The organism is Mesorhizobium sp. M1273 (genome assembly GCF_040318195.1).
GTDB lineage: Bacteria > Pseudomonadota > Alphaproteobacteria > Rhizobiales > Rhizobiaceae > Mesorhizobium.
The window spans coordinates 1-110,334 of sequence record NZ_JAMYLV010000005.1 but is presented as its reverse complement, the minus strand read 5'-3'; the positions used below and the strand labels follow the sequence as shown (position 1 = coordinate 110,334).

Below are 110,334 nucleotides of genomic sequence, written 5' to 3'. Positions count from 1 at the left end.
AAGGCGCCAGCGCCCGGGCAATCGCCACGCGCTGCTGCTGGCCGCCCGACAGGGTCGCCGGCCAGGCATCGGCCTTGTGCGCCATGCCGACTTTTTCGAGCAGGGCCAGCGCCCGTTCGCGCGCCCTCTCCTTGGGCCATTTCAGCACCGTCACCAGCCCCTCCATGATGTTCTCGATCGCAGTGCGATGCGGAAACAGCTGGAAATTCTGGAACACCATGCCGGTCTGCAGCCGCAGCCGCTGGATATCCCTGGTCGAGACCCTGCCGCCGGGATGGAATTCGAGTGCATCGTCGCCGATCCGTACCGTGCCTGAAGTCGGCAGCTCGAGCAGGTTGATGCAGCGCAAAAGCGTGCTCTTCCCTCCGCCCGACGGCCCGACAAGCGCCGTAACGCTGCCTTCCTCGATCGTGACGGTGACGCCCTTCAGCACCAAATTGTCGCCGAAACGCTTTTCGATGTTGGTGAGGCCGATCATGCGCGCGCCTCCAGGAAGCCGCCATAACGGTTGAGCCGCGTTTCCAGCCGCGCCTGCAAGGCCGACAGCACGGAGCTCATGACCAGATAGAGGGCCGCTGCCTCGACATAGAGGATCAGCGGCTCATAGGTGGTGGCGACGATGCGCTGCGCTGCCTGGAACATCTCCGGCACAGTGATGGCGGCGGCGAGCGAAGTGTCCTTGACCAGCGAGATGAAGGTGTTGGACAGCGGCGGCACGGCGACGCGGCCCGCCTGTGGAAGAATGGTGCGCCGCATTGCCTGGGCCCAGGTCATGCCGATCGAATAGGCCGCTTCCCACTGGCCCTTGGGCACCGAACCGATGACGGCGCGGATGATTTCCGACGAATAAGCACCGATGTTCAAGGTGAAGCCGATCAGTGCCGCTGGAAAGGCGTCGAGCAGGATGCCGACCGATGGCAGGCCGTAGAAGATAAGGAACAGTTGCACGAGAAGCGGCGTGCCGCGGAATATCCAGACGTAGAAGCGGACCACGGCGACCAGCGGTTTGGGACCGAACAGCCGGACAAGCGCTACAACCAGGCCTAGGACAAGACCGAATGCAAACGACAGCAGCGTCAACGGCACGGTGAAGATCAGTGCAGCCCACAGCAGCGTAGGCAGGGATTCCAGCATCAATTGCAGCCAGTGCGGCACGAAGGCTCCTCCTTGCCAGATTGCCGTCGCTCATATCACGCGAAAGCGGCGGGCCGTCGAAAGACAGCTCGCCGCGATACGAACGACGCGGGCCGGCATTCGGCCCACACGAGAAAGCCGTTTTACTTCGAAACGTCCTGGCCGAAATAGGTGTCGGCGATTTTCTTGTAGGTGCCGTCGGCCTTGATGTCGGCCAGCGCCTTATTGATGGCGGCCACCAGTTCCGGATCGCCCTTGCGCACGATGACGCCGGAATAGTCGGCGTTTTCTTCCTGGGCGGCAATCTTCACATTGGCGTCGGGCTTGTGCTTCTTGAAGTCGAGGAAGGACAGGCTGTCGTTGATGGTGGCGTCGGCGCGGCCGGTAAGAAGCAGCTGGATCGACTGGTCGAAGCCGTCGGTGCCGACGAGTTCGGCGCCGTTGGTTTCAGCCAGCTTGCCGAAGTTCGAAGTCAACGACTGCGCCGCCTTCTTGCCCTTGAGATCGGCGAAACCCTTGATGTCGGTGTTGTCGCCGCGCACGATCAGCACTGCCTTGGAGGCGATGTAAGGATCGGAGAAATCATATTTAGCCTTGCGCGCCTCGGTGATGCCGACCTCGTTGATGACGGCATCGTAGCGGTTGGCGTCGAGACCGGCGATCAGCCCGTCCCATTTGCCTTCGAGGAACTGGGCCTTGACGCCGAGGCGCTCGGCGATGGCCCGCGCGATCTCGACGTCGAAGCCGACCAGCGCGCCGGAAGCATCATGATAGGTGAAGGGCGCATAGGTTCCTTCCGTGCCGACTTTGAAGACGCCGGCCTGCTTGATCTGGTCGAGATTGGCGCCGGCATGACTGGCGGCGACGGCCAGAACCTGCAGCGTTCCGGCGATAATGAGCGATTTGAGCCATTTCATTTTTCTGTGATCCCGTCCTTGGCCGATGTCCGGCGTCATTGCGAGTGCCGGAAAATGACAGATGCGCGATGCCAGAATAAGAAACTAAATTTCAAAAATCTCGCGCCCTTGAAATCCAATTCTCAACCAGCATCTCCCGGCGCCATCCGGCTGAGTCAAGGCCGGTGGCGAATCGCCTGGAACAGCACAATCGACATGACAGTCCGGGGGAACATTCCCCCGCATGGCACGTTCTTCGCTGTTGTAGGGCGCGGCGCCGCCATTTCAACCATCGGCGCCAACTCACGATTCGATTGCACCGCAACGCCTGGAGCAGGAGCGCGGCATGATGGAAGACAGTGCAGGACGGACCATGGTTCGCGCGGCGATGAAAGCCCCTTATCTGGAACGTGACGAAGAGCATCTCCTGGCGCTGCGCTGGAAGGAAAACAATGACCAGCACGCGCTGCACCGCATCACCGTCGCGCATATGCGGTTGGTCATTTCCATGGCGTCGCGGTTTCGCCACTACGGCCTTCCGCTGGGCGACCTGATCCAGGAAGGCCATGTCGGGCTGCTGGAGGCAGCGGCCCGTTTCGAGCCCGAGCGCGAGGTGCGGTTCTCGACCTACGCGACTTGGTGGATTCGCGCCTCGATGCAGGACTATATCCTGCGCAACTGGTCGATCGTGCGCGGCGGCACTAGCTCGGCGCAAAAGGCGCTATTCTTCAACCTGCGGCGCCTGCGCGCCCGCCTGGCAAACGGCGCCGAGCAGATGTCGAATGCCACGCTCTACCGCGAAGTGTCGGCGGCTCTCGGGGTATCGGAGGCCGATGTGGCGATGATGGATTCCCGCCTTTCGGCGCCGGACAGCTCGCTCAACACGCCGCTAGCCGACGATGCGGGCGCAACCGAGCGGATGGAGTTCCTGGTTTCGGATGACCCGCTGCCCGATGAGGTCGTCGGCGATACGATCGACGTCGAACGCCGCTCGGTGTGGCTGAAGACGGCACTCGGCGCTCTCAATGCGCGCGAGCTCAGGATTATCGAGGAACGCCGGCTGAGCGACGAGGGCGCGACGCTCGAAGCGCTCGGCGAGACCCTCGGCATCTCCAAGGAACGTGTCCGGCAGATCGAGGCGCGCGCCATGGAAAAGCTCAAGGCGGCGCTGGTAAAGCAGAATCCGGAATTTCTCGCAGCCTGAATCGCGTCGGCTGCTATTTGTCGGTGACGATCTTGACCTTGTCGCCGGCCGAAACCGCGGCACCCGGCGACAGCGCGTTGAGCACCCTGAACAAATCCAGCTTGCGGTCGACGCCGACCATCTGTGCGGCCAGGGAGCCCATTGTCTGGCCCGGCTGCACCGTGACGATGCGGATACGCAGCGGCTTCAACGCCGCCTTCTCGGCAGCACTCAGGATGCGGAACGAGCCGCTGACCGAGCGCGCCACCGTGCTCAGCGAGGTGCTGGCCGACGGTGCAGCAGTCAGCAAGCGGTAGACCTGGCCGCCGGCGCGGATCACCGCAATGTCGAATTGCCAGCCATCGGCGCCGGCATGCGCGGTTGCCGCTTCGTTGCCGTTGATCGTCTCCTGGCGCACGCTGCTGTCGTCGAGGCCGGCAACCCAACCGCTGCGGATGTAGTCGGTCAGCGAGCGGTTCTTGTCGATCGAAACGCCGTCGAAGCGGATCGCCATGTCGCCCGGGCCGGTCGCCGTCACCGCCGCCGCCGAATTGTCGATGACGAAACCGTTGGGCACCGAGAACGACACACCGAGGCCAGGGTGCAGGAAGGTTTCGCCGCGCACGTAGCCTTCCTCCGGCGTGTCGCCGTAAAGCAGCCCGTCTACGCCGGCAAGAAATGAATCGCGGTCGCGCGACCCGACACCAGGCGCGCCGAACTGGCGGGCGTGGCGCTGCGCGAGATCGATACGCTGCGGCGTGTTGGGGTGCGTCGCCAGGAAGTCGAGGCTGGCGTCGGTGGCGCCGCTGATCGAGCGAAAATCGGTATAGGCCGACATCGACTGCAGGAAGCGGCCGGCGGCGTAGGGGTCGAAACCGGCTTCGCCGATTGACTTGATGCCGATGGCATCGGCCTCCAGCTCCTGATTGCGCGAGAACTGGGCCAGCCTCAGCTTGCCGCGGATCAGCGCCGCCTTGGCCGTCGGGTTGTCGCCGAGCACGTCCGAAACGACCTTGGTCGCCAACCCCTCTTCGGCTTCCAGCTGCTGGCGCTGCAGGCCGTGGTTGGCCGTAACGTGGCCCATCTCATGCGCGATGACGGCGGCCAGCTCGGCGGAATCGTTGGCCAGCGCCAGCAGCCCGCGGGTGATGTAGAGATAGCCGCCCGGCAGCGCGAAGGCATTGACGTTGGGCGAGTTGAGGATGGTGATGCGGTAGGTCTGGGTTGGGTTGGCCGACACCACGGTCAGTCTGCCGACGATCTTGGCCACCATGCGCTCGAGCTTGGGGTCGGAATACTCGCCGCCATAGGTGGCGAGGATGCGCGGGTGCTGCGCCTTCGCCAGTTGAGCGAGCTTGCCGTTGGCGGCGACATTGTCGACCGTGATCGGCTTGTCTGAGGGCTGAAAGCCTGATTCCTGCACGTCGGGAGGCGTGAACATCTGGCAGCTTGCCAGCGCCACGGCAAGACCGGCCAGCGCCAGAAAGCGCGCCAGCGGTTTCACCCTCCGATTGTCGATGCCGGTCGGCAGATCGGCTTCCTTTCAAGTCCTGGCACGTGACCGCGAAAATCGGGCGCGATTTCCGGAAAGCATCACGCGCAAATCAAGTGCTACGGCGTCCTTCGTGCGTCCGACAGATACGAGGCAGCAAGGGCAAATCACGGCCTAGGCCGGACCAGCTCCTGGCGGACCTAGCCACACTACCTCGACCATGGCAAGCAAGCGCCGCTTCGCCTTCCGCCGGTTTGACCATAAATTATGTCCGCTTCCGGGCAACATCTCGTGATCCAGCCGCAAACGGACCCGAGCCGATATAGCGTCGGAATGCCTCCGGTCCAGCCCCGACGAAAAAATCGGCCGCGGTGCCCGTCGCGGCAACCGTGCCACCATCCAGGAAAACCATGTTTTGGCCGATACGGCGCGCATCGTCCGGCTGGTGCGTGACGAATAAGACCGTCATGCGCTGCTCCGAATGGACGTCGGCCACCAGGTCGAGCATGTCGTCGCGCAGTGCCGGTCCGAGCGAAGCGAACGGCTCGTCGAGCAACAGCACCGGCCGGTCGCGCACCAGGACCCGGGCGAGCGCGACGCGCTGCCGCTCGCCGCCGGAGAGTTCGCGCGGCAGCCGGCTTTCCTTGCCGGCAAGGCCGACGCGCTTCAGCGCTGCGGCGATTGCGGCGCGGTCAGCCTCGCTCAGCCTGAGCGAAGGCGAGCGGCCGAGCCCGACATTCTGCTCGAGGGACAGATGGGCAAACAGGTTGTTTTCCTGGAACACCATCGATACCGGCCGCGCTGATGGCGGCGCAGTGCTGACGTCGGCGCCGCCGATCAGCACGCGGCCCGACCGCGGCGTCTCGAAGCCGGCCACCAGATTGAGCAGCGTCGACTTTCCCGAACCGCTCGGCCCCATGATGGCGGTGATTTCCGACGCCGGGAAATCGACATCGAATATAAGCGGCGTTTCACCATAGCTGAACGAGACATTATCGAGCCGCACGGCCGCGCCTTTTTCCACCGAAATGGACCGTTCCGGGCTGATCGGCATCATGATTTCTCCCTCCTTCCCAGCCAGTCCGCGGCCAACACCAGCGCCAGGCAGACAAGGCCGAGCAGCAGCGCCAGGCCGGCGGCATCCTCGGTGCGGTAACTGCCCATGCGCGCCAGCAGCAGATAGGGCAAGGTCTGCACGGAATCGCTGCCGAACAGCGCAATGACGCCGAGATCGCCGAGCGACAGCGCCATGGCGAACGCGAAGCCGGTGGCGAGCGGCCGCCGCAGCGACGGCCAGTCGACCAGCCGCAACCGGTTCCAGCCCGAGATGCCAAGCTGTGCGCAGAGCCGTTCGTGGCGTTCGCTCGCCGCGTCATAGGCAGGGCGGATGGCGCGGATGGCGAACGGCATCGCCATCACTGCATTGACCGCAACGACCATGACAGGGGCGATCGCAAAGACATCGCCGACGGTGCGCAGGAGCAAGAACCAGCCGGCACCGATGACGATGGGCGGCACCACCAGGACGAACCCCGCACCGGTGTCGGCCAGGTGTTCGAGCAGCGTCCTCCTGCCGCTCCGCCGGGTGAGCGCCAGCGCCCGGCGCGCCATCACCAGCGACAGCGACAACGCCACAGAGAGCAGCGCCGACAGGAGGGAGAGCACGGCACTGGTCGCCGTCGCTTGCCGCACCGCGCTCTCGCCGGCCAGGCGGCCGAGATCGGCGCCAAGCCCGGCTGCCAGCGTGGCCGCCATCGGCCCGGCGACAAACAGCAGTGCGAGCCCGATCGCCAGCGCGTTCAGCACGGTCTCGGCCGCACCGGCTGAAAAATACCGGCGCGGCGCCACCGGCAGATTGGCGTCGCCGGTCATATTGGCGCCAAGCCGCGTCAAGGCCAGCACGACGACGAAGGTCAGGGCAATCTGCAGCAAGGTCAGCGTCACCGCCCGCGCCGGGTCGAAGTCGAAACGCAGCGCCTGGTAGATGGCAACCTCCAGCGTCGTCGCGCGCGGCCCGCCGCCGAGCGTAAGCACGATGGTGAAGGAGGTGATGCACAGCATGAAAACGAGCCCGGCAACGCCCGGCAGGGCCGCACGCAACGGCGGCCATTCGATCAGCCGGAAGGCCGGCGCAGCCCCCATGCCAAGCTGGCTCGCCAGCCGCCATTGGTTAGCCGGCACGGTCTGCAACGCCTCCAGGAACAGCCGCGTCGCCAGCGGCAGGTTGAAGAAGACATGCGCAACGAGTATGCCCGACAGGCCATAGATGCCGGGCCAGCTCTGGCCGCCTAGCGCGCCGAGCGTGCCGGCAAAATAGCCGGCGCGGCCATAGAGCGCCAAGACACCGAGTGCGGCAACAATGGCCGGCAGCGCCAGTGGCACGGCGAAAAGCTGGAGGATGAAGCCTCGCCCGAAAAAACGTGGATGCCGCGACAGGGCGCGCGCGATGAACAGCGCCGGTGCAACGGAGAGCAGGGTCGACAGCAGAGCCTGCCAGAGCGTGAAACGGACGACGCGCAAGAGATAGGAATCGAAAGCGGCGGCGGCGCCGGACAGGTCGCGTGTGGCTTCGACGACGAGCCCGGCGAATGCCCCGCCGATCAGCAGCGCGACGGCGGCGAGCGCGACGATGCCGGCAGTGACGCGGGGATCGGCCGGATGACGCGTACGCATGTCGTGCTACCCGACACTACGACAGGTGTTGATCGAAGGAAATACCTGACAATGGCCGAGCCCACCCCTCTCTGGCCTGCCGGCCATCTCCCCCTCAAGGGGGGAGATTGCGCACTCAGCCGCCTTCGCCAATCTCACAAGTGGCAGGACGAGGAGAGGCGACAAAGCTGCCGATCTCCCCCTTGAGGGCAGGGCTATCGCATTTGGATTCTTACGAAGTTGGACCCCCACCCTAACCCTCCCCACAAGGGGGAGGGAACGCTGCCGCATGCCCTTACTTCCCCTTTTGGCGCCGAAAGGCAGACAATTTGCCGAGGTCAGTGCCAACGGAAGTCTCCCTCCCCCTTGTGGGGAGGGGTTAGGGGTGGGGGTACGTCGTAGAGCGAAAGCCTCGGCGTTCCATCTGCGATAGCCGTGCCCTTGAGGGGGAGATGGCCGGCAGGCCAGAGGGGGGTGGCTTGGCGCAAACATCCGACGAGGCTTGAGCCCTACCTGCTCATCGCCGCAAGCCACTCATCGACCCAGGCCTTGCGGTTGGCCGCGACGTCTTCCGGGCTGAACAGCAGGGTCTTGGTCGGCTTGACCAGCTTGTCGAACGCCGGGTTGAGCGGCTTGTCGGTTTTGCCGGCCGGGAACATCCAATTGGTTTCGGGAATGACATCCTGGAATTTCGGTCCGGTCATGAAGGCAATGAACTTTTCCGCCAGCGGGTTCTTCGCGCCCTTGGTGGTGATCCCCGCAACCTCGATCTGCAGATATTCGCCCTCCTCGAAGGACGCCGCCTGGTAGCGCTCGGTGTTTTCGGCGACCATGTGGTAGGCCGGCGAGGTGGTGTAGGACAGCACCATCGGCGCCTCGCCCTTGGTGAACAGGCCGTAGGCCTCGCTCCAGCCCGGCGTTACCGTCAGCACCTTCGCCTTGAGTTTGGCCCAGGCTTCCGGCGCCTTGTCGCCATAGACCGATTTGACCCACAGCAGCAGGCCAAGGCCCGGCGTCGAGGTGCGCGGATCCTGGATGACGATCTTCTCTCCGGCATCGCCCTCGACCAATTCCCTGAGGCTCTTCGGCGGGCTCTTCAGTTTTTCGGTATCGTAGACGACGGCGAAATAGCCATAGTCGAACGGCACGAAAATATCGTCGCTCCAGCCGCCCGGCACATTGACGCCCGAGACGGCGCCGTGCGGCGAAAACAGGCCGGTTGCCTTGGCGTCGGCGGTTAAGTTGGTATCGAGGCCAAGTACGATATCGGCCTTGGTCGCGGCGCCTTCCAGCTTCACACGGTTGAGCAGCGCCACGCCGTCGGCGACCGAGACGAATTCGACGACGCAACTGCATTCGGCCTCGAAGGCCTTCTTCACTGCCGGTCCCGGACCCCAATCGGCGGTGAAGCTTTCATAGGTATAGACCGTCAGTCTATCCTGTGCCGATGCCTGCCCCGGCAGGGCGAGCGCGGATGCCGCAAGCAGGACAATTGAGACAAGAGAGTGGAAAAAACTGCGCATCGGCGCCTCCTTCGTTCGCGTTGAAAGGAATTGAGGCGTCGGGCTGTCCGAAACGTCTAATCCCTCCGCCGGTACAAACCGGATCAGGTTCAGCGGGTTGGCAGTCTTGCCTCTCAGCCGGTCCGCGAAGATCGCGTCCGGCACCCCGTTAGAGCGTTGCGACACATAGGCCCGGCCGAAGTGCTGCGCAAGCGGAAGTTTGCCGGACATCCAAAGCCCAGCCTTCCGTTTCGTCTGCCGTTTCATCTTCCGTTTCCGGGGCAGGGCTGGTAAGGGCCACGAGATATGAGCACATTCACCATCCTGCTTGGCGGCGATCTCATCCGCACGCCGCTGCTCGACCGCCAGGTCGAAGGCTCGCGCGTCATCGCCGCCGACGCCGGCATCGGTCATGCCCGCATGCTGGGCCTGAGGCCGGAACTCTGGGTCGGCGATTTCGATTCCGTGCCTGCCGAGTTGCCGGAGGATCTGGCCGCCGTGCCACGGCAGGTATTTCCTGCCGAAAAAGACAAGACCGACGGTGAACTCGCTATCGCCGCCGCGCTCGAACGCGGTGCGACAAGCCTTGTGCTCGCAGGCGCCTTCGGCGGCAAACGTACCGACCACATCTTCCTGCATCTGGCGCTGAGCGTCCGGCTGGCGGAAGGCGGAACGGAAGTGCTTTTGACCAGCGGCGCACAGGAAGGCATTCCTTTGCTGCCTGGAAAGACTGGCTTCGACTATGCCGACGGCACGCTGTTTTCGGTGCTCGGCTTTTCGGATCTCGCCGGCCTGACAGTCACCGGCGCCAAATGGCCGCTCGACCATGTCGAGGTTGCGTTCGGCTCGTCGCTGACCATTTCCAACGAGGTCAGGGGCCGGCTGGAAATCGCGCTGGCCGGCGGCCGGGCGCTGCTGCTCGCGCATCCCTACCCTCTTCCGGAAAGCTGAGCCCAGAAAGCTGATATGGCGCCGCCGCTTCTCAATCTCGACGGGATAAAGCTGACCTTTGGCGGCACGCCGTTGCTCGACGGTGCCGCCCTGACGGCCTCGGCTGGCGACAAGATCGCCCTGGTCGGCCGCAACGGCTCTGGTAAATCGACGCTCCTCAAGATCGCCGCCGGGCTGATCGAACCGCAGGATGGCGAAGTCTTCCGCCAGCCGTCGGCGACCGTGCGCTACTTGCCGCAAATGCCCGACATGGACGGTTTTGCGACCGTCCGCGCCTATGTCGAGGCGGGGCTCGGGCCCGCCGACGATCCCTACCGCGCCACCTATCTGATGGAGCATCTCGGCCTGACCGGCGAGGAACGGCCGAACGACCTTTCCGGCGGCGAGGCGCGGCGCGCCGCCCTCGCCCGCGTCATGGCGCCGGAGCCCGACATTCTCCTCCTCGATGAGCCGACCAATCATCTTGACCTTTCGGTCATCGAATGGCTGGAGGAGGAGCTTGCCCGCACCTCCTCGGCACTGGTCGTCATCTCGCATGACCGCCGTTTTCTCGAGCGCGTGTCACGCGCCACAATCTGGCTCGACCGCGGCCAGACCCGCCGTCTCGACAAGGGCTTTGGCTATTTCGAGGAATGGCGCGACACGGTGCTGGAGGAGGAAGAGCGCGAGCAGCACAAGCTCGGTCGCCAGATCGTGCGCGAGGAGCACTGGCTGCGCTATGGCGTGACAGCGCGGCGCAAGCGCAACATGCGCCGGCTCGGTGAGTTGCAGACCATGCGCCAGCGCTTTCGTGGTCATCGCGGCGCCGAGGGTGCGGCGACGATGACAGCCAGCGACGCCGCCGAATCCGGCAAGCTGGTGATCGAAGCCAAGAACATCGAGAAGACCTTTGGCGATCTGACCGTGGTCAAGGGATTCTCGACCCGAATCCAGCGCGGCGATCGCGTCGGTCTGGTCGGGCCGAACGGCGCCGGCAAGACGACGCTGTTGAAGATGCTGACCGGCGAATTGAAGCCGGACGCGGGCACGGTGCGGCTCGGCACAAATCTGGAGATCGCCACGCTCGACCAGAAGCGCGAAGCCGTCGACCCGCAGGAGACATTGGCGCAGTATCTCACCGACGGGCGCGGCGAGAACCTCGTCATCAATGGCGAGCAGCGCCACGTCGTCTCTTACATGAAAGACTTCCTGTTCAAGCCGGAACAGGCGCGCACGCCGGTGCGCGAGCTTTCGGGCGGCGAGCGGGCGCGGCTGATCCTCGCCCGCGTTTTGGCGCGGCCGGCAAACCTGCTTGTGCTCGACGAGCCGACCAACGACCTCGACATGGAGACGCTGGAGCTGCTGCAGGAATTGGTCGCCGGCTTTGCCGGCACGGTGATCCTGGTCAGCCACGATCGCGATTTCCTCGACCGCACCGTGACCAGCATCATCGCGCCGGATGGTGACGGCCGCTGGATCGAATATGCCGGCGGCTATTCCGACATGCTGGCGCAGCGCGGCGGCACCAGGCTGGACGACCGCAAGGCGCGACCAAAGGCCGAGACGGGCGACGCGACGGCGGCAAGCAGGAACGAAGCGGCCGCAATGAAGGGCCCGGCCAAGAAACTGTCGTTCAAGCAGAAATTCGCGCTGGAAACCTTACCCAAGAAGATCGAGGCGGTGTCGGCCTCGATCTCGCGGCTGGAGAACAACATCGCCGATCCGGCCTATTACGAGCGCGATCCGGCCTCGTTCCAGAAGACGATTGCCGCGCTCGACAAGGAGCGCGTCACACTGGCAGCGCTCGAGGAGGAATGGCTGGAACTGGAAATGCTGCGCGAGGAGATGGAGGGGTAATTCGCGAGTTCAAGCACCTTGTCATTGCGACTAGAGAGGAATGCGCATATGTTATGCGCATACTGTGGAGGTGATCATGCGCAAGATAGCTGTGAATGCGGTTCGCCAGCCGGCAAATCTGTCGATCGACTCAAAGCTCATGAAGGAAGCCAAGGGGCTCGATGTGAATGTCTCGCGCGCCGCTGAAGCCGGCATCGCCGAGGCCGTGGCCGCCGAAAAGACGCGGCTGTGGAAGCTTGAGAACCGCGCGACGATAGATGCGTGGAACGAATATGTCGAAAAACACGGTATTCCGCTGGCAGAACATCGGCAATTCTGATGGCCCGCTACGACGTCTTCGCGGGTAGCATCGAAGGCGGCTATCTCCTCGACGTCCAGGCCGATCTGCTAGACCATTTCAAGACCCGGGTGGTCGTCCCGCTTCTGCCGGCTGCGATGGCGCCATCACCAATGCGAAAGCTCCATCCGATTTTCGAGATCAATGGTCGGAAATTGGTCATGGCCACCCATTTGATCGCCACGGTTGCGGCGACGGAACTGGGCGAGAGCCGACTGAATCTGACGAGGCATCACGACGAGATCGTGGCCGCGCTCGATATGCTGTTCCAGGGCTTCTGAACTGCTGGGGAGCTTCGGGGTGGCGGACCGTCTTCACCCCGCCGTCTTAGTCTGCCAGGCCTTAAGCGCCTCGTCGAACACCTTCTCGCCTGGAATGCCCTTTTCCATGGTGAGCAGCGCCCGCCGCCCGGTCTTGTAGACGACCGGCACGTCGATCCAGTCCTGACCTCTGAGCAAGGTCAGATTGGCGTCTTCATCCGCCTTGGTATCGTTGAGCGCAACCAGGAAGAAACCGTCGGCGATCTTGGCCGGGATGCCGATCAGCGGGCTTCCGGCATCCTGCTCGGAGCCCTTCATGGCGACACGCAGGATGTTGTCGACGCCGCCGCCCTCGAAGCCGTCAGGCGTCAGGAAGATCATCTCGATAATATGGCTGGCCGGCAGCGTCTGGTCGGTGTTGCGACGGATCGTCATGCGCAACTGGATATCCTTGCCTGGAATGGTCGCCTCGGCGCGGATCGCCGGCTCGGGCGGCAGGTCGCCGCCGGGCGATTCCTGCACCAGCGACCAGACGATATTGCCGGGCTCGGCCGAGCCTTGAGCGGTGCTGGTGCGCTCCTCGTAGAAGATCGCCTTCTGGCCGACGGCCAACGTGGCTTGCGGCGGAACTGCCGTTGGTGCCGCTGCCGGTGCTGGCGGCGGGGCGGCCGCTGCAGGCGCTGCTGCCCCGTTGGCGGGCGGCGTTGCGGGAGTTGGTGCAGCGGACCCATCGACTGCTGGAGCATTGGCCGTGGCTTGCGTGTCGGCGGGTGCGGCCGGAGCCGGCGCGGCCGGTGCCGGGGTGGTCGGCGCTTGTGCGGCCGATGGCGGCGTGGTCAGTGCGGCGACGGATTCGCCTTCGCCGATGCCCGCCTGCCCGGCCGCGGGGCCGGGATCGACTTCGTGGCCCTCGGGCGTCAGGCGCTGCGTGAACTTCGCGCCCTCGCCGGAATCCGTCGGAGGCGCGGCGGCCGGTACGGCCGCATCGGCCACCGGCTTGGCCGGGGCTGGTTTTACCAGCGGTTCGGTGGCGACGGCTGTGGTCGAGTCGAGGCCGAGCATGCTGCCGAACGCATCCTTGTTCAGCCAGATGCCATAGCCACCACCGGCAATGACGAGCAAAGCAATGGCGGCGGCGATCACACCGCCATAGCTGCGCCTGCGCTCCGCAGGATAGAGCCGCTGGAACCTGTCCTCCGCGGGGCCGCCGTCGTTGGAAAAGTCGTCGCCCGGAAAAACGCCGTCTTGGCCGTCAGCCGTCGGAAGTTCCATATCGGACGGCGGCGGACCAGCGCGCTCCTGAGAAAGAGCGACGGGCTGCGGCTTTTGCCAGTTCGGCGCCGCCTTGGCGGGCGTGGGCTGCCAGGCCGGCCCAGTCTTTGCTGGCTCCGTCTTTGCCGGCTCGGTCTTGGCCGGCTGCCATGCCGGCTCCGTCTTTGCCGGCTGTCGGATATGGCTGGACTGGTTCTTGTTGCGGTCGATGGAGGAGAAGATGTCCTCCAGTTCCGCCAGCGGGTCGGGTGGCGGCGCAGGCTTGGCATAGTCCCGCTCGACTTTGGCGATGGCGTCTTCCAGTGCACGCATCTGCCGGTCGACATCGGAAGGCGTCATCGTGGCCTTCTCTGCGAGTTGTTTCGCGATTGACGAACGGGCCCTGTCATAGACCCTGGCGCGCACTTCCGCCGACGGCTCACCGAGTTTATCGAGCGCCTTTTTCAGAATAGGAACAAAATCTACCATACGTCAGTCGACCTGCATTTGTTTCTGGGCCGGCCCCCGCAAATCAGCCGCAATGCCCGGAAAGGCTGAGAAACTAGTCTTGAAACGGATCGGTCACAAGTATCGTGTCGTCCCGCTCAGGGCTGGTGGAAAGGAGTGCGACCGGCGCGCCGATCAGCTCCTCGATGTAGCGGACGTACTTCACCGCCTGGGCCGGCAGGTCGTTCCAGCTGCGCGCGCCGGCAGTGGTGCCTTTCCACCCCTCCAGCGTCTCGTAGACCGGTTCGACGCGGGCCTGCGCACCCTGGCTGGCCGGCAGGTAATCGATCGCCTCGCCGTCGAGTCGGTAGCCGGTACAGACCTTGATCTCGTCCAGCCCATCGAGCACATCGAGCTTGGTCAGCGCAATGCCCTTGATGCCGTTGACGGCGACGGCCTGGCGGACCAGCACGGCATCGAACCAGCCGCAGCGGCGCTTACGGCCGGTGACGACGCCGAATTCATGGCCGCGCGTGCCCAGGAACTCGCCGATCTCGTTCTTCTGTTCGGTTGGAAACGGGCCTTCGCCGACGCGCGTCGTATAGGCCTTGGTGATGCCGAGCACATAGCCGATGGCGCCCGGGCCGACACCGGAGCCTGCGGCGGCCTGACCGGCAACCGTATTGGACGAGGTGACGAACGGATAGGTGCCGTGATCGATGTCGAGCAACGTGCCTTGCGCGCCCTCGAACAGGATGCGCTCGCCGGCGCGGCGCTTGTCGTCGAGGATTTTCCAGACGCGGTCCATATAGGGCAGGATCTCGTCGGCCACCGAGATCAGCTCGCTCATGATCGCCTCGTGCGTGACCTCGGCATGGCCGAGCCCGCGCCGCAGCGCATTGTGGTGCGTCAGCAGCCTGTCGACCTTCAAGGGCAGCGTTTCCAAATCCGCCAAATCCATCACCCTGACCGCGCGCCGGCCCACCTTGTCTTCATAGGCGGGACCGATGCCGCGACGGGTCGTGCCGATCTTCGTTCCGGAATTGGAAGCGGCGTCCTCGCGAAATCCGTCCAGCTCCCGGTGCAAGGACAGGATAAGCGCGGTGTTTTCGGCTATTTTCAGGCGGTCTGGCGTCACCTCGACGCCCTGCGCCTTCAATTTCGCAACCTCCGCGACGAAAGCGTGCGGATCGAAGACGACGCCATTGCCGATGATGGACAGCTTGCCTTGCCGCACCACGCCGGACGGCAGCAGCGACAGCTTGTAGACCTTGCCGTCGACGACCAGCGTATGGCCGGCATTGTGGCCGCCCTGGAAGCGCACGACAACATCGGCGCGCTCCGACAGCCAGTCTACGATCTTGCCTTTGCCCTCATCGCCCCATTGCGAGCCGACGACCACCACATTGGCCATATTTCTTTTCCCTTGAGACGCCGCACGAGCAGCTTGAAACAGTTCGAAACGACAGGCCTCTATCGCATCGGCCCCCAAAATCGGAATCGATTTTCGGAAAGCACGACGCGAGGATTAAAGCCTTCCGACGCGTACTTTGTAGCGTCCAATTGCACGCACGTCGTTCTATAGCGTCAAGACCCGGCGAGCGCGACCACTCTTTGCCGCCCAAAACGCTCCGAGGCACAACAATTTTCGCCTTTGACATCATTTACTTGGGCTGGCGGTCGCAATAGGCCCACACCGACCGTCAAATTCCCTCTGCCTGGCCGGGAGTTCACGATGCATCGAGCCGCCTATCTGTTCCTGCTGTTCACCACCTTGCTGTGGGGCGGCAACTCCGTGGCGGGAAAGCTGGCGGTCGGTCATATCTCGCCGATGACGCTGGTCTTCCTGCGTTGGCTGCTGGCGGTTCTGATTCTGCTGCCGATCGGCTGGGGAACGCTACGCCAAGACTGGCCGGTGGTGCGCAGGCATTGGTTGCTGCTTGGCGGGCTCGGCGCTTGCGGCTTCGCCTTCTTCAACACGATCTTCTACACGGCGCTCAACTACACGACGGCGATCAACGTCTCGATCGAGCAGGCGGCGATACCGATCGTGATCATCATCGCCAATTTCCTGCTGTTTCGCCTGCGGGTGAACCGGGTGCAGATCGCTGGCGTCGTGCTGACCATCATTGGCGTCGCGGTGACGGCGAGCCATGGCGACCTGCGCCAGCTTCTCAAGCTGGATCTCAACTTTGGCGACGCGATCATGCTGGTCGCCGTGCTTTGCTACTCCTTCTATTCGGTGGGGTTGCGGCTGAAGCCGATAATCCGCTGGCAGAGCCTGATGCTGGCGCTGTCGGTTGCCGCACTCGTCACATCGCTGCCTTTCTTCCTGTGGGAGATTGCCGCCGGCAAAGTCATCGTCCCCGATGCCCGCGGCTGGGCGGTCGCGTTCTATACCGCCATCGGTGCTTCGGTCATCTCGCAAATCTTCTACATCAGGGGCAACGAGCTGATCGGCGCCAACCGCGCCGGCCTGTTCATCAATCTGGTGCCGATCTTCGGTACGCTGCTATCGGTGCTGATTGTCGGCGAGACATTCCAGCTCTATCAGGCGCTGGCTCTCGCGCTGGTGCTCGGTGGCATCAGCCTCGCGGAATACAGCGGACGGAAGATGGCGGCATCCGCTGCTGAATGAAGTCGCTTGCCGCGACGTTCCACCGCCCCGCGTGCTGCTGCACACGGGGCGACCGAATTTCAGGCTATCCCAACATCGAAATGCAGCCGCTTGGCGGAGTCGATCGACTTGTGCGAGCGTACCTGCGCCAACACGTTTTCCGGGAATGGCGCATCGAGATAGAGCAATGCGATGGCATCGCCGCCCGGCCGGTTGCGGCCGAGCTGGAAGTTGGCGATGTTGACGCCGTTCTCGCCGCACACCGTGCCGAGCAGACCGATGATGCCGGGCGCGTCGGCATTGGTCGTGTAGAGCATGTGCTGGCCGACCTCGGCGTCGAGATTGATGCCCTTGATCTGGATGAAGCGCGGCTTGCCGTCCGAAAAACAGGTGCCGGCGATCGAGCGCGTCCTGTGCTCGGTCTTGACCGTCAGCTTGATATAGCCGTCGAACACGCCCGACTTGTCGCGCTTGACCTCGGCGACGATGATGCCGCGCTCCTTCACCATGATCGGCGCCGACACCATGTTGACGTCGGAGACCTGCGGCCGGATCAGCCCGGCAAGGGTGGCACTGATCAGCGCGCGCGTGTTCATCGTCGCGGTCGAGCCGTCGAACAGTATCTCGACCTCCTTGATCGGATCCTCGGTGACCTGTCCGACAAAGGCGCCGAGCACTTCGGCAAGCTTGACGAAAGGTTTCAGCCGCGGCGCCTCTTCGGCGGTGATCGACGGCATGTTGATGGCGTTGGAAACGGCGCCCTTGATCAAATAGTCGGACATCTGCTCGGCGACATGCAGGGCGACATTCTCCTGCGCTTCGGTGGTCGACGCGCCGAGATGCGGCGTCGCCACGACATTCTCCATGCCGAACAGTGCGTTGTTGTCCGCCGGTTCGACCTCGAACACGTCGATGCCGGCGCCGGCCACCTTGCCGCTCTTCAGCGCCGCGATCAGGTCGGCCTCGACGATCAGCCCGCCACGGGCGCAGTTGATGATACGCACGCCGGTCTTCATCTTGGCGATCGCCGCGGCGTCGATGATGTTGCGCGTCTTGTCGGTAAGCGGCGTGTGCAGCGTGATGAAATCGGCGCGGGCGAACAGCTCGTCGAGCTCGACCTTTTCGACGCCGAGCTCCTCGGCGCGGCTGTCCGACAGGAATGGATCGAAGGCGATGACGTGCATCTTCAGGCCGACGCCGCGCGTAGCGACGATCGAACCGATATTGCCGCAGCCGATGATGCCCAGCGTCTTGCCGGTGATCTCGACACCCATGAAGCGGTTCTTTTCCCATTTGCCGGCATGCGTCGAGGCGTTGGCCTCCGGTATCTGGCGGGCCAGCGCGAAGATCATGGCGACGGCATGCTCGGCGGTGGTGATCGAATTGCCGAAGGGCGTGTTCATCACGATGATGCCCTTGCGGCTCGCCGCCGGTATGTCGACATTGTCGACGCCGATGCCGGCGCGGCCCACGACCTTCAGCCTGGTCGCGGCATTGATCAGCTTCTCCGTGACCTTTGTCGCCGAGCGGATGGCCAGCCCATCATACTGGCCGATCACTTCGAGCAGTTTTTCCTTGTCCTTGCCGAGATCCGGCAAATAGTCGACCTCGATGCCGCGATCCCTGAAGATCTGCACGGCGGTGGTGGAAAGTTTGTCTGAGACGAGAACGCGGGGCATTGGCTTGGTCCTTTGCGATTGGCGTCCCTCCCCCTTGAGGGGAGGGTCGGCGCGAAGCGCCGGGCTGGGGTCGTTGCGGCCGGATGCGGCCAAATCTTTTTCTTTCTGGATGGCGGATCGTTGAACGGGTGGAGGCGACCACCCGGCCCTTCGGGCCACCCTCCCCTCGAGGGGGAGGGAGTCAGGCCGCCGCTTTGAGCGACGCCTTTTGCGCGGCAAAGGCCCAGTCGAGCCAGGGCAGCAGCGCTTCGAGATCGGAGGTCTCGACTGTCGCCCCGCACCAGATGCGCAGGCCGGGCGGTGCATCGCGGTAGGCACCAATGTCGTAGGCGACGCCTTCCTTGTCGAGCGCCGAGACAATTGCCTTGGCGAATGCAGCCTGTCCGTCGGCGTCGAGTGCAGCGACCTCCGGATCGGTGAAGGAAAGGCAGACCGACGTGTTCGAACGCGTCGCCGGGTCTACGGCAAGATGGCCGAGCCAGGAAGATTTCCGGACAAAGCGATCGAGAACGGCGGCATTGGCATCCGCTCTGGTGACCAGCGCGTCGAGGCCGCCGATCGACTTCGCCCAACGCAGCGCGTCGAGATAGTCCTCGACGCACAGCATCGACGGCGTGTTGATAGTCTCGCCCTTGAAGATGCCTTCGATCAGCTTGCCGCCCGAGATGAGGCGGAAGATTTTCGGCAACGGCCAGGCTGGCTTGTAGCTTTCCAGGCGTTCGACGGCGCGCGGGCTGAGGATCAGCATGCCGTGCGCGCCCTCACCGCCCAGCACCTTCTGCCAGGAGAAGGTGACGACGTCGAGTTTCTGAAAATCGAGCTGTTGCGCAAAGGCCGCCGAAGTCGCGTCGCAGATGGTCAGGCCCTTGCGGGTGGCCGGGATGAAATCGCCGTTCGGCACGCGCACACCCGACGTCGTGCCGTTCCAGGTGAAGACCACGTCGCGGTCGAAGTCGATTTTGGTCAGGTCCGGCAGTGCGCCGTAGTCCGCCTCTAACCTGCGAACATCGGCGAGCCTCAGCTGCTTGACCACATCGGTGACCCAGCCGGAGCCGAAGCTCTCCCAGGCGACCATGTCGACGCCGCGTTCGCCGAGCAGCGACCATAGCGCCATTTCGACCGCGCCGGTATCCGAGGCCGGCACGATGCCGATGCGGTAGTCCGCCGGAACCTGGAGGATTTCCCGGGTCAGCTCGATCGCTTGTTCGAGCTTGGTCTTGCCGATCTTGGCGCGGTGCGAGCGCCCGAGCGCGGCATTTTTGAGCGCCTCGACCGACCAGCCGGGGCGTTTTGCACAGGGACCTGAGGAAAAATTGGGATTTGCCGGACGGAATCCGGGCTTGGTATGCGTGGTCATCGTGGTCTATCCTTCCAGATAGTGGCCCCTCGTTGGGGAGGGGTGGCCCACGGATGGCGATATGCGTTCAGGCTTTCGGCGTCAAGGGGAAAGTTTTTGTCGCTGTCGGGATATTGCCGGGGGCGAAACGCAAACAGCGGGCCTGCGACCCACCATTGTCAACGCCTCGGCTTCGATCGAGCCTACCACAGATCGTAGCGTAGTCCGACTTTGACTTGATGATTGTTGATCCCTTTGCGGATCGGAAAAGAAGTCAGACTCTCGGCAGTCACATATTCGGCGTCTGGCGCGGAAAAATACTGATAGCCCAGATCGACCGAGACGTTCTTGGACACTTGGTACGCAAGCCCGGCATTCAGCGTGTAGGCGAAGGAGTACTGGGTCTTGTTGTCATGCCGGACGAAATCGTCGGTGGGGTCGGCGTTGTCGGTGAAGTAGCTCGCCGACAGGCGACGCTTGCTCTGCAGGATACCGACACCGGCGCCGAGATAAGGTGTGATTCCGACATAGGTGCCAAGGTCGACATAGCCGTTGAGTATGCCTGAGAAGGCATAGTTCTTCAGGGTCGCCGATGCCACGGTCGTTCCGTCGTTATAGCCGACGTCGATCTTGTTGCCGGGAAGATAGCCGACATTGAGATCGGCGCGCAGATAGTCGTTGAAATGGTAGCCGAAGCCGATGCTGGCGAAGATGGGATCTTCCTTTTCGTCGAAGCTCGCGGGTGTAAAGGCGAAATGCTCATCCTTGAAGCTCTTCTGCACCAGATAGGAGACATCGCCGCGCAGATACCATCCCGAGCCAACCTCGACCGGTACATAGTCGGGCGCCTGGTCGACATAGACCGGCGGTTCGTAATCGGCGCCAAGCGCCGGCGTCAGCGGCACCAGGACGACTGCTGCAAGCGCCAGTGCTATAGGCGATTTGAATGTCATGGTCCTCGGCTCCCGAACTTGGCGCATTCGCGATCGCGCGCGCCGTTTCAGACAGCATTGTTAACCATAGTGGTTAAGTGCGGGTTAAGGATAACAAGGCGTTAGCAATTGATTTGATCCGTTTTCGCTCCTCGAGCCGGACGGTGTTACAGGGCAACGCAGCATCTTTAGGCAGCCAAACGAAACTGCCCGGCATCAGCCGGGCGGTCGACGAATTCCTCGATTTCGAAGCGACTACTTCGTGTAGACGGGCTCGGGTTCCGGGACGTAAGGCTCCGGCGGCGCACAGTCCGACCTGCCGAACTGGTAGCGCAGGCCGCCGCGCACTTCGTGAACGTTGATACCTTTGTCATAGCCGGGGCCGACATTGGGGAGGGAGGCATAGTCGAACATCTTACCGCCGTTGATGTGGCTGAAGCGGTAGCCGACATCTAGTTTGACGCGGTCAGTCAAGCAGTAGGATGCGCCCGCCATGGCAGCATAGGCAAACCGCCAGCCCTTGCCACCGGCATGATCAAATGAACCGTCGCTGTCCACGTTGTGCAGTTCATCCCACTTGACCCAGGCACCGCCGATGCCGGCGCCGACGTAAGGCGTGATCCCATGCCAGGTGCCGATATCGACATAGGCGTTGGCCAAGAGCAGCAGCGCCGAATAGGACGAGGTATCGACGGACGTGCAAGGCGTTTGCTGTGGGCCGCAGAAGCCGTTGGTCGAGCCGCGGAATTTGGACTTGCTCATCCAGTCCAGGGTGAGATCGGTGCGGAAATGCTCGTCGATCTGGTAACCAACACCGCCGCCGGCCGAGAAGGCGCCATCCAGCTTGCCTGTATCGAACTTGCCGGGATTCTGGGGCGCCACACCGTAGGTGATGTAGTCGCCACCACGAAACCTCGACCAGTGATAGTCGATGTCGCCGCGGATATACCAGCCGCCGAATTCGGCCGGCTGCTCATAGGCAACCGGTGGCGGTGCCTCCTCGACGACGGGCGGCTCGACGAAATCGGCGGCGAATGCCGGTCCGACGCCGGCAAACAGCGCGGCCAGAAGAGCCATTCTAGCTGTGTTGAACATGCTTATCACCCCTGAGAACCCTCGAACGGCGAACGCGCCCGAAATGTGATTGACCTCAGTTGTGGATAATGAATCGGAAAGGTTAAAAGGCGTTTAACCGTATTGATTAACCACGAATCTCTAAAAGTCGAGCAATCTGGCGGCCGTTGCTGCAGGCGGAGCTGGCCGCGACCCAATAAAAAAGCCCGCCGGCAAGGCGGGCTTTTGAACCGATGTTGGAGGGAGATCAGGCGGCGCTGCGCGTTTCCGAAATGACCTCGACGATGTCGTTGACCACGGACTCGACAAGCTGCGGGTCGTCGCCCTCCGCCATGACGCGGATGAGCGGCTCCGTGCCGGATGGCCGGATGACCAGGCGCCCGGCCTTGCCGAGGCGATTGCGCGCATCTTCGATCGCCGCCTTGACCGGCGCCTCCTCCAGCGGCTTGCCGCCGGAAATATGCACATTCTTCAAAAGCTGCGGCACCGGCTCGAATTTCTTCGACAGTTCGCTGACCGGTCGGTTATGCCGCTTGATGCAGGCGAGCACTTGGAGCGCCGAGACGAGGCCGTCGCCGGTGGTCGAGAAATCGGACAGCACGATGTGGCCCGACTGTTCGCCGCCGACATTGAGTCCATGGGCACGCATGTGCTCGACGACATAGCGGTCACCGACCTTGGTGCGATGCAACTGCAGGTTCATGTCGCCGAGGAAGCGTTCGAGGCCGAGATTGGACATCACCGTCGAGACGACGCCGCCGCCGGCCAGCCGTCCGCTCTGCTGCCAGGATTCGGCGATCAGCGCCATGATCTGGTCGCCATCGACGATCGCTCCGTTCTCGTCGACAATGACGACACGGTCGGCATCGCCGTCGAGCGCAATGCCGATATCGGCGCGCACCTCGTGCACCTTCTTTTGCAGACCGGCCGGATGAGTCGAGCCGCATTCCTTGTTGATGTTGAAGCCGTTCGGCTCGACATTGATGGCAACGACCTCGGCGCCGAGTTCCCACAGCGCGTCGGGCGCCACCTTGTAGGCGGCGCCATTGGCGCAATCGACGACGATGCGCAGGCCCGACAGCGACATCGAGCGCGGCAGCGTGCGCTTGGCGAATTCGATATAGCGGTCATGCACGCCGTCGACGCGTTTGGCGCGGCCGAGCCCATCGGAATCGGCGAGCGCCAGTTCGATATCCTTGTCGAGCATCCCCTCGATACGCTCCTCGATCTCATCGGACAGCTTGTAGCCATCGGGGCCGAACAGCTTGATGCCGTTGTCGTAATAGGGGTTGTGCGAGGCAGAGATCATCACGCCGATATCGGCGCGCAGCGAGCGCACCAGCATGGCAACAGCCGGCGTCGGGATCGGGCCGAGCAGGAAGACATCCATGCCGGCGGCGCACAGGCCGGACACCATGGCGTTCTCGATCATGTAGCCGGAAAGCCTGGTATCCTTGCCGAGCACGACGCGGTGGCGGTGGCTGCCGCGCTGGAACGAGAGGCCGGCGGCCATGCCGACCCGCATGGCGACCTCCGCCGTCATTGGAAACTTGTTGGCGCGCCCACGAATGCCGTCCGTACCGAAATAATGTCCTGCCATGTTCGCCAGCTTCCCGATGGTTCTTTCCGAGCATCTCATGCCATAAAATGGCCCAAGCCCCGTCATCACATTGTATGATTATGGACGACCAATCCTTAGAAAATTGTTGTTTTGTGTGTTTTACGTCACGCTAGTGTGTTGATTTTCAAGTTCCGAGCCCTTGTTGCGGCAGCAGCATCAGAAACGTCAACTCAAACCTCATCTGGATCCTTTTGGCTGTGGCAGTGTGGCCTTGAACCCGAATCCGCATCGTGCTGCTCCAGACAGCGGTGGCTCAGGTCCGCCGCAGCCGCCGATTTGACTGGCTGTCATTCGACGCAGTGTCCTCGCTGGGAACCAGCCATAGGCGCGCGCTCCGTGCAATGCACCCGGACGAACTTGGCGGGGAGACGGTCCCGGCAACGAATTCATCACCTTAAAGAAAAGAATGCACTTCTAAATTTGTCTCTACGCTACTTAGCATCTGGCGCAACCAGCCGTTGAGCGCTATTGCTGCACTGGGACATATCATGAACCGCCGCAGGGAGAAAACGCATGCTCATCCACCGACTTGCCACTTTGACGGGTCTTGCCGTCGCGACCTTATTCCTGGCGGCGCCTGCCAGCGCGCTGACCATGGCCGAGTGCAGCACCAAGTATAATGCGGCCAAGGACGCGGGAACGCTTGGCGGGCAGAACTGGAACCAGTTCCGCAAGGCCCAATGCGGCACCGATGCTTCCGCCGCTGCAACCGAACCCGCGCCAGCCAAAGCCACGGCCAAGGCCGCCGACACGACCAAGGCAGCCGCCGCCGACGATGCGGCGCCGGGCCTGACGGCGAAGGAGTGCAGCACCAAATACCAGGCCGCCAAGGCTGCCGGCACGCTCAACGGCATGAAGTGGAACGACTTCCGCAAGACCCAGTGCGCCGCCGGCGCGACGGCAGCCGCACAACCCGCCGCCACGACCAAAGCAGCGGCGGCCAGCAGCGATGACGCAGCGCCTGGGCTGACGGCCAAGGAGTGCAGCACCAAATACCAGGCCGCCAAGGCTGCCGGCACGCTCAACGGCATGAAATGGAACGACTTCCGCAAGAGTGAATGCGCCGCCGGCGCAAGTGCAGCTGCACAACCCGCCGCGGCACCTGCCAAGGCGACGACAGCCGCCGCGACCGATACCGGCAAAGGCCTCAGCATGGCGGATTGCAGCGCCAAATATCAGGCTGCCAAGGCCGGCAACACGCTGAATGGCATGAAGTGGAACGACTTCCGCAAGAGCCAATGCGGCGCCGGCGCAGCCGACGACGACACCCTGCCGGCTCCCGATGCCAAATACACCGGTGATCCGCAACCGCCGACCATCACCGCCCCCCAGGGCGTGAAATTCCCGACGGCGATCTCCAAGAAGTATGCAACCGAGACCCCGGCCAAGGGCCGCATGCACACCTGTCTCGACCTCTACTACGCCAACAAGGACGCCAACACGCTGGGCGGCCTCAGGTGGATCCAGAAGGGCGGCGGCTTCTACAGCCTCTGCAACGCCAAGCTGAAGAGCTGACCGGCGCCACCATCCGACGACATGAGCCCGCGAGCCGCAAGGTTCGCGGGCTTTTTGTTGCTGCCGAACAAGTGAGAGGGCCTTCCGAGGTCGAACCAACTGTCAGATCGTGTTTCTTGGCTCTGTCCGGCCGACATCGATCTCGGCACCACCGGAACTCTCATAGCCAGAAGCAGAAAACCCGCCTCGGCGGGCGGGTCATTCAGCGCCAATTGGCACCACACCCAAATTGATAGCATAGCTGCCGGCACAAAGCAAGAACAAAATGTGGCGCCGCCGGCAAAAAATGCGAGCTTCATTCTCCGGCGCGCTTTGTCGATCTTCCCGAAGTAGTCAACGAGGCCGATAGAAGGCTCCATTCCTTCGCGCCTCTCTCTGTCCTGCCGGACATCCCCCCGCGAGGCGGGAGATTGGCCGTCATCGTCACTTTCGCCAATTTCCTGCGATGCAGGAAGGGTCGCATTCCCCAAGAGAAAACGCCGCGGTTAGAGCCGCGGCGTTTCGAAGTCGATCTGTGCCGGGCCGGAGCCTAGCTTGACGGCTGAGGTTCCATGCCGCCTTCGGGCTCGGGGCCTTTCTTGCGGCGGCCGGACTTCGGCACGGCCGAGCCGCGGCTCGGCGGCGTGTCGTCGCCAAGGTCGCGCGCGGGCTTATTGCCGGCGATCAGCTGCTTGATCTCCTCGCCGGACAGCGTCTCGTATTCGAGCAGGCCCTGCGCCAGCGCGATCCATTCCTTCTTTTTCTTGGTCAGGATAGACCTTGCCGTCGAATAGGCCTCGTCGATCAGCCGGCGCACTTCGGCGTCGATGATTTGCGCCGTCTCTTCCGAGATGTTCTGCGTGCGCGCCACCGAATGGCCGAGGAACACCTCCTCCTGGTTGTCGCCATAGGCGACATGGCCGAGCTTGTCGGAGAAGCCCCAGCGCGTCACCATGGCACGCGCCAGCTTGGTCGCCTGCTCGATATCGGAGGAGGCGCCGGAGGTGATGTTCTCCTTGCCGAACTTGAACTCCTCGGCGACACGGCCGCCCATCATGATGGCGAGGCGCGAGATCATGTATTTGTAGCTCATCGAATAGCGGTCGCCTTCCGGCAGCTGCATGACCATGCCGAGTGCCCGGCCGCGCGGAATGATGGTCGCCTTGTGCAGCGGATCGGCCGACGGCACGTTGAGCGCCAGGATGGCATGACCAGCCTCGTGATAGGCGGTCAGTTCCTTCTCGGCCTGTGTCATCGCCGACGAGCGGCGCTCGGCGCCCATCATGATCTTGTCCTTGGCGTCCTCGAATTCGGCCATGGTGACGAGGCGCTTGTTGCGCCGCGCCGCCATCAGGGCGGACTCGTTGACCAGGTTCATCAGATCGGCGCCGGAAAAGCCCGGCGTGCCGCGCGCGATCACCTTGAGGTCGACATTGGGCGCCAGCGGCACGTTGCGCACATGCACCTTCAGGATCTTCTCGCGGCCGACTATGTCGGGGTTCGGCACCACCACCTGGCGGTCGAAGCGGCCCGGCCTCAGCAGCGCCGGATCGAGCACGTCTGGCCGGTTGGTGGCGGCGATCAGGATGATGCTTTCGTTGGATTCGAAGCCATCCATCTCGACCAGCAACTGGTTCAGCGTCTGCTCGCGTTCATCATTGCCGCCGCCCAGGCCGGCGCCGCGATGGCGGCCGACCGCGTCGATTTCGTCGATGAAGATGATGCAAGGCGCGTTCTTCTTGGCCTGGTCGAACATGTCGCGGACGCGGCTTGCGCCGACGCCGACGAACATCTCGACGAAGTCCGAGCCCGAAATGGTGAAGAACGGCACGTTGGCTTCACCCGCGACCGAGCGGGCGAGCAGCGTCTTGCCGGTTCCGGGAGGACCGACGAGCAGCACACCGCGCGGGATCTTGCCGCCGAGCCGCTGGAATTTCTGCGGGTCGCGCAGGAACTCGACGATCTCTTCCAGATCTTCCTTGGCTTCGTCGACGCCGGCGACGTCCTGGAAGGTGACGCGGCCATGTGCTTCGGTCAAAAGCTTGGCCTTCGACTTGCCGAAGCCCATGGCGCGGCCGGAACCGGACTGCATCTGGCGCATGAAGAATATCCAGACGCCGAGGATGAGGATCATCGGCAGCCAGGAGATCAGGGTGCCGAACAGCGAATTGGAGCCGTCGGATTCAGGACGCGCATTGATGGTGACGTTCTTGTCCTGCAGGCGCGAAACCAGTGACGGGTCCCCAGGCGAATAGGTCTGGAAGCCGTTGGAACTGTCCGTGTAATTGCCGGAGATACGGGCGCCGGCGATGGTCACCGACTTGATCCGTCCCGCCGCGACTTCCTGCAGGAACTGCGAATAGGGAACATCGCTCGAGGCTCCACGCGTCTGCGGCGTCTGGAAAAGATTGAAGAGAGCGATGAGCAGGACCGCTATGATCGCCCAGAGCGCGAGGTTGCGATAATTCGGATTCATCAATTGTCCCGTTGGCGCCCGCTGGGCGGACACGCGTCGTGAGAGGAAACTTGGCCCTAACATAGGGAGAGCGTCTCCCATTGCCAAGCATAACAGCAGGTCTCGGTTAAGCTTTCGCCCGTGGTAGGCCGGCATTGTGGCCGCCGAACGGCACGGCTGGAACGGGCGCCGCGCCAAGCAACGCGGCGACGGCATCGGCCGGCGCCAGATCGAAGGACGGCAGGAAACGGGCGAAGGGCGCGACTGCCGGATATGCGGCGACAGCCGCCGGCATCGGGCCTTCCCCGGGCAAACCCCGGCCTTCCCCGAGCAAACCGAGGCATTCGCCGTCCCGCCAGAGCGCCGGCTCGGCGGCCAAGGCGGCACGCACAAGGCTTGCCGGCGTGCCATGCCCGGCAATTGCCCGCTTTGCGGCAAGAGCCGCCCCGAGCGGGGCTATCAACAGCGGCGCGATCATCAACAATGCACCGGGACTGTCGCCCAATGTGATCCGTCTGCGGCCGTCCCACAGGGCATTGCCGGAAACCGCAACAGCGGGCGGCAGATCGCGCAATTCGCGGTGCAGAAAGATGCCGGTACGCCGGGCATCGACCACGGTCCGCGACAATGTGGCACAAAGCGGCCCGGTGCGGAACCGGCCGAAAAGGGCTTCGCTGCGGGCCTGGTCGGGAAGGAAGGCGGTGCCGCCGGTCGCCGCCAGCAGGATGCGCAGCGCATAAATGGCCGACCGGCTGTCGGCGGCCGTCGCAAAATCCCGATCGAGCCGGACGAGGCCGGCGGCCGGCCTGGAGGCCAAGCTGCGGATCAGCATGGCCGCGCGATGTCCCAGCTGCTCACGCTCGACCGCCGCCTTTCTGGCCAGCGCCATAGCTTCAGCCATGCGAGGCGCATCGTCGCCTTCAACAAGTGCTGCGCGGACGCGCGGCCGCTCGAAAGCGGTGTCGGCATTGGTCGGATCTTCGATCCAGGCAACCTGTTCACGCCGCAGGAATTCGCGCAGCTCAGCACGCCTTACGCCGAGCAGCGGCCGCACGATCCAGTGCCGCCACTCGTAGAGGGTTGCCGGCGCCATGCCGGCAAGGCCCCGCGCTTCGTCGCGCGGCCTTTCCTCACCTGGCCCGTCGTCACGTGCTTGCCGCATCAGCACGGTCTCGGCCTGGTCGTCGGCGGTGTGGCCGGTCAGGATCAGGCCGATGCCTGCCGCTTCGGCGGCCTCGGCGAGCAGCCGGTAGCGCGCCTCGCGCGCGGCGGCGGGCAGGCCGGTCGATGGTTTGTGCCCCGACCAGGCGAGGATGCGATGGGCAATGCCGCGCGCCGCGCACAGCCTGGCCACGGCTTGCGCTTCCGCTGCCGCTTGCGGCCGCAATTGATGATCGATCGTTACCGCCAGCAATTTCGTTGCCGGGGCGTTACGATCGAGATGGGCTTTGAGGAGGAGGAGAAGGGCGGTCGAGTCGCTGCCGCCGGACACGGCCGCAACAGCGCCGTTGGAAAAGTCGATCCGCGAAAAATCCGAAAGGTCAGGCTCGCTGTCGAGCGTCATGCATGTCGCCCAAGCGTGGGCCTGGTTTTGCGGCAACGACACGCAACGGAAAAACTAGCACGCCGCGAGTGCCCTTTCCTGCTTGACCCGCTCCTTGAGCGCGCCGGAAATATCGGGGTAGCGCTTGCCGATCTCGCTGAAAGTGGCACAGGCCACGTCGCGCTGCTTCAGCCCGACCAGTGAAACGCCGAGCTTCAGCAGCATGTCTGGCGCCTTCTTGGCCTTGGGATAGTCCTTGCTGGCAGCGAGGAAAGTCTCGGCCGCATCGCGGTATTTCTGCTGGCCGAGCAGCGATTCACCAAGCCAGTAATGCGCGTCCGCTGCTTTGGCGTCCTTGGGAAAACGGGCGATATGGTCGCGGAAGCCCTGTTCGGCGGTGCTGTAGTCGCCCGACAGGATGAACTGGTAAGAGTTGCGGTAAAGCTCCTCCGGATCGTTGGTCGACGGGAGTGCCGCAACCACCGTATCGTCGGATTTACCGGCCTTGTTGCCGGCTGCGCTGGCGCCGTTGGCTGGGGCCGTATTCTGCTGCGGCGCATTCGCTTGCGCATTGCCATCGGCTTCGACGACATTGCCGTTTTTGTCGACGGTGATGGTGCCGAACGTCTTGGGCGGCGCGCCGGGGATCAGCTTGCCGGGATCGCCGTTGGGCGATTCGACGATGACGTCCTCGACGCTCTTGTCGCCGTCTGCCGCCTTGCCCGCATCGGCCGGAGCCGGCGTCCCCGGCGCCTCCGCCACGTTACTGTCGCCGTTGGGGCTGTCGCTGCTGGGCGCGGCCTCGGACTTCTTCTGCTCGGCCGGCTGCTGCGCGCCTTGCGGACCGCCTTCCAGCTGCTGGAAGCGGAATTCGTTGTCTTCCTGCTGCTTGCGGATCTGCTCCTGCATCTGCAGGACCTGGAAATTGAGTTCCTCGATCTTGCCATTCATCTGCCGGAGCTGTTCCTCCAGCGCCGGAGTGCCGGTACCATCCTGTTGCGCGAATTGAACCTGATCCGGCTTTTTCTTTTCGCCGAAAATGCCGGGCAGTTTGATCGTCGGCAGGTGGAAGGAAAAACCGCTTTCCGATGACTGCCCGGTGCCGTTTGCCCCGTCAGCAAGTGCCGCGATACTTGATACGAGCAGCAGCGCAAGCGTGCCGCTCAAGACCGATCTGAAATGCATGTGCCTCTCGCCGTGAAACCGTTAGCCTGTTGCGCGCCCTTTCCAACCGAAGTTGCCAGGCGCCCTCGGCTCTTAACAGGACGTGAGACTTCGGCCAAATTTTGTTTGGAGCGGGCAGATATGAAAAAGGCGGCCTTTTGGCCGCCTTTCGCACCAAGTGTTGCATTTATGCCGATCAAGAACCGGCGCCGCCCAGCGTGGTTACGGCGCGGCGGTTCTGCGACCAGCAGGAGATGTCGTCGCAAACCGCGACCGGACGCTCCTTGCCGTAGGAAATGGTCTTCAGGCGCTGCGCCGAAACACCCTTGGCGACCAGGAAGTCGCGTGTGGCGGCAGCACGGCGGGCGCCGAGCGCCAGATTGTATTCGCGCGTGCCGCGCTCGTCGGCATGGCCTTCGATGACGATGGCATACTGCTTGTACTGGTTCAGCCACTGCGCCTGGCGCGACAGCGTCGTCTGCGCATCGGCGCGGATCGAGGACGAATCGGTGTCGAAGAAGATGCGGTCGCCGATGTTGACGGTAAAGTCCTGGGCCGATCCGGGCGTTGCCGCGCCGGCGCCGTTGAGGCCGAGATCGGCGGCGCTGTTCGGCGTCTTCTTCGAGGCGCAACCGGTGATCGCGAGCATCGCGACCAGCGCGATCATGACCGGGTTTGTGGTAAGTGCTGCGATACGGCCCATGCCGCCTCTCCTTCGCAATTCGAGTGATTTCATTGATCGTCCAGTAACCACGTTTGGGTTAACCGACGCTCAAGAAACACGGTTAAAATTTGGTTTCGGCTGCCGTCCGCAACCGTTCTGCCGAGGGGCGACAATGAGCGCGGACCGTAGGCGGAAATGCGGCCAAAACATGAAAAAGAGGGAATTGAGGAAACTGAAGAACTGAGGAATTGAGGAAAGAGATCACCTCAGCTTCTCTATGAGATTGACCAGCATTCCGTAGATGCGGGCATAGGATTGCAACCAATCGTCGCGTTGCGCCTGTGTGATGTACTCGAGGTCGAACGCATACGAAATCCAGGTCTCCACCTCACTGTATGATCCTATGGCCATCGAAATGAAGCGTGCGAATTCGGGCTTGGAGTGAGTCTGTTTGGCAAAGCCTTCGGCGAAATTGGCGCAGATCGCCTTGCTGGAACGACGTAGTTGATCGGCGAGCGCGTATTGCTCCATTTTCGGAAAAGCAAGCGTGGCTCTGTGTACCCCAAGGGAAACCGCATAGGCACGCTTATAGACTTCTAAATCCCTCGCGTGCTCGATGTAGACCCCTGCCTTCTCCATTCTTCAGTTCTTCAACTCGTCAACTCGTCAGTTCTTCAATTCCTCAGTTCTTCTTCCATCACTCCAGCAGCGGCGACCAGGCCGGATCCGAGGCGAAGTTCGCCGTCGGGATCGACTGTTCGTTGCGGCCGGTGAGATCGACCGAAACAAGTTTTGGTCCACCATTGGAATCGCGGAAGAACATCAGCACCCGGCCGTTGGGCGCCCAGGTCGGCCCTTCCTGCTGAAAGCCGGTGGACAGGATGCGCTCACCCGAACCGTCGGTGCGCATGACGCCGATCTGGAATTCGCCGCCGGTCTGCTTGGTGAAGGCGATGAGATCGCCGCGCGGCGACCACACCGGCGTCGAATAGACGCCGTCGCCAAACGAGATGCGGGTCTGGCCCGAGCCGTCGGCGCCCATCACATAGATCTGCGCGCGGCCGCCGCGATCCGAGGTGAACACCACCTTGCTGCCGTCAGGCGAGTAGGACGGTGAGGTGTCGATGGCGGTCGAATTGGTGAGCCTGGTCGTCGAGCGGCTTCTCAGATCCATGGCGAAGATGTTGGAATTGCCGTCATCGCGCAGCAGGCTCATGATCACCTTCTGGCCGTCCGGCGAAAAGCGCGGCGCAAACGTCATGCCGGGGAAATTGCCGACCAGCTCGCGCTGCCCCGTCTCGATCTGCAGCAGGTACACCCGCGGCTGACCGCTTTCATAGGACATGTAGGTGATTTCCTGCCGGTTCGGCGAGAAGCGCGGCGTCAGCACGATCGATTTGCCGTTCGAGAGATAGCGGACGTTGGCGCCGTCCTGGTCCATGATGGCTAGCCGCTTCTTGCGCGCATTCTTGGCACCGGACTCGTCGATGAAGACGACGCGCGTGTCGAAATAACCCTTCTCGCCGGTCAGCCGCTCGTAGATCGCATCGGCGATGATATGGGCGACGCGCCTGGTATTGGCGTCGTTGGCGAAGAACTGCTCGCCCGACATCTGCTGGCCGGCAAACGTGTCCCACAACCGATACTGGGCGCGAATGCGGCCGTCAGCCTCCTTGCCGACACTGCCGGTGACCAGCGCCTGCGCATTGATCACCTTCCAGTCTTCGAAGCGCGGCGTGGCATCCGGGTTCGAGATCTTTTCGATGAAAGCGCTTTTGTCGATCGGCGCGAACAGGCCGGAGCGTTTCAGGTCGGCACTGACGATGCCAGAAATCTCGGCGCCGAGCGCATCGCCGCCCTGGAAGTCCGTGATGGCGATCGGCAACGGCTCGACATTGCCCTTATTGACGTTGAGCTCAACGAGCGCCCGCGCCGGCAGGGTGACAGCAACGGTCATACCCAGCGCCATCGCTGCGATCGTCAGGAGCGGCTTGAGGATGGATTTCATGTCTTCTCGCTTCTTTCGCTGATTCTGTGAGCGCCAGGCCTAAAGACCGAGCATCTCCCTGGGGTCAAAAGTGACCCGAACGTCGGACCAGATGTCTTGCTTGCCCGCCGGAACCTGCAAGCCGGCCACATCGCATTTCTGAACCGCGCGCACTGCACTTTCGTCAAACGGGCGGTTTCCGCTCGACTTTTCAACGCTCGGCCGGCCATCCAGCTTGCCGGAGGCGTCCAGATTAAACCGGACCACGACGACGAAATTCTCCGAACCCTCGAGCCCTGCCGGAAGCGTCCAGCAACCACCAAGCTGGGCCTCCAATGCCCCCTGCTCCGATTTCGAAAGCTTCTGGCCCTGATCCTTCTCGCCGCCGAGCGATGCCTGCTGGGTCGAGCGCTTGGCGCCGCCGCCGGACGGCTTCCGCTTGTCAAGCAGAGCCGAAATCTCGTCGGCGTTGAATTGCTTGTCGTCCGATTTCGGCCTGGATGAGGCTTCCTTGACCGGCTTGTCGGCGTCCTTGCGCTCCGGTGCCTTCGCGCTCTCGGCCTGGGCCGGCTGCGGCTTTGGCCGAGCCTCGGGTGCCGGCGCCGAGTCGGGAAGCTGCGCCTCCTCGGTTGGCGGTTGCTTGGCAATCGCCTCGGCGACGGCATCCGGCTTGACCTCGGGCTGCGGATCGATCGCGGCAGTCTTGTCCTGCGGCGGCGTGGGCGTCGGCTCCTTGGCCGGCGTCGGCTTGGGCTCGGTCTGCTTGACAGGTTCGGGCTTGACCTCTTCCTTCGGCTGCGGCACCGGCGCCACCTCCGTAGCAGGAATAGGCTTCGGCTCTTCCTTCGGCTTCGGCACGTCCTCGGGCTTGGGCTTTTCGACCGGCGTCGGCGCGGGTGGTGGAGCCGCCGTCATGTCGACTGGCTGGGGCTTGGGCTCAGGTGTCGGCGGCTTGTCGGTGTCGACGCTGTTATCGCCGACTTTCTGGGCATCGGGAACGATGTCGGGACGCTGCGTCGGTACCGGCGCCGGCTTGTCGTGCATTACAGCTTTCTTGTCGCCTTGCAGGACCTGTGCCGTCGCTTCCATCGGCACGATCTCGACCGACACCGATTCCGCATCGGACGCAGGCATCGCGGGCGGCGAGGACAACGTGAACAGCCCGAAGGCGATCGCCACCGTATGCAAGATCACCGATGTAGTGAGGCCGGTCCTCATCTTGCGTCTACTGATCCTGTTCCTGCAGTGAAACCAGGCCGATATTCTTGTAGCCAGCAGCCGAGATGCGGGCCATCACCTTCATGGCAGTGCCATAGTCGGTGGACTTGTCACCCCTGATGAAAATGCGCTCGTCATAGCCGGTCTTCGAGATCGCCTGCAGCTTTGCCACCAGCTCCTCGATCGGGATCTCGGTTTCCTGGAGGTAGATCTGACCGGCCGAGTTGATGGACACGGTTATAGGCTGCGTATCGGCGTTCATCGCTTTGGCCTGGGTATCCGGCAGGTCGATCGGCACGCCGACCGTCAGCAACGGCGCCGCGACCATGAAGATGATCAGCAGCACCAGCATCACGTCGACCATCGGCGTGACGTTGATCTCCGATATCAAGGCGTGATGGCGGCCGCGCCGCCTGTGGCCGCGCCCGCCGCGTCCTCCGCCACCCGCGCTTACGGACATTCCCATGATCGTCCCTCAGGCCTTCTGCGCGACTTTTTCATCGATTTGGCGCGAGAGTATGGCGGAGAACTCATCCGCGAACCCTTCCATGCGCACCGCGATCTTGCTCGCGTCGGACGACAGCTTGTTGTAGGCGATGACGGCCGGGATGGCGGCGAGCAGGCCGATGGCCGTCGCCAGCAGCGCTTCGGCGATGCCGGGCGCGACCACCGACAGGCTGGTGTTCTTCGAAGCGGCGATCGCCTGGAACGAGGTCATGATGCCGATCACGGTGCCGAACAGGCCGATGAAGGGCGCCGCCGAGCCGGTGGTGGCGAGGAAGCCGAGCCGCCCTTCCAGCTTTTCCATCTCGCGGGTCAGCGCCAGATCCATAGCCTTGTCGATGCGGGTCTGCAGGCCGAGCGGCGATTTTGCGCCCTTCTCGAAGCTCTTCTTCCATTCGCGCATGGCGGCGACGAAGATCGCGCTCATGCCGGTCGTCTTGCGGTCGGCGAGCGTGCGGTAAAGCTCTTCCAGCGACTGCCCCGACCAGAACACCTGTTCGAAGCGGTTGAGCGCCAGCCGCATGCGGGCATAGGCGACGAGCTTGTCGACGATGATCGCCCAGGTCCAGATCGAGGCACCAAGCAGCCCGATCATGACCAGCTTGACCACCCAACCGGCCTGCATGAACAAGGCCCAAATCGATAAATGCGCGCCCGGTTCGGCGAGAGCGATGTTTTCCATGTTACGTCCTTAAAGATTTTCGGGGCGTGGCTGGCGGCTGGCCCATGGGCATCCCTTGTGGTCCGTTCGCGTTAAGCTTGCGGAATAACCCCAAATGCACCGTTGGCGGCCTTTTCGGGGCAAATATTGGTGAAAGGAAGGCGCTTGGATTCTTCCAATCTTAACCAATCCCTTCATGGACCGTTATGGTTAAGGATGGGTTAGGACGTACAGCGCGGCGCATTGCCGCGCCCCGACGACCAGCCCGGCGATCCTCGCCTCGACCGGGAGCTCCGGATCTTCCGCCTCTGAACTCTTATTTGCGCGTTCCGGGCATGAAGGCTGCCACCCAATCCTTGGGAAAGCGCCGCGGCCGGCCGTTCTCGCCGACGATCGCCGCTTCGACCCGCGCCTCGACCAGCACTTCGCTGCCGCGTTTCAACTGCTGCGCCATGACGATGCGGGCGCCGGAAATGTCTTCGGTGCGCGTATCGATGGTCAGGATGTCATCCATGCGGGCCGAACCGCGGAAATCGATCTCCATGCGCCGCACCACCCAGACTATTTTCTCGCCATGCTTGCCGTCGGCAAGCTCGGTGTGGTGGACGCCGGCCAGCCGCAGATAGTCGGACCGGCCGCGCTCGAAGAATTCGAGATAGCGCGCGTGGTAGACGACGCCGGAAAAATCGGTGTCGGCATAATAGACCCGCGCCATCAGTCGATGGCCGAATTCCGTCAGCGCGCCGGAAAGTCCGGCGGACAATGCCGATTCACCGTGATCGTCCATTGCGCTGTCCTTTTGGCCCGACAGGCCCTGTTTCAAGCAACACCTGTTTTGCGCATAGACCGGCGATGATCAAGACCTGGAGGGCTGGGCCGGGGACTGCCAGCACCGAAGCCATAAGCAGCGGAACCTAGGGTTCTTCCTGGAACAGGCTGATCTGCTGCTGCGCCAGGTCCTTTGGCGCGTCGAGGCCGAGATGCCGCCAGGCATTGGCCGCCAGCACGCGGCCGCGCGGGGTACGCATGATGAAGCCTTGCTGGATCAGAAAGGGTTCGATGATGTCCTCGATGGCATCGCGTGGCTCGGAAAGCCCGGCCGCGATGGTCTCGATGCCGACCGGCCCGCCGCCGAAATTCCGGGCGATCATCGACAGATAACGGCGGTCGAGCGCGTCGAGGCCGAGCCCGTCGACCTCCAGCCGCGTCAGCGCCTCGTCGGCGACCTTGCGGTCGACATGACCGTCGCCGGCAACGCTGGCGAAGTCGCGCACCCGGCGCAACAGCCGGCCGGCGATACGCGGCGTGCCGCGCGCCCGCCGGGCGATCTCCAAGGCACCGTCGTCGCCGAGCGGCATGGCAAGGATGCGGGCGCCACGCCGCACGATCTGCTCGAGTTCCTCGACCGAGTAGAAATTGAGCCGCACCGGAATGCCGAAGCGGTCGCGCAGCGGGTTGGTCAAAAGGCCGAGCCGGGTGGTGGCGGCGACAAGCGTGAAGCGGGCCAGGTCGATCTTGACCGAGCGCGCCGCCGGCCCCTCGCCGATGATCAGGTCGAGCTGGAAATCCTCCATCGCCGGATAGAGGATTTCCTCGACCGCCGGGTTGAGCCGGTGGATCTCGTCGATGAACAGCACGTCGCGGTCTTCGAGGTTGGTGAGCAGCGCCGCGAGATCACCGGCCTTGGCGATGACCGGACCCGAGGTCGAGCGGAAATTGACGCCGAGCTCGCGCGCCATGATCTGCGCCAGCGTCGTCTTGCCGAGGCCGGGCGGGCCGACGAACAGCACATGGTCGAGCGCTTCGCTGCGGCCCTTGGCGGCCTCGATGAACACTTTGAGATTGGCCCGCACCGCCGCCTGGCCGACGAAGTCGCCGAGCGTCTGCGGCCGCAAGGTCTGCTCGGCGTCCTCGCCGCGTCTGTCGGGAGCAATGAGGCGTGGCGAAAGGCTCATGCCGCCTTCCTTGCATATGGCAAGGGACGGGACAAGCAACGTCTCACCGTGCCAGCTCCTTCAGCCCGAAGCGGATCAGCTTCGAGGCGTCCGCCTCCTCGCCTGCCGTCTTCAGCGCCGCCGCCACCGCATTGGCGGCGGTGTCGCGCGAATAGCCGAGATTGACCAGCGCCGAGACGGCGTCGGTGATCGGCGCCGAGGCGACGCCCTCGCCGAGCTCCTGCTTCAGGCCGATGGTGCCGGAGGCAGTGCCCGCATAGGCAGGCGCCTTGTTCTTCAATTCGGTGACGATGCGCTCCGCCACCTTCTTGCCGACGCCCGGCGCACGGCTGACCATGGCGATATCGCGCAACGCAATCGCATTGGCGAGATCGGCCGGCGCCAGAGTCGACAGGATGGCCAGCGCCACCTTGGCGCCGACGCCTTGCACATTGTTCATCAACAGCCGGAACCATTCGCGCTCCAGCACCGACTGGAACCCATAGAGCCGCAGCATGTCCTCGCGCACATAGGTCTCGATGAACAGCACGACCGCCTCGCCCGGCCGCGGCAATGCCGCCAGCGTGCGCGCCGAGCAGTAGGCGACATAGCCGACGCCATGCACGTCGACGATGCAGAAATCCTCGTCGATCTCATCCAGCGTGCCTTTTAGCTTGCCGATCATTTGAGCGTGCCGATCATGCCGGGTGGGTTTCCGGAGAGATGATATCGAGGTCCGGGAAATAGCCGCGATAGCGCGCAGCATTGCGCGTCAGCAGGCGATGCCCAGCGACAACCGCATGGGCTCCAATAAAGAAATCCGGCAAGGTTCGTTCGCGAATGCCGCCGGCGCGGCGATAGCGCGAGTGCGTGACACCAGCGAGGAAGGCTGCTTCCCACGGCAGAAATTCGCGATCCATCTTGAGCATGTCGGCTGCTTGACGAAGAGCCTGTTCGGTCGCAATCAACGGCGCGAGCTCGGACCAGACGATTGCATTGATTACGAGTGCGCCGTCGCGCCGGCATGCGGTAATCGCGGATGCCGACCATTTCGTCTCCCGTCCGGCAGGACCCCAAACGTCGATCAAGACATTTGTGTCAATCAATGTCGAGATCTTCACGTGGGCCCCTCAGCCATTCCACATATTCATCCGCCGTCATGCCTCCCAGATCCAGCGTACCGGCCATACGATCGAGTATCTGGCTGAATCTGCGCGAGGCTTCCTCCTCCGACATGTTTTCGTCGACGGCTATGACACGAGCGCCGTCCTCGGTGGGGACGAACTCCACCTCCGAGCCCGGGCCGATACCGAGATGATCCCGTATTTCCTTCGGGATGGTCACTTGGCCCTTGGTGGTAACGCGCATGGTAATACCTCGTTGGTATTACCTATTGCCCACTGGAGAACAAGTCAAGAACATACTTATCCGGCCAGCGCCGCCATCCTGTAGGCGATGCTCTGCCGGTGATGCGCGTGACAGATGGCGATGGCCAGCGCATCGGCGGCGTCGTCGGTGTCGAAAGTCGCCTTCGGCATCAGCACCTTGACCATCATGTGGATCTGCTTCTTGTCGCCATGGCCGACGCCGATCACCGCCTTTTTGACGGCGTTTGGCGCATATTCGGCAACGACAAGGCCGGCACGCGCCGGCACCAGCATGGCGATGCCGCGTGCCTGGCCGAGTTTCAGCGTCGCCGCCGCGTCCTTGTTGACGAAAGTTTGCTCGACCGCCGCCTCGTGCGGCATCGCGGCATGCAGGATCTCGGCGAGCCCGTCATGCAATTGGCAAAGACGCACCGCCAGCGCGGCCTTGTCGTCGGACCGCACCGTGCCGGAAGCGACGAAGCGCAGCGAATTGCCGAGGCTTTCGACTATGCCCCAGCCGGTGCGCCTCAGCCCTGGATCGATGCCGATGATGCGAATCGCTTCCCCCATCCGTCAACTTTAACCCCGGCGAGCGGCGATGCCAGCGAAATGTGAACAAACCAGAAACAGCAACCGAGTCTGGTTTAGAGAATGTTTGAGAATTCGCTCTGGCGAGACAGATAGCGTGGTTTTCGAGACCGGAGCGGAGCGTACATAAGTACGCGAGCACCGGAAGCGCAGAAAGCTGCGCTAGTCTAGTCGTTTGAATAACTGTTGGCGCGAGCGACAGACGGTCCTCTGATCCTTTGGCGGATGTGACAGCCGTCTCGGTTTCAACCGCGCAATGCTGCCGCAACGACGCTCTCCAGTGGCGTTGTCGGTCGACCGATCAGCCGGCTCATGGCGCCGCCGTCATCGAACAACGCTCCGCGTGAGGCTGCAATGTCGGCATCGGCCAGGATAGCGGCGAGATCGGCGGGCAGCCCGGCGCCTGTCAACACACCCTCATAGGCCGCCCCGGCAAGATCGTTGTAGGCGATCGCCTTGCCCGATTGCCGCGAGACCTTCGCCGCAAGCTCGGCGAGCGTGAAGGCTTGGTCCGCGGCGAGCTCGTAAGTCCTCCCTGCTTGATCCTCGCTCGTCAGCACCACGGCCGCGGCCTCGGCATAATCCTGCCGCGCCGCGGACGAGAAGCGCCCCTCATTTGCGGCGCCGATGAAGGCGCCGTGCTCCAGAGCCGCCGGGAGCGCCATCAGATGGTTCTCGGTGTACCAGCCGTTGCGCAGGATGACGGCGGGTAGGCCGGAGGCCGCGATGACCTCCTCCGTCTGCCGATGTTCGACCGCGAGCCTCGCGGGAGACGTGTCCGCATGCAGCATGCTTGTGTAAGCGATCAGCGAAACCCCCACCCGTTGGGCGGCCTTGATCACTGACCGATGCTGCGGCAAGCGGCCGCTGACTTCGGTCGAGGAAATCAGCAGCAGTCTATCGATGCCGGCCAGCGCCATCGGGAGCGTGTCGGGACGATTATAGTCCGCCTCCCGCACGACTACGCCGCGTTGGACAAGATCGCGGGCCTTTGCCGGATCACGAACCGCCGCAACGATCCGGCTGGCCGGAACTGTCTTCAGCAGTGCGTCGATCACGAGACGGCCAAGCTGTCCTCGGAAACCACGTATCTTGTAGTTACCATCATTTTCCGGTAACCAACTGGAAACTCTCATGGAAGATGCGCCATGGTCCTCAGGATGCGAACGAAGGTGAAGGCGCTTCCCGGCTGCCCCATGTCGAGGTGCATGGCGCTGCTTGGCGGGTGCTGGACACCCGAGGTGCTCTGGTCCTTGAGCGACGGCCCGCGCCGGTTCTCCGAATTGCGCCGCGATATCCCAGCCATTTCGGCGAAGGTGCTGACCGCCAGGTTGCGCGATCTCGAGGAGCGTGGCGTCCTCGCACGCCACGTGATGCCGACATCGCCGCCGACCGTGGAGTATGAGCTGACGTCATTGGGGCAGGAGCTGCTCCCAGCGATCAGGTCTATCGTGGAGGTCGGATCGCGCCTGCTGCTGCGTGATTCTCCCCGCCTGATGATCGCGAGCCCGTCCCTTCGCGGTTAGTCTAGATGGCCGCCGGAGTAGAATTATGAAACGGTCTCTCAGCCGCGGGCGAAAGCCGTGTTGAGCAGCGTGATCTGGTCGGAGACCGGATTGAGGCGACGGCTCGACGGCGGCACCTCGGCAAGGCCGCCATAGATCTCCTCGTCCATCCGGCGCACCAACGCCTGCAGCCGCAGCGAACGGTTGACGAGGTCGATGAAATCCTTCGGCAGCTCGGCCCAGCCGGGCGCCTCGTCATGCGCCGAGGCAGTGTCGAGACGCACCTTGGATTTTTCTGAGGCCACTTGATCGCGGGTCATCTCGCCGGAATTCGCCGCCCGCTGCAAAAGCAGCCACGAGGCGACCTGCATCAGCCTGGTGGTCAGCCGCATCGATTCGGCCGCATAAAGCGTCGCCGCCAGCCTCGACAGCTTCTTGGCCTCGGCGCGGCCCTTGCCGTCGAGATATTCGGCCGCCTGCTCGACCAGGCCCATGCCTTCCTGATAGAGCGGCTTGAAGGATTGGGAGAAAACCCGGCGCTCCGCCAGCTTGATGGTTTTCGCGCTCGCCTTCGAAGGCTCGTTCATCGCTACGCCCCTGCACTTGCCTGACAGCCGGCCGATTCGGCTCTTGGCTGCCATATCCGGCAGCCTAAACGACTGAAGCTTGAAAATGCGCTTCGCTGCCAGCGAAGGCAAGCACATGTTTAACAAACGGTTAACGGCCGCATTTAGTCGGAAGGACGCCCATGCCGGCGGACAAAAAAAGAGCCGCGGATAAGGCGGCTCTCAGGAGTTTAACAGGGAGGCGTCAAACAAAGTGGCTCCAACCACTCGGTAAGAATCCAGATCACTGGATGGACATAGTAAACGCCTGTAAAGCTTAACGAAGCCTTAACGCGGGGCATATTTTTTGATCAAGCGCCCAGCATCTGTGCCGTAACAGCACAGCTGACTGGCCACGGCGCCGTTCACACCACCGGCTGGAAAGTCGGGGCGACGCGCTTGCGCCATGTTTCCTCCAGATCGTGACCGACATACCGAAACCGATCCACTCGCCGCGCGACATCGTTCCGAAACAGGCGCCGCGCTAAACGCCCGCTCCTCGCAACGAGGCGGAGCAAACCTTGCGCTCCGGCAAATCATCAAATCTCTCAAGGAGCGAATAATGGACTGGTACTCGGCCGTTAAATTTCTGCATGTCGTCTCGGCGATCCTCTGGGTCGGCGGCGGCTTCACGCTGATGCTGCTCGCGGTACGCGCCGACCGCGCCGGGAACGTCGAAGGCATGCTGCAGGCGATGCGCGCCACCGGCGAGCTCGGCAACCGGTTCTTCGCGCCGATGTCGATGCTGACATTGCTTTTCGGCCTCATCATGTGCGGCTTCTGGGTCGGCTTTTCCGATCTGTGGGTGCTGATCGGCCTTGCCGGTTATGCGACGACCTTCTGCATCGGCATGTTCATCTTCAAGCCGACTGCCGACCGCATGGCAGGCATGATCGCCAAGGAGGGTGTGACGCCGGCGGTGCTTGCCCAGGGCCAGCGCGTCCTCAGCGCCGCGCGCTTCGACTATTCGGTGATGCTGGTGATCATCGCGGACATGGTGCTGAAGCCGACGCTGCACGACATCACCATTCTGGGCTGCATGGCGCTCATACTGGCAACCGGCATTGCCCTGGCGCTTGGCAGGACGCGGCAGTTGCTGCCGAGTGCCGCCTGAGGTGTAAGGATATCCGGCGGCGGCCGAATGGGGCCGCCGTCTTACAGGAGGCCGGCGATGCCGTCCCACAGAAGCTTGACCGCGACGACCGCTACGGTCGCATAGGTGAAGGGATAGAACAGCTCCGGCCGCATCCGCCGCACCAGCCAGGCGCCGGCGATGGTCGACAGCGGCGCCAGCGGCATCAGCACCGCCGATGCGGTCAAATTGGTGGTGTCGAACTGGCCGAGCGCGAAATAAGGGATGAGCTTCAGCGCATTGGTGACGGCGAAAAAGATCGCCGCGGTGCCCGACAGCACCTTCGGATCGAGCCTGATCGGCAGCGCATAGACCTGAAAAGGCGGGCCGCCGACATGGGCGACGAAGCTGGTGAACCCGGCAACGGTACCCCAGAAGCCGGCGGCGACGCGGTTGGGCTCCGCTGCGTGGCCGGCACCGTGGCGGAGTTGCAAATAGAGCCAGCGCAGCACGAAGATCAGGGCAACCGCGCCGACGATCAGCCGCACCATCTCTTCGGTTACAAGTGCCGCCGTCAGCCAGCCAAGGGCAATGCCGATCACGGCGCCCGGCATCATGTCGGCCAGCATCTTGCGGTCGAAGATGCCCCACCACGTCCATACCGAGACAATGTCCATCAGGCACAGAATTGGCAGAAGAATTGCGGCAGCCTGAACCGGCGGCATGGTCAGCGCCATCAACGGCACGCCGACAAAGCCGACGGCGCCGCCGAAGCCGCCTTTCGACAGGCCGACGAGGATGACGGCCGGAATGGCCGCGGCATAGAACCAGGGATCGACGAGCAGGCCTGACATGGGGAAGGGACGCTGGAGGGAAAGTTGAACTCTGGAATAGACCAGAAATGGCCAGACCGCGACCGCAAATATGTGGGCCACGCCACCGAAACCCGTCACATGTTTGGCATGTCGAGCGGCGGCGGGCGTCTCCGGATCGGCTGCGCCTTGATGATGGCGGTGCTGGTTTCGGCCTTGTCGGCGATGCGGTCGAGAATCCCGTCGAGCTCGCCGATCGAGCGGACGAACAGCCGGGCAACGAAGCAGTCATCGCCCGTCACCTTGTCGCATTCGCCGAATTCCGGGATTTCCTCGATCAGCTTCTGGACGATGTGCAGCTTGCCCGGCAATGGCCGGATGCGAACGATCGCCTGCAAGGCGTAGCCGAGCGCCTGCGGATCGATGTCAATGGTGAACGCGCGGATGACGCCGCGATCCTCAAGCCGCCGAAGCCGCTCCGAAACGCTTGGCGACGACAACCCGACCTGCAGCGCCAGTTCCTTCAGCGAGGTCCGTGAATCCTTGACCAGGATATCGAGGAGCTTTCTGTCGAGTTCGTCCAGCATTTTACAATTCCAAGAAAAAGCCGATGTCTACCTAATTAAATGAGGTTCGTCCTGCATATCACCAGCTGCAAGTCATGGAAATACCCGATCCGCCGTGGGATTATAAAATCTCAACGGGTTTCAGGAGCATCCATGGACAACACGGTACGCGGCACGATCGAAATGACGGCGGCGATGGCGATCCTCGGCACGATCGGCTGGTTCGTCGTGCTTTCCGGCCAGCCCATCATGGACGTGGTGTTCTGGCGCTGTGCTTTCGGGGCGGTAACGCTGCTGATCATCTGCGCGGCGCTGGGACTGCTGCGTGGCAGGCTGTCGCTTCGCATCGTCGCGATCGCGGCTCTCGGCGGTGCTGCCATCGTTATCAACTGGCTGTTGCTGTTCAGCGCGTTTTCCCGCGCGTCGATCTCGATCGCCACGGCCGTTTACAACACACAGCCCTTCATGCTGGTAGGTTTTGGCGCGCTCTTCTTCTCCGAACGGCTGACGGTGACCAAGCTGACCTGGCTCGGCATCGCCTTTGCCGGCATGCTGCTGATCGTGCAGGCCGCGCCCGATGCAGGCGATCATGGTACGGATTACTTTACCGGCATTGCGATGGCGCTGGCCGCGGCTTTCTTCTGGGCCGTTGCGGCTATCGTCACCAAGAAGCTCAAAGGCACGCCGCCGCACCTGATCGCCCTGATCCAGGTCTGCGTCGGCGTTCTCATGCTGGCACCCTTCGCCAATCTCACCCACCTTCCCGCCGATGCGCGAAGCTGGGTCATGCTGGCGACGCTCGGCATCGTCCATACCGGCCTGATGTACATCCTCATGTACGGCGCCATCCAGAAGCTGCCGACGCATCTGCAGGGATCGCTGTCCTTCATCTATCCCGTCGTCGCCATCCTCGTCGATGTCGTCGCCTTCGGCCATCGGCTGCATCCGGCGCAGATCGTCGGCGCCGCCGCCATCCTGGTCGCCGCGGCCGGCATGAATCTCGGCTGGTCGCTGTGGAAATCGAAGGTGCCTGCGTAGGGCCGCAGGCGACCAGGCGAGGAGAATTTCGGCCAACGGCAGTCATGCGCCGAGCCCTATGGAATCGTTGACGGCAATCGTGATCCCCCTGCCGCCTGTTCAATCCCCGCACTTTGCTCTATGCCGCAATGCAACCATCTTCGCCCGGCATAGGCGATAACCGGGATCGAACACCAATGAATGACGCAACGCCGCCCAACCGCTGCCGTATCGTGCTGATCGCGCCGCCGAACGTGCCGGCCGAGCGCATCGCCGCGGCCTTCGAGGGCGGTGACGTCGCCTCGCTTATCCTGCCGGAAAACGGTATGGACGAGGCCTCTTTCCAAGCCTTTGCCGAACAGATCGTGCCGGTGGCGCAAGCGGCCGGCATTGCGGTCATCATTGCCGGCGACACCCGCATCGCCGGCCGCGTCCAGGCCGACGGCATTCATGTCGAGGTCGGCAAGGACGAGCTCGCCGAAACGATCGAACACTTCCAGGCCAGGATGATGGTCGGCACCGGCGGCGCCAAGACCCGCGACGATGCGCTGGAACTCGGCGAGGTCAGGCCTGATTACATTTTCTTCGGCCGTTTCGGTTACGACAACAAGCCTGAGCCGCACCCCCGCAACCTGTCGCTCGGGCAATGGTGGGCGGACGTCATCCAGATCCCCTGCATCGTCATGGCCGGATCGGATCTTGCCTCGGTGGAAGCGGTCGCCGCCACCGGCGCTGAATTCGTGGCACTGTCCAGCGCCGTTTTCGCCGACGGCGTCGATCCGAAGATGGCGGTCGCCGCCGCCAACGCGCTGCTCGACGAAACCGCGCCGCGCTTCGAGGACTGACGTGCTCTCGCGGAAAATCCTTTTCAGCGCCTTTCTTGCAACGGCCGTGACGCAGGCGATAGCGGCGGAACCCGTTCCGCTGCCGCAGCCCAGGCCGGATTCCAGCGAACCTGCCGACAAGCCGATCGCCGCACAATTGCCGCAGCCCGCCACCACCACCCCGTTGCCGTCGGCCGACACCATCAACCCCGACCGCTTCGGCGCAAAGCCGTCCGATGCTGCCTACGGCGCCTTTCAGCGCGGGCTCTACAAGACGGCCTACAACCTTGCGCTTTCGCGCGCTCAAAACGGCGATCCGGCGGCACAGACGCTGGTGGCCGAGATATTGTCGCGCGGCCTCGGCGTGCCGGTCGACGCGGCAGGGGCGGCGAAGTGGTATGCGCTTGCCGCCGAGCAGGGCGTCCCGGAATCGCAATTCCAGTATGCACTGATGCTGCTCGACGGCCGCTACGTCAAAAAGGACGAGAAGGAGGCCTATGCGCTGATGCAGGCCGCCGCCGAGGCCGGCAACCGCCTGGCGCAGTTCAATTTTGCGCAGCTGATGGTCGAACAGGAGCCCGGCGATGCCGGTATTGCCAAAGCCGTATCCTATTACGAGCGCGCTGCCGCGACCGGGCTTGCCGACGCACAATATGCGATGGCACAGGTCTACGCCAATGGCGCCGGCGGCAAGCCGCGCGACGATGTCCGCGCCCGCAGCCTGCTGGCACAGGCCGCGCGGCAGAACTACGACACGGCACAGATCGATCTCGCAACCTGGATGATCGAGGGGCGCGGCGGCGCCCGCGACCTGAAATCCGGCTTCAACTGGATGAAGCAGGCCGCCGAGGGCGGCAATGTCGCCGCCCAGAACCGTCTCGCCAAGCTCTACATGAACGGCATCGGCACCGACCCGGATCTGATCCTCGCTGGCGCCTGGTATGTTGTCGCCCGCCGCGCCGGGCTCATCGACCAAGAGATGGACGATTTCCTGCAGGGCCTGACCGACGACCAGACGCAGCAGGCGCTGCAACGGGCCAACCGCCTGCCCTGACCGCGGTCTCGAGACTCATCGCACCGGGCTCGTCAGGCGGGCTCATTGGGTATGATCGAGCACGACCTTGCCGAAGGGCGAGCCGTGTTCAAGGTACCGAAAGGCTTCGGCGGCCCGGCTCCATGGCACGACCCGGTCGATCACCGGTCTCAACCGGTTGACGACAATGGCTCGGTTCATCGCCTCGAAGGATTCGCGTGAGCCCACCGGTATGCCTCGCGCCCGGACCTGCCGGCGGAAGATGTCGAGCGGGTTGATGGCGCCGTCACTGCCGCCGAGATAGCCGATGACGTTGATCTGGGCGCCGCGCGCCGTTGCCCTCAGCGATTGTGCAAAACTCTGCGGTCCGCCAACCTCGATGATATGGTCGGCGCCGCGGCCATCCGTCAATCCCAGCACGGCCGATGCCCAATCGGGGACGCTGCGATAGTTCACGCCATCCTGCGCGCCAAGTTGCTTTGCCCGCGCAAGCTTCTCATCGCTGCTCGACGTCACGATGACGCGCGCCCCGGCAGCGGCGGCGAACTGCACCGCAAACAGCGAAACGCCGCCGGTGCCGAGGCAAAACACGGTGTCGCCGGGTTTGACGCTGCCTTCCGTAAACAGCGCGTGCCATGCCGTCACGCCGGCGCATGGCAGCGTCGCCGCCTCGAGGTCGCTCAGATTGGCCGGCGCCAGCACCGCCGCCTGTTCGTCGAGCCGGGCAAATTCGCTGAGCAGCCCGTCGATCGGGCCGCCACGTTGATAGGAGGGCTCGGCCATCGCGAAACTGCCGCCGACCCAGCGTTGCCAGAACGTGCCGCAGACCCGGTCGCCGATCTTGAACCGGCTGACCTCGGCGCCGATGGCAACGACTTCGCCGACGCCGTCCGACAGCGGCACCAGCGGCAATGCAAACTTCGTGTGATAGCTGCCGCGGACGATCTCGGCATCGCGGTAGTTCAGCGCCGTCGCCTTGACCTTCACAATCATCTCCTGGCGCCCCGGTTCAGGCATCGGCCGCTCGACCATTCTGAGGCTCTTGAGGCCGCCCGGGCTCTGCAATTCGATCGCTTTCATCGTCGTTCCTTTTCAGCTGGGTCCTGCCAGAGGAAAATCGCTTGCCATCCACCGGATTTCAAATTCATAATGTTCAGCATAATTATGCTTCTATGACATGTTCGGGTGTGTCGTGCTTGAAGAACTGAAAACACTGGCCCTCTTTGCCGAGGAGGGTTCGATTCAGAAGGTGGCGCAACGCCTGCCGTTGACGCAGCCGGCCGTCACCCGCCAGATCCAGCGGCTGGAGGAGATGCTCGGCACGGAATTGCTCGACCGCCGGCTAAAGCCGTCGCGACTGACCCCGGCCGGCGTAGAAGTGCTGGCACGCGGCAAGGACATTCTCGCCGCCGTCGACGCGCTGAGATCATTCGCCAAGGGCGACGAGCCGGAGGGCCTGCTGCGGCTCGGCCTCGCGCATGGACTTTGCGACAAAGCCGTGGCCGCTGCCATCGGTGATGCCGTGGCGCGGTTTCCGAAGGTCTCGCTGCGTCTGAAGAGCGGCTGGAGCCTTGAGCTGGCCGACCAGCACAAGCGCGGACAGCTTGACCTCGCCGTCATCCTGGACGGCAGCAATTCCAAAGCTGGCGACGGCGTTGTCGGAACCGAGGCCCTCGGCGTCATCGCTGCCGAAAGCACTGTCCGGCAAGCCGACGTCAAGACCATGCCCTGGATCCTCAGCCCTGAGCCTTGCGACGCGCGCCGGCGGCTGGCGGCTGCCCTGGCCGAGGGCGGCCACAGGTTGATGGTCGGCGCCGAGATTCAGGACAGCGCGCTGCAGATCGACTGGGTTCGTCGAGGCCAAGGCCTTGGCCTGCTGCCCAGGCGGCTGCTGCGGGAAAAGCTGCCGCAGGGCATTGCCCTGGTCGACGCTCCCGGCCTCGAGCTGTCGCTGCGAATTGTCGTCCTGCGTTCGCCGCACCTGCATCTTTTGAGAGAGGTCGCCGACGCAGTGACCGAGGCCGTCACCGCGACTGTCAGGACGGACTGAGGCCGCCACGCCGCGCTGCCGGGCCAGCTTCGTTCCCGCTTCATCGGAAGGCGCTCCTTGCCTCTGCTGGCGATTTGTGGTCTTGGAGGCGCCAAATTGCCCTTTGCGGCGATCATCTCATTTCCGGATCACCTCACCATGGCCAAGATCAATGGCAACGAAATCCGTCCCGGCAACGTCATCGAGCATGATGGCGGCCTTTGGGTGGCGGTCAGGACCAACACCGTCAAACCCGGCAAGGGCGGCGCCTACAACCAGGTCGAACTCAAGAACCTGATCAACGGCACCAAGCTCAACGAGCGCTTCCGTTCGGCCGAGACGGTCGAGCAGATCCGGCTCGATCTGAAGGATTTTTCCTTCCTCTACGAGCAGGGCGACGCGCTGGTGTTCATGGACACCGAAAGCTACGAGCAGCTCGAATTGCAAAAGGAGTTCGTCGGCGATCGCGCCGCCTTCCTGCAGGACGGCATGATGGTGACGGTCCAGCTCTATGACGAAAGGCCGATCGGCATTTCGCTGCCCGACCAGGTGACGCTGACCATCACCGAGGCCGACCCGGTGGTGAGGGGCCAGACGGCAGCCTCGTCCTACAAGCCGGCGATACTCGAAAACGGCATCCGCGTGCTGGTGCCGCCGTTCATCGGCTCGGGCGAGCGCATCATCGTCGATACCAACGAAATCACTTACGTGCGCCGCGCCGACTAAGGCGTGATCCCAAAGAGTTGCAGACTTTTTGGATAAGATCATGCGTCAAGGCAAATAGGCGCAGCGACAGGAAGAACAGCAATGGCGCGTTCCGCGATCCTCAATGTCATGGTCCAGGCCGCAATGAAGGCCGGCCGCTCGCTGTCGCGTGATTTCGGCGAAGTGCAGAACCTGCAGGTCTCGATGAAGGGGCCGGGCGACTATGTCAGCCAGGCCGACCGCAAGGCCGAAGACATCGTCTTTGCCGAACTCTCCAAGGCGCGGCCCGGCTACGCCTTCCTGATGGAGGAACGCGGCGTGATCGAGGGCGACGACGGCCAGCACCGCTGGATCGTCGACCCGCTCGACGGCACCACCAATTTCCTGCACGGCATTCCGCTCTTTGCCGTTTCGATCGCGCTGGAGCGCCAGGGCCAGATCGTCGCCGGCGTCGTCTACAATCCGGCGATGGATGAGCTCTATACCGCCGAGCGCGGCGGCGGCGCTTTCATGAACGACCGCCGGCTGCGCGTCGCCGGCCGCACCAAGCTGGTCGATGCGGTGATCGGCTGCGGCATGCCGCATCTCGGGCGTGGCCAGCACGGCAATTTCCTCATCGAGTTGCGCAATGTCATGGCCGAGGTCTCTGGCGTCCGCCGTCTCGGCTCCGCCTCGCTCGATCTCGCCTACGTCGCCGCTGGCCGCATGGACGGGTTCTGGGAAACCGGCCTGTCGGCCTGGGATGTCGCCGCCGGCATTTTGCTGATCCGCGAGGCAGGCGGTTTCGTCTCCGATTTCGCCGGGGGACAGGATGTGCTGAACGCCGGTTCACTGGTCGCCGGCAACGAACTCATCCAGCGCGCGCTGTTGAAGACTATCAAAAGGCCACTCTCAGCCGGCTGATAGAGGCACACCGCGCTGAACCGCCGCAGTCGCAAAACCGCAACCAAAGCTTGAAATACTGTCCCGCGGCCGCCCAGATAAGGTGGCGCAGGATCATCGATGACGAACAGCCGGCCCCAACCCCAGAGCGAACTCTCCCAGCTCGACATTCCCTTCATGGGGCGCTGGCATTACTCGCGCGCCGAGATCATCGCCGACGGCATTGTCCACGCCGTGGGCATCGTGCTGGCGATCGCTGCCGGCTCGACGCTGCTGGCACTGGCCGCCTATCGAACCGGCCCCGGCGAATACGTCGCCGCCGCCTTCTATGTAGTCTCGCTGCTCACCGTGCTGTCGGTTTCGCTGGCCTACAATGTCTGGCCGGTGTCGTCGCCGGCAAAATGGATATTGCGGCGCTTCGACCATGCCGCGATCTATCTGCTGATCGCTGCCACCTACACGCCTTTCCTGGCGCAGCTCGGCGGCTCGCCGCTGGCCGTTTCCATGATCGTGCTGGTCTGGACCGCCGCGGCGGTCGGCATCGCCATCAAGGTCTTTCTTCCCGGCCGTTTCGACCGGCTGGCGATCGTCTTCTACCTAGCCATCGGCTGGAGCGGTATCGTTCTGGTGGAGCCGCTCGTGCGGACGCTGCCGGCGACTTCGATCGCGCTCATCGTTGCCGGCGGCATCGTCTACTCCTGTGGCGTGATCTTCTTCGCCTGGAAGGGCCTGCGTTTCCACAATGCGCTGTGGCATGGCTTTGTCGTCACCGGCGCCGGCCTGCATCTGGCCGCCATGGTCGACTGCCTGGTCATCAACCGGCTTTGACCTCCGGTCGCGGACAGTGGCAATATTGCCAAGCGCCATTCAATTTCGTCACAATTCCGTTTAGAGTCGCAAACACAAATTGATCGGCGGCGACGGCATCGGAAACGGGGCACGGATGACTCTTCTCAGATCCTTCGGCATGGGCAGGCGCTCCGACGTTCTGATCTACGATCCGCACAAATTGTCGAGCCCGCAGGTGTTTCTGCTGACCATGGTGATCTTTCTGTTCATCGTGGCCTTTATCGCCGCCATCCTGACGCGCCAGATCTCGACCGCCTTCGTCACCAATCCCGGCCTCAACGGCCTGATCATCGGCGTGCTGGCGGTCGGCATCCTGCTGGCCTTCGTCCAGGTCGGCCGGCTGTTCCGCGAGGTGCGCTGGGTCAACTCGTTCCGCGCCGGCTCCGAAACCACCGAACCGGTGCTGCTGGCGCCGATGAAGGCGATGATCGGCCGCTCCTCGACGATTGCCTTCTCGACCAGTTCGATGCGCACCATGCTGGATTCGATCGCCACCCGGCTCGACGAAAGCCGCGACACGTCGCGCTATCTTGTCGGACTGCTGGTGTTCCTCGGCCTGCTCGGCACCTTCTGGGGCCTGCTCAACACGATCGGCTCGATCCGCGAAACCATCGAGTCGCTCGATCCCGGCACCGGCGATGCCGCGGCCGTGCTCGAATCCCTGAAGCAGGGGCTTTCCGCTCCGTTGGCCGGCATGGGCACCGCCTTCTCGTCCTCTCTGTTCGGCCTCTCCGGCTCGCTGGTGCTCGGCTTCCTCGACCTGCAGGCCGGCCGCGCCCAGACGCGCTTCTATACCGAACTCGAAAACTGGCTGTCCTCGGTCACCGACCTGTCCTCCGACATCGTCGTTGCCGACACGGCCAAGACCGAACCCTCCGAGGAAATCCGGCTGTTGTCGGAAAAGCTGCGCACTCTGCAGGAGAATGGCGGCGGCTCCAATCCGCGCGTCGCCACCGCCATGGCCAATCTCGCCGACGGCATTTCCGGCCTGGTCAAGAACATGCGCTCGGAACAGCAGATCATGCGCGACTGGGTCGAGGCCCAGTCGGACGAGCAGAAGGCGATGCGCAACACCCTGGAGAAGATCGCCGACGCCTTGAAGAAGCCTGGAGTGCATTGACGTGGCGTTGGCACGAGGCCGGCGCTCCGACCGCCGCATCGATTACTGGCCGGGGTTCGTCGATGCGCTGTCGACGCTGTTGTTGGCGATCATGTTCCTGCTGACTGTTTTCGTGCTGGCGCAGTTCCTGCTCGGCCGCGAGATCTCCGGCAAGGACACGGTGCTCAACCGCCTCAATTCGCAGATCAACGAGTTGACCCAGCTTCTGGCGCTGGAGCGCTCGACGACGCAGGACAAGGAGGACACCCTTGCCAATTTGCAGGCATCGCTGTCTGCATCGGAGGCGGAAAAGAGCCGGCTCGAGCAATTGCTGGCGCAAGGCGCCGGTGCCGGCGATGCCGCCAACCAGCGCGCGACGGCACTTTCCGGCGAGCTCGACAGCCAGCGCCAGATCAGCCAGCAGGCGCTGAGCCAGGTCGAGATCCTCAACCAGCAGATTTCGGCGCTGCGCAGGCAGATCGCAGCGCTCGAACAAGCGCTCGACGTGTCCGAAACGCGCGACCGCGAATCCAACACCAAGATCGCCGATCTCGGCCGCCGCCTCAATGTCGCACTGGCGCAACGCGTGCAGGAGCTAAACCGCTACCGCTCCGATTTCTTCGGCCGCTTGCGTGAAATTCTTGCCGACCGCGAGAACATCCGCATCGTCGGCGACCGCTTCGTCTTCCAGTCGGAAGTGCTTTTCCCGACCGGCTCCGAGGTGATCAACGATGCCGGCAAGCTCGAGATGAAGAAGCTTGCCGATGCCATCATCGAATTGCAAAAGGAAATCCCGCCGGAGATCAACTGGGTGCTGCGCGTCGATGGCCACACCGACAACAAGCCGCTCTCCGGTACCGGCCGCTACCGCGACAATTGGGAATTGTCGACGGCGCGCTCGACATCGGTGGTCAAGTTCCTGATCGAGAACGGCGTGCCGGCCAACCGGCTGGTCGCGGCCGGCTTCGGCGAATTCCAGCCGCTCGACCCCGCCGATTCCGAAGAGGCGCGCAACAAGAACCGCCGCATCGAGTTGAAGCTGACCGAGCGGTGATCTGCAAGCCTTTGGCTTGTATCATGCGCCAGGTCGAGCCGGCTCAAGTCGGCGGCATTTAGGGCACTGGTACGGCAGCGGCAAGAACTGAAAAAATTACCTTTTTTTAATTACACTTTGCCGCCATGGCCTTTTAGCCTTGGTCATGGGCCGAGAACCGCCGGCGGTGGAACCGCTCATCGCGACGCGACGGAACCTGACGGCCCGCGGCCGGAAGGCAGGACCCTCCCAACCACCGCCTTCCCCAGTAAAGGAGACGCAACCATGCGCTTCTTCGCTCCCAGGAATCTCAGGACTGCTACGCTCGCCACACTTCTCCTCGCCGTTCCGTTTGCTGGCGCTTACGCCGGCCCGCGTGAGACGGCCTTGATCAATCAGATCCAGAGCGTGGAGGCGGGTATCCAGGGCGCCATCCGGGCGAACAAGCTCGAGCCGGGCGAGGCACGTGACTTGCGCACGCAGGTCGCTCAGCTCGATCGGGCCGCCCAGAGGGCCGCTCGCCGTGGAACGATGCCGAGCACGCAATATCAGCAGTTGATGGCGCAGCTCGACGATATCAGCCAAAAGCTGCGCGCTGACACCGGCAGTGCCTTCCTCATCGGCAACGGCGCCGATGGCGGATACTATCCCAACGGCTATGGCCCAACTTATCCAGGCGGCTGAAATCGGCCGCAATGCCCGGCGCTGTGGCAATTGATTTGCCCATAATCCTTTTCCAGCTTTCGGTTCAGGGATCATGCGCTAGTCCAACGCCGGCGCGATCAGCGCCAGTACTGCCGGCACTGTCTCGATGAAGAGGATTTTGCGGCCGCCGTTGCCGCGCCGTAAAGGCCGGCGACGGCGACGCAGAGCAGGAAGAAGACTACTGAAAACCGGCTTCGCCGAGGTAAAGCCCCAGATCAGGCCGGCTGCGAGAAAGCCGTTGTAAAGCCCCTGATTGGCAGCAAGCACTTTCGAGGCCCCTGGCGAATTCCGGCGTCAGCCTGAATACCATATGGCCGCGCGGCGTGTCCCACAGCACCATCTCCAGATAGACGATGCAGAGGTGGATCACGGCCACCAGCCCGACCAGCACATTGGCGATCATGTTTCGTCTCCCCATCGCGGTCTGCCGCCGCGGATGACATTGATCACGCACGCCACCGCTTCCGCGAGATGCTTTTCGGCCGTTGCAGCCGGCAGTCAATGCGTCGATCGCGGACGGCTTCGGGGTTGCCAATAGCTTTGCATTGGTATCTTTTCCCGCCGTCAAATCAGCGGAACCCACAATGTCCTTTCAAAAACTCGACGACCTCGGCCACAAGCTCGAAGCGCTGGAACACGCCCTCGCCATCCTCGGCGCCGACGAGGCGACCCATATGGCGGTCGGCGGCGGCGAGAAGCGCGCAGAGGCAATGTCGGCGCTTGCCGGCATGCACCATGCCCGGGCGACTGCGCCGGAGATTGCCGACTGGATCGCGGCGGCCGAGCAGGAAGCGCTGAACGAAGAGCAGCAGGCCGCGGTCAGGGAATTCCGCCGGCAACACACCAACCTGACCTGCCTGCCGGTCGAGTTCGTCGAGCGCCAGACGACCGCGCGGATGCGCTCCGAGCAGCTCTGGCGCGACCTGCGCGCCAAGAACGACTGGGCCGGCTTCCTGCCGGCGCTGGAAGGCGTCGTGGCGCTGGTCCGCGAGGAGGCGGCCCTTCGCGCCGAGGTGCTCGGGCTCGAGCCTTACGACGCGCTGATGGAGCAATATGATCCGGGCAATCGCACCGCCGACGTCACGCCTGTGTTTGCCGAGTTGAAGACCTTCCTGAAAGGTTTCGTGCCGGAGGCACTGGCCGTGCAGGAAGAGCGGCTGGCGAAACATCCGCTGAAGCCGCTTTCCGGCAGCTACCCCTTGGACAAACAGCGCGAGCTCGGCCTCGCCATGATGGCGGCAGTCGGCTTCGACCTCACCCACGGCTCGCTGTCGGTTTCGCACCATCCGTTCTGCGGCGGCGTGCCGAGCGACGTGCGCATCACCACCCGCTACAAGACCTCGGATTTCCTGTCGGCGCTGATGGGCGTGCTGCACGAGACCGGCCATGCGCTGTACGAGCAGAATCTGCCGAAGGCGTGGGCGCACTGGCCGCTCGGCAGAGCGCGCGGTATGGCGGTGCATGAAAGCCAGAGCCTGTTCGTCGAAAAGCAGATCGGCCGCAATCCAGAATTCTGGCGCTGGGCGCTGCCGGTGGTCGAAAGACACCTCGGCGAGCGCTGGAGGATCGACGACATCCTGCCGCATGTGCACCGGGTCGAGCGCGGCCTGATCCGCGTCGATGCCGACGAGGTCACCTATCCGCTGCACGTCATCCTGCGTTACGAGCTGGAGCAGGAGCTTGTCTCGGGACGGCTGGAAGCAGCCGACCTGCCCGAAGCCTGGGATGCCAAGATGCGCGATTATCTCGGCCTGTCGACATCAGACAATCCGGCTGATGGTCCGATGCAGGACGTCCACTGGCCGGGTGCCGCCTTCGGCTATTTCCCCTCCTACACGCTGGGCGCCATGATGGCGGCGCAGCAATGGGCGGCGCTGACCAGGGATCATCCTTCAGCCGACGAAGACCTCGCCAAGGGAGATTTCGCCGCGATCAACGACTGGCGCCGCAAAAGGATCTGGTCGCAAGGCTCGCGCTGGTCGACGCCAGAACTGCTCGAACGCGCTACCGGCGAAAAGCTCAATGCCGTGCATTTCACCGATCACCTGAAGAAGCGGTACGGGAACTGAGCCGCTTCGTCTATTCCAGGTTCTTGCCGCGGTGACTGCAGAAATCCGCGAAACTGGCCTTTACTTTGGTGGGAAAGCCTCTGAAAAAGGAGTTCTTCCAAGTTGGGCGAGCGTAGATGTCTGTCTGTTACAGTTTTCATAGGATGAAGTCTTTCTGGCCCCGCTTGGTATTTTTCATCTTATTGATCGGCCTGAGTTCTCCGGCCATGGCCGACGACATGGTTCTCAAGGGGCCGGCAGAAAGCTGGGTAAAGCAGCTTGATATTCCGGCTGCCGATCCCACCCGATCGGATCAAATCAAGAATGGCGTTTCATGGCTGCTCTCGGACGACCAGATCACGCATCGCGCCGGCGGCTATGTCGAGTACTCGCGCACCGTCTATAAAATCGTCGACCGTCCCGGCCTGGATCGTGGCGCGAGTATCGATCTGCAGTTCGATCCGTCCCGGCACAAGGTCACGCTCAACCATCTTCACATCATCCGCGATGGCGCCGTTTTGGACCGGCTGGAAGGTGTCGAATTCGACATCTTCCGCAGGGAAAGAGACGCCGAGAAGGGTGTCTTCGACGGCTGGCTGACAGCACATGTCAACATCGATGATGTGCGCACCGGCGACATCGTCGACTACGGGTCGACCTATGAGATAACGCCGCTGGTCGGCAAGGACCTTTTCTTCAAGAATTTCTCCACCGAATGGGAAGAGCCGGTAGCGCTTATCCGCACAAGCATCATTTGGCCTTCGGACCAGCCGCTCCAGATCAAGACACGGGGAACCCGACTCAAGCCCTCAATCTCCCCGACTGGACCGGACACCACCTATCTATGGGAGATTCCAAACCCGAAACCGGTCAATGTCGAGGACAACCTGCCCGTGACCTATCCAGGCTGGGGCTCCATCGATGTCGCGTCTACCGCGAATTGGCAAAGTGTGGTCGATGCCGTTGCGCCCTATTACAAGCCAGCGACCGTTTTTCCCCCGGCTTTTGCCGCAAAGCTCGACGACATCGCTCTGCGGCATCCGGTGCCCGAAGACCGGATGGTCGAGGCAATGCGGCTGGTGCAGGACCAGATCCGCTATGTAAGCCTGTCGATGGGTGCCGGTTCCTACGTTCCGCGTGATCCCGCGACGGTCATCCTGAGCGGGTTCGGTGACTGCAAGGACAAGGCCCTGCTGCTGGTTTCGTCGCTTGTGCGGCTTGGCATTGCTGCCGAGGTCGCCTTGGCCGATCTCGACGAGGGACGGGCCCTGGACCAGCATCTGCCGGCGCTCCGCGATTTCGACCATGCCATCGTCAAGGCAAGGATCGGAGCAAAGACATATTGGCTGGACGCCACGAACTATCTTCAGGGCGGCGGGGCGCACAATCTCGCACAGCCCGACTACGGCTTCGCGCTGCCGCTTTCCAGCACCGGCGGGTTGGAGAAGATGCCGAGCCCTGTGCTTACCAGCCCATCGATCCAGATCGCCGAGGAATTCGACTTTCCGCGGAGACCGGGCGATCCCCTCGTGCTGACGGTCTTCTCGACATATGAGGACGCCGATGCCGATTGGATGCGCGGCAATTTCGCCAGCCGGTCGCTGAGCGAGGTGTCGGACGCCTACCTGAAATACTACAACAAGCAATATCCGGGCATCCAAACCATCGCCAAGCCGGAAATCGTGGATCGCCGCGACGGCAACATAGTGAGCGTGAAGGAAAGTTATCGCTTGCCGGCGGAAGCGCTGACGGCCAACGATCTGGCAAAGAATTTCCCGATCCGCGCGGCCGATCTCGGCAACAACTCTCCTCCAACCCCGACAATCGTCGACCGAACCGGGCCCGTCTCCCTCGGCCCCCAGTTCTACCGCCGCCACAAGGTGACCGTGCGCAACCTCAAGGCGAGGTTTTCCGGCGAGTCGATGAAAAACGTCGTGACGCCCTATCTGTCTCTCAAGGCATCCTGGTCCAACACGCCCACCGAATTTCAAGTTGAATGGAACTTTGAGACGCTGGCGACTGAAGTACCGGCCAAGGCGATTGCCGATTATCTGAAAATCGTCGATGACCTCGCAGACCAGGTTCGCTGGCAGTACGATTTTACCTATGAAGAGCCGCCTGCCGATGTGCAGCTCAGCGATCCGGCAAAGGAGCAGCGACAGACCGTCGCCAGCATGCTTTTGTTGTCGTTGCTTGTCGGCGTTCCCCTGTTCATCGCCTATCGACGCGGCAAACGCCGAGCTTTCGGTAGCTGAAGAATCTCGGCCGCCGCGGGGCACCATGATCCCGAAAAGTGGATGCCGGTTTTCGGAAAAGATCATGGTCAAACAAGAAGATGGAGCCTTATCCCGATTTCATCGGGATGGAGCGATGCTACTCGGCCGCGCCCCTGAAAGCACTCGCCCCGGTGTCGAACTGCAGCTTGGCCAGCCGCGCATAGATGCCGCCCTTGGCGACCAGGCTCTGATGCGTGCCTTCCTCGACGATGCGGCCGCCATCCATGACCAGGATGCGATCGGCCTTCAGCACGGTGGCCAGCCGATGGGCGATGACGATCGTGGTGCGGCCCTTCATCAGCCGGTCCAGCGCCGTCTGCACCAGCGTCTCGCTTTCGGCATCTAGCGCCGAGGTCGCCTCGTCGAGCAGCAGGACGGGCGCATCGCGCAAAATGGCGCGGGCGATCGCCACGCGCTGGCGCTGGCCGCCCGACAGCGTCACGCCGCGCTCGCCGACCTGGCTGTCATAGCCCTTTTCGAGTTTCAGGATGAACTCGTCGGCAAGCGCGTCCTTCGCCGCCGCCTCGATCTCGGCCTGGCTGGCGCCAGGCCGGCCAAAGCCGATATTGTCGCGCGCGCTTGCGGCAAAGATGGTGACGTCCTGCGGCACGATGGCGATGCGCGCGCGGATCGCCGCCGGATCGGCCTCGCGCAGATCGACCCCGTCGATGATGATCCCGCCGGACTCCGGATCGTAGAAGCGCAGAAGCAGCGAAAACACGGTGCTCTTGCCGGCGCCCGAGGGTCCGACGATCGCGACCGTCTCGCCGGGTTTGACCTGAAAGCTCAGGCCATGGACGGCGGCGCGGTCGGGCCGGGCCGGATAGGAGAAGGAGACATCGTCGAAGCTGATGGCACCTCTCGCCTTTGCCGGCAGCGGCTTCGGATCGGCGGGCGCCTGGATCGCGGGTTTCTCGGCCAGGATCTCGGTCAGCCGTTCGGCAGCGCCCGCTGCCTGGGAAAGTTCGCCCCAGACCTCCGACAGGGCGCCGAGCGCGCCGGCGGCGAACACCGAATAGAGCAGGAATTGACCGAGCGTGCCCGGCGACAGCGTGCCGTCGAGCACGTCGCGCGAACCGAACCACAGCACCGCCACGACTGACGAAAAGATCATGAAGATGGCGAAGAAGGTGAGAAAGGAGCGGGCAAAGATCGAGGCCCGCGCCGCTTCGAACGCTGCTTCCACGGCGGACGAAAAATATCTGGTTACAAGCTTCTCGTTGGTGAAGGCCTGCAGGGTGCGCACCGCGCCGATCTGCTCGCTGGCATAGGCGGTGGCATTGGCAAGCGTATCCTGCGCCAGCCGTGACTTGCGCCGCACCGAGCGGCCGAAGGCGACCAGCGGCAGCACGATCAGCGGAATGGCCGCGATGACCAGGCCGGACAGTTTTGGGCTGGTGAAGACCATCATCGCCACGGCGCCAAGGCCGAGGATGACGTTGCGCAAAGCCACCGAGGCGGTAGCACCGACGGCCGATTTGACCTGTGTCGTGTCGGCGGCGAGCCGCGAGACGATCTCGCCCGACTGGGCCGTGTCGAAAAAGGATGGCGACAGTGTTGTGACGTGGGCAAAGACATCGCGGCGGATATCGGCAACGACGCGCTCGCCGAGCGTGATGACGAAATAGTAGCGGCTGGCCGACGCCGCCGCCAGAACGGCGGCCATCACCACCAGCATGGCGAAATATTCGGCAATGAAGCTGGAATCGGAAGCGGAAAAACCGTGGTCGATCATCCGCCGCACGGCCAGCGGCAGCGCCAGCGTCGTCGCCGCAGCGACGGCCAGCGAGACGATCGCGCCGATGACCATTTTGCGGTAATGCGTAATGTAGGGAAACAGGCGCTGCAGCGGCCTCAGCGAGCGCCTGCGCTCGTCTGCATCGCCGCTGATGTTCGCCATGACCGTTTCCTTTGGCCCTTTGAGGCTTGCGCCATCAATATGCGCTTGCCGCGGCCTTGTGATTCAATTCCGGCTGATGTATAGGCTCGCCGACCGTTTTAGAAGCCGTGGCTCCTCAATAGCTGCGGCTTCGAGTTTTAAAAAGGGGCGCATCGACGCAGGCTTCAGCCCGTCGGCAGCACCCGGCAAGCCAGGAACAGACCCATGAAGACCGATATCCATCCCGACTACCACACCATCAAGGTCGTCATGACCGACGGCACCGAATACATGACCCGTTCGACCTGGGGCAAGGAAGGCGATACGATGAACCTCGATATCGACCCCACCACCCATCCGGCCTGGACCGGCGGCCAGCAGACCCTGCTCGACCGCGGTGGCCGCCTGTCGAAGTTCAAGAAGCGTTTCGAAGGCTTCGGCCTCTAAGCCGCATTGGCATTTCGCAGATCGAGAAACCCGCCTTCGTGGCGGGTTTTTTGTTGGGAAAATACGGCCCTACTCGCCGAGCAACTCGCGCAGGGCCATCCGCTTGTAGGCCGCGACCAGCCTGTCGCCTTCTTGCCGCCCGACCGAGATCGCCAGCCGCATTGCGGCCTCGCCCATCTGCCAGATGAGAAACGCCGTCGTTTCGAGCGCTTCCGGATCGGCGGATGGCCGCAGCCGTTTCAGCACGGCTGTAAGGAATTCGGCGTTGGCCCGGCTGTCGGCAAGCTCGAGTTCGCGCAGCGCCTTGTCGGCCTGCGTGCCCGACCAGATGTCGCGCATCACCGGCTCCGCCAGGAACATTCCGTAGTAGATATCCACCAGTTCCGAAAATGCCCGGCGCAGGCCTTCGGCGTCATTGACCTCGGCTAGCGCTGCCGCAATGCAGGCCTGGCTTTCGGCGGTGTAGCGTTCGGCCAGCGCCCAGATGATCGCCCTCTTGTCGGGGAAGAACTGGTAGAGCGAGCCAATCGACACGCCGGCCCTCTCGGCCACCTCGCCCATGCGCATGGCGTCGCTGCCTTGCTCGGCGATCAACGCCGAGGCGGCGGCCAGCATGCGCTCGACCCGCTCGCGGCTGCGCTGCTGGCTCGGCGCCCGGCGCGGCGATGCGATCTGCTCGTTGCGGGAACCCGGTGCAGCGGTGCCTTCCATGACTGTCTCCAGAAAAATGGCTTGACTGAGAAAATACGAGGGTTTATCACGTTTTGCAAATGTGAGGATCATTCATATTTTTAGACGACACACCAATCGAACTGCTCGAATCTGAAGCCGGAGGAACTGACATGATCATGAAACTGCTTCCCACCCTCACCTTCGTCGCTGCCATTGGCTCAGGCGTTGTCGGCGGCGTTTTCTTCGCCTTCTCCAACTTTATCATGCCGGCGCTCGCCCGCTTGCCTGCCGGAGGCGGCATCGCCGCCATGAATTCGATCAACATCACCGTGATTACGCCGGCATTCATGACCGCGCTTTTCGGCACCGGGCTGGTCTGTCTTGTCCTTGCCGCCGGCGCTCTTATCGGCTGGAGCCAACCGGGTTCGTTCTGGCTCCTCGCCGGCGCCCTGATCTACCTCGTCGGCAACCCAATCGTGACGATGATGTTCAACGTGCCGCTTAACAACGCCCTGGCCGCGGTCGATCCGGCAAGCGCCAACGGCGCCGCGGTATGGGCCACCTATCTCAGGGACTGGGTGATGTGGAACCATGTCCGCACCATCACCGCCATCGTGGCGCTGGGCTGCTTCATCTTCGCATGGCGGTGAATGCAGGACGGAAGTCCTAAAAGGCCGTCAGGCAGGGTCTTTTGACTTATGGCCCTTGCGGTCGGCATGGCCCAGATCGCGATCCGGATCGATGACGTCGCGAACCAGTTGCTTGAGCTTTGCGGCGTCGGGAAAACCGCCGTCACGCTTGCGGTCCCAGACCAGCGTATCATTGCAGGAAATGGTGAAGATGCCGCCGGTGCCGGGCACCAGCGTCACTTCGCCCAGATCGGTGCCGAAGGTCGACAGCAGCTCCTGCGCCATCCAGCCGGCCCTGAGCAGCCACAGGCACTGCGTGCAATAGGTGATGCGGACTGTGGGCAGCGCGTGTTGGATCATGCCGCGCTGAGCTTTGCCAAGGTCTCCTCGTCGACCTCGAAATTGGCGTAGACGCTCTGCACGTCGTCGTCGTCCTCGAGCGTCGCAACCAGCTTCATCAGCGATTGTGCCCGCTCCTCGTCGACCGCGATATTGGTCTGCGGCTTCCAGATCGGCTTCACCGATTCAGCCTCTCCGAGCGCGCCCTCCAGCGCCTTCGACACTTCGCCGAGATTCTCGAAAGCGCAGTAGATCGTGTGGCCGTCCTCGTCCGACTGGACGTCGTCGGCGCCGGCCTCGATCGCCGCGTCCATCACCTTCTCGGCGCTGCCGGCCGATGCCGGATAGTAGATCTCGCCGACGCGGTCCCACATGAACGATACCGAGCCGGTCTCGCCCATCGCCCCGCCCGCCTTGGTGAAGGCAGCGCGCACATTCGACGCCGAGCGGTTGCGGTTGTCGGTCAGCGCCTCGACGATCAGCGCGACGCCGCCTGGCCCGTAACCCTCGTAGCGCACGGCTTCGTAGGTCTCGGCATCGCCCATCGACGCCTTGTTGATGGCGCGCTGGATATTGTCCTTCGGCATCGACACCGCCTTAGCGTTCTGCACCGCAAGGCGCAGGCGCGGGTTCATCGATGGATCGGGCGTGCCGCTCTTGGCGGCGACGGTGATTTCGCGCGCCAGCTTGGAAAACATTTTCGACCGCACCGCATCCTGGCGGCCCTTGCGGTGCATGATGTTCTTGAACTGTGAATGGCCAGCCATGGCACCCCTGTCATCTTCTCGGCTAGAGCATCTGCCGCCTGGTGAACCACCCGGCATCTTGCAAAATGCTCGAATTCAAAATTTCAGAACCTCCTGCTGCGTCCCTGACGGACGGACGGCGCTCGCTGTCGGAATGGCCGGCTTATAGATAAATCGGCTCAATTCGTCCAGCCGCGCCATTGCTGCCGGCACGCAAGGGTTTCAAGATCCGAAAATCGGCAGGCTTCGGCAAACCTTTCATCCCTCAAGATCGGATTTCAGCCGGTCGAGGATGCTGATCGCGTGCGTGGCATATTGACTGATCCAGCGGTCGTGGATGTGCTTGATCGGCAGCGCGTTGAGATGGTTCCAGCGTTCGCGCCCCTCGCGCCGCGCCACGACCAGGTCGGCCTCCTCCAGCACCTTCAGGTGCAGCATGACCGTGCAGCGGTCCATGTCGGGGAAGGCATCGCACAACATGCCGGTGGTCTGCGGCGCATCCTTCAGCCGGTCGAGCAACGCACGCCGGCGCGGATGCGCCAGCGCCTTGAAAACATTGTCGTCCCGCGATTGGCTTGACATGTTATATTTCTATAACATATCATTGAGCCATTCAAGGAAGGAGCTGTGGATATGTCTCTTGGATTCAGGGTTTCTGGCCGCATCGGCAAACCCGTCGCCGAAGTCTTCGATGCGGTCGTCAATCCGAAGAAACTTAGCGGCTACTTCACCACGATCGGCGGCGCCAGCGCACTGCTGGTGGCGGGCGCCACCGTCATCTGGTGGGGCAAGGTTCCCGTCGAGGTCGACGAGGTGAAGAAAGACAGCCGCATCGTGCTGCGCTGGGATGCCACCGACGCCGACGGCAAGCCAGCCTACAAGACTCGCATCGAGATGAATTTCGAGCCGCTCGACGATGGCGGCACCTTCGTCACCATCGCCGAAACCGGCTGGCACGAGGACGCGGTCGGCCTGAAGAAATCCTACCTCAATTGCGAGGGCTGGTCGCAGATGCTGGCCTGCATGAAGGCCTATGTCGAATACGGCATCAATCTGCGCGACGGCTATTACCGCAGCGAGATGAAGGGCGAGCCGGCCAACCAGAACAACATCTGAGAGCAAATGGAGTAAGAATGTCCGCGAAGATCACCGGCGGCATCAACATCGCGATGAAGGTCCCGCCGCATCAATACCAGGCAACGGTCGCCTTCTATCGCGACGTCATCGGCCTGAAGCCATTCACCGCCAAGCCGCCGGCCGTCGGCTTCGAACTCGGTCCCAATCGGCTGTGGATCGACGAGGCGCCGATGATGAGCCAGGCCGAGATCTGGCTGGAACTGTTCACCGATGACTTTCCGGCCGCTGCGGAGCATCTCGCCGAGGCCGGTGTCGTGCGCTGCGATGCCATCGAGGCACTGGGTGAAGGCTTTCGCGGCGGCTGGATCACCAACCCGACCAACATCATTCACCTGGTGCGCGAACCCGATGCCTGGTGAACAGGGCGGCGCCGTGGAAAGGAGGATGAAATGGAAATCCGCGAAACACCGACCGCCGAAGCCGGCATGCTGATAAGGCGGCCGGTCGCCGACGTATTCGAAGCCTTCGTCGATCCGGCGATCACGACGAAGTTCTGGTTCACCCATGGCAGCAACAGGCTGGACAGCGGCAACAAAGTTCGCTGGGAATGGCGCATGTATGGCGTCTCGACGACGGTCAATGTCAGTGAGATCGTCGATAACAAGAAGATCGTCATGCAATGGAGCGATCCGCCGACTACGGTGGTCTGGACTTTCGAGGAGATGCCGGGCAACACGACCTTTGTCGAGGTCCGCAATTTCGGCTTTGCCGGCAGCCCTGACGAGCAGGTCAAGCAGGCGATCGGCTCGACCGGCGGTTTTGCGCTGGTGCTCGCCGGCGCCAAGGCGTGGCTGGAGCAAGGCGTGATGCTCGGCCTGATCGGCGACCGCCACCCGAAGGACGTTCCAGCAAATTAAGTAACGGCGAGCCAAGATCGGCTGGCAACAGACCGCGAATGCTCAGGAACGCCGCTTTTCCTGCTCTAGCACATGACGGCGGAGCACGCGGTTGATCTCCGTTTGATAGCCACCGCCTTCGACATGCTCCTTGAACCAGGACAGCACATCAGCGTCAAGCCGAATGGTCACCGGCTGCTTTAGTGGCCGGTAGAGGTGCCCTCGGCGAGCATGAACCCAATTCTCGGCCGAAGTTTCCGGAATGTCGGACGTGTCAATTTCGCTGTCAGGCAAATCTGCCAAATTGGCGAGCTGGTTGCGCTGATCTTGGCTAAGTTCCTTCCTGCTCATAGCGCCTCCATTCATGCGGCGTTGCTTTCCGGACACCGACAATCCGAATTCGTTCCTCATCTTCGAGATCGGGATAAGTGTGAACAACGAGCAGTACCACCAGCCCTCATCCCGATCGCATGCCACCTTTGCTCGCCATCTTCAAACCGGTCAGGCACAATCAGATGAAGCGGATCCTTGAAGACATCTTTGGCGAGATCGAACGCAACACCATGCTTCGCACGGTTGCGCTTGGCCTTCTCGGGATCCCATCCAAATCGCAATATAGCGGCACCGTTATTTACAAAATTGTACGCACAATTCTGTAAGAGTCAAGTCAATGCCCGCCCCCGCCCTTTGCCTTCTTCCGCCGCCGCGCCAGCATGTTGAGCCCTTCGACCAGTGCCGAAAAACCCATGGCGGCGTAGATGTAGCCTTTCGGCACGTGGTAACCCATGCCGTCGGCGATCAGCGTCATGCCGATCATCAGCAGGAAGCCGAGGGCCAGCATGACGATGCTGGGGTTCCTGGCGATGAAATCGGCCAGCGGCCCGGCCGCCAGCATCATCACGCTCACCGCCACGATCACCGCGATGTACATGATCGCGATTTCGTCGGTCATGCCGACGGCGGTGATGATCGAGTCGATCGAGAAGACGAGGTCGAGCAGCAATATCTGGAAAATCGCGCCGGCCAGCGAAAGCTGCAGCGTCTCGCCCATCATGGTGTCTTGGTGATCATCGAGATCAACCGTGTGGTGGATCTCCTTGGTCGCCTTCCAGACGAGAAACAGGCCGCCGGCGATCAGGATCAGGTCGCGCCATGAAAAGCCGTGGCCGAAGGCGGTGAATATCGGCGTCGTCAGTTGGACGATGATCGAGATGGTGGCCAGCAGGATCAGCCGCATCACCAGCGCGGCGGATATGCCGAGCCGCCGGGCGCGGGCCCGCTGCGCTACCGGCAATTTGTTGGTCAGGATCGAGATGAAGATCAGATTGTCGATGCCGAGCACGACCTCCAGCACGACCAGCGTCAGCAGCGCGATCCATGCCGTCGGGTCGGAGACAAAGGCGAAATGCGGCGCCAGGAATTCGACTAGCTGCATGGAGGTCGTCCCCTCTACGATCTAGAGCAGTTTCGCCGGCAATTGGGTACTGCAAGCGTCCATATCAATGTCACGACCAGAAGGATGGCGCCGTTTCCTCCAGCCGCGGGCCGCGGCGAAACGGCGCGATCCGTTCGGTCAGGCCGCTACGGTCGGAAATGTCGACGCCGACGCCGCACAATGTCGCCGGTCCGGTCGACGCCTCGAAGCGGCCTTTCGGCACCTTGGACAGGAACCGGTTGAGCGGCTCCTCCTTGTCCATGCCGAGCGAGGAATCGTAATCGCCGCACATGCCGGCATCGGAAATATAACCGGTGCCGCCATTGAGGATCTGGTGATCGCCGGTCGGCTGATGCGTGTGGGTGCCGACAACAAGGCTGGCACGGCCGTCGACAAAGTGGGCGAAACACATTTTTTCCGAGGTCGCCTCGGCATGGAAATCGATGACGATCGCATCGGCCTGCTCACCAAGCGGACAAGCGGCAAGTTCGCGCTCGCCGGCCTGGAACGGATCGTCGAGCTCGGGATGCATGAACACCCGGCCCATGATGTTGGCGACCAGCACGCGCGCGCCGTTCCTGGCGATGTAGACGCCTGAGCCGCGCCCCGGCGTACCCTTGGGGAAATTGGACGGACGCAGGAAGCGCTCTTCGCGCGGCGCGAAAATCAGCGCATCGCGCTGGTCCCAGACATGGTTGCCGGTGGTGACGACATCGGCGCCGGCCGAGATCGTCTCGCGAAAAATTTCCTCGGTGATGCCGAAGCCGCCGGCGGCGTTCTCGCCATTGACGATGACGAAGTCGAGTTTGAAATCCGAGATCAGGCCGGGCAGTTGTTCCCACACCGCCGTACGTCCTGTCTTGCCGACCATGTCGCCGAGGAAGAGAAGTCTCATATAAGCGTGATCCCAAACCGAAGGTCAGCGAAGCAAAAAGCTGCATGACTTTCGGAAAAGACCATGCGTCCAGGAACTTATCTACAATTTCGGCGCGAACCGGCGCAACCCGCTCTCGGTGAGTATTTCCGGAATGATCACGTCATGCGGCTCGTCCGGCACCAGGGCCACCTCCTGGCAGTCGAAGGCAATGCCGATCAGCCGCGGCTGCTGTCCCTTGTCGGCCAGCCGCGCGATCGCCCGGTCGTAATAGCCGGCGCCGTAACCGATGCGGTGGCCGCGCGCATCGAAGGCGGCAAGCGGCACCAGCATCATTTGGGGATCGAGCACCTCGGCTTCCTCATGCGGCCCGACGGTGCCGAAGCCCATGTCGATCATCGGCGCGCCGCGCACCAGTTCGCGAAAAACGATGGTGGTCTTGTTGAGGATGGCCGGCAGGCAGAGTCTTGCCCCCTTTTCGCGCAAGGCAAACATCAGCGGCCGGACGTCGACTTCCGAGCGCATCGGCCAGAAGCCTGAGACGATCTGGGCCGGCTCGACGGTGATCCGGTCGCGCGCCGTCTCGGCCATTTCGAGTGCTGCCTCCACCCGCCAGAAAGGATCGAGCGCGTCGCGGCGCCCGAGGGCTTGGTTGCGGAGAGTTTTTTTCAGGTCTTTTGGGGATGTCATGCGCCGACGTTAGAAAAGGTCAGATTTGGATGGAGTTTTACGAGCGACGTTTTGGAGGAGCGGGGCGAACTTTCGTTCGTGAGAGCACCGCACAAAGCGGCGCGACGACAAGATCCGCCAGACATTGCCTTTTCGACAGGTGACGATCCACACAACCGGTGGAGAGAGCGATCCCGGGAACCTACAAAGTAGGTGGGCGCCGTATGAGAAAACCCACGGGTCTTCCCAGGGACAGCTCCCTAGGGATCATTAAGGCCCCGGGGAAAATGTTCTCCTGCCGGGAAGCGCAGACCGTCTCCGCCAATATAGGCAGACGGCAGACCAAGCGCCAGAGAGACGACATGTTTCGAGTCTTAAATCGACGCAGAACCGCTCGACGAGGGTCGCGCCGGCAAGATCCCCGCTTTGCCAGCAGCGCCTTGCACAGCGAAGGCCGCCTCCTTAGGGTCGCGCGATGAACCCGGGAGCAAAAATGCGTTTTGAAGGCACGGCAGCCTATGTCGCCGACAAGGATCTGATGGTGGCGGTCAACGCGGCGATCGCGCTCGAGCGGCCGTTGCTGGTCAAGGGCGAGCCCGGTACCGGCAAGACCGAACTTGCCCGCCAGGTGGCGGCGGCGCTCGGCCTCGATCTGATCGAATGGCACGTCAAATCGACCACGCGGGCGCAGCAGGGCCTCTATGAATATGATGCCGTCTCGCGGCTGCGCGACAGCCAGCTCGGCGACGAGCGCTTCAACGACATCCGCAATTACATCAAGCGCGGCAAGCTGTGGGACGCCTTTGCTGCCGGCAAGAAAGTCGTGCTTCTGATCGACGAGATCGACAAGGCCGATATCGAGTTCCCCAACGATCTGTTGCAGGAACTGGATCGGATGGAGTTCTTCGTCTACGAGACCGGCGAGACCATCCGTGCCACAGTCCGGCCGATCGTCATCATCACCTCCAACAACGAAAAAGAGCTGCCGGACGCCTTCCTGCGCCGCTGCTTCTTCCACTACATCCGCTTTCCCGACGTCGAGACGCTGCACAAAATCGTCGACGTGCACTATCCCGGCATCAAGCAGAACCTGGTGCGCGCCGCACTCACGCAATTCTATGAAATCCGTGACGTGCCGGGCCTCAAGAAGAAGCCGTCGACCTCCGAGGCACTCGACTGGATCCGCCTGCTGGTCGCCGACGAGATCGCGCCCGAGGACCTGCGCGCCGACCCGAAGAACGTGCTGCCCAAGCTGCACGGCGCCTTGCTGAAGAACGAACAGGACGTGCATCTGTTCGAGCGCCTGGCCTTCATGGCGAGACGGCAGGGATGAGGGGCCGGTCGGCCGGAAGCCCACGAAGTCACCGGACAGCGCTTTCCCGGTGCTGGACCGTTGCCTCTAGCCGGGCACGGAGGCAGCTTCAGGTTGCCGACTTCAGAGGGAAACGAAATGACCGAGATCACCATCCGCCCATTGGCGCAATCTCACCACGCCGATTGGCGGCGTCTTTGGACCGCCTATCTCACCTTCTACGAAACCAAGCTGCCGGAAGAGGTTTACGCCGTCACCTGGAAGCGGCTGTTCACGGCGGGCGAGTTCGAGCCGAAAGGCTTCATCGCCACCCTCGACGGCAAGGCCGTCGGCCTGACGCACTATCTCTACCATCGCTCCTGCTGGTCGCAGATAAACAACTGCTATCTGCAGGACCTGTTCGCCGACCCCGATGTACGCGGCAAGGGCGTCGGCGCCGCCCTGATCGAAGCGGTCAAGCAGGAAGCCGGCAAGGTCGGCGTCAAGAACGTCTACTGGATGACCCACGAGACCAACGCCACCGCACGCAAGCTCTACGACCACGTGGCGCGGCGGACCGGCTTCATCGAATACGATCTGCTATGATGAAGCCAACGATTGAAATAATCACCTGTGCGCAATATATTGCGCATGATCAGGGGCGACAGTGCCGCTGATCGAGACCAACACGCGCAAGATTGTCACGAGGCTTTTACGTGACGGCTGGGTGAACGTAGGCGGCGGCAAACACGAGAAGTACGAGCATCCGGAAAGGCCGGAGATCATGATTATCGTGCCGCGGCATCGCGAACAATCTCTGGGTGTTGCGCGGTCGATCGCCCGGCTTGCTGGATGGATTTAAGGACGAATCATGACGCACTATGTCGGAATTCTTGACGGCGCAGATGAAGTCTGGGGAGTGCGGGTGCCTGATCTTCCCGGATGTCACGGCGGTGGCGCAAGTCCCGAAGAGGCGATAGCCGATGCGACTTCTGCCGTTCGCGAATGGGCAGAGACACGAATGGCGAAGAACTTGCCCTTGCCCGCGGCGCGCACTGTGGCAGATCTGCTCCGACTGGGCGAAGTCGATAGCGCTGCCGGTGAATCCGCCGTGATGATCCCTGTGCTGATCGATTCCGGACGGCCTGTCCGGGCCAATCTGTCGCTCGACGCAGGTCTTTTGGCAGCAATCGACGAAGAAGCGGGTCGGCGTGGTCTGACGCGTTCCGCCTTTATCGCCAGCGCCGCACGGGAGAAGATCGAGGGACACAGATAAAGTCGGACCATGTTCATCCCCTTCTTCCTCGAACTGAAGGCAGCGCGGGTTCCGGTCTCGCTCCGCGAATATCTGTCGCTGCTGGAGGGGCTGGAGGCCGGGCTGGTCGACTATGATGTCGAGGGCTTTTACTATCTTGCCCGCGCCGCTCTGGTGAAGGACGAGCGCCACATCGACCGCTTCGACCAGGTCTTTTCGCACATCTTCAAAGGTGTCGAGGCGCTGGCTGGCGAAAAGCCGGTCGATGTCGCAAACATCCCGGAGGAATGGCTGCGGAGGCTCGCCGAAAAGCACCTGACCGACGAGGAGAAAAAGCTGATCGAGGCGCTGGGCGGCTTCGGAAAGCTTATGGAGACGCTGAAGAAGCGGTTGGAGGAGCAAAACGGCCGGCATCAGGGCGGTTCGAAATGGATCGGCACCGGCGGCACCTCGCCCTTCGGCGCCTATGGCTACAATCCCGAAGGCGTGCGCATCGGCCAGCACGAAAGCCGCAACCGCCGCGCGGTAAAAGTCTGGGACAAACGCGAGTTCAGGAATTTCGATGACGCCGTCGAACTCGGCACCCGCAACATCAAGGTCGCGCTGAAGCGCTTGCGCCGCTGGGTGCGCGAAGGCGCCGAACAGGAATTCGACCTGCCCGGCACCATCCACGCCACCGCCGAGCACGGTTATCTTGACGTTAAGACACAACCCGAACGTCGCAATGCCGTGAAGCTGCTGATGTTCTTCGATGTCGGCGGCTCGATGGACGACCATGTCAGGAGTGTCGAGGAGCTGTTTTCGGCCGCCCGCGCCGAGTTCCGCCAGCTCGAATATTTCTATTTCCACAACTGCCTCTACGAGGGCGTGTGGAAGGACAATCGCCGCCGCCATGCCGAGGTGATTCCGACCTTCGATCTCCTCCATAAATATGGCCCCGACTACAAGGTGATCGTCGTCGGCGACGCCTCGATGAGCCCCTATGAGATCGCTCAACCCGGCGGCTCGGTCGAGCATTGGAACAAGGAGGCCGGCGCCGTCTGGCTCGGCAGGCTGCTGCAGCAATGGCCGAACGCCATTTGGCTCAATCCGGAAGACGCGAAGAACTGGGGTTTTACCCATTCGATTGCCATGATCCGCGATATTTTTGGCGGCCGCATGTTTCCGCTGACGCTCGCCGGCCTCGAAGCCGCGACGAAGCAACTTTCAAGGAAGCACTGAATGGATCCACGCAAAACAGGACGGTCGACCTGTTTCCTTTGCCTGCAATGCGGTGTCCAGTTCGCGGCGACAGCGACGCCGCCGCGACATTGCCCGATCTGCGAGGACGAGCGGCAATATGTGCGCTGGGAAGGTCAGGCCTGGACCACGCCGGAAGAGCTCGCCGCCGGCCATCGGGTCGTGATCAAGGATGATGCCGGCGTGCTCGCCTTCGGCATCGAGCCACGCTTCGCTATCGGCCAGCGCGCATTGCTGGCGCAAACGCCGCACGGCAATGTGCTGTGGGACTGCATCTCGATGGTCAGCGACGAGGCGGTGGCCGAGATCAACCGCCGGGGCGGCCTGACCGCCATCGCCATTTCGCACTGCCATTATTATTCGGCAATGGTCGAATGGAGCGGGGCGTTTGGCGGCGTGCCGATTTATCTGCACGCCGATGATCGTCAGTGGATCATGCGGCCGCATCCGGCAATCATCAGTTGGGAAGGCGAGATGCGCGCCATAAACCCGTCGCTGACGCTCATCCGCTGCGGCGGCCACTTTGCCGGTGGCCAGGTACTGCACTGGAAGCGCGACCGCGGCAATGCCATCCTGGCCGGCGACATCCTGCAGGTGACGCCGACCCGCCGTCATGTCAGCTTCATGTACAGCTATCCGAACTATATCCCGCTCAACGCGACGAAAGTGCTCGGCATCAAGGCCGCGCTGGAGCCTTTCGCGTTCGACCATATCTACGGCGCATGGTGGAACCAGAACGTCATCGGAGATGCAAAGGCAGCATTTTCAGCATCGGTTGCGCGCTATCTCGCGGCCATCGCCTGAGGGATTCTTCGCAGCAGGACAGGAAATACGAGCAAACGCCGTAACAAATGCCTATTTCAGGCGAAGTTGCGAAGGCAACCCAAATAGCGACATAAGCTAAGAGGAAAAAATGGACAGCCACACCTACCCCGTTACCCGCACCGATGCCGAATGGCGCGCCCGGCTGACGCCTGAGCAATATGCGGTGATGCGCAACCACGGCACCGAGCGGCCGGGAAGCTGCGCCCTGCTGCACGAGAAGCGCGCCGGCACCTTCTCCTGCGTCGGCTGCGACCAGCCCTTGTTTGAATCCAAGCTGAAATTCGAGAGCGGCACCGGCTGGCCGAGCTTCAACGACCCAGTGCCGGGTTCGGTCGAGACCACCGTCGACCGCAGCTACGGCATGGTCCGCACCGAATGCCATTGCGCCCGCTGCGGCAGCCATCTCGGCCATGTCTTCGAGGACGGCCCGCCACCGACCGGTCTGCGCTATTGCATCAACGGCGTGGCGCTCAAATTCGAGCCGGCCGCCTGATCGTCAGGCCACAACCACCAGGATCAGCCACAACGTGGCGCCAAGAGTCATCAGCGAGGCCATGACGCCACTCGATTTTCCGGCAGTTCGCCAAACGGCAAAGGTCAGGAAGATATTGTAGGGAACCGGCGCGAAATGCACCGCCAGGACGAGCGCAAGCGGCAGCTTCAATCCTAGCAGAATGAGCGCCGCCACCGACGACGCGACGTTGATCGCTGTGCCGACAACGACCAGGTCGCGCCAGAACAGCCGATCGAGCGGCACGCCGCCGAACCAGCGTGAGCGGAAGAAAGCGGCAACGCGCGACATGATCGTCATCGATCGACCGGCTCCCTGGCTGCTCACCAGAGCAACCCTTCCACAAGGATTGCGTCTGGAAACCCTGCTTTATTCCTGACCCAGAACGTCGGCAATCGCGCGCTCGAAACGTGAGGCTTCCGTCACCAGCCAGTCGGTCATCGCCGGCCAATTGTCCTCGGCAAAACAATTCACCCGCCACATCGAATTGATGCCGAGGCCGTCGCAACTTTGTTCTGGCCTGAGCTTCAGCCTGTCTTCGATGGCCGGCTGGAACGGCTTCAACCGCGACCAGGCTTGCGTGGCACCGAACTTCTCGTTGCGGCCGAAGAAGACGCCGACATGATTGTGCGCAGGCGCGACATACATGGAAAGGACCAATGCGAAATCGGGCAGCCCACGCTGCCAGAACCACGGTCCGCGCCTCGCCAACAGAGCCCTTTCATCCGGATGCCGTTCCGCGAACAGCGTCCAGAAGCTGCGTTGGCGGAATTCAGAGGCGCGGCGGGCGCCAAAATCGAATTCGCTCATGGCTGGAATCCATGGTCAGAACCGCTTCTCCCGCGATCGTCTCCGGCGCCGAGGCCGGCCTTTACACCATGCCGAGCGCAGCCTTGTACAGATCGAGGATGGACTCCTCTTCCTGCCGCTCGGCCTGGTCCTTCTTGCGCAGCCGGATGATCGACCGCATCGCCTTGGTGTCGAATCCGGTGCCCTTGGCCTCGGCGAACACTTCCTTGATGTCGTCGGCAATCGTCTTCTTCTCTTCCTCGAGCCGCTCGATTCGTTCGATGAAGGCGCGCAGCTGGCCGGCGGCAACAGTCTGGCTGGTCTCGGTGATGTCGTCGGCCATATTCTTCTCTCCGCGTCGTTTCTCGCCGCGACTCGGGGTGACCCGAGCGGCGAATTGCAGCGGTTCGATGCCCGACCGGGCGCGGCGGGTCAAGGTACTATCGATGCGGCATGAAGGGCTGCTGCCAGGCGCCGACAAGTCTCTCTGATGCCGGCCTGTTTCACCCGAACGCGATCAGCAGATCCTTGGCATCGATCTGGTCGCCGGCCTTGACCAGCACCTCGGCTATGGTGCCGTCGCGTTCGGCATGCAACGCCGTTTCCATCTTCATCGCTTCGATCGACAGCAGCACGTCGCCGGCCTTCACCGCCTGGCCGGCAGCGACCGCAAGCGCCGAGACGACGCCAGGCATCGGCGCGCCGACATGCGCCTCATTGCCCGGCTCCGCCTTGCGCCGTGCCTTGGCAGCGGACGCGCCATGGGCCCGGTCCGGCACCTTCACCCGGCGCGGCTGCCCGTTGAGCTCGAAGAACACGGTGACCATGCCCTTTTCGTCGACATCGCCGATGGCAAGGCAGCGCACCACCAGCGTCTTGCCTTTTTCGATGTCGACGAAAATCTCGTCTTCCGGCTTCATGCCGTAGAAATAGGTCGGCGTCGGCAGCACGCTGACCGGCCCGTAGGTCTCCTGCGCGGCGGCAAAATCGGAAAACACCTTCGGATACATCAGCCACGACGCGAACTCGAACCCGCTGAGCTTGCGCTCGAGCTTTTCCTCGACCTCCGCGCGACTGGCCTTGAGGTCCGCCGGTTTGAGCAGCGAACCCGGCCGCACCGTGATCGGCTTTTCGCCCTTCAGCACCTTCTTCTGCAATGGCTTTGGCCAGCCGCCCGGCGACTGGCCGAGATCGCCGCGCAACATCGACACCACCGAATCCGGGAAGGCGATGTCCCTCGCCGGATTCTCGACGTCGGCGACGGTCAGGTCCTGGCTCACCATCATCAGCGCCATGTCGCCGACGACCTTGGACGACGGCGTCACCTTGACGATGTCGCCGAACATCAGATTGACGTCGTGATAGGTCTGCGCCACTTCGTGCCAGCGTGTCTCCAGCCCGAGCGAGCGCGCCTGTTCCTTGAGGTTGGTGAACTGACCGCCCGGCATTTCGTGCAGATAGACCTCCGATGCCGGCCCCTTCAGGTCGCTTTCGAAGGCTGAATACTGGTTGCGCACCGCCTCCCAGTAGAACGAGATGTTCCTGATCCACTGCGGGTCGAGGCCCGGATCGCGCTCGGTGCCCTTCAGCGCCTCCACGATCGAACCCAGGCACGGCTGCGAGGTGTTGCCCGATAGCGAATCCATCGCCGCGTCGATGGCGTCGACGCCGCTCTCCACCGCCGCCAGCACGGTTGCCGCCGACAGGCCGGATGTGTCGTGGGTGTGGAAGTGGATCGGCAGGTCCGTCGCCTCGCGCAGTGCCTTGAACAGCGCGCGGGCAGCGCTCGGCTTTAGAAGCCCAGCCATGTCCTTGACGGCGATGATGTGGGCGCCTGCCGCCTGCAATTCCCTGGCCAGGCCGACATAGTATTTCAGATCGTATTTCGCCCGCGCCGGATCGAGTATGTCGCCGGTATAACAGATCGCCGCTTCGATCAGTCTGCCCTCGGCGCCGACCGCATCCATGGCCACGCGCATGTTCTCGACCCAGTTCAGGCAGTCGAAGACCCGGAACAGGTCGATGCCGCCGGCAGCGGCCTGGCGGACGAAATGCTGGACGACATTGTCGGGATAGTTGGTATAGCCGACGCCGTTGGCACCGCGCAGGAGCATCTGCAGCAGAAGGTTGGGTGCTGCCTCGCGCACCAGCGACAGCCGCTCCCATGGGTCTTCGGTGAGAAAGCGCATGGCGACGTCGAATGTGGCGCCGCCCCAGCATTCGAGCGACAAAAGCTGCGGCAGAGCACGCGCATAGGTGCCGGCAATTCCGGCAATGTCATAGGTGCGCACACGCGTCGCGAGCAAGGATTGATGCCCGTCGCGCATTGTCGTGTCGGTGACCAGCACCTCTTTTTGCTCGCGCATCCACGCGGCGAATTTCTCCGGCCCGAGCACGTCGAGCTTCTGCTTGCTGCCTTGAGGCACATTGCCGTTGAGATATGGCACTACCGGTGGCGCCGCATCGGCCTTTGGCTGCGGCCGGCCGCGCGTCTCGGGATGACCATTGACCGAAACGTCGGCAAGGTAGTTGAGCAGCTTGGTCGCGCGGTCCTGCCGCTTCACACTGGCGAACAGTTCCGGCGTCGTGTCGATGAACTTGGTGGTGTAGGAATTGTCGGCGAAGCTCGGGTGATTGATGATCGCCTCGAGGAACGTGAGGTTGGTCGCCACGCCGCGGATGCGGAATTCGCGCAGCGCCCGGTTCATGCGGGCGATGGTCTCGGCCGGCGTCGGCGCCCACGCCGTTACCTTTTCCAGCAGCGGATCGTAGAAGCGGGTGATGACCGCGCCCGAATAGGCGGTGCCGCCATCAAGGCGGATACCGAAGCCGGTGGCACCGCGATAGGCGGTGATGCGGCCATAGTCGGGGATGAAATTATGCTCGGGATCTTCCGTGGTGATGCGGCACTGCAGCGCGTGGCCGTTGAGCCTGATGTCCTTCTGCGCCGGAACGCCCGATTCCGCCGTGCCGATGGCAAAGCCGTCGAGGATATGGATCTGCGCCTTGACGATGTCGATGCCGGTCACCTGTTCGGTGACCGTGTGCTCGACCTGGATACGCGGATTGACCTCGATGAAGTAGAATTTTCCGGTATCGGCATCCTGCAGGAACTCGACCGTGCCGGCGCCGATATAGCTGGTTTCGCGCGCGATCCTCAGCGCGTAGCCGCAAAGCTCCTCGCGCTGTGACATTTCGAGGTAGGGCGCCGGCGCCCGCTCGACCACTTTCTGGTTGCGGCGCTGGATCGAACAATCGCGCTCGAACAGGTGCACGGCGTTGCCATGAGTGTCGCCCAGCACCTGCACCTCGACATGGCGTGCGCGCTCGATCAGCTTTTCGAGATAGACCTCGTCCTTGCCGAAAGCCGCCTTCGCCTCACGCTTGCCTTCCATGACCTCGCGCGCGAGATCGGCCTCGGAGCGGATGGCGCGCATGCCGCGGCCGCCGCCGCCCCAGGATGCCTTGAGCATCACCGGGTAGCCGATCGTCTTGGCGAGTTCCTTTACCGCCTCCATGTCGTCCGGCAAGGGATCGGTGGCGGGAATTACCGGCACGCCGACTTCGATCGCGAGGTTGCGAGCGGCGACCTTGTTGCCTAGCCTGCGCATCGTATCCGGCTTTGGCCCGATGAAGATGATGCCGGCCGTGGCGCAGGCCTCGGCGAATTCCGGGCTTTCCGACAGCAGGCCGTAGCCTGGATGGATGGCATCGGCGCCCGATAGCCTGGCGACGCGGATAACCTCCTCGATCGACAGATAGCTTTCTATCGGCCCCATGTCCCTGGCCAAATGCGGCCCGCGCCCGACCTGGTAGCTTTCGTCGGCCTTGAAGCGATGCAGGGAGTATTTGTCCTCCTCTGCCCAGATCGCCACGGTTTTGAGGCCGAGCTCATTGGCCGCGCGGAAGACGCGGATGGCTATTTCGGAGCGGTTGGCGACAAGGATCTTCGAGATTGCCAAGGACAGGGCTCCGGACGCGGGAAAGGGAACTGCCGGACATGATTAGCGCGAAAATGCTGCAGTGCAAACAAAAATGGAGACGTCGGCTAAACCGATTTAAATCTTTGCGCCTATGCGATGAAGCAAAAGACAAATGAAAAATGCCCGGCGCGAGGCGCCGGGCATTTTTTGGGCTGCAGGCGTTTGCCGGCTTATTGTTCGAAGTAGGTGTACTTGCCGTCGTCACCCTTCTTCCAAGTGTAGATGACGTAGTCGGGACGGGTGATGTCGCCCTTTGCGTCATAGCCGATGTCGCCGATGGCGGTCTTCCACGGGCCACTCTTCTTGATCTCTTCCGCAACCTTCTGCGCGTCGTCGGAAGAGCCGACCTTGTTGGCGGCGGCGGCGACGATCTGCAGCGCGGCGTAGGAGTAGAGCGTATAGGCTTCAGGCTCGAAACCGGCGGCGCGGAACTTCTCCACGAGTTCCTTGGCGTTCGGGTTCTTGCGCGGATCGGGAGCGAACGTCATCAGCGTGCCGTCGACGGCATCGCCGGCGATGGAGGCCAATTCGTTCGACACGATGCCGTCGCCGGACATGAACTGGGCCTTGAGACCCTGATCGGCGAGCTGGCGCATAATCAGGCCGGCCTCGGTGTGCAGGCCGCCATAGTAGACGACGTTGACGCCGGCATCCTTCATCTTGGCGATCAACGCCGAGAAGTCCTTGTCGCCGACATTGATGCCCTCATACATGGCTTCGGTCACGCCATCAGCATTGAGTGCCTTCTTGGTTTCGTCGGCGAGACCCTGGCCGTAAGGCGTCTTGTCGTGGACGACGGCGATCTTGCCGTCCTTAAAGTGCGCGGCGAGGTAGTCGCCGGCAACCTTGCCCTGCTGATCGTCGCGTCCGCAGGTACGGAACGTGTTCCACAGGCCCCGCTCGGTCAGCTTCGGGTTGGTCGCGGAAGGCGTGATGACGAGAATGCCGTTCTCGGCATAGACCTCTGACGCCGGAATGGTGACGCCCGAATTGAAGTGGCCGACGACATATTTGACGCCATCGGCGACAAACTTGTTGGCGACCGAGATGCCCTGCTTCGGATCCGACACGTCGTCGCCGACCTCGATCTTGATCTGCTCGCCGTTAATGCCGCCAGCCGCGTTGATATCGGCGGCAGCCTGTTCGGCGCCCTTCTGCAACTGCGCGCCGAATGCTGCGTTCGGGCCAGTGATCGGACCGGCAACGCCGATCAGGATGTCAGCCCACGCGCTGCCGCTGAACGCGACAAGCGCGGTCAGGGCGACGGCGGACAAAAGTGACTTTTTCATTGAAACGCTCCCATTTACCGAGTGGGCGTGGATGTTGCTTTCATGCGATGCCCACTCTTGCTCGCAGAAAGAGTACTTTGCCGATTTTCAGGCACTTGTCACGCCGATTCATCCCTGAAGCGCCGTTAATGATAAATGTCAACCTTTTGGTTTCCAGCTCAAAAGAGAGGCTCTTTCGTAAAGCCAATTATACTGCGTTACCATCTGGTTGGTGCGCGTGTATTGGTAGCCAATGAAGCCCAATATCATCAGCACGATGGTGTCGACCACGTAGTAATGCAGCGAAAACATCGTTCCGCCGAACAGCGCATGATGGATGAATCTTACGCCGATGCCGAGCCCCAGCATGTAGGCGAACAACTGGGCGAAGCTGCGCCACGTCTGCGCACATGCCTTGCCCGTCATCCACGCCGCCCAGCCGCCGAGCAGGCAGGTGACGAAGAAGAACTGCCAGATCGAGGGTTCCTCATAGACAATGCCCTGCATGATTGATGTCTCCTGAAACTCAGTGATGGCCGCCTTCGAGATAGGCGGCGCGCACCTCCGGATTGGCGAGCAACTCCTTGCCGGTGCCGCTCATCGTCACGTTGCCGTTGACCATGACATAGCCGCGCGTGGCGAGCTTCAGAGCGCCGAAGGCGTTTTGCTCGACCAGGAACACGGTCAGTCCCTGCGTGCGGTTCAGCTCCCGGATAGCGTCGAATATCTGCTTGACGATCAGCGGCGCCAGGCCAAGCGACGGCTCGTCGAGCAAAAGCAGCTTCGGCCGCGCCATCAGCGCGCGCCCGATCGACAGCATCTGCTGCTCGCCGCCGGACAGCGTGCCACCACGCTGGGCAATGCGTTCCTTCAGGCGTGGAAACAGCGTGAACACCTTCTCGACGTCCTCGTCATAATGCTCGAGGTTGTCGAGGCTGGCGCCCATTTGCAGGTTTTCCATCACCGTCATGCGCGGGAAAATGCGGCGCCCTTCCGGCGACTGGGCGATGCGCATGCGCGCGATCTCGTGGGTCGGCATCTGGGTGATGTCGGTACCGGCGAATGTGATGGTACCCGCGCGGGCGCGGGGAGCACCGAAGATGGTCATCATCAGCGTCGACTTGCCGGCGCCGTTGGCACCGATCAGCGCTACGATCTCACCTTGCTTGACCGTGACATCGACGCCGTTCAGCGCCCTGATGTTGCCGTAGTAGGTCTGGACGCCCTTGATATCGAGCAGCGTTGTGCCGGCCATTATTTCCGCCCCCCACGCCGATTAGAGGTGCCGGGAGTTTTTGACTTCACCGGAGCCTTGGAGGCCGGCTTTGCAGTGGAAGATTTTGCGGCAGAAGATTTCGCGGCCGATTTGGCTTTGGCCGGCGATCCGGACTTTGCCGCGGCACTCGACCTTGCATCGATCTGCCCGGCTTTCGAAGCGCCCTTTGACACGGTGACGCGTTCGCCCTCGCTGTGGCCAACCGTGTCGACAACCGGTCCGGCGAGATACGAAGACGATGTGCCTGGGCCGTGGGCCGCATCCGGACCCGTATCCAATTGCTCGATGACGTCTTCGTCGCCGACTTCGGTCAGCACCGTCTCGACGTCCTCGTCTTCGACGCCGAGGTAGGCAGCGATGACGCGCGGGTCGGTCCGCACCGATTGCGGGTTGCCGTCGGAGATCTTGCGCCCGTATTCGAGCACGACGACATGGTCTGAAATCTGCATAACCACCGCCATATCGTGTTCGATCAAAAGGATCGACGTGCCGGTGTTGTCCTTGATGTCCATCAGCAGTGCATTGAGCGCCGCCGATTCCTTCGGATTAAGGCCGGCGGCCGGCTCGTCGAGGCACAGAAGCTCAGGGCCGGTGCACATGGCGCGAGCAATTTCGAGCCGTCGCTGCGCGCCATAGGGCAGATCGCCGGCAGGATCGTCGGCGCGGTCGACGAGATCGGCCTTTTCCAGCCAGTGCTCGGCCAGTTCAACCGATTCCGCCGAAGCCTGTCTGTATCCGCTATAACCGAACAGGCCGAGAATGGTATAGCCGGACGCCTTCATCAGCTTGTTGTGCTGGGCCACCAGCAGGTTCTCCAGCAGCGTCATGCCCGAGAACAGGCGGATGTTCTGGAAGGTGCGCGCCACCTTGGCTCGCGCCGGGATTTCATGGTTCGGCAAACGTTCGAGCAGGAAGGTCGAGCCGTCGCGCCGATTGAGCGTGATCATGCCTTCCGACGGTTTGTAGAAACCGGTGATGCAATTGAACACGGTGGTCTTGCCGGCGCCGTTGGGACCGATCAGCGCGGTGATCTCGCCGCGTTTGGCCTGGAACGACAGGTCGCCGATGGCGACGAGACCGCCGAACTTCATCGACAAATGATCGACCTGCAGGATGGCATCGTTCACGGAGGGGCTCGCGTTCATCAGCCGTGTCCCTCCTTGGTGAAGGACCCCGACACCGCCCTGCGCACCTTGAGGAAGGCTGTCGGCTCGCGGCTGCCGACGAAGCCGCGCGGCTTCCACAGCATGACGATGACCATGGCCATGCCGAACAACAGCATGCGATAAAGCTCCGGCGTGAAGTCGGGGCCGAACCCGGGTATAACCTTGATGTTGCCCCAACTCAGGCCGGTCTTGAGGAAATCCAGTTCGCGCAGGATTTCGGTGCCGCCGATCATCACCATCGCGGCGACGGCAATGCCGACCAGCGAGCCCATGCCGCCAAGCACGACGATGGCAAGGATGATCGCGGATTCCAGGAAGACGAAGGATTCCGGGCTGACGAAGCCTTGCCGCGCGGCAAAGAACGAGCCGGCGAAGCCGCCAAACATCGCGCCCGTGGCAAAGGCCGTGAGCTTGGTGGTGGTGGTGTTGATACCGAGCGAGCGGCAGGCGATCTCGTCCTCGCGCAGCGCTTCCCAGGCGCGGCCGACCGGCAGACGCCTGAGCCTCACGGTGACGAAGGCCGTCAGCAGACAGAGCCCAAGGATCAAATAGTAGAGGAATATCTTGTAGTAGGCACCCGATTGGGCGATGCCGAGCACCTTCGAGATGTAGTTCGGATCGGAGACGTTGAACGACATCAGGCCGAAGAAAGACACCTTCGGGATGCCGGAAATGCCGGCCGAGCCGTTGGTCACCTCGCGCCAGTTGATGATCACCAGCCTTATGATTTCGCCGAAGGCGAGCGTCACGATCGCCAGATAGTCACCGCGCAGGCGCAGCACCGGGAAGCCGAGCATCACGCCCCAGAACGCAGCCATCAGGCCAGCGGCGGGCAGCAGGATCCAGAAGGAGAGGCCGAAATGCGTGCCGAGCAGCGCATAGGCGTAGGCACCGACGGCGTAGAAGGCGACATAGCCGAGATCGAGCAAGCCGGCCAAGCCGATAACGATATTCAGCCCCCAAGCTAGCATCACGTAGATCAGGATCTGGATGCCGTAATTGTCGACATATTTCAGCGAGCCCTGGAAACCGGCGGCCATCGACCCGGCATATAGAGCCAGCACCAACACCACGATAATCGGGTAGAGCGCCAGTGCGGTTATGCCCAATGCCGAGAAATGAGCGTGAATGAAGGCCCGGAACCGATATATCAGCCAAGCCAGCGCATAGATGATTGCGAGCGCCCGCAGGAACCGCACAAAATCGGAAAGTTCCGGCCCTAAGGCCTCGGTCAGAAAGCCGCTGAGCGCGAGCAGAATAACGGCGACGGCGAGCGCCACGATGAACGCGGGAAGGCGGAAGAATCGCGAAGCCAGGCTGACCGGCAGCAGGCCGGTGGCGACGTCGACGATCTTCTGGTTCGCCAGGAAGGGCTGGCCATAGGCGACATAGAGGAAGCGTCCTGCCATGGTGGCGATCACGACGCCGGCGAGCAAGCCCCAGCGTTGCACCAGGATCAGTTCGTTGGAGATATTCTGGTCGGTTTTCAGGCCGATGAACAGCACGAACAGGCCAAGCGAGATGGCGCCGGCATAGAGCGCTTCGCGAAAAGCGCGCTGGACCGGGGTGGCGACGACGGTGCTTTCCGGAGACACGGTAACCGCCATGATCTCAGACCTTTTCGACTTCTGGCCGGCCGAGAATGCCGGAAGGCAGGAAGATCAGCACGATCGCCAGGATGGAGAAGGCGGCGACGTCCTTGTAGTCGATCGAGAAATAAGCCGACCACATGCTTTCGATGAAGCCAATCATCAGCCCGCCGAGCACGGCGCCGGGCAGTGAGCCGATGCCGCCGAGCACCGCGGCAGTAAACGCCTTCACACCGGGCGTAAAGCCGTCGGAAAACACCACAACGCCGTAATACATCAGGAACAACGTGCCGGCGACGGCGGCAAGGGCGGCGCCCATGATGAAGGTGATCGAGATGGTGCGATCGACGTCGACGCCGAGCAGTGCGGCCATCTTGCGATCCTGCTCGCAGGCGCGCTGTGCCCGGCCGAGCGAGGTCTTGTTGACCAGGTACCAGAACAGCGCCAGCAGGACTATGGTGACCAGGACGATGATGATCTGCTTCAGCGAGACGCTGATGCCTTCGATGTTGTAGACCTTGGACACCATTGGCGGGACCGGCTTGTTGCGCGGCCCTTGCGTCACCTGGACGAAATTGGACAGCGCAATCGACATGCCAATCGCGGTGATCAGCGGCGCCAGCCGGAATGAACCGCGCAAAGGCCGGTAGGCCACCTTCTCGATCGTCCAGTTATACAGGCTGGTCAGCAGCATCGCGACGATCATCATGATCAGCAGCGCAACGACGATCGGCAGCGAATAGAACAATGCACCGAGGATAAGGAAAACGATGAGCGCGGTGAAAGCGCCGATCATGAAAATGTCGCCATGGGCGAAATTTATCATGCCGATGATGCCGTAGACCATCGTATAGCCGATCGCTATCAGCCCATAGATCGATCCCAGCGTCAGCCCGTTGATAAGCTGCTGGACAAAATACTGCATGCTGTCGTGGCTCCCCTGGAATGTCGCCCATGCAGACGCATTCCTTTTCGTATTTTCCCTAGTCGTAAAGTTTCGAGCCCGGATTGCAACGTGATTTTTCGATCATTACGCGTGTTTTCGCCGCACGTCGTCCGATTGCCCGTTTTGTTCCCGTCCGCCCCCTGGACCATCGCGGACCCTACCATTGGCCTAACGCAATGTCTTTGACGATTCAATCGCAGCATGCGACCCATTTCGAAGAAATCGCCGTCAAAATAAGTTGATGAGCGGGATCGTTGCGCCGTCGAAGGCAATCCGTTTGCGCTCTCTTTCTTTCGCTTGCGTCAGCGTTTTCTCTATTTGACGACGAAGCCGTGCGCGAACGGGTCGCGGTCGTCGATGAAGATCGTGTTCAATCCGGTCATCCGCGCCCACCCGCCGATCGACGGAATGATTGCCGGCTTGCCAGCGACGGTGACCTCTTTCTCCACCCTGCCCTTGAACAGCGACCCGATGATCGATTCGTGGACGAAGTCGTTGCCGACCCCAAGCTTGCCCTTGGCGTGAAGCTGCGCCATCCGCGCCGAGGTGCCGGTGCCGCAGGGCGAGCGGTCGATTGCCTTGTCGCCGTAGAAGACGGCGTTGCGGGCATCGGCTTGCGGGTTGGTCGGCGCCCCGGTCCACAATATGTGCGACAGCTTATCGATGCCGGGATTCTCCGGGTGGACGAAGGAATATTTCTCGTTGAGCCGCTGCCGCATCACCGGGCTCCAGGCGATCAGTTCGCCGGCCGAATGGTCGGCCATGTCGCGATAGGTTTTTTGCGGTTCGACGATGGCGTAGAAATTGCCGCCATAGGCGACATCGACGCTGATCTCGCCGAGCCCGGGGCATTCGACCGTCAGAGCCTCGGCATAGAGGAAGGAAGGCACATTGGTGATGCGCACCTCCTCGACATAGTCGCCGACTTGGCTGTACTCCGCTACGACCAAGCCCGCCGGCGTATCCAGCCTGAGCACGCCCGGTGTCTTCGGCTTGATCAGCCCATGCTCGACGGCAAAAGTTACCGTGCCGATGGTGCCGTGGCCGCACATCGGCAAGCAGCCCGAGGTTTCGATGAACAGGATGGCGATGTCGCAATCTTCACGCGTCGGCGGATAGAGGATCGAGCCGGACATCACGTCATGGCCGCGCGGCTCGAACATCAGCCCGGTGCGGATCCAGTCATATTCGGCCAGGAAATGCGCTCGCCGCTCCATCATCGTCGAGCCCTTGAGCAAAGGCCCGCCGCCGGCGACCAGCCGCACCGGATTGCCGCAGGTGTGGCCGTCTATGCAGAAGAAGGAATTCTTGGCCATGCCGGCTCCCAACTGACTGTCTTCGAACTCAAAACCGTTGCGGGCTGAACGGGCCGAGATCGAGCGATGGATTCTGCCCGAGAACGAGCTCGCGGATCAAGCGCCCGGTCGCCGCGGCCTGGGTCAGGCCGAGGTGACCGTGGCCGAAACCATACACCACCGACGGCGTTTGTTGCGACCGCCCGATCACCGGCAGCGAATCCGGCAGCGACGGCCGGAACCCCATCCATTCGCGCCCATTGGCCGGATCCAGTCCCGGCAGGAATTTCTGCGCCTTTTCGAGCAGCGCTCTCGAGCGCGCATAATTGGGCGGCCTCTCAAGGCCGCCGAGTTCGACCGCGCCGCCGACGCGCAGGCCCGTCTCGAGCGGCGTGATGACGAAGCCATGCCCGGAGAAGATCAATTGCCGCTTTACGTCAAAGGCAGTCTTCGGCAACGTCGTGTTGTAGCCACGCTCGGTCTCCAGCGGGATTCCGTCGCCGAGATGTCTCGCCAGCAGATGCGACCAGGCCCCGGCAGCGACGACGACGTGCTTCGCCCGTCGCCGCGTGCCGTCGGCCGTGGTCAGGATCGCGCCGTCCTGTCCCGCCTCGACACGCTCGATCCGGGCCCTTTCGAACACGGCGCCCAACCTCTCGGCATAGGCCCACAAGGCCTTTCCAAGCAGCTTGGGATCGGCAACGGTTTTCCACCCCGGCACGAACGTTCCCTTGACGAAGCGCGGCGACAGACCGGGCTGCAGGGCTGTGAGAGCGCTCCCCTCGACATGGCTGAAGCCGATGCCGAAGCGCTGCCTTGCCGCCCAGCCGGGCAGTGAAGCCTTGAACTCGGCCTCGCTGTCGTAGAGTTCGAGCGAGCCGTCCTCATGCAGCATCGGCCGTGTGCCGGAACGGTCGAGCAAGCCCATCCATTCCGCCTCGGCGAGCTTCATCATCCCGGCCTGCGCGGCAAGGCCGGGTTCATAGCGGTCGCTTCGGCCGGCGCGCCAGAAGCGGACCAGCCAGGGCAGCAGCTTCGGCAGATACGCGGGTGGGATGCTGAGCGGGCCGAGCGGGTCGGCGAGCCATTTCGGCAACTGCTTGATCATGCCCTTGTGGGCGAGCGGCAGCACATCGGAGAAGGCAAAGGCAGCGGCATTGCCGGAACTGGTTTCCTCACAGATCCCCGTCCGATCGAAGATCGTCACGTTTCGCCCCGCCTCTGCCAGAAAGGCGGCGGCGCAGATGCCGATGATGCCGCCACCAATGATGGCGACATCGAGCGTAGCATTATCATTCATTGCCATGCGCCGCGCTGCACATCTGCAAATGCCTTCAAAGCGACTGGATCAGAATGTCGGCAGCTCTGGCCGTACCGCCAGCGCATCCCTGACGATCTTTTCGACTGCCTTGCGCCGCTCGCCCGACAATGGCTGGCGCGGCATGCGCACGCGGTCGTTGGTGTTGATCGCCAGCACTTCGGCAAGCTTGATGTTCTGTACCAGATAGGTCGAAACGTCGAGGTCGAGCAGCGGCCGGAACCAGCGGTAGATCTTCAACGCCTCCTCGCGGCGGCCCTGTCGCATCAGCTGGTAGATGGCGACGGTCTCGCGCGGGAACGCGGTGACCAGGCCCGCCACCCAGCCGATGGCGCCGACCGACAGCGCCTCGAAGGCGAGATTGTCTACGCCGGTGAACAGGTCGTAGCGGTCGCCGAGGCGGTTGATGATCTCGGTCGAGCGGCGGATGTCGTCGGAGGACTCTTTTATGGCGACGAAGCGTTGGTCCTTCGCCAACTCCTCCATCTGGTCGACGGTAACGTCGACGCGGTAGGCAAGCCGGTTGGAGTAGATCATCACCGGCAGGTCGCCGGCCGCGGCGACGGCGCTGAGTGCCGCGACCGTCTCCTCGGCATTGGTATGGTAGATCGGGCTCGGCACCACCATCAAACCGTTGGCGCCTTCCTTGGCGGCGCGGCGCGCGATCGCCGCCGCCTCGCGTGTACCGGCCTCGTTGACCGTCAACAGCACCGGTTTCTTGCCGGCGATCTTCTGCGCGGTCTTCAGCACCGCGATCTTCTCGTCGTGCGACAGCATCGGGCCTTCGCCGAGCGACCCGCAGACGATGATGCCGTCACAGCCGGCCTCCATCTGCAGCGCAAAGCAGCGCTCCATCTCGGCATGGTCGAGGCCGTCGTCCTCGGTGAATTTGGTCGTAACGGCGGGGAAGACTCCGGCCCACATGTCGATCGCTCCATCTGATATATCAGTCGTATATTTCTTAAGAAGCCGGCTGTCAACGTTGAATCTGATATGATATATCAACAATATATCAGGAGATGCCGCATTGGTATATGACAGCCCGGGCTCCGAGCCGGCAACTGCGAAGGCCTACCGCAGGCTCGAGCACATGATCGTAACTCTCGAACTGGCGCCGGCGAGCTTCATCACCGAGGGGGCGCTGATTGACAGGCTCGGCCTCGGCCGCACCCCGGTTCGCGAAGCAATCCAGCGGCTGGCCTGGGAGGGGCTGCTCGAGGTCCGGCCGCGCGCCGGCATCGCCATCGCGCCGCTTCACCCCGGCGACTGGCTGCGTGTCCTCGACGCCCGCCGTGGCGTCGAGGTGGTGCTTGCCCGCTCGGCCGCCCGCTTCGTTACCCGCGAGGCCGCCGACCTGTTCCATGACGCTGCCCTTGCCATGCAAAAGGCGGTGATTTCGGAAAATGTGTTCTACTTTATCCAGGCCGACAAGGCGCTTGACGAGGCGCTGGCGCTGGCTGCCGACAACCCGTTCGCCGCGCGCCTGGCGGCACCCTTGCAAACCCATAGCCGTCGCTTCTGGTTCCGCTACAAGGCCGATACCGGATTGGCCGAATCCGCCGAGCACCATGTCGCACTGATCCGTTCGATCCTCGCCGGCGACGAAGATGCCGCGGCCAAGGACGCCAAGCGCCTGATGGCGCTTTTGCGCGGCCATGCCGAGGCAGCTGCCACACGCTGAGCCTGCCATTTCGTCATGCCCCCTGGCCGGGCAGGGCCATCACGTTTTCCCAATTGTCGCCGGCCGCGACGATGCAGCTTCTGCCGGCGATATCGGTGACGACGATGGTCCAGGTTCCGGTCTCGGCGACAAAGACTTCCATGACCGCCTCATGACCGATCAGCCCCAAAGCAAACTGCCTTTCCTGGAACTTCTCGCTCAAATGGGCGACGAGCTCGCCATGTTCAACGCAGTGTTGATATTGCGCGCCTGCGGTGTTCGTACCCACCGCCAATGCGCCAGCAAGAACCAGGGTTTTCACCCATCTCAACAGCGATTTGCGTGCCATAGGGCACCTCCTTTGCCATCACGTTCCGGCAAAGGAGGGGTTTGACGGCCTCATTTTGCCGGAGCGATCCAGGCCGGTTCCGACGTCATCATCATCGCGTCGTTCCTTTCTGTGTTCCGGTCTGCCATTGGTGGGAACGATTTAAGATGTTCCCATTATGTTCTCGATATATGGTATCGATAATGGAAAAGCGCAAGCAGGCGCCCAAGCGGGCGCCTGCAGATCCGTTTTACGGCTGTCGCCGAAAGAATGAGCCACAGGCCGCGCGGCCATGCCGAGGCGCGCAGACCCGTGATAAATCGTTCAGGTGCCTGGCAGCGCCGCTTTCGTCATCGCGCTCTCCCAGCCTTCGCCGACTGAAATCACGCAGCTTTGACCTTTTGTGTCGCTGGCGAGGATGGTCCATGTGCCCTTGTCGGAAACGAAGACTTCAAGCACCACATTCGGATTGACGACGCCGACCGCGCTCGGGTTTTCATGAAACTTCTCGCCGAGCGCCTTGACCATATCGGCGCGTGCCGCACATTGCTCGGCAGCCATTGCCGGGACGGCGGAAAGGGCCATCGCAGCGCAAGCTATAGTCGCCATGAGACGTGCCATCTGACACCTCCTTTGCGCCGGACGATATCCCCCGGAGCCGTCACCAGCGCCGTTGGTTGATCTGCCAGCATCTCCTTCGCGGCAGGACTGCAACCTAAGAAGATTGCTGCCTTCTTGGTTCCATCACATTAGTGTTCATGCCGATGAAGACCGCGACAAAAAGGCCCGAGCTTGGTGCCCGGGCCTTTTCTTGCTTTCTGCGATTTGGATCAGTTCATCGTCGGGGTGACGAATTCGGCGCCGTCCTTCACGCCGGCCAGCGCGCCCCAAGCCGAAGGCGAGGACGCGCTGACAGAAACCGTTCGGTCAGTTCATCGTCGGGATGACGAACTCGGCACCGTCCTTCACGCCGGACGGCCAGCGCGACGTTACCGTCTTGGTCTTGGTGTAGAAGCGGAACGCGTCCGGCCCGTGCTGGTTGAGGTCGCCGAAGGAGGACGCCTTCCAGCCGCCAAAGGTGTAGTAGGCGATCGGCACCGGGATCGGCACGTTGATCCCGACCATGCCGACCTGAACCCGCGAGGCGAAGTCGCGCGCCGCGTCGCCGTCGCGGGTGAAGATGGCGACGCCATTGCCCATCTCGTGCTCGTTGGCGAGCTTGATGGCGTTCTCGTAGGTCGGTGCGCGCACCACCGACAGCACCGGCCCGAAGATCTCTTCCTTGTAGATACGCATGTCGGCGGTCACGTTGTCGAACAGGCAGCCGCCCATATAGTAGCCGTTCTCGTAGCCCTGCATGGAGAAGCCGCGGCCGTCGACGACCAGCTTGGCGCCTTCCTTGACACCGGTGTCGACATAGGACTTGACCCGCTCCAGCGCCTGCGCCGTGACCAGCGGGCCGAAATCGGCGGAAGAATCCGTCGACGGACCGACCTTCAGGCTCTCGACGCGCGGCACCAGTCTTTCCATCAGCCGGTTGGCGGTGTCGTTGCCGACCGGGACGGCCACCGAGATCGCCATGCAGCGCTCGCCGGCCGAGCCGTAGCCGGCGCCGATCAGCGCGTCGACGGTCTGGTCCATGTCGGCATCCGGCATGATGATCATGTGATTCTTGGCACCGCCGAAGCACTGCACGCGCTTGCCGGCCGCGCAGCCGCGCGAATAGATGTACTGGGCGATCGGTGTCGAGCCGACGAAACCGATGGCCTTGATGTCAGCATCGTCGAGGATGGCGTCGACCACTTCCTTGTCGCCATTGACGACATTGAGGATGCCCGCCGGCAGACCGGCCTCGATAAACAGTTCGGCAATGCGCATCGGTACGCCCGGGTCGCGTTCGGACGGCTTGAGAATGAAGGCATTGCCGCAGGCGATGGCCGGCGCGATCTTCCACAGCGGGATCATCGCCGGAAAATTGAACGGCGTGATGCCGGCGACGACGCCGAGCGGCTGGCGCATCGAATAGACGTCGATGCCGGGGCCGGCGCCATCGGTGAACTCGCCCTTCATCATATGCGGCGCACCGATGCAGACCTCGACCACTTCGAGGCCGCGCTGGATGTCACCCTTGGCGTCGGCGATGGTCTTGCCGTGTTCGCGCGCCAATATCTCGGCCAGCGCGTCATACTCCTTGGCGACCAGCTCGAGGAACCGCATCAGGACGCGTACGCGCCGCTGCGGATTGGTCGCCGCCCAGCCGGGCTGTGCGGCCTTGGCGTTTTCGACCGCCGCACGCAATTCCGCCTGCGAAGCCAGCGCCACCGTGCCGCGCACCGTGCCGTCCATCGGCTGCATGACGTCCTGCTTGCGGCCGCTGGTTCCGGCGACGCGCTTGCCGCCGATGAAATGACCGTATTCGATCATGGTCTCTCTCCCTGGTTCGTGATGAGGCATTGTCCGCCTTTGCGGGAGCGATGGCAACGCGAGCGAAAACGCAACCGTTGTGCACAAAATAGATAGCGGTGGGTGTCTGTGCATCAAATAGCGCAAATGATAGAGATGTGCGGTGTACGCCATGGGATTGAGAAATTGAGTTTCTTCGCCGTCGAGCGCTGCCGTAATCGTCATTATCCGGACCACCCTCATGAACTGGGATGATGCCCGTATCTTCCTTGCCGTAGCGCGGGCCGGCCAGATCCTCGGCGCCGCCAGGCGGCTGGAGCTTAATCACGCGACCGTCTCGCGCCGCATTGCCGCCCTCGAGGCAGCGCTCAGGACAAAACTGTTTCGCCGGCTTACCACCGGCAGCGAGCTGACGCCGGCGGGCGAGCGTTTCCTCGAGATTGCCGAACGCATGGAGGGCGACATGATCGCCGCGCGCTCGACCGTTTCAGGCGAAGGCGACGACATCTCGGGCACCGTGCGCATCGGCGCGCCGGACGGCTTTGGCGTCGCGTTCCTGGCCAGGCGCCTCGGCGCGCTGACCGCTCTGCACCGTGAGCTCACCATCCAGCTGGTGCCGGTGCCACGCTCCTTCTCTTTGTCCCGGCGCGAGGCCGACATTGCCATCACCGTCGAACGACCGACGGAAGGCCGCCTGGTGGCGGGAAAGCTGGTCGACTACACGCTCGGCCTGTTCGCGTCGCGTGCCTACGCCGACACCCATGGCCTGCCCGGAACCGCCGCCGAGCTAGGCCAGCATACGCTGATCGGCTACGTGCCGGACCTGATCGTCAGTCCCTCGCTCGACTACGCGGCCGAATTCAGCCCCGACTGGCGGACCAGCTTCGCCATTTCCTCCGCGCTCGGCCAGGCCGAAGCGGTGCGTTCCGGCGCCGGCATCGGCATCCTGCACACCTTCGTTGCCCGCTCGATGCCGGAGCTGGTGCCTCTCGATATCGTCGCACCCATCCGCCGCGCCTACTGGCTGGTCTATCATGAATCGGTCAGGCCGCTGCGCCGCGTCCAGGTCGTCGCGAGCTTCATTACCAAGGCCGTCGAACGAGACAGGGGTTTGTTCGCGTGAGCCTGCCGGCCGCTGGCTGTCTTAGCTGGTGGGCGTCTTACTTGGCGTATCGTCCGGGCCCGAGATCGCCGACGTCGATGTCGGGCACCCGGCTGGAGATGATGTCGGCCAGAACTTTGGCCGAGCCGCAGGCCATGGTCCAGCCGAGTGTGCCATGGCCAGTGTTGAGATAGAGATTGGAGAAATCGGTGCGGCCGATCAGCGGCGGCCCGTCCGGTGTCATCGGCCGCAGCCCGCACCAGAAGGTCGCCGATCGCATATCGCCGCTGCCCGGAAACAGGTCGCCGACCGAATGTTCGAGCGTGCGGCGCCGCGATTCATGCAGCCGCAGGTCGAAGCCGGAAATCTCCGCCGTGCCGCCGACCCGGATACGGTCGCCGAGCCGGGTGATCGCTACTTTGTAGCTCTCGTCCATCACGGTCGAGACCGGTGCAGCGGCGGCGTCCTTGATCGGCAGGGTGATCGAATAGCCCTTGACCGGGTAGACCGGGATGGGCCGCTTCAGCATGCGCATGAACCGTGCCGAATAGCTGCCCATCGCCATCACATAGGCATCGGCGACCATCCAGCCCTTGCTGGTGCTGATGTTGGTGATGCGATCGCGCTTCTTGACGACGCGCCGTATCTCCGTGTCGTATTCGAAGGTGACGCCGCGTGCCGCGCAAAGCTCGGCAAGCCTGTCGGTGAACATCTTGCAGTCGCCGGTTTCGTCGCCGGGCAACCGCAGGCCACCGACGAATTTCTCGCGCACGCCGGCCAGCCCAGGCTCGGCCGCAATGCAGCCGTCGGGGTCGAGGACCTCGTAGGGGACGCCATAGGCCTTCAGCACCTCGACATCGCCGCCGAAGCCGTCGAGCTGCTTTTGCGTTCGGAAGAGCTGCAGCGTGCCCTTGGCGCGCTCGTCATAGGCGATGCCGGTCGCCTCGCGCAGCGCCTTCAGCGTGTCGCGGCTGTACTCGGCCAGCGGCACCATGCGCGCCTTGTTCAGCGCGTAGCGTTCAGCCGTGCAATTGCGCAGCATCTTGACCAGCCATATCCACATATGCGGATCGAGGGCCGGTCGCACCACCAGTGGACCGTGCTTCATCAAAAGCCATTTGATGGCCTTCAGCGGAACGCCGGGCCCGGCCCAGGGCGAGGCATAGCCGGGCGAGATCTCGCCGGCATTGGCAAAGCTGGTTTCCAGCGCCGGGCCTTTCTGGCGATCGATCACCGTCACCTGATGACCGGCCTCGGCAAGAAAATAGGCGGTGGTGACCCCGATCACGCCGCCGCCCAGCACGAAGATCTTCATCGTTTGGTTCTCCGCGGCGGCATCTCGTCGGGATTCGAGACCGGGATCATCGCCGCCTCATGTCTGCCGGATTCTGTGGCGTCAGCCAAGTGCCGATGCTTAGGGAAAAGACATGCGTGAGGACAACAACCTTGCGTCCTAGCCATTCACATAGCGCCGGTGGAAACGGTGGCCGAGGCTGGTCAAGACCTCATAGCCGATGGTGCCGGCCTGGCCGGCTACCTGGTCCACCGTCTGCGACGACGGTCCGATGAGTTCGACGAGGTCGCCGGCCTTCAGCCTGCCGGGCGGCAATGCGGAAATGTCGAGGATGATCGAATCCATCGAAACCCGGCCGACGAAGGGCAGCCGCACATTTTCGAGCCAGGCGGAGGAAGCGGCGCGTCGATGCCAGCCATCGCCATAGCCGAGCGAAATCGTCGCCGCGGCAAGCGGAGCCTTGGTGTGGAAAGTGTGGCCGTAGCCGACACCGGTGCCGGCCTCCAGCATCCGCGTCTGGATGACCTTGGCTTGCAATCGCACCACCGGCAGCATCGGATTGTCCTTCGCCGGCGTCGGATTGACACCATAGAGAGCGGCACCCGGACGAACGAGGTCGTAGTGATAGCGCTGCCCGAGAAAAATGCCTGATGAATTGGCAAGGGAAGCCGGCGCTTCCGGCAGCATCCGGCGCAGCCGTTCGAATTCCAGCCGCTGCCGCTCGTTGGCCGGCTGCTCGGGTTCGTCGGCGCAGGCGAGATGGCTCATCACGAAGGTCAGTTCGACACCGTCGAAAGCCTGCGGATCCTGCGCGACTGCCTTCACCTCGGATGGCGTCATGCCGAGCCGCGACATGCCGCTGTCGACCTGGAGGGCGGCCGGCAACTTACGGCCCACCCGCCCGGCCATCTCGCGCCATGCCGCGAGTTGGCTGGCGCTGTTGAGTACGGTGCAAAGCCCTGCCGCAACCGCGTCCCTTTCCGCACCCGGCGGAATGCCGTTCAGCACGTAGATGGCCGGGTCTGAGCCGAGCGCCTTGCGCAGCAAGATGCCGCCGGCCAAATGCGCAACAAAGAAAGTATTGCAGCCCTCACCCATCAGCGCCGCCGCCACCGGCGCCGCGCCAATCCCATAGCCGTCGGCCTTGACCACTCCAGTACAGCCGACGCCGCCCAGCCGCGCCTTCAGCCGCCGGTAGTTCTCACGGACGGCGCCGAGATCGATGGTCAGGATCGCCCCTGCCGCGGCTTCGCTGATCGGTTCGCCCAGGGTGACGGTCGGCGGAAGAGATTTGCTGGAGATGTCGTTCATGCCGACCTGTTTTAACGGAAGGCCGGCGGCTACGCCACCAGGTGCCGGAACGCCGCTACCACGTCTTCGTAGACCTTGCGCTTGAACGGCACGATCAGGCCCGGCAATTCCAGCATCGGCCGCCACGCCCACCGGTCGAACTCGGCCTTGTGGCCAGCCGGCGGCGGATTGATCTCGATCTCGCTTTCGTCGCCGTGGAAACGGAAGGCAAACCATTTCTGCGTCTGGCCGCGATATCGTCCCTTGAAGGCGACGCCGACCAGATGCGCCGGCAGGTCGTATTTGATCCAGTGCGGCGCCTCGGCCAGCAGCGACACCGAGCGCATGCCGGTCTCTTCGTAAAGTTCACGCGCCGCCGCGGGCAGCGGCTCCTCACCATCATCGATGCCGCCCTGCGGCATCTGCCAGAGCTGCGTCGTTCCAGCGAATTCGCTGTCCGGCTCGGCAATGCGACGGCCGACCCAGACCAGGCCGGCCTCATTGAGGACCATCACCCCTACGCAGGGCCGGTAGGGCAGCGTCTCGGGCTCAACGAGCTTGTTCTTTGTCATCTCAGCCTTTTTCCGGATCTATGGCCACCGCCGAAACCGGCACGATCTCGATGCCACGCTTCTTGGCCTCGGTCACCCAGGAAGACACCGTATCCACCGTCAGGTCGAAAGCCGAGCCGATGCCGACGGCAAAGCCTTTCGCCCGTGCCGTCGCTTCCAGCCCATCCAGTTTCTTCAATATGGCGCCGCGGTCCTGCACCGCATCGATCGCCGTATCGCCGCCGACGAACGGCACGCCGTCCTTCAGCGCCAGTTCGGGTGCCAGGCTGCGCGCCGACGAACCGTCGTCGACATAGGCCAGACCACGCTTGCCAAGCTCGGCCATCAACGGCCCCATCGCCGTCGCGTCGGCCGAAAAGCGGGCGCCCATATAGTTCATGACGCCGGTGTAGTTGGTCGTTCGCGACAGCGCCCAGCGTAAATTCTTCAAATTCTCGTCCGGCGTTGCAGCCACGGTCAGCGTGTTACGGCCGGGATTGACGTTCGGATAGTCGAACGGCTCAAGCGGTACCTGCATGATGACCTCATGGCCACTCTGCCGCGCCACCTGCATCCAGCGGCCGATGCTGTTGCCTTGCGGCGCGAAGGCCAGCGTCACTTCCGCCGGCAGCTTGGCGATGGCTGCCTGCGTGCCGGTCTGCGACACGGCAAGCCCGCCGATGACGAGCGCGACGCGTGCACCGCGAGCCCCGGACCACGGCCGCGCATAGACATCGAACGGGCGCCGGCCGTCGGCGGCGCGGATCGGCAGCGGACCGGTCTCGCCGGCCTCGACCAGCGCCTTGTCGGGAATATGCGCGATCCTGAGGTTCTGGCCGATCGTCGAAGGGTCGCGAATGACTATGGCCGCCTCGGGTGGAGCGTCGCCCCCCTCGGTCTGGACATGGATGATCTGCGGACCGCCCGTCTTCGGCCCGCTTATGTTGGCCCCGCTTGCGTTGCCTGGCGCAGCCATTTCGGGCGTCGCCTTGGCGGGCGCGGCGGCGGTATCCGCCGCCGGCGTCTTCGGCGTCGAAACGGCTACTTCTTGCAGCTTCCGGAACGGCTTGTCTCGCAAGGCGATCGCGCTGGAGACGCCGACCACGGACAGCACGACAAGCGCGGCCGCGACCGTACCGGCGCTGATCTGGCTGCCTGAGCGCGGCAGCCGAATCGCCTGTCCGAGAGGTCGTTCTATGTCCTTGCCGATATCAGCCAAGCCCGCACCCTCCGGCGTGCATCCCCGAAGTAAACCTTCTCCGGAGGCGCAAAATCCAAAATGTCGGCGCGTCCCCTTGCATCACTGGACGCGCGGCATGCCGGCCGCGGCCCCCGAATCAAACTGCCGGAGCCTCGCGGCCCCGGCAGCATCGCATCGCTTCGCTCAGGCAGCCAGACCTGTTTGGCCCGGCTTGCCTGCCCTTACTGGTTCAACACGGCCTTTTGCGGATTCGGCGGGAACGCCGGATCCGTCTTCTGGCCGCGCAGCAGCTGCTCGGCATAGATGAGCTGCAAATCGTCCTTCGGTTCCGGCGGCACATAGGCTGCCGAACCCGAACCGGTCGTGCTTTCGTCGGCGCCCTTGATATGGCCCTTGAGGTCAGATTCGCCGCGCGTCAGGTCCCTGCCCTGCAGTTCCGCCGGCAGCGGCTGGTCGACCTTGATGTCGGGCGTGATGCCCTTGCCCTGGATCGACTTGCCGGACGGCGTGTAATAGAGCGCCGTCGTCAGCCGCAGCGCCCCGTTCTCGCCAAGCGGGATGATGGTCTGCACCGAACCCTTGCCGAAGGATTGCGTGCCGACCACCGTGGCGCGGCGCAGATCCTGCAGCGCGCCGGCGACGATTTCCGAGGCACTGGCCGAGCCGCCATTGACGAGCACGATCAGCGGCTTGCCGCCGATGTCGTCGCCGGCCCGCGCGTCGAAGCGGGTGACGTCCTTCGGGTCGCGGCCGCGCGTCGAGACGATCTCGCCGCGGTCGAGGAAGGCATCGGACACGCTCACCGCCTGGTCGAGCAAACCGCCCGGATTGAGGCGCAGGTCGAGCACGTAGCCCTTGAGCTTGTCGTTCGGCACCTGCTTCTTGATGGTGTCGATGGCATTCTCGAGGTCGTCATAGGTTTTTTCGGTAAAGGAGGTGATCTTCATGTAGCCGATGTCGTTTTCGACCCGGAACTTGACCGCCTTGACCTTGATGATATCGCGCACGACGGTCAGTTCGATCGGCTTGTCGGCGCCCTGGCGCAAGATGGTGAGCTTGATCGGCGTATTGACCAGCCCGCGCATCTTCTCGACGGCGTCGTTGAGCGTCAGGCCGCGGACCTCCTCGCCGTCGATCTTGGCGATATAGTCGCCGGCGAGCACGCCTGCCTTGGCGGCCGGCGTATCGTCGATCGGCGTGATCACCTTGACTAGGTCGTTCTCCATGGTGACCTCGATGCCGAGGCCGCCGAATTCGCCCTTGGTCTGCACGCGCATGTCCTGCGCTTCTTCGGCATTCATGTAGGAGGAGTGCGGGTCGAGCGACGACAGCATGCCGTTGATGGCATTTTCAACCAGCGACTTGTCGTCGGGCGGCGTCACATAATTCGCCCGCACCCGTTCGAAGATATCGCCGAAGATCGCCAGTTGCTTATAGGTCTCGGAGCCCGCAGCTTTCGCTGTCGAGCCGGGCGCGCCATAGACCAGGCTCATCGCCGATGCACCCATCAGCGCACCGGCAAACAGAAGCGACAGTTTCCGCATCATTCACGTCCTTCCAGAAAAACGGTCCGCCCACCATGGGGCCGGATCGACGGGTTTTCCATCCTTGCGGAACTCGACATAGAGCTCCGGCGTGGCATTTCCATTCTTCGATGCCGAGGTGCTCGCCACCCGGGCCTCTCCCATCGCGCCGACCGGCTCACCTGCGAGCACCGACTGGCCAGACGCGACGCTGATTCTGCTCATCCCCGCCAGGACGACATGATAGCCGTCACCCGCATTCAGGATCAAGAGTTGACCGTAAGAGCGGAAAGGCCCCGCATAAAGCACATTTCCATCCGCCGGCGCTGTGACGATGGCTCCCGATTGTGTCGCAACCATGTCACCGAGCATCACCGCGCCGTTACCGTCGTTGGCCCCGAAGCGCCGCTTGATCCTGCCGGTGACCGGTAGCGCGATCTGCCCTTGAAGCGCGGAAAACGGCGCGGCAGCGGTGAGCCTGTTGCTCTCCGGCACCGGCAGCGAGGCCAATTCCGTCGGCGCCGCAGCCGATGCCGGGCCCTTGTCGGCGTCGGCCGTCTTTTGCTCGGCTGCCTTGGCCGCATCCGCCGCCTTGCGGGCTCTGTCGGCCTCGAGCGAGGCGATCAGTTCTTTCAGGCTGCCGGCCTTGGCCGCCAACGTCGCGGACCGCTGCTTTTCGGCGGCCAGCGCGGTTTGCGTATCGGCGGCGAGCTTCTGCTTGGCTTCGAGCAGCATGCCGAGCCGCTTTTTTTCCGCCGCCTGCTCGCCGACAGCTGCCGTCAGCCGCGCCCGCTCGGCCTCGATCGAGGCCGTCACCCGCGACTGCTCCTTGAGGTCGGCCAGCAACATGTCGGTCTGCTGGCGCAGTTCCGGCACCACGGCACCGAGCAGGATGGCGCTGCGCACCGACGACAATGCGTCCTCCGGCTTGACCAGGATCGCCGGCGGCGGATTGAGCCCCATGCGCTGCAGCGCGCCGAGCACTTCGGCCAGAACGTCGCGTCTGGCGGCCAGTGAGGCGCGGATCTTCTGCTCCTGCGCCTTCAGCCCTTCCAGCTTGCCGCCAATGTCCTCGATGTCCTGGCCGAGCTTCTGCTCGGTCATCGCCGACTGGATCAGCGCCGCGGTGATCGAGGCGTGGTCCTTCTTGACAGCCGCTATGTCGGCGGCGAGCTTGGCCAGCCGCTCGGACGACAGCGTGATCTCTTTCGATACTTTTTCGTATTCGGCGCGGCTCTGGTCCGGGTCGGGCGCCAGGTCGAGCGTGTTCTCGGCCCGCGCGACGCCGAGCGAAAGCGCGATCGTCGCCACGGCGATGCCGTAGCGCACGCGCCAGGAGCCCGTTCGTGATTTCCAGTCTTCAGACATTGAAGCCCAACTCTATGCGCGGCTTCGTTAACGAACCATCAACCATGTTCGAGCCCCGGCCGTCATCGACAAACCCCATGAGGCCAAACTGTCGATGAGCATTGGGGCAAAAATCCGGGCGGCTGGCATCAATTCGCCGACGGAGCCGACTTCATGAACGATGGTAGGGGTGACCGGAAAGGATCGTGGCCGCCCGGTAAAGCTGCTCGCCCAGCATCACGCGGACCAGCTGATGCGGCCAGGTCAGCGCGCCGAGCGACACCGTCAGATCAGCCAGGTCGCGCAGTGACTGGTCATGGCCGTCGGCGCCGCCAATGGCGATCACCAGCGCCTTGCGCCCGCCATCGCGCAGCGAACCTATGCGGCCGGCGAAATCCTCGGAGGAAAGGTTCTTGCCGCGCAAATCCAGCAGCATCAGCGCCGTGCCCGGTTGCAAGTGCGTCTGCAGCTTCTGGCCTTCCTCGCGCCGGCGCTCATTGGCCGTCTGCGCGCGACCTTCGGCAATCTCGACGATCCCGGCGAATTCGAGGCCTACGGCAGGACCGCTCCTGGCAAAACGCTCGAAATAGCGGTCGGCCAACTGCTTCTCGGGGCCGGCTTTCATTCGGCCCACGGCATGAACCGTAATCTTCATCCCTGCCTCGAAGAGCCGCTGATGCATGTCGGACAACGACATGCATCAAGACGAATACGGCTCAGTGGAGGGTCTCCTCCTCGAGATCGGGCGCCTGCCACATCTTTTCGAGATTGTAGAAGTCGCGGACCTCGGGACGGAAGACATGGACGATGATGTCGCCCGAATCGATCAGGACCCAGTCGGCGCCAGCCAGCCCCTCGACGCGCGCAGTGCCGAGCCCGGCATCCTTGAGCGCCTTAAGGAGATGATCGGCAACAGCCGAGACATGACGGTGCGATCGGCCAGACGCGACGACCATGTAGTCGCCGAGGCTCGATTTCCCCTGAATGTCGATTGAGACGATGTTTTCGGCCTTGGAGTCTTCCAGACTGGCAAGGACTGTCTTGATGGCGCGGGACACGGCGTCGTTTACGCTGATCCCGGCCGGCGAAGGCACGATGTCGGCCTTCTTCCGCAGTGCTGTTCTCAGTGTATTTCCTTTCGCAGCAAGAACAACCAAATCACCTCTGAAATCAGGTGACACTGCTTAGATAGGCAGAGTTAGGTTGCAGTTTCAAGACACCGCTCGCAAGCAGGCACCCGGCAGCGGCCGAATATCCGGCTTTTCGGGCCAGAAAATCGGAACCGCCTCGCCCCGCAGCGGTTATCGGCTCATCCACGAACCGGAATCCCGACATGCCGATCGATCCCCAGAACGCCCTCCTCACCGTGCAATCCGGCCTGGCGCAACTCAGCACGCTGATCGTCTCCTACTCGCTTTCGGCGGTCGGCGCCGTCATCCTGCTGGTCATCGGCTACATCGTCGCCGGCCTCGCCGAGCGTTCGATCTATGCCGGCCTCGGCCATATCAGCGGCTTCGACGAAACGCTCCGCCATTTCTTCTCGCAGGTCGTCCGCTACGCCATCCTGGGACTGGTCGTGATCATGGTTCTCGGCCAGTTCGGCGTGCAGACGGCTTCGATCATTGCCGCTATCGGTGCCGCCGGCCTGGCCATCGGCCTGGCGCTGCAAGGCACGCTGCAGAACATTGCCGCCGGCATCATGCTCCTGGCGCTGCGGCCGTTCCGCATCGGCGAATATGTCGAAGTCGGCGCGATATCCGGCACCGTCGAGGAGATCGGGCTGTTTGCCACAACGCTGAGGACGGTCGAAGGCGTCTACGTGCTTGCACCCAACTCGACCCTGTGGAACCAGCCGGTCCGCAACTTCACCCGCAACGGTGTGCGCCGCGGCGACATCACGCTCAGCATCGGCTCCTGGAACGACATCGATTTTGCGCAGAAGACCATGCTCGGTGTCGCCGCCGCCGACCGGCGCGTCAGGCGGCAGCCGGCGCCGATCGCCTTTGTCGCGACTGTCGGCGACAGCACCGTCGCCATCACCTTGCGCTACTGGACGGCGGCTGCCGATTTCTTCGCCGCCCAGATCGACCTCACCAAGAGCGTCAAGCAGGCATTCGATGCCGAAGGCCTTTCGGTCCCGGCGCCGGCACCGAAAGCGCCTCAGCCGGATGCCTCAGCCACGCGGCAATAGAGGATTTGAAACCAGCTGGAGGGTGTTCAAAGTCCTTCGCGCCGGCGCTGATCTTCAGGCGCGAAGGCGAGATCGACAGGCAACGGCGCCTGCGCCGTCATTGGCGCGAAACTGCCGGTCTCGGTGGCGGGCACCGGCCGCACCATGACGACGCGCCAGAGAACGAACAGGCAGTAGGCGGCGGCAATGACGATTGCCACATAGATGAAGGCCTGCGTGCCGTAGACGGCGGAAAGCCCGGTCACAATGCCGGGTACGACGAAGCCGGACAGCGACCAGGCAAACAAAAGCGAGCTCGACAGCGCCACCATGTCGTCCTTGCCGGCGCGGTCGCCGGCATGGGCGCTGGCCAGCGAGTAGATCGATTCCGAGGCGCCGTCCCAGACCACATAGATGACAAGCAGCGCCGCCAGCGCGCCGCCGTCGAAACCGAGGGCAAACAGGCCCGCCGCGGCGGCAAGCGCCGACGCCGCGATCAGCACAAAGCGCCGGTCGGTGCGGTCGGAAATCCAGCCGAGCGGAATCTGCAGGATCAGCGTGCCGGCCGGCATTGCCGAAAGCAGCAAGGCGACGTCGGCCTGGCTGTAGCCCTTGGTCGTGGCATGGATCGGCGCAAAACCCGAGATCGTCATCGACAGGCCGCCGACGGCAAGCATGCCGGCAACGCCGACCGGGGAGATCCGCCAGGCGCGGCCGAGCGCCACGGACGCCGCTTGCGGCGCCGGCGGCTGCGCAAGCCGCGTCAGCCCGACGGGAAGGATCGACAGCGCGGTGAAGGCGATGCCGATCAGCGGCGCATCGGCCGCGCGGATATCGATCAACGCCAGCGTCGAATAACCGACGCCGAGCCCGGCGACATAGGCAACGTAGAAGATAGCCATGACCCGGCCGCGGATGGCGTTGGCGACGACATCGTTCAGCCAGCTCTGCGCGACAATGAACAGGCCGCATATGGCAAAGCCGTAGAGCGCCCGTGCAGCGATCCATGGCAATGGGTGCGGCCCGGCGCCGACCGCGGCGTTGGACAGCACGATCAGCGCCGACAGCACCATGAATACGCGGGCATGGCCGACACGCCGCACCAGCGGCCCGGTCAGGATGCAGCCGGCGAGGCCGCCAGCCGAAAGGCCGGTGACGATCAGCCCCGCCCATGTCGGATCGAAGCCCTCGGCGCCGAGCCGGACTGGGATGTAGGCGAACATCAGCCCATTGCCGACGGCGATCAGCGCCATCGACAACAGGATGCTGGCAATGGCGATCGACGGCGCCGGCTGCCCTAGACCGTTCTTGTCCTGGTCGCGCTCGAGAATCGTCATGACCGAGGATCGCCCATCAAGCAGGTCAAGGCAGCGGCAAAAGCGACATCACCGGACTTGCCTTCTCCCCTTCTTGTGGGAGAAGGTGGGATTGCCGCGTAGCGCCGAGACGGATGAGGGGTGCTGGAAGAAATGCAGCGTAAAAAGACCGAGGGATTTTAAGTGCTTAGTTCTTCAAGCTAGCGATCATTCCAGCACCCCTCATCCGACCGAGCTTCGCTCGGCCACCTTGTCCCACAGGGGGGAGAAGGAGACTCCTATCCCTTTGCCACCTTGCGGATCGCGCTCGACGACAGCGACGAACGCGGGCCGTGGATGAAGGTCCAGGCCGGCGCCGTCATGCGGGCGAGCCGCGGTGCGTCGCCTTCGTCGACGCGGGCATAGTCGAACGTCTTGGCGACCACTGACGACAGGAACGACAGCGTCGCGCCTGGCCGGTCGACCACCGCGATCGGGAACGTCATCACGATGCGGCGCCAGCGCTGCCAGCGGTGGAAGTCGCGAAGCGAGTCGGCGCCCATGATCCAGACAAAATCGACGCCCGGGTTACGCGCCTTGACCAGCGCCAGCGTGTCGGCGGTGAAGCGGACGCGGTGGGCCGCCTCGAATGCAGTGACCTTGATCTTCGGGTTCTTGGCGATCTTTTCGGATAGCTGCAGCCGCTCGGCCAGCGGCGCCAGGTCTCCGGCATTCTTGAGCGGATTGCCGGGCGTCACCATCCACCACAGCTGATCGAGCGCAAGGCGTCTGAGTGCGATCTCGGCGACCAGCGCATGGCCGGCATGCGGCGGGTTGAACGAACCGCCGAACAGCCCGACCGCCACGCCTTTCCCGGCATGCGGCATGTGCAGATAGTGGGAGGATACGGATTCCTTACCCTCCCCCTTGTGGGGAGGGTCGATCCGCGAAGCGGAGCGGGGTGGGGGTGTTGCAGAGTTCAGCGTCGCACCCCCACCCGGCTCGCGATGCTCGCCACCCTCCCCACAAGGGGGAGGGTAAGACCGGCGCTCAAGGCCTCACCTGTCCCGACCCGCGTACGCGGTATTTGAACGAGGTCAGTTGCTCGACGCCGACCGGCCCGCGTGCATGCATCTTGCCTGTGGCGATGCCGATCTCGGCGCCCATGCCGAACTCGCCGCCATCGGCAAACTGGGTCGAGGCGTTGTGCAGAAGGATCGCCGAATCGACCTCGTTGAAGAACCGGTCGACCGCTGTGGCGTCCTCGGCGATGATCGCCTCGGTGTGATGCGAGGAAAACGTCTCGATATGCTCGATGGCGCCGGCGACGCCGTCGACCAGCTTCACCGCAATGATCGCGTCCAGATACTCGGTCACCCAGTCTGCATCGGTCGCGGGCTGGGCATCGGCATAAAGCCTCAGCGCCTCGGCATCGGCATGGATCTCGCAGCCTGCCGCCCGCAAGGCCTCGAGGATCGGCACCAGATGCGTGCCGGCGGCGGCACGGTCGACCAGCAGCGTCTCGGCAGCACCGCACACCCCGGTGCGCCGCATCTTGGCATTGACCGCGATCTTGACCGCCACGTCGAGATCGGCCGATCGGTCGATATAGAGATGGCAGATGCCCTCGAGATGCGCGAAGACCGGCACCCGCGCCTCGCTCTGCACACGCTCGACCAGGCTGCGGCCGCCGCGCGGAATGATGACCTCGAGATTGCCTGAAAGCCCTTTCAGCATTTCGCCGACGGCGGCGCGATCGGTAGTCGGCACCAGCTGGATGGCATCCTCCGGCAGCCCGGCTGCCTTCAGCCCCTCGACCAGGCAGGCATGGATAGCGGCGGAAGAGTTGAGCGAATCCGAGCCGCCGCGAAGGATTACTGGATTGCCCGCCTTGAGGCACAGCGCGCCGGCATCCGCGGTAACGTTCGGCCGGCTCTCGTAAATGACGCCGACGACGCCGAGCGGCGTGCGCACCCGTTCGATATGCAACCCGTTCGGCCGGTCCCATGCGGCAATGACATCGCCGACCGGATCGCGAAACCCGGCGATCTCGCTGATACCGTCTGCCATGGCGCGGATGCGGGCGGGATCGAGCTTCAGCCGATCCATCGACGCTGCCGATAGGCCAGCCTCCCTGCCATTTCTGATGTCGATGGCATTGGCGTCGAGGATGTCCTGCTCATGCCGAAGGATCGTCTGAGCCATGCCGATCAGCGCCGCGTGCTTGCGCTCGGCCGCAGCGGTGGCCAGCGGGCGGGCCGCGGCACGCGCGCGGCGGCCGATATCGGCCATCAGCGCCACGGTATCATCCCGGGATTTTTCATGCAGCGTCAGCATGGCTCATCCTCCGCTATGTAACCTGGTCACCGACTACTTGCTCGCCACCGGCATGGCTCACCACAAGGTCATCGCGGTGGATCATCGCCGAACGCGCCTCGTAGCCGAGCACGGTTTCGATCTCGGTCGTCTTCAGGCCAGCGATCCTTACGGCATCGGCGGCATCATAGGCAACCAGCCCGCGCGCGATCTCGCGTCCCTCGGGCGACAGGATCGCCACCGTGTCGCCACGCGCAAAATTGCCGCTGACCAGTTTGACGCCGGCCGGCAGCAGCGACTTGCCGGAGAGCAGCGCGCCGATGGCGCCGGCATCGACGGTCAGCCGGCCGGCCGGTTCGAGCTGCCCGGCGATCCAGGTCTTGTAGCCCTTGACCGGATTGGCGCTCGGCCGGAAGAAGGTGGCGCGCTCGCCGCGCTCGATTGCCAGCAACGGCGACAGCCGCGTGCCTGATGTGATGATCATGGCGGTGCCGGCGGCGGTCGCGATCTTGCCGGCGTCGAGCTTGGTGCGCATGCCGCCGCGCGACAATTCCGAAGCAGCGGCACCCGCCATCGCCTCGATGTCAGGGGTGATGCGGTCGACGACCGGAATGAACCGGGCTTGCGGGTCGCGCGCCGGCGGCGCCGTGTAGAGCCCGTCAATGTCGGAAAGCAGCACCAAAAGATCGGCGCCCATCATGGTGGCGACACGCGCCGCCAGGCGGTCGTTGTCGCCATAGCGGATTTCCGAGGTGGCCACCGTATCGTTCTCGTTGATGACCGGCACCGCCTTCATTTTGAGCAGTGTCGAGATCGTCGCCCGCGCGTTGAGATAGCGGCGGCGCTCTTCGGTATCGCCGAGCGTCAGCAGGATCTGGCCCGATTTCAAGCCATTCTTGCCGAGCGCATCCGACCAGGCGCCGGCCAGCGCGATTTGCCCGACGGCGGCCGCCGCCTGACTCTCCTCGAGCTTCAGCGTCCGCTTGCCGAGGCCGAGAATGGTGCGGCCAAGTGCAATCGCGCCCGAAGACACGACGAGAATTTCGGCGCCGCCATTGGCCAGCACGGCGATGTCGTCGGCAAGCGAGGCCAGCCAGTCGCGCTTCAGGCCCGTCGTGCGGTCGACAAGCAGCGCCGAGCCGATCTTGACGGCAATGCGCCGATAATTTTTCAGCGATTGCGCGGCCATGGCTATGCGTTCCAGCGCGTCTCGACCGGCGCGGCGACGGCTTCGCGTGCCTCCGCCACCACCCCCATCAGCGCGCGCAGCACCGCCTCGACGCCCTCGCCGGTGACGGCGGAAAGCAGCATCGGCGCGCGGCCGGCGGCGCGTTTCAGCGAGGCGGCTTTCGCCTTGCGCGCGGCGGCATCGAGTATGTCGACCTGGGAAAGCGCGACGATCTCGACCTTGTCGGTCAACCCGTTTCCATAGGCGCCGAGTTCGGCGCGCACGGTCTTGTAGGCCTTGCCCGGATTTTCTTCCTGCGCCGAGACGAGGTGCAGAAGGACGCGCGTGCGCTCGACATGGCCAAGGAAGCGGTCGCCGATGCCGACACCTTCATGCGCGCCTTCGATCAGGCCCGGAATATCGGCAATGACGAATTCGCGACCGTCGATGCGGGCCACGCCAAGGCCCGGATGCAGCGTGGTGAAGGGATAGTCGGCGATCTTCGGCTTGGCCGCGGTGACCGCCGCCAGGAAGGTCGACTTGCCGGCGTTGGGCAGCCCGACCAGGCCGGCATCGGCGATCAGCTTCAGCCTGAGCCAGATGTTGAGCTCTTCGCCCGGCAGTCCGGGATTGGCGCGGCGCGGCGCCTGGTTGGTCGAGGTCTTGAAATGCTGGTTGCCGAAACCGCCATTGCCGCCCTTGGCCAACAGAAAGCGCTGGCCGACGACCGTCAGATCGCAGATCAGCGTCTCATTGTCCTCGGCAAAGACCTGTGTTCCGGCCGGCACTTTCAGCGTCACGTCGGCACCCTTGGCGCCGGTCATATTGCGGCCCATGCCGTGCGTCCCGGTCTTGGCCTTGAAATGCTGCTGGTAGCGATAGTCGATCAGCGTGTTCAGCCCATCGACCGCCTCGACCCAGACATCGCCGCCGCGACCGCCGTCGCCGCCGTCCGGGCCGCCGAACTCGATGAACTTTTCGCGCCGGAACGACACCGAACCGGCGCCGCCGTCGCCGGAGCGGATGTAGACCTTGGCTTGATCGAGAAATTTCATCGGATTGTATGGTTTCTGTTATTGGCTTTGCGGGATTGCTCTAAACCAAGGCGGGTCGAAGGGCGAGGGCCGTTTTTGCTACTGTAACGTCGCGCGTATCTCTGGACGCGTAGCATTTGGTTGACCCCTTGCCGAAAATCGATCTTCGGCTTTCCAAGCGCGAGATGTCGGAATGAAGCTGGTAACTTACAATATCCACTACGGCGTCGGTCTCGACGCCCGGTACGATGTCGGCCGTATCGCCGATGCCGTGCGCGGCGCCGACGTGATCGCGCTGCAGGAGGTCACCCGCGCCAACCCGAAGAATGGCGGCCGCGACATGGTGGCCGACCTCGGCGAGGCGCTGCCCGACTATTTTGCCGTCTACGGCAGCAATTTCGAAGCCGACGCCGGCTCGCGCCTGGAGAACGGCCGCGCCATCACGACCACCTTCCAGCTCGGCAACATGGTGCTGTCGAGGACGCCGATCCATCTGTCGCGCAATCTCCTTTTGCCGCGCAGCCGCAGTGTCGAGGCGATGAACTTCCAGCGCGGCGCGCTGGAGGCGCTGGTCGAAACGCCGCTTGGTCCGATCCGCTTCAATTCCACCCATCTCGACCATCGCAGCCCGCTTGAACGCCTGAGCCAGATCCGCTTTCTGCGCCAGCGTCTGTTGAAATACCCGCTCGAGGGCGGCGGGCTCTCCGGCGTCGCCGAGATCGGCTTGCCGGAGCTGCCTTCTCCCGAAACCTTCGTCGTCATGGGCGACTTCAACATGCTGGCCGGATCGCCGGAACATGTCGAACTCGCCGGCCAGCCTGACCACGAATTCGGCATGCCGGTGACCGCCGACCTCGCCATCGATGCCGCTGCACGCCTCGGCGCTGCCGGCGCCGATCTCGTCACCTGGGTCGACTCCAAGCGGCCGGGCGATACCAGCCGCTACAAGCGCATCGACTATATCTTCACCAGCGCCTCGCTTGCCAAATCGCTGAGGCGCCTGTGGGTCGACCGGCAAGCGGCCGGTTCGGATCACTTGCCGGTCTGGCTCGAGATGACGTGAGCCGCATCCATCAAAAATGCACCCAGTTCCGCAGGCTGGTCCAGGTCTTGCGATCGAGACGGTAGCGCTCGACCGGCACCTGACCGGCAACGATCGAGTTCAGCATGCCCTGGCCGGCATACTGGAAGCCGCATTTGTGGATGACCCGGCGCGAGGCCGGATTGATAACCCGCGTCGAGGCGTGCAGCACCTGGATCGTGGTTCTCTGGAAGGCAAGGTCGACCAGTGCGTGCGCTGCCTCCGTCGCGTAGCCGCGTTTCCAGTACGGCTCGCCGATCCAGTAGCCGAGCTCCAGCCCACGATCCGTGGTGTTGAGCCCGGCACAGCCGACGAAGGTCTCGGTGCCGGCCAGCGTCAACGCATAGGCGATTCCGGCCCGGCGCGATGCAGTCATGGCCAGGAAAGCGCGTGCCTCCGCCTCGCCATAGGGATGCGGCATGCGAGCCAGCATTTCCGCGACATGGCGGTTGTCGGCGAGCGCCACCAATTGCTCGATGTCGCTCTCACGCGGGGGCCGCATGACTAGCCGCTCGGTGATCAGGACCGGGCAATCTATCGCGTAACTTTCGTCGTCTGTCGCTTCCGCTTCGGCAACCATATCAACGTCCTCCAGGCACAAGAAAAAGGGGAGATGGAAACCCATCTCCCCTGATCCATTTCCTGGCTTGGCCAGACACCGGTTCCCGAGATGGGTGCCGGTGTTCTCGTGCGGAACCGGCTACTCCGCTGCCTTCGTCATCGGGTTCACCGATACGTAGGTTCGGCCATTGGCTTTTTTGTTGAAGGTGACTGCGCCAGCTTCGAGCGCAAACAGCGTGTGGTCCGTGCCAATGCCGACATTGGTGCCGGGATGCCACGTCGTGCCACGCTGACGAATGATGATGTTGCCCGGAATCACGGCTTCGCCGCCGAACTTCTTCACGCCGAGCCGCTTGGAATGGGAGTCGCGACCATTGCGCGACGATCCGCCAGCTTTCTTGTGTGCCATCTAACTACTCCGATGCGCCGCGAGGCGCCTAAACGATCTTATGAACGCGTTCGCGTTCCGTTTCAAGTCCGATCCGGCGACGATTGCGCCGGTTCGTTCTACTTCTTCGCCAATTCCTTGGCCTGCTCGCGCCAGTCCTTGATCTGGTCGGCGCTGAACGGCATGTGCTCGTCGATCTTGGCGACGTCCTTGTCGGACAGCTTGGCGATCTGGGCAAAGGTGGTGATGCCCTGTTCGTTGAGCTGGCCGGCGGCGACCGGGCCGATGCCCTTGATCACGGTCAGGTCGTCCGGCTCGCCTTTCGGCGCCTTGAACAACGGCGCGGCGGCTTCGGCAGCCTTGTCCTCGGTCGTCTCGGCTTTGGCTTCCTTCTTCGGCGCAGCCTCTGCCTTCGCTGCTGCCTTCGGCGCGGCTTCAGCCTTCGCCTCGGTCTTGGCTGCAACTTCAGCCTTCGCTTCGGTCTTGGCGGCGGCCTTCTTCGCCGGCTTGGCGCCACCCAGCAGGATTTCAGCAATCCTGACGGTGGTCAAAAGCTGGCGATGGCCGATCTTGCGGCGCGAATTCTGCCGGCGGCGCTTCTTGAAGGCGATGACGGTGCAGTTCTTGCCTTGCTCGACGACTTCGGCGGTGACCATCGCACCATCCACGAACGGTGCGCCGAACGTGACGTTTTCGCCCTCGCCATGCGCGAGCACACTACCGATCTCGACGATGTCGCCGACATTGGCTTCGAGTTTTTCGATCTTCAGGAGATCGTTGGCGGCAACGCGATACTGCTTGCCGCCCGTTTTGATGACTGCGAACATTTTTTGCCTTTCGCTGTTCGGTCGGCCTTGATGAACCGCTTCAGGCGGTTCGGCCGTCTTTTTGTCAGTCTGCGGGTTCAAAAAACAAGCGGCGCGGAAGATCCCTCCACGCCGATTGCGCGCTGTCCCTAACCGAAGGTTCGGCTTGAGTCAAGGCAAGCGCCGCGGGCAAGCTGCAAACGGGTTGAGCCCAGTCCTTGCAAATATCGAGCAGCGGCTACCGGAGCCTCGAAGGAAGCACGGACAGAAGCTGCGGCGCCGGGGGCAGATTGGCCCTTGTAACCTGCCTGTCCAGCCGTTATCTAGTGCGCCGCGCCGGCAACGGCGGACCATGACCGCGGAGAGGTGGCAGAGTGGTCGAATGCACCGCACTCGAAATGCGGCATGGGTGCAAGCCCATCGGGGGTTCGAATCCCTCCCTCTCCGCCAGTGATCCTAATGTCCAACCCGGAGACATGGGTAACAGATTGTACTTAAGACATGGGTGACAACCTCGTGCCGAACGGGTTGTCGATGGTCTGCAAGGTCCTCTGTTCCAAGTC

General features: G+C 63.1%; 112 protein-coding genes, 1 tRNA gene, 1 other RNA gene, 2 pseudogenes and 1 riboswitch (1 of these 117 only partly in view). Of the genes and pseudogenes, 38 read left to right on the top strand and 78 right to left on the bottom strand.

All coding sequences use genetic code 11. From position 1 onward, the window contains the following. The 3 genes from NKH30_RS07910 to NKH30_RS07900 form a co-directional block, all read right to left on the bottom strand. A protein-coding gene (locus NKH30_RS07910) for an amino acid ABC transporter ATP-binding protein (RefSeq protein ID WP_352452513.1) crosses the window boundary here: on the bottom strand, positions 1–478 show its 5' portion. 293 nt of this gene lie to the left of the window's left edge; the window shows 478 of its 771 coding nt (coding positions 1–478); its start codon is at positions 476–478; the stop codon falls past the left edge of the window. Beyond that, positions 475–1,155, bottom strand: a complete 681-nt coding sequence (locus NKH30_RS07905; RefSeq protein ID WP_023721020.1) for an ABC transporter permease subunit — start codon at positions 1,153–1,155, stop codon at positions 475–477. The genes NKH30_RS07910 and NKH30_RS07905 overlap by 4 nt, the downstream gene beginning before the upstream one ends. 122 nt (positions 1,156–1,277) lie before the next feature. Next, positions 1,278–2,051, bottom strand: a complete 774-nt coding sequence (locus NKH30_RS07900) for an amino acid ABC transporter substrate-binding protein (RefSeq protein WP_352452514.1) — start codon at positions 2,049–2,051, stop codon at positions 1,278–1,280. Between the two features lie 325 nt (positions 2,052–2,376). Between NKH30_RS07900 and NKH30_RS07895 the strand changes: the two genes are divergently transcribed. Then, positions 2,377–3,234, top strand: coding sequence for an RNA polymerase factor sigma-32 (locus NKH30_RS07895; protein ID WP_023680558.1), 858 nt, complete (start codon positions 2,377–2,379; stop codon positions 3,232–3,234). A gap of 13 nt (positions 3,235–3,247) precedes the next feature. On the opposite strand, the gene NKH30_RS07890 is transcribed toward NKH30_RS07895, so the two are convergent. The 4 genes from NKH30_RS07890 to thiB all read right to left on the bottom strand — a co-directional run bounded on the left by NKH30_RS07890 (position 3,248) and on the right by thiB (position 8,880). Beyond that, positions 3,248–4,717 carry a M48 family metalloprotease gene (locus NKH30_RS07890; protein WP_023680559.1) on the bottom strand — a complete coding sequence of 490 codons (1,470 nt, stop codon included), beginning with the start codon at positions 4,715–4,717 and terminating at the stop codon, positions 3,248–3,250. A 253-nt stretch (positions 4,718–4,970) separates the two neighbouring features. Further along, entirely contained in the window at positions 4,971–5,762 is a 792-nt protein-coding gene (thiQ, locus tag NKH30_RS07885; RefSeq protein WP_352613421.1) for a thiamine ABC transporter ATP-binding protein, read from the bottom strand. Continuing rightward, a complete protein-coding gene (thiP, locus tag NKH30_RS07880; protein ID WP_352925944.1) occupies positions 5,759–7,378 on the bottom strand; it encodes a thiamine/thiamine pyrophosphate ABC transporter permease in 1,620 nt (539 codons plus the stop codon). The genes thiQ and thiP overlap by 4 nt, the downstream gene beginning before the upstream one ends. A gap of 488 nt (positions 7,379–7,866) precedes the next feature. Next, positions 7,867–8,880, bottom strand: a complete 1,014-nt coding sequence (thiB, locus tag NKH30_RS07875) for a thiamine ABC transporter substrate binding subunit (protein ID WP_352683378.1) — start codon at positions 8,878–8,880, stop codon at positions 7,867–7,869. Positions 8,881–8,923: 43 nt separating this feature from the next. Next, positions 8,924–9,038, bottom strand: a riboswitch (TPP riboswitch). Positions 9,039–9,165: 127 nt separating this feature from the next. Between thiB and NKH30_RS07870 the strand changes: the two genes are divergently transcribed. The 4 genes from NKH30_RS07870 to NKH30_RS07855 all read left to right on the top strand — a co-directional run bounded on the left by NKH30_RS07870 (position 9,166) and on the right by NKH30_RS07855 (position 12,264). Then, positions 9,166–9,810 (top strand): thiamine diphosphokinase, encoded by a 645-nt coding sequence (locus NKH30_RS07870; protein ID WP_352994798.1) that lies wholly within the window; start codon positions 9,166–9,168, stop codon positions 9,808–9,810. Positions 9,811–9,825: 15 nt separating this feature from the next. Further along, positions 9,826–11,646, top strand: a complete 1,821-nt coding sequence (locus tag NKH30_RS07865; RefSeq protein WP_352994795.1) for an ABC-F family ATP-binding cassette domain-containing protein — start codon at positions 9,826–9,828, stop codon at positions 11,644–11,646. Between the two features lie 76 nt (positions 11,647–11,722). Next, positions 11,723–11,965, top strand: a complete 243-nt coding sequence (locus NKH30_RS07860; protein ID WP_254816484.1) for a type II toxin-antitoxin system CcdA family antitoxin — start codon at positions 11,723–11,725, stop codon at positions 11,963–11,965. Further along, on the top strand, positions 11,965–12,264 hold the full coding sequence (locus NKH30_RS07855) for a CcdB family protein (RefSeq protein ID WP_352450813.1): 300 nt from the start codon (positions 11,965–11,967) through the stop codon (positions 12,262–12,264). The genes NKH30_RS07860 and NKH30_RS07855 overlap by 1 nt, the downstream gene beginning before the upstream one ends. Before the next feature lie 33 nt (positions 12,265–12,297). Here the strand turns inward: NKH30_RS07855 and NKH30_RS07850 are convergent, their stop codons facing one another. Next, a complete protein-coding gene (locus NKH30_RS07850) occupies positions 12,298–13,983 on the bottom strand; it encodes a hypothetical protein (RefSeq protein WP_352768323.1) in 1,686 nt (561 codons plus the stop codon). A 73-nt stretch (positions 13,984–14,056) separates the two neighbouring features. Next, positions 14,057–15,355: an adenylosuccinate synthase gene (locus NKH30_RS07845; protein WP_023680654.1), complete on the bottom strand. Its 1,299-nt coding sequence runs from the start codon at positions 15,353–15,355 to the stop codon at positions 14,057–14,059. Positions 15,356–15,676: 321 nt separating this feature from the next. Here NKH30_RS07845 and NKH30_RS07840 point away from each other — a divergent pair, with 321 nt between their 5' ends. After that, a complete protein-coding gene (locus NKH30_RS07840; RefSeq protein ID WP_352613407.1) occupies positions 15,677–16,579 on the top strand; it encodes a DMT family transporter in 903 nt (300 codons plus the stop codon). A 59-nt stretch (positions 16,580–16,638) separates the two neighbouring features. Here NKH30_RS07840 and serA read toward each other — a convergent pair whose 3' ends face one another. From serA to glmM, 5 genes are all read right to left on the bottom strand, one after another. Further along, entirely contained in the window at positions 16,639–18,237 is a 1,599-nt protein-coding gene (gene serA / locus NKH30_RS07835; protein ID WP_352450817.1) for a phosphoglycerate dehydrogenase, read from the bottom strand. 181 nt (positions 18,238–18,418) lie between these two features. Beyond that, positions 18,419–19,594 carry a phosphoserine transaminase gene (locus NKH30_RS07830; RefSeq protein WP_352768327.1) on the bottom strand — a complete coding sequence of 392 codons (1,176 nt, stop codon included), beginning with the start codon at positions 19,592–19,594 and terminating at the stop codon, positions 18,419–18,421. A 182-nt stretch (positions 19,595–19,776) separates the two neighbouring features. After that, complete coding sequence (locus NKH30_RS07825) at positions 19,777–20,526, bottom strand: outer membrane protein (RefSeq protein ID WP_352768330.1); 750 nt, start codon at positions 20,524–20,526, stop codon at positions 19,777–19,779. A 234-nt stretch (positions 20,527–20,760) separates the two neighbouring features. After that, positions 20,761–21,600, bottom strand: coding sequence for an outer membrane protein (locus NKH30_RS07820; RefSeq protein ID WP_352471192.1), 840 nt, complete (start codon positions 21,598–21,600; stop codon positions 20,761–20,763). 226 nt (positions 21,601–21,826) lie between these two features. Then, positions 21,827–23,179: a phosphoglucosamine mutase gene (gene glmM, locus NKH30_RS07815; protein ID WP_352471193.1), complete on the bottom strand. Its 1,353-nt coding sequence runs from the start codon at positions 23,177–23,179 to the stop codon at positions 21,827–21,829. 873 nt (positions 23,180–24,052) lie between these two features. Here glmM and NKH30_RS07810 point away from each other — a divergent pair. Beyond that, positions 24,053–24,715: a hypothetical protein gene (locus NKH30_RS07810; RefSeq protein WP_502898803.1), complete on the top strand. Its 663-nt coding sequence runs from the start codon at positions 24,053–24,055 to the stop codon at positions 24,713–24,715. Between the two features lie 529 nt (positions 24,716–25,244). Here the strand turns inward: NKH30_RS07810 and ftsH are convergent. The 16 genes from ftsH to NKH30_RS07730 all read right to left on the bottom strand — a co-directional run bounded on the left by ftsH (position 25,245) and on the right by NKH30_RS07730 (position 39,915). Then, positions 25,245–27,170 carry an ATP-dependent zinc metalloprotease FtsH gene (gene ftsH / locus NKH30_RS07805; RefSeq protein WP_023677989.1) on the bottom strand — a complete coding sequence of 642 codons (1,926 nt, stop codon included), beginning with the start codon at positions 27,168–27,170 and terminating at the stop codon, positions 25,245–25,247. Between the two features lie 106 nt (positions 27,171–27,276). After that, the gene (gene tilS, locus NKH30_RS07800) at positions 27,277–28,713 is read right to left on the bottom strand and encodes a tRNA lysidine(34) synthetase TilS (RefSeq protein ID WP_352768340.1); all 1,437 of its coding nucleotides are present in this window, start codon (positions 28,711–28,713) and stop codon (positions 27,277–27,279) included. Between the two features lie 54 nt (positions 28,714–28,767). After that, entirely contained in the window at positions 28,768–29,877 is a 1,110-nt protein-coding gene (gene ybgF, locus NKH30_RS07795; protein ID WP_352589950.1) for a tol-pal system protein YbgF, read from the bottom strand. A gap of 175 nt (positions 29,878–30,052) precedes the next feature. Further along, entirely contained in the window at positions 30,053–30,559 is a 507-nt protein-coding gene (gene pal, locus NKH30_RS07790) for a peptidoglycan-associated lipoprotein Pal (protein WP_023677992.1), read from the bottom strand. A 222-nt stretch (positions 30,560–30,781) separates the two neighbouring features. Continuing rightward, positions 30,782–31,159, bottom strand: coding sequence for a four helix bundle protein (locus NKH30_RS07785; RefSeq protein ID WP_352768345.1), 378 nt, complete (start codon positions 31,157–31,159; stop codon positions 30,782–30,784). A gap of 58 nt (positions 31,160–31,217) precedes the next feature. Further along, positions 31,218–32,489, bottom strand: coding sequence for a Tol-Pal system beta propeller repeat protein TolB (gene tolB, locus NKH30_RS07780; protein ID WP_245274748.1), 1,272 nt, complete (start codon positions 32,487–32,489; stop codon positions 31,218–31,220). Positions 32,490–32,567: 78 nt separating this feature from the next. After that, on the bottom strand, positions 32,568–33,725 hold the full coding sequence (tolA, locus tag NKH30_RS07775; RefSeq protein WP_352768348.1) for a cell envelope integrity protein TolA: 1,158 nt from the start codon (positions 33,723–33,725) through the stop codon (positions 32,568–32,570). A gap of 7 nt (positions 33,726–33,732) precedes the next feature. Next, a complete protein-coding gene (gene tolR / locus NKH30_RS07770) occupies positions 33,733–34,191 on the bottom strand; it encodes a protein TolR (protein ID WP_352522864.1) in 459 nt (152 codons plus the stop codon). 9 nt (positions 34,192–34,200) lie between these two features. Continuing rightward, positions 34,201–34,911 (bottom strand): protein TolQ, encoded by a 711-nt coding sequence (tolQ, locus tag NKH30_RS07765; RefSeq protein ID WP_023677997.1) that lies wholly within the window; start codon positions 34,909–34,911, stop codon positions 34,201–34,203. 295 nt (positions 34,912–35,206) lie between these two features. Continuing rightward, positions 35,207–35,677: a tol-pal system-associated acyl-CoA thioesterase gene (gene ybgC, locus NKH30_RS07760; RefSeq protein ID WP_352471199.1), complete on the bottom strand. Its 471-nt coding sequence runs from the start codon at positions 35,675–35,677 to the stop codon at positions 35,207–35,209. A 127-nt stretch (positions 35,678–35,804) separates the two neighbouring features. After that, positions 35,805–36,845, bottom strand: a complete 1,041-nt coding sequence (gene ruvB, locus NKH30_RS07755; RefSeq protein WP_023677999.1) for a Holliday junction branch migration DNA helicase RuvB — start codon at positions 36,843–36,845, stop codon at positions 35,805–35,807. Between the two features lie 43 nt (positions 36,846–36,888). Then, positions 36,889–37,509, bottom strand: coding sequence for a Holliday junction branch migration protein RuvA (gene ruvA / locus NKH30_RS07750; protein WP_023678001.1), 621 nt, complete (start codon positions 37,507–37,509; stop codon positions 36,889–36,891). A 13-nt stretch (positions 37,510–37,522) separates the two neighbouring features. Next, the gene (locus NKH30_RS07745; RefSeq protein ID WP_023678002.1) at positions 37,523–37,945 is read right to left on the bottom strand and encodes a type II toxin-antitoxin system VapC family toxin; all 423 of its coding nucleotides are present in this window, start codon (positions 37,943–37,945) and stop codon (positions 37,523–37,525) included. Continuing rightward, the gene (locus tag NKH30_RS07740; RefSeq protein ID WP_352450829.1) at positions 37,923–38,192 is read right to left on the bottom strand and encodes an AbrB/MazE/SpoVT family DNA-binding domain-containing protein; all 270 of its coding nucleotides are present in this window, start codon (positions 38,190–38,192) and stop codon (positions 37,923–37,925) included. Before NKH30_RS07740 ends, NKH30_RS07745 begins: the two co-directional genes overlap by 23 nt. A 56-nt stretch (positions 38,193–38,248) precedes the next feature. Continuing rightward, complete coding sequence (ruvC, locus tag NKH30_RS07735; RefSeq protein WP_352450830.1) at positions 38,249–38,761, bottom strand: crossover junction endodeoxyribonuclease RuvC; 513 nt, start codon at positions 38,759–38,761, stop codon at positions 38,249–38,251. A gap of 263 nt (positions 38,762–39,024) precedes the next feature. After that, positions 39,025–39,915, bottom strand: coding sequence for an SDR family oxidoreductase (locus tag NKH30_RS07730; protein WP_352994788.1), 891 nt, complete (start codon positions 39,913–39,915; stop codon positions 39,025–39,027). A 72-nt stretch (positions 39,916–39,987) separates the two neighbouring features. Between NKH30_RS07730 and NKH30_RS07725 the strand changes: the two genes are divergently transcribed. After that, entirely contained in the window at positions 39,988–40,305 is a 318-nt protein-coding gene (locus tag NKH30_RS07725; protein WP_352450832.1) for a winged helix-turn-helix transcriptional regulator, read from the top strand. A gap of 38 nt (positions 40,306–40,343) precedes the next feature. Here NKH30_RS07725 and rcdA read toward each other — a convergent pair whose 3' ends face one another. After that, the gene (gene rcdA / locus NKH30_RS07720; protein WP_352450833.1) at positions 40,344–40,871 is read right to left on the bottom strand and encodes a protease adaptor protein RcdA; all 528 of its coding nucleotides are present in this window, start codon (positions 40,869–40,871) and stop codon (positions 40,344–40,346) included. A gap of 580 nt (positions 40,872–41,451) precedes the next feature. On the opposite strand from rcdA, the gene NKH30_RS07715 reads away from it, so the two are divergent. After that, entirely contained in the window at positions 41,452–42,003 is a 552-nt protein-coding gene (locus NKH30_RS07715) for a DUF2269 family protein (protein WP_352768354.1), read from the top strand. 41 nt (positions 42,004–42,044) lie between these two features. Here the strand turns inward: NKH30_RS07715 and NKH30_RS07710 are convergent, their stop codons facing one another. Next, positions 42,045–42,815, bottom strand: coding sequence for a sulfite exporter TauE/SafE family protein (locus NKH30_RS07710; protein ID WP_352450835.1), 771 nt, complete (start codon positions 42,813–42,815; stop codon positions 42,045–42,047). 95 nt (positions 42,816–42,910) lie between these two features. Continuing rightward, positions 42,911–43,360: an Lrp/AsnC family transcriptional regulator gene (locus tag NKH30_RS07705; protein ID WP_023678010.1), complete on the bottom strand. Its 450-nt coding sequence runs from the start codon at positions 43,358–43,360 to the stop codon at positions 42,911–42,913. Between the two features lie 132 nt (positions 43,361–43,492). On the opposite strand from NKH30_RS07705, the gene NKH30_RS07700 reads away from it, so the two are divergent. The 3 genes from NKH30_RS07700 (at position 43,493) to NKH30_RS07690 (ending at position 46,234) form a co-directional block, all read left to right on the top strand. Then, a complete protein-coding gene (locus NKH30_RS07700) occupies positions 43,493–44,377 on the top strand; it encodes a DMT family transporter (protein ID WP_352540309.1) in 885 nt (294 codons plus the stop codon). 176 nt (positions 44,378–44,553) lie between these two features. Next, positions 44,554–45,201, top strand: a complete 648-nt coding sequence (locus NKH30_RS07695) for a thiamine phosphate synthase (RefSeq protein ID WP_352471207.1) — start codon at positions 44,554–44,556, stop codon at positions 45,199–45,201. A gap of 1 nt (position 45,202) precedes the next feature. Then, positions 45,203–46,234 carry a tetratricopeptide repeat protein gene (locus NKH30_RS07690; RefSeq protein ID WP_352683356.1) on the top strand — a complete coding sequence of 344 codons (1,032 nt, stop codon included), beginning with the start codon at positions 45,203–45,205 and terminating at the stop codon, positions 46,232–46,234. 42 nt (positions 46,235–46,276) lie between these two features. On the opposite strand, the gene NKH30_RS07685 is transcribed toward NKH30_RS07690, so the two are convergent. Continuing rightward, positions 46,277–47,293 (bottom strand): zinc-dependent alcohol dehydrogenase family protein, encoded by a 1,017-nt coding sequence (locus NKH30_RS07685; protein WP_352994785.1) that lies wholly within the window; start codon positions 47,291–47,293, stop codon positions 46,277–46,279. A gap of 112 nt (positions 47,294–47,405) precedes the next feature. Here NKH30_RS07685 and NKH30_RS07680 point away from each other — a divergent pair, with 112 nt between their 5' ends. The 7 genes from NKH30_RS07680 (at position 47,406) to NKH30_RS07650 (ending at position 53,494) form a co-directional block, all read left to right on the top strand. Then, positions 47,406–48,263 (top strand): LysR family transcriptional regulator, encoded by an 858-nt coding sequence (locus NKH30_RS07680; protein ID WP_352768362.1) that lies wholly within the window; start codon positions 47,406–47,408, stop codon positions 48,261–48,263. 138 nt (positions 48,264–48,401) lie between these two features. After that, positions 48,402–48,968, top strand: a complete 567-nt coding sequence (efp, locus tag NKH30_RS07675) for an elongation factor P (protein ID WP_023678016.1) — start codon at positions 48,402–48,404, stop codon at positions 48,966–48,968. Positions 48,969–49,049: 81 nt separating this feature from the next. Then, on the top strand, positions 49,050–49,850 hold the full coding sequence (locus NKH30_RS07670; protein ID WP_023678017.1) for an inositol monophosphatase family protein: 801 nt from the start codon (positions 49,050–49,052) through the stop codon (positions 49,848–49,850). Positions 49,851–49,949: 99 nt separating this feature from the next. Next, positions 49,950–50,657 (top strand): PAQR family membrane homeostasis protein TrhA, encoded by a 708-nt coding sequence (gene trhA, locus NKH30_RS07665; RefSeq protein WP_023678018.1) that lies wholly within the window; start codon positions 49,950–49,952, stop codon positions 50,655–50,657. Between the two features lie 115 nt (positions 50,658–50,772). Further along, positions 50,773–51,798, top strand: coding sequence for a MotA/TolQ/ExbB proton channel family protein (locus NKH30_RS07660; RefSeq protein ID WP_352471212.1), 1,026 nt, complete (start codon positions 50,773–50,775; stop codon positions 51,796–51,798). 1 nt (position 51,799) lies between these two features. Next, the gene (locus NKH30_RS07655) at positions 51,800–52,831 is read left to right on the top strand and encodes a peptidoglycan -binding protein (protein WP_352768365.1); all 1,032 of its coding nucleotides are present in this window, start codon (positions 51,800–51,802) and stop codon (positions 52,829–52,831) included. Between the two features lie 366 nt (positions 52,832–53,197). Beyond that, positions 53,198–53,494, top strand: a complete 297-nt coding sequence (locus NKH30_RS07650; protein ID WP_352768368.1) for a hypothetical protein — start codon at positions 53,198–53,200, stop codon at positions 53,492–53,494. A gap of 78 nt (positions 53,495–53,572) precedes the next feature. Here the strand turns inward: NKH30_RS07650 and NKH30_RS07645 are convergent. Beyond that, positions 53,573–53,918: pseudogene (locus NKH30_RS07645) on the bottom strand (DUF1304 domain-containing protein). 181 nt (positions 53,919–54,099) lie between these two features. Between NKH30_RS07645 and NKH30_RS07640 the strand changes: the two are divergent. Next, on the top strand, positions 54,100–55,584 hold the full coding sequence (locus NKH30_RS07640; protein WP_352994781.1) for a carboxypeptidase M32: 1,485 nt from the start codon (positions 54,100–54,102) through the stop codon (positions 55,582–55,584). 206 nt (positions 55,585–55,790) lie between these two features. Beyond that, positions 55,791–57,818, top strand: coding sequence for a DUF3857 domain-containing protein (locus NKH30_RS07635; protein WP_352994778.1), 2,028 nt, complete (start codon positions 55,791–55,793; stop codon positions 57,816–57,818). A gap of 118 nt (positions 57,819–57,936) precedes the next feature. Here NKH30_RS07635 and NKH30_RS07630 read toward each other — a convergent pair whose 3' ends face one another. Continuing rightward, the gene (locus NKH30_RS07630; protein ID WP_352768380.1) at positions 57,937–59,739 is read right to left on the bottom strand and encodes an ABC transporter transmembrane domain-containing protein; all 1,803 of its coding nucleotides are present in this window, start codon (positions 59,737–59,739) and stop codon (positions 57,937–57,939) included. Positions 59,740–59,943: 204 nt separating this feature from the next. On the opposite strand from NKH30_RS07630, the gene rpmE reads away from it, so the two are divergent. After that, positions 59,944–60,165 carry a 50S ribosomal protein L31 gene (gene rpmE / locus NKH30_RS07625; RefSeq protein ID WP_006327661.1) on the top strand — a complete coding sequence of 74 codons (222 nt, stop codon included), beginning with the start codon at positions 59,944–59,946 and terminating at the stop codon, positions 60,163–60,165. 69 nt (positions 60,166–60,234) lie between these two features. Here the strand turns inward: rpmE and NKH30_RS07620 are convergent, their stop codons facing one another. Continuing rightward, entirely contained in the window at positions 60,235–60,876 is a 642-nt protein-coding gene (locus tag NKH30_RS07620) for a TetR family transcriptional regulator (RefSeq protein ID WP_352768383.1), read from the bottom strand. Positions 60,877–61,007: 131 nt separating this feature from the next. Between NKH30_RS07620 and NKH30_RS07615 the strand changes: the two genes are divergently transcribed. Further along, a complete protein-coding gene (locus NKH30_RS07615; RefSeq protein ID WP_352471219.1) occupies positions 61,008–61,487 on the top strand; it encodes an anthrone oxygenase family protein in 480 nt (159 codons plus the stop codon). 27 nt (positions 61,488–61,514) lie between these two features. Here the strand turns inward: NKH30_RS07615 and NKH30_RS07610 are convergent, their stop codons facing one another. The 3 genes from NKH30_RS07610 to NKH30_RS07600 form a co-directional block, all read right to left on the bottom strand. Then, positions 61,515–61,826, bottom strand: coding sequence for an Rdx family protein (locus NKH30_RS07610; protein ID WP_352683337.1), 312 nt, complete (start codon positions 61,824–61,826; stop codon positions 61,515–61,517). After that, positions 61,823–62,572 (bottom strand): YebC/PmpR family DNA-binding transcriptional regulator, encoded by a 750-nt coding sequence (locus NKH30_RS07605; RefSeq protein ID WP_352540320.1) that lies wholly within the window; start codon positions 62,570–62,572, stop codon positions 61,823–61,825. The genes NKH30_RS07610 and NKH30_RS07605 overlap by 4 nt, the downstream gene beginning before the upstream one ends. Positions 62,573–62,809: 237 nt before the next feature. Then, a complete protein-coding gene (locus tag NKH30_RS07600; protein WP_023678030.1) occupies positions 62,810–63,133 on the bottom strand; it encodes an ArsR/SmtB family transcription factor in 324 nt (107 codons plus the stop codon). Between the two features lie 51 nt (positions 63,134–63,184). On the opposite strand from NKH30_RS07600, the gene NKH30_RS07595 reads away from it, so the two are divergent. From NKH30_RS07595 to NKH30_RS07585, 3 genes are read left to right on the top strand one after another with little or no spacing between them, the layout of a single operon-like run. Further along, a complete protein-coding gene (locus NKH30_RS07595; RefSeq protein WP_352613345.1) occupies positions 63,185–63,667 on the top strand; it encodes an SRPBCC domain-containing protein in 483 nt (160 codons plus the stop codon). A 17-nt stretch (positions 63,668–63,684) separates the two neighbouring features. Continuing rightward, positions 63,685–64,047 carry a VOC family protein gene (locus NKH30_RS07590; protein ID WP_352683335.1) on the top strand — a complete coding sequence of 121 codons (363 nt, stop codon included), beginning with the start codon at positions 63,685–63,687 and terminating at the stop codon, positions 64,045–64,047. A 30-nt stretch (positions 64,048–64,077) separates the two neighbouring features. Next, positions 64,078–64,545 (top strand): SRPBCC family protein, encoded by a 468-nt coding sequence (locus NKH30_RS07585; RefSeq protein ID WP_352768391.1) that lies wholly within the window; start codon positions 64,078–64,080, stop codon positions 64,543–64,545. 42 nt (positions 64,546–64,587) lie between these two features. Here the strand turns inward: NKH30_RS07585 and NKH30_RS07580 are convergent, their stop codons facing one another. The 6 genes from NKH30_RS07580 to ssrS form a co-directional block, all read right to left on the bottom strand. After that, positions 64,588–64,875, bottom strand: a complete 288-nt coding sequence (locus tag NKH30_RS07580; RefSeq protein ID WP_352450852.1) for a BrnA antitoxin family protein — start codon at positions 64,873–64,875, stop codon at positions 64,588–64,590. Between the two features lie 56 nt (positions 64,876–64,931). Beyond that, entirely contained in the window at positions 64,932–65,138 is a 207-nt protein-coding gene (locus NKH30_RS07575) for a BrnT family toxin (protein WP_352768394.1), read from the bottom strand. A gap of 53 nt (positions 65,139–65,191) precedes the next feature. After that, positions 65,192–65,959 carry a TerC family protein gene (locus NKH30_RS07570; protein ID WP_352768396.1) on the bottom strand — a complete coding sequence of 256 codons (768 nt, stop codon included), beginning with the start codon at positions 65,957–65,959 and terminating at the stop codon, positions 65,192–65,194. A 70-nt stretch (positions 65,960–66,029) separates the two neighbouring features. Next, positions 66,030–66,854 carry a TIGR00282 family metallophosphoesterase gene (locus NKH30_RS07565; RefSeq protein WP_023678036.1) on the bottom strand — a complete coding sequence of 275 codons (825 nt, stop codon included), beginning with the start codon at positions 66,852–66,854 and terminating at the stop codon, positions 66,030–66,032. An 81-nt stretch (positions 66,855–66,935) separates the two neighbouring features. Beyond that, a complete protein-coding gene (locus NKH30_RS07560; RefSeq protein WP_352450855.1) occupies positions 66,936–67,523 on the bottom strand; it encodes a 5-formyltetrahydrofolate cyclo-ligase in 588 nt (195 codons plus the stop codon). 140 nt (positions 67,524–67,663) lie between these two features. Further along, positions 67,664–67,819, bottom strand: a non-coding RNA gene (gene ssrS / locus NKH30_RS07555) — 6S RNA. A gap of 176 nt (positions 67,820–67,995) precedes the next feature. On the opposite strand from ssrS, the gene NKH30_RS07550 reads away from it, so the two are divergent. From NKH30_RS07550 to msrB, 7 genes are all read left to right on the top strand, one after another. After that, entirely contained in the window at positions 67,996–68,835 is an 840-nt protein-coding gene (locus tag NKH30_RS07550) for an AAA family ATPase (protein ID WP_352471229.1), read from the top strand. 117 nt (positions 68,836–68,952) lie between these two features. Then, complete coding sequence (locus NKH30_RS07545; RefSeq protein ID WP_352768400.1) at positions 68,953–69,399, top strand: GNAT family N-acetyltransferase; 447 nt, start codon at positions 68,953–68,955, stop codon at positions 69,397–69,399. Positions 69,400–69,460: 61 nt separating this feature from the next. Continuing rightward, the gene (locus tag NKH30_RS07540) at positions 69,461–69,655 is read left to right on the top strand and encodes a type II toxin-antitoxin system HicA family toxin (RefSeq protein WP_126104508.1); all 195 of its coding nucleotides are present in this window, start codon (positions 69,461–69,463) and stop codon (positions 69,653–69,655) included. Positions 69,656–69,664: 9 nt separating this feature from the next. After that, entirely contained in the window at positions 69,665–70,069 is a 405-nt protein-coding gene (locus NKH30_RS07535) for a type II toxin-antitoxin system HicB family antitoxin (protein WP_254816428.1), read from the top strand. A gap of 9 nt (positions 70,070–70,078) precedes the next feature. After that, positions 70,079–71,269, top strand: coding sequence for a vWA domain-containing protein (locus NKH30_RS07530; protein WP_352768403.1), 1,191 nt, complete (start codon positions 70,079–70,081; stop codon positions 71,267–71,269). Then, complete coding sequence (locus NKH30_RS07525; RefSeq protein ID WP_352768406.1) at positions 71,270–72,091, top strand: MBL fold metallo-hydrolase; 822 nt, start codon at positions 71,270–71,272, stop codon at positions 72,089–72,091. It abuts the gene before it with no gap. A 109-nt stretch (positions 72,092–72,200) separates the two neighbouring features. Next, the gene (gene msrB / locus NKH30_RS07520) at positions 72,201–72,605 is read left to right on the top strand and encodes a peptide-methionine (R)-S-oxide reductase MsrB (protein WP_027152870.1); all 405 of its coding nucleotides are present in this window, start codon (positions 72,201–72,203) and stop codon (positions 72,603–72,605) included. A gap of 3 nt (positions 72,606–72,608) precedes the next feature. Here msrB and NKH30_RS07515 read toward each other — a convergent pair whose 3' ends face one another. The 13 genes from NKH30_RS07515 to NKH30_RS07455 form a co-directional block, all read right to left on the bottom strand. After that, positions 72,609–72,923: a hypothetical protein gene (locus NKH30_RS07515; protein WP_023678043.1), complete on the bottom strand. Its 315-nt coding sequence runs from the start codon at positions 72,921–72,923 to the stop codon at positions 72,609–72,611. A gap of 69 nt (positions 72,924–72,992) precedes the next feature. Beyond that, a complete protein-coding gene (locus NKH30_RS07510) occupies positions 72,993–73,433 on the bottom strand; it encodes a hypothetical protein (protein WP_352683328.1) in 441 nt (146 codons plus the stop codon). Between the two features lie 61 nt (positions 73,434–73,494). Continuing rightward, on the bottom strand, positions 73,495–73,755 hold the full coding sequence (locus NKH30_RS07505) for a DUF2312 domain-containing protein (protein WP_023719653.1): 261 nt from the start codon (positions 73,753–73,755) through the stop codon (positions 73,495–73,497). A 160-nt stretch (positions 73,756–73,915) separates the two neighbouring features. Continuing rightward, positions 73,916–77,374: a pyruvate carboxylase gene (gene pyc / locus NKH30_RS07500; RefSeq protein ID WP_352768410.1), complete on the bottom strand. Its 3,459-nt coding sequence runs from the start codon at positions 77,372–77,374 to the stop codon at positions 73,916–73,918. Positions 77,375–77,565: 191 nt separating this feature from the next. Continuing rightward, positions 77,566–78,684, bottom strand: coding sequence for a branched-chain amino acid ABC transporter substrate-binding protein (locus NKH30_RS07495; RefSeq protein WP_352471237.1), 1,119 nt, complete (start codon positions 78,682–78,684; stop codon positions 77,566–77,568). Positions 78,685–78,822: 138 nt separating this feature from the next. Further along, positions 78,823–79,170, bottom strand: a complete 348-nt coding sequence (locus tag NKH30_RS07490; RefSeq protein ID WP_352471238.1) for a DUF6867 family protein — start codon at positions 79,168–79,170, stop codon at positions 78,823–78,825. Positions 79,171–79,189: 19 nt separating this feature from the next. Further along, positions 79,190–79,918, bottom strand: coding sequence for an ABC transporter ATP-binding protein (locus NKH30_RS07485; RefSeq protein WP_352471239.1), 729 nt, complete (start codon positions 79,916–79,918; stop codon positions 79,190–79,192). Further along, on the bottom strand, positions 79,918–81,084 hold the full coding sequence (locus NKH30_RS07480) for an ABC transporter ATP-binding protein (protein ID WP_352471240.1): 1,167 nt from the start codon (positions 81,082–81,084) through the stop codon (positions 79,918–79,920). The genes NKH30_RS07485 and NKH30_RS07480 overlap by 1 nt, the downstream gene beginning before the upstream one ends. After that, positions 81,084–82,712 (bottom strand): high-affinity branched-chain amino acid ABC transporter permease LivM, encoded by a 1,629-nt coding sequence (gene livM / locus NKH30_RS07475; RefSeq protein WP_352471241.1) that lies wholly within the window; start codon positions 82,710–82,712, stop codon positions 81,084–81,086. The genes NKH30_RS07480 and livM overlap by 1 nt, the downstream gene beginning before the upstream one ends. 4 nt (positions 82,713–82,716) lie before the next feature. Beyond that, positions 82,717–83,619, bottom strand: a complete 903-nt coding sequence (locus NKH30_RS07470; protein WP_352454929.1) for a branched-chain amino acid ABC transporter permease — start codon at positions 83,617–83,619, stop codon at positions 82,717–82,719. A 335-nt stretch (positions 83,620–83,954) separates the two neighbouring features. Beyond that, on the bottom strand, positions 83,955–84,956 hold the full coding sequence (locus tag NKH30_RS07465; RefSeq protein ID WP_352683322.1) for a 4-hydroxyproline epimerase: 1,002 nt from the start codon (positions 84,954–84,956) through the stop codon (positions 83,955–83,957). Between the two features lie 28 nt (positions 84,957–84,984). Continuing rightward, on the bottom strand, positions 84,985–86,235 hold the full coding sequence (locus NKH30_RS07460; protein ID WP_352994768.1) for an NAD(P)/FAD-dependent oxidoreductase: 1,251 nt from the start codon (positions 86,233–86,235) through the stop codon (positions 84,985–84,987). Between the two features lie 48 nt (positions 86,236–86,283). Then, positions 86,284–87,177, bottom strand: coding sequence for a dihydrodipicolinate synthase family protein (locus NKH30_RS07455; RefSeq protein WP_352471244.1), 894 nt, complete (start codon positions 87,175–87,177; stop codon positions 86,284–86,286). Positions 87,178–87,343: 166 nt separating this feature from the next. On the opposite strand from NKH30_RS07455, the gene NKH30_RS07450 reads away from it, so the two are divergent. Continuing rightward, complete coding sequence (locus NKH30_RS07450; protein ID WP_502893709.1) at positions 87,344–87,934, top strand: GntR family transcriptional regulator; 591 nt, start codon at positions 87,344–87,346, stop codon at positions 87,932–87,934. Positions 87,935–87,947: 13 nt separating this feature from the next. Here the strand turns inward: NKH30_RS07450 and NKH30_RS07445 are convergent, their stop codons facing one another. The 3 genes from NKH30_RS07445 to NKH30_RS07435 all read right to left on the bottom strand — a co-directional run bounded on the left by NKH30_RS07445 (position 87,948) and on the right by NKH30_RS07435 (position 90,665). After that, the gene (locus NKH30_RS07445) at positions 87,948–88,262 is read right to left on the bottom strand and encodes a hypothetical protein (RefSeq protein ID WP_352471246.1); all 315 of its coding nucleotides are present in this window, start codon (positions 88,260–88,262) and stop codon (positions 87,948–87,950) included. Between the two features lie 303 nt (positions 88,263–88,565). Then, positions 88,566–88,862, bottom strand: coding sequence for a hypothetical protein (locus NKH30_RS07440; RefSeq protein ID WP_352471247.1), 297 nt, complete (start codon positions 88,860–88,862; stop codon positions 88,566–88,568). Positions 88,863–89,168: 306 nt separating this feature from the next. Further along, positions 89,169–90,665 carry a CoA-acylating methylmalonate-semialdehyde dehydrogenase gene (locus NKH30_RS07435; RefSeq protein WP_352613323.1) on the bottom strand — a complete coding sequence of 499 codons (1,497 nt, stop codon included), beginning with the start codon at positions 90,663–90,665 and terminating at the stop codon, positions 89,169–89,171. 220 nt (positions 90,666–90,885) lie between these two features. On the opposite strand from NKH30_RS07435, the gene NKH30_RS07430 reads away from it, so the two are divergent. After that, on the top strand, positions 90,886–91,767 hold the full coding sequence (locus NKH30_RS07430; protein WP_352613322.1) for a LysR family transcriptional regulator: 882 nt from the start codon (positions 90,886–90,888) through the stop codon (positions 91,765–91,767). A gap of 37 nt (positions 91,768–91,804) precedes the next feature. Here the strand turns inward: NKH30_RS07430 and NKH30_RS07425 are convergent. From NKH30_RS07425 to rsfS, 8 genes and pseudogenes are all read right to left on the bottom strand, one after another. After that, a pseudogene (locus NKH30_RS07425) lies at positions 91,805–93,082 on the bottom strand (D-amino acid dehydrogenase); the annotation flags it as partial. A gap of 117 nt (positions 93,083–93,199) precedes the next feature. Then, complete coding sequence (alr, locus tag NKH30_RS07420) at positions 93,200–94,351, bottom strand: alanine racemase (protein ID WP_352994766.1); 1,152 nt, start codon at positions 94,349–94,351, stop codon at positions 93,200–93,202. Positions 94,352–94,380: 29 nt separating this feature from the next. After that, on the bottom strand, positions 94,381–94,902 hold the full coding sequence (locus NKH30_RS07415; RefSeq protein WP_352994763.1) for an RNA pyrophosphohydrolase: 522 nt from the start codon (positions 94,900–94,902) through the stop codon (positions 94,381–94,383). A 1-nt stretch (position 94,903) separates the two neighbouring features. Further along, on the bottom strand, positions 94,904–96,100 hold the full coding sequence (locus tag NKH30_RS07410; protein WP_352994760.1) for a divergent polysaccharide deacetylase family protein: 1,197 nt from the start codon (positions 96,098–96,100) through the stop codon (positions 94,904–94,906). Positions 96,101–96,303: 203 nt separating this feature from the next. Then, on the bottom strand, positions 96,304–97,629 hold the full coding sequence (locus tag NKH30_RS07405) for a S41 family peptidase (RefSeq protein ID WP_023678065.1): 1,326 nt from the start codon (positions 97,627–97,629) through the stop codon (positions 96,304–96,306). Then, positions 97,630–98,973 carry a murein hydrolase activator EnvC family protein gene (locus NKH30_RS07400; protein ID WP_352450875.1) on the bottom strand — a complete coding sequence of 448 codons (1,344 nt, stop codon included), beginning with the start codon at positions 98,971–98,973 and terminating at the stop codon, positions 97,630–97,632. It lies immediately after the preceding gene. Between the two features lie 151 nt (positions 98,974–99,124). Continuing rightward, the gene (gene rlmH, locus NKH30_RS07395) at positions 99,125–99,607 is read right to left on the bottom strand and encodes a 23S rRNA (pseudouridine(1915)-N(3))-methyltransferase RlmH (RefSeq protein WP_352768432.1); all 483 of its coding nucleotides are present in this window, start codon (positions 99,605–99,607) and stop codon (positions 99,125–99,127) included. A 61-nt stretch (positions 99,608–99,668) separates the two neighbouring features. Next, a complete protein-coding gene (gene rsfS / locus NKH30_RS07390; RefSeq protein WP_023678068.1) occupies positions 99,669–100,046 on the bottom strand; it encodes a ribosome silencing factor in 378 nt (125 codons plus the stop codon). Between the two features lie 239 nt (positions 100,047–100,285). On the opposite strand from rsfS, the gene NKH30_RS07385 reads away from it, so the two are divergent. Next, entirely contained in the window at positions 100,286–101,143 is an 858-nt protein-coding gene (locus tag NKH30_RS07385; protein WP_352745856.1) for a mechanosensitive ion channel family protein, read from the top strand. 26 nt (positions 101,144–101,169) lie between these two features. On the opposite strand, the gene NKH30_RS07380 is transcribed toward NKH30_RS07385, so the two are convergent. The 5 genes from NKH30_RS07380 to obgE all read right to left on the bottom strand — a co-directional run bounded on the left by NKH30_RS07380 (position 101,170) and on the right by obgE (position 106,956). Next, positions 101,170–102,459 (bottom strand): MFS transporter, encoded by a 1,290-nt coding sequence (locus NKH30_RS07380; RefSeq protein ID WP_352751255.1) that lies wholly within the window; start codon positions 102,457–102,459, stop codon positions 101,170–101,172. 257 nt (positions 102,460–102,716) lie between these two features. Further along, positions 102,717–103,304, bottom strand: coding sequence for a nicotinate-nucleotide adenylyltransferase (locus tag NKH30_RS07375; RefSeq protein WP_031212055.1), 588 nt, complete (start codon positions 103,302–103,304; stop codon positions 102,717–102,719). 163 nt (positions 103,305–103,467) lie between these two features. Continuing rightward, a complete protein-coding gene (locus tag NKH30_RS07370; protein ID WP_352768436.1) occupies positions 103,468–104,754 on the bottom strand; it encodes a glutamate-5-semialdehyde dehydrogenase in 1,287 nt (428 codons plus the stop codon). A 13-nt stretch (positions 104,755–104,767) separates the two neighbouring features. Then, the gene (gene proB, locus NKH30_RS07365) at positions 104,768–105,922 is read right to left on the bottom strand and encodes a glutamate 5-kinase (protein ID WP_352994756.1); all 1,155 of its coding nucleotides are present in this window, start codon (positions 105,920–105,922) and stop codon (positions 104,768–104,770) included. Positions 105,923–105,924: 2 nt separating this feature from the next. After that, positions 105,925–106,956, bottom strand: a complete 1,032-nt coding sequence (gene obgE, locus NKH30_RS07360) for a GTPase ObgE (protein ID WP_352504902.1) — start codon at positions 106,954–106,956, stop codon at positions 105,925–105,927. A 172-nt stretch (positions 106,957–107,128) separates the two neighbouring features. Between obgE and NKH30_RS07355 the strand changes: the two genes are divergently transcribed. Next, entirely contained in the window at positions 107,129–107,998 is an 870-nt protein-coding gene (locus tag NKH30_RS07355) for an endonuclease/exonuclease/phosphatase family protein (RefSeq protein WP_352994753.1), read from the top strand. 10 nt (positions 107,999–108,008) lie between these two features. On the opposite strand, the gene NKH30_RS07350 is transcribed toward NKH30_RS07355, so the two are convergent. The 3 genes from NKH30_RS07350 to NKH30_RS07340 form a co-directional block, all read right to left on the bottom strand. Next, positions 108,009–108,596 carry a GNAT family N-acetyltransferase gene (locus NKH30_RS07350; protein WP_352613307.1) on the bottom strand — a complete coding sequence of 196 codons (588 nt, stop codon included), beginning with the start codon at positions 108,594–108,596 and terminating at the stop codon, positions 108,009–108,011. 120 nt (positions 108,597–108,716) lie between these two features. Beyond that, positions 108,717–108,986 carry a 50S ribosomal protein L27 gene (rpmA, locus tag NKH30_RS07345; protein ID WP_023678077.1) on the bottom strand — a complete coding sequence of 90 codons (270 nt, stop codon included), beginning with the start codon at positions 108,984–108,986 and terminating at the stop codon, positions 108,717–108,719. Positions 108,987–109,084: 98 nt separating this feature from the next. Next, positions 109,085–109,792 (bottom strand): 50S ribosomal protein L21, encoded by a 708-nt coding sequence (locus NKH30_RS07340; RefSeq protein WP_352994751.1) that lies wholly within the window; start codon positions 109,790–109,792, stop codon positions 109,085–109,087. Between the two features lie 339 nt (positions 109,793–110,131). Between NKH30_RS07340 and NKH30_RS07335 the strand changes: the two genes are divergently transcribed. Continuing rightward, positions 110,132–110,221 (top strand) — tRNA-Ser (locus NKH30_RS07335). The last annotated feature ends 113 nt before the right edge of the window (positions 110,222–110,334 follow it).

What these genes read in the sequence shown, in the direction of transcription:
- NKH30_RS07900 (WP_352452514.1), bottom strand. Translation starts at nt 2,051, where the DNA reads ATGAAATGGCTCAAATCGCTCATTATCGCCGGAACGCTGCAGGTTCTG.
- NKH30_RS07895 (WP_023680558.1), top strand. Translation starts at nt 2,377, where the DNA reads ATGATGGAAGACAGTGCAGGACGGACCATGGTTCGCGCGGCGATGAAA.
- thiQ (WP_352613421.1), bottom strand. Translation starts at nt 5,762, where the DNA reads ATGATGCCGATCAGCCCGGAACGGTCCATTTCGGTGGAAAAAGGCGCG.
- thiP (WP_352925944.1), bottom strand. Translation starts at nt 7,378, where the DNA reads ATGCGTACGCGTCATCCGGCCGATCCCCGCGTCACTGCCGGCATCGTC.
- thiB (WP_352683378.1), bottom strand. Translation starts at nt 8,880, where the DNA reads ATGCGCAGTTTTTTCCACTCTCTTGTCTCAATTGTCCTGCTTGCGGCA.
- NKH30_RS07870 (WP_352994798.1), top strand. Translation starts at nt 9,166, where the DNA reads ATGAGCACATTCACCATCCTGCTTGGCGGCGATCTCATCCGCACGCCG.
- NKH30_RS07865 (WP_352994795.1), top strand. Translation starts at nt 9,826, where the DNA reads ATGGCGCCGCCGCTTCTCAATCTCGACGGGATAAAGCTGACCTTTGGC.
- NKH30_RS07860 (WP_254816484.1), top strand. Translation starts at nt 11,723, where the DNA reads ATGCGCAAGATAGCTGTGAATGCGGTTCGCCAGCCGGCAAATCTGTCG.
- NKH30_RS07855 (WP_352450813.1), top strand. Translation starts at nt 11,965, where the DNA reads ATGGCCCGCTACGACGTCTTCGCGGGTAGCATCGAAGGCGGCTATCTC.
- NKH30_RS07850 (WP_352768323.1), bottom strand. Translation starts at nt 13,983, where the DNA reads ATGGTAGATTTTGTTCCTATTCTGAAAAAGGCGCTCGATAAACTCGGT.
- NKH30_RS07845 (WP_023680654.1), bottom strand. Translation starts at nt 15,355, where the DNA reads ATGGCCAATGTGGTGGTCGTCGGCTCGCAATGGGGCGATGAGGGCAAA.
- NKH30_RS07840 (WP_352613407.1), top strand. Translation starts at nt 15,677, where the DNA reads ATGCATCGAGCCGCCTATCTGTTCCTGCTGTTCACCACCTTGCTGTGG.
- serA (WP_352450817.1), bottom strand. Translation starts at nt 18,237, where the DNA reads ATGCCCCGCGTTCTCGTCTCAGACAAACTTTCCACCACCGCCGTGCAG.
- NKH30_RS07830 (WP_352768327.1), bottom strand. Translation starts at nt 19,594, where the DNA reads ATGACCACGCATACCAAGCCCGGATTCCGTCCGGCAAATCCCAATTTT.
- NKH30_RS07825 (WP_352768330.1), bottom strand. Translation starts at nt 20,526, where the DNA reads ATGACATTCAAATCGCCTATAGCACTGGCGCTTGCAGCAGTCGTCCTG.
- NKH30_RS07820 (WP_352471192.1), bottom strand. Translation starts at nt 21,600, where the DNA reads ATGTTCAACACAGCTAGAATGGCTCTTCTGGCCGCGCTGTTTGCCGGC.
- glmM (WP_352471193.1), bottom strand. Translation starts at nt 23,179, where the DNA reads ATGGCAGGACATTATTTCGGTACGGACGGCATTCGTGGGCGCGCCAAC.
- NKH30_RS07810 (WP_502898803.1), top strand. Translation starts at nt 24,053, where the DNA reads ATGAAGTGGAACGACTTCCGCAAGACCCAGTGCGCCGCCGGCGCGACG.
- ftsH (WP_023677989.1), bottom strand. Translation starts at nt 27,170, where the DNA reads ATGAATCCGAATTATCGCAACCTCGCGCTCTGGGCGATCATAGCGGTC.
- tilS (WP_352768340.1), bottom strand. Translation starts at nt 28,713, where the DNA reads ATGACGCTCGACAGCGAGCCTGACCTTTCGGATTTTTCGCGGATCGAC.
- ybgF (WP_352589950.1), bottom strand. Translation starts at nt 29,877, where the DNA reads ATGCATTTCAGATCGGTCTTGAGCGGCACGCTTGCGCTGCTGCTCGTA.
- pal (WP_023677992.1), bottom strand. Translation starts at nt 30,559, where the DNA reads ATGGGCCGTATCGCAGCACTTACCACAAACCCGGTCATGATCGCGCTG.
- NKH30_RS07785 (WP_352768345.1), bottom strand. Translation starts at nt 31,159, where the DNA reads ATGGAGAAGGCAGGGGTCTACATCGAGCACGCGAGGGATTTAGAAGTC.
- tolB (WP_245274748.1), bottom strand. Translation starts at nt 32,489, where the DNA reads ATGGCGCTGGGTATGACCGTTGCTGTCACCCTGCCGGCGCGGGCGCTC.
- tolA (WP_352768348.1), bottom strand. Translation starts at nt 33,725, where the DNA reads ATGAGGACCGGCCTCACTACATCGGTGATCTTGCATACGGTGGCGATC.
- tolR (WP_352522864.1), bottom strand. Translation starts at nt 34,191, where the DNA reads ATGGGAATGTCCGTAAGCGCGGGTGGCGGAGGACGCGGCGGGCGCGGC.
- tolQ (WP_023677997.1), bottom strand. Translation starts at nt 34,911, where the DNA reads ATGGAAAACATCGCTCTCGCCGAACCGGGCGCGCATTTATCGATTTGG.
- ybgC (WP_352471199.1), bottom strand. Translation starts at nt 35,677, where the DNA reads ATGGACGATCACGGTGAATCGGCATTGTCCGCCGGACTTTCCGGCGCG.
- ruvB (WP_023677999.1), bottom strand. Translation starts at nt 36,845, where the DNA reads ATGAGCCTTTCGCCACGCCTCATTGCTCCCGACAGACGCGGCGAGGAC.
- ruvA (WP_023678001.1), bottom strand. Translation starts at nt 37,509, where the DNA reads ATGATCGGCAAGCTAAAAGGCACGCTGGATGAGATCGACGAGGATTTC.
- NKH30_RS07740 (WP_352450829.1), bottom strand. Translation starts at nt 38,192, where the DNA reads ATGCGCGTTACCACCAAGGGCCAAGTGACCATCCCGAAGGAAATACGG.
- ruvC (WP_352450830.1), bottom strand. Translation starts at nt 38,761, where the DNA reads ATGGGGGAAGCGATTCGCATCATCGGCATCGATCCAGGGCTGAGGCGC.
- NKH30_RS07730 (WP_352994788.1), bottom strand. Translation starts at nt 39,915, where the DNA reads ATGAGAGTTTCCAGTTGGTTACCGGAAAATGATGGTAACTACAAGATA.
- NKH30_RS07725 (WP_352450832.1), top strand. Translation starts at nt 39,988, where the DNA reads ATGGCGCTGCTTGGCGGGTGCTGGACACCCGAGGTGCTCTGGTCCTTG.
- rcdA (WP_352450833.1), bottom strand. Translation starts at nt 40,871, where the DNA reads ATGAACGAGCCTTCGAAGGCGAGCGCGAAAACCATCAAGCTGGCGGAG.
- NKH30_RS07715 (WP_352768354.1), top strand. Translation starts at nt 41,452, where the DNA reads ATGGACTGGTACTCGGCCGTTAAATTTCTGCATGTCGTCTCGGCGATC.
- NKH30_RS07710 (WP_352450835.1), bottom strand. Translation starts at nt 42,815, where the DNA reads ATGTCAGGCCTGCTCGTCGATCCCTGGTTCTATGCCGCGGCCATTCCG.
- NKH30_RS07705 (WP_023678010.1), bottom strand. Translation starts at nt 43,360, where the DNA reads ATGCTGGACGAACTCGACAGAAAGCTCCTCGATATCCTGGTCAAGGAT.
- NKH30_RS07700 (WP_352540309.1), top strand. Translation starts at nt 43,493, where the DNA reads ATGGACAACACGGTACGCGGCACGATCGAAATGACGGCGGCGATGGCG.
- NKH30_RS07695 (WP_352471207.1), top strand. Translation starts at nt 44,554, where the DNA reads ATGAATGACGCAACGCCGCCCAACCGCTGCCGTATCGTGCTGATCGCG.
- NKH30_RS07685 (WP_352994785.1), bottom strand. Translation starts at nt 47,293, where the DNA reads ATGAAAGCGATCGAATTGCAGAGCCCGGGCGGCCTCAAGAGCCTCAGA.
- efp (WP_023678016.1), top strand. Translation starts at nt 48,402, where the DNA reads ATGGCCAAGATCAATGGCAACGAAATCCGTCCCGGCAACGTCATCGAG.
- NKH30_RS07670 (WP_023678017.1), top strand. Translation starts at nt 49,050, where the DNA reads ATGGCGCGTTCCGCGATCCTCAATGTCATGGTCCAGGCCGCAATGAAG.
- trhA (WP_023678018.1), top strand. Translation starts at nt 49,950, where the DNA reads ATGACGAACAGCCGGCCCCAACCCCAGAGCGAACTCTCCCAGCTCGAC.
- NKH30_RS07660 (WP_352471212.1), top strand. Translation starts at nt 50,773, where the DNA reads ATGACTCTTCTCAGATCCTTCGGCATGGGCAGGCGCTCCGACGTTCTG.
- NKH30_RS07640 (WP_352994781.1), top strand. Translation starts at nt 54,100, where the DNA reads ATGTCCTTTCAAAAACTCGACGACCTCGGCCACAAGCTCGAAGCGCTG.
- NKH30_RS07635 (WP_352994778.1), top strand. Translation starts at nt 55,791, where the DNA reads ATGGCCGACGACATGGTTCTCAAGGGGCCGGCAGAAAGCTGGGTAAAG.
- NKH30_RS07630 (WP_352768380.1), bottom strand. Translation starts at nt 59,739, where the DNA reads ATGGCGAACATCAGCGGCGATGCAGACGAGCGCAGGCGCTCGCTGAGG.
- rpmE (WP_006327661.1), top strand. Translation starts at nt 59,944, where the DNA reads ATGAAGACCGATATCCATCCCGACTACCACACCATCAAGGTCGTCATG.
- NKH30_RS07620 (WP_352768383.1), bottom strand. Translation starts at nt 60,876, where the DNA reads ATGGAAGGCACCGCTGCACCGGGTTCCCGCAACGAGCAGATCGCATCG.
- NKH30_RS07615 (WP_352471219.1), top strand. Translation starts at nt 61,008, where the DNA reads ATGATCATGAAACTGCTTCCCACCCTCACCTTCGTCGCTGCCATTGGC.
- NKH30_RS07610 (WP_352683337.1), bottom strand. Translation starts at nt 61,826, where the DNA reads ATGATCCAACACGCGCTGCCCACAGTCCGCATCACCTATTGCACGCAG.
- NKH30_RS07605 (WP_352540320.1), bottom strand. Translation starts at nt 62,572, where the DNA reads ATGGCTGGCCATTCACAGTTCAAGAACATCATGCACCGCAAGGGCCGC.
- NKH30_RS07600 (WP_023678030.1), bottom strand. Translation starts at nt 63,133, where the DNA reads ATGTCAAGCCAATCGCGGGACGACAATGTTTTCAAGGCGCTGGCGCAT.
- NKH30_RS07595 (WP_352613345.1), top strand. Translation starts at nt 63,185, where the DNA reads ATGTCTCTTGGATTCAGGGTTTCTGGCCGCATCGGCAAACCCGTCGCC.
- NKH30_RS07590 (WP_352683335.1), top strand. Translation starts at nt 63,685, where the DNA reads ATGTCCGCGAAGATCACCGGCGGCATCAACATCGCGATGAAGGTCCCG.
- NKH30_RS07585 (WP_352768391.1), top strand. Translation starts at nt 64,078, where the DNA reads ATGGAAATCCGCGAAACACCGACCGCCGAAGCCGGCATGCTGATAAGG.
- NKH30_RS07580 (WP_352450852.1), bottom strand. Translation starts at nt 64,875, where the DNA reads ATGAGCAGGAAGGAACTTAGCCAAGATCAGCGCAACCAGCTCGCCAAT.
- NKH30_RS07570 (WP_352768396.1), bottom strand. Translation starts at nt 65,959, where the DNA reads ATGCAGCTAGTCGAATTCCTGGCGCCGCATTTCGCCTTTGTCTCCGAC.
- NKH30_RS07565 (WP_023678036.1), bottom strand. Translation starts at nt 66,854, where the DNA reads ATGAGACTTCTCTTCCTCGGCGACATGGTCGGCAAGACAGGACGTACG.
- NKH30_RS07560 (WP_352450855.1), bottom strand. Translation starts at nt 67,523, where the DNA reads ATGACATCCCCAAAAGACCTGAAAAAAACTCTCCGCAACCAAGCCCTC.
- NKH30_RS07550 (WP_352471229.1), top strand. Translation starts at nt 67,996, where the DNA reads ATGCGTTTTGAAGGCACGGCAGCCTATGTCGCCGACAAGGATCTGATG.
- NKH30_RS07545 (WP_352768400.1), top strand. Translation starts at nt 68,953, where the DNA reads ATGACCGAGATCACCATCCGCCCATTGGCGCAATCTCACCACGCCGAT.
- NKH30_RS07535 (WP_254816428.1), top strand. Translation starts at nt 69,665, where the DNA reads ATGACGCACTATGTCGGAATTCTTGACGGCGCAGATGAAGTCTGGGGA.
- NKH30_RS07530 (WP_352768403.1), top strand. Translation starts at nt 70,079, where the DNA reads ATGTTCATCCCCTTCTTCCTCGAACTGAAGGCAGCGCGGGTTCCGGTC.
- NKH30_RS07525 (WP_352768406.1), top strand. Translation starts at nt 71,270, where the DNA reads ATGGATCCACGCAAAACAGGACGGTCGACCTGTTTCCTTTGCCTGCAA.
- msrB (WP_027152870.1), top strand. Translation starts at nt 72,201, where the DNA reads ATGGACAGCCACACCTACCCCGTTACCCGCACCGATGCCGAATGGCGC.
- NKH30_RS07515 (WP_023678043.1), bottom strand. Translation starts at nt 72,923, where the DNA reads ATGACGATCATGTCGCGCGTTGCCGCTTTCTTCCGCTCACGCTGGTTC.
- NKH30_RS07510 (WP_352683328.1), bottom strand. Translation starts at nt 73,433, where the DNA reads ATGAGCGAATTCGATTTTGGCGCCCGCCGCGCCTCTGAATTCCGCCAA.
- NKH30_RS07505 (WP_023719653.1), bottom strand. Translation starts at nt 73,755, where the DNA reads ATGGCCGACGACATCACCGAGACCAGCCAGACTGTTGCCGCCGGCCAG.
- NKH30_RS07495 (WP_352471237.1), bottom strand. Translation starts at nt 78,684, where the DNA reads ATGAAAAAGTCACTTTTGTCCGCCGTCGCCCTGACCGCGCTTGTCGCG.
- NKH30_RS07490 (WP_352471238.1), bottom strand. Translation starts at nt 79,170, where the DNA reads ATGCAGGGCATTGTCTATGAGGAACCCTCGATCTGGCAGTTCTTCTTC.
- NKH30_RS07485 (WP_352471239.1), bottom strand. Translation starts at nt 79,918, where the DNA reads ATGGCCGGCACAACGCTGCTCGATATCAAGGGCGTCCAGACCTACTAC.
- NKH30_RS07480 (WP_352471240.1), bottom strand. Translation starts at nt 81,084, where the DNA reads ATGAACGCGAGCCCCTCCGTGAACGATGCCATCCTGCAGGTCGATCAT.
- livM (WP_352471241.1), bottom strand. Translation starts at nt 82,712, where the DNA reads ATGGCGGTTACCGTGTCTCCGGAAAGCACCGTCGTCGCCACCCCGGTC.
- NKH30_RS07470 (WP_352454929.1), bottom strand. Translation starts at nt 83,619, where the DNA reads ATGCAGTATTTTGTCCAGCAGCTTATCAACGGGCTGACGCTGGGATCG.
- NKH30_RS07465 (WP_352683322.1), bottom strand. Translation starts at nt 84,956, where the DNA reads ATGGCCAAGAATTCCTTCTTCTGCATAGACGGCCACACCTGCGGCAAT.
- NKH30_RS07460 (WP_352994768.1), bottom strand. Translation starts at nt 86,235, where the DNA reads ATGAATGATAATGCTACGCTCGATGTCGCCATCATTGGTGGCGGCATC.
- NKH30_RS07455 (WP_352471244.1), bottom strand. Translation starts at nt 87,177, where the DNA reads ATGTGGGCCGGAGTCTTCCCCGCCGTTACGACCAAATTCACCGAGGAC.
- NKH30_RS07450 (WP_502893709.1), top strand. Translation starts at nt 87,344, where the DNA reads ATGATCGTAACTCTCGAACTGGCGCCGGCGAGCTTCATCACCGAGGGG.
- NKH30_RS07445 (WP_352471246.1), bottom strand. Translation starts at nt 88,262, where the DNA reads ATGGCACGCAAATCGCTGTTGAGATGGGTGAAAACCCTGGTTCTTGCT.
- NKH30_RS07440 (WP_352471247.1), bottom strand. Translation starts at nt 88,862, where the DNA reads ATGGCACGTCTCATGGCGACTATAGCTTGCGCTGCGATGGCCCTTTCC.
- NKH30_RS07435 (WP_352613323.1), bottom strand. Translation starts at nt 90,665, where the DNA reads ATGATCGAATACGGTCATTTCATCGGCGGCAAGCGCGTCGCCGGAACC.
- NKH30_RS07430 (WP_352613322.1), top strand. Translation starts at nt 90,886, where the DNA reads ATGAACTGGGATGATGCCCGTATCTTCCTTGCCGTAGCGCGGGCCGGC.
- alr (WP_352994766.1), bottom strand. Translation starts at nt 94,351, where the DNA reads ATGAACGACATCTCCAGCAAATCTCTTCCGCCGACCGTCACCCTGGGC.
- NKH30_RS07415 (WP_352994763.1), bottom strand. Translation starts at nt 94,902, where the DNA reads ATGACAAAGAACAAGCTCGTTGAGCCCGAGACGCTGCCCTACCGGCCC.
- NKH30_RS07405 (WP_023678065.1), bottom strand. Translation starts at nt 97,629, where the DNA reads ATGATGCGGAAACTGTCGCTTCTGTTTGCCGGTGCGCTGATGGGTGCA.
- NKH30_RS07400 (WP_352450875.1), bottom strand. Translation starts at nt 98,973, where the DNA reads ATGTCTGAAGACTGGAAATCACGAACGGGCTCCTGGCGCGTGCGCTAC.
- rlmH (WP_352768432.1), bottom strand. Translation starts at nt 99,607, where the DNA reads ATGAAGATTACGGTTCATGCCGTGGGCCGAATGAAAGCCGGCCCCGAG.
- NKH30_RS07385 (WP_352745856.1), top strand. Translation starts at nt 100,286, where the DNA reads ATGCCGATCGATCCCCAGAACGCCCTCCTCACCGTGCAATCCGGCCTG.
- NKH30_RS07380 (WP_352751255.1), bottom strand. Translation starts at nt 102,459, where the DNA reads ATGACGATTCTCGAGCGCGACCAGGACAAGAACGGTCTAGGGCAGCCG.
- NKH30_RS07375 (WP_031212055.1), bottom strand. Translation starts at nt 103,304, where the DNA reads ATGCCGCATGCCGGGAAAGGCGTGGCGGTCGGGCTGTTCGGCGGTTCG.
- NKH30_RS07370 (WP_352768436.1), bottom strand. Translation starts at nt 104,754, where the DNA reads ATGCTGACGCTGCATGAAAAATCCCGGGATGATACCGTGGCGCTGATG.
- proB (WP_352994756.1), bottom strand. Translation starts at nt 105,922, where the DNA reads ATGGCCGCGCAATCGCTGAAAAATTATCGGCGCATTGCCGTCAAGATC.
- obgE (WP_352504902.1), bottom strand. Translation starts at nt 106,956, where the DNA reads ATGAAATTTCTCGATCAAGCCAAGGTCTACATCCGCTCCGGCGACGGC.
- NKH30_RS07355 (WP_352994753.1), top strand. Translation starts at nt 107,129, where the DNA reads ATGAAGCTGGTAACTTACAATATCCACTACGGCGTCGGTCTCGACGCC.
- NKH30_RS07350 (WP_352613307.1), bottom strand. Translation starts at nt 108,596, where the DNA reads ATGGTTGCCGAAGCGGAAGCGACAGACGACGAAAGTTACGCGATAGAT.
- rpmA (WP_023678077.1), bottom strand. Translation starts at nt 108,986, where the DNA reads ATGGCACACAAGAAAGCTGGCGGATCGTCGCGCAATGGTCGCGACTCC.
- NKH30_RS07340 (WP_352994751.1), bottom strand. Translation starts at nt 109,792, where the DNA reads ATGTTCGCAGTCATCAAAACGGGCGGCAAGCAGTATCGCGTTGCCGCC.